The sequence below is a fragment of the Rubellimicrobium rubrum genome, from assembly GCF_006152115.1.
Classification (GTDB): domain Bacteria; phylum Pseudomonadota; class Alphaproteobacteria; order Rhodobacterales; family Rhodobacteraceae; genus Rubellimicrobium; species Rubellimicrobium rubrum.
In genome coordinates, this window is sequence record NZ_VDFU01000013.1 from 1 (window position 1) to 115,343 (window position 115,343).

The following is a 115,343-nucleotide window of genomic DNA, read 5'->3' on the forward strand; positions in this document are numbered from 1 at the left end:
CGCCGCCCATCTGGCCCAGGCCCGCCGTTCCCACGCCGCCCGACTGCGACATCGACCCGGTGTCGGCGTAGGCCGCCTGCTGGCGGGGAATGAACTCGGCGTCGCTGTAGCGGGTGTCGAGTTCGTCGAGGTCATAGGCGTCCTCGGGACGACGCATCACGTCCTGAATGCGCGCAAGGTCGTCATTGTCGTCGGCATCGACAGAAACCACATAGTCCCCATTCTGAAGGGCTTGCTGGTAGGTACGGGCGTCCTCATCGGGGAGCCCGAGGTCATGGAGGCGATCCAGAAGGCCGTTGTCATAGCCCTGATCGCTCGAGGTGGACAGACCGGCGTCGGTCGGGTCGGGGAGGATGGTGATGTTGTGGCGACCGACGCCGAGTTGCTCGAGATCCCTCCGGACCAGGTCGGCGACTTCGGCGGTTCGGTAGATGGCTGTCACAGCACGTTGCATGGTGTGGCTCCTGTAAGGTCCGGCAGGCCAGGCTGTCGGGACAAATGTCCCTGCCTCCCGCAAGAGTGTCATTCGCGGGCACAACACCTAGACCGCCGGGCGGTTTCATCGGCCGGTGCGATTACGTTCAGGCAAGGCATGGCGGAACGCCGGCCTAGGCCTGTCTCCGCCGACGGCATGGCCGGTTTCACCGCGCTGCGGCCCTGCCCCATGCAACTGATCCGGAACCTGGGGCCACGGACGACATTGTGCGTCCGTGAGGCCGGAGCATGCAGTTCCGGCGATAGAAGGAGATCGACCTTGGCAAACGGACCGCAAGACTACCGCGACCCGAAGGTGACCACGACGGAGCGGAGCAGCTCCATGGGCTGGCTCTGGTGGGTGCTCGGAGCGATCGTCCTGCTGCTCCTGTTGGGATGGCTTCTTGGCCTGTTCGGCGCCGATGACGAAGCTGCAGCTGTGACCGACCCCGCTGCTGCGACCGAGGAAACCACCACGACCGGAGGAGCGACGGCGACCGACGGGGCCGCCACGACCGGTGCAGCGACCCCGACCGACGGAGCGGCTGCCACGGACGGGGCGACAGCCACGGACGGCGCGACCGCCACCGATGGAGCCGCCACCACCGGTACGGCGACCGATGGCACCGCCACCGGTACCGCCACCGACGCGACCGAATAAGCGATCACGGTCAGGGGTTCCACGAACCCCCCAACCGCGCCATCATTTCCGATGGCGCGGTCATGTCCACGGATGCCCGACCCGTCCGGCGAGGCAGGCCTCCCGCGGGGTCGGACACGAACCATCGAACCAAGGCCACGACGTATGCGTCCGCGGCCGCTTGGCGAACGGGTTCGGAAACCTGTAGAAAACTCAGCGAGCGACCTTGGCCCGGTCACGCGGCGTCAGAGCGCCTCAGGCGTGGCGCGCGGCCGATCGGGGGAACTCGAGTAGCGGCGGAGACGTCCTCCGAGGCGTCCCCGGATGGCGAGCTGACTAAGCCCCTATCCTTGGGCCGACATAGCTTCGATCCCACTCATCGCGTCGCGTTCGTCGGCGATCTTCATCCCGAGCCGTGCGCCGTCCAGCACAATAGGGACACTAGGCGGCTGCCGATCAATCAGACGAGCGTCGTCCGGCTGGAGAGCAGGAATATGGGCTCAACCTTCGAGTTTAACGTGAAATCGCACGATGTTTGCCGGATGGCCATGTCAGAATTCCCCGCCAACTCAGGTGACGGCAAAGCCCTGCCTGCCTCCGTCTGGAACAAGACGGCCCGCTATGCGCTTACAGCCCGGTGACCAGCCCTAGCGTCGCCATGAGGGCTGATCATCGTTGGGACCGACATGGACCCCGGCATCCGAGACGGAGAGTGGGCGCCTGCCTCCCGTGGGTCGAGGCGGCCAGCTTTCGAGTGTGTTGACCACAAATCCCGAGAGGGTCCATGACCGTTTTGCACGACTGTCCCCACTTTGAGCAGCTTGCCTCGGTCATGCGACCGCGCATCATTCCCCGGATGAGGCTCGTCAAGGCCGGGGGGGCTGGTACCTGGTCCGCGTCGGGCGCCGGGACGCAGACGTCAGCCTCTGCAGACGGCATGCCCTTTCCCGAGTCCGCTAGCGTCGAGGAGTTCCCGGCATGAGCGGGGCCGCCCTGTCCCTTGAAAACGACCCGGGCCCAGTGGTCGCTTCGACGCCTATCGGCACGGTGCCGGTCGCGATCACCATCAACGGCGAGCAGCACCGGCTGTCGCTGGAACCCTGGGTGACGCTTCTCGATCTCCTGCGCGAGCGGCTTCACCTCACGGGGAGCAAGAAGGGCTGCGACCACGGCCAGTGCGGGGCCTGCACGGTGCTGATCGACGGCCGGCGGATGAACTCCTGCCTCAAGCTCGCAGTGACGCTGGACGGGTCCGAGATCACCACCATCGAGGGGCTGGGCCAGCCGGGAAACCTTCACCCTCTTCAGGCAGCCTTCATCGAGCACGACGCCTTCCAGTGCGGCTACTGCACGCCGGGTCAGATCTGTTCAGCCGAAGGCCTGATCCGAGAGGGACACGCCCGCACGCGCGACGAGGTCCGCGAACAGATGAGCGGCAATCTCTGCCGCTGCGGTGCCTACACCAACATCGCGGACGCGATCCTCGAGATTCTGGAAACGGAGGAGCGGGCATGATCCGTTTCGACTATGCCCGCCCGACCGACTTGGCCGAGGCGGTGCGAGAGGGTTCGGGCGAGCAGGTAGCCTACCTTGCTGGCGGCACCAACCTCGTGGACCTCATGAAGGAGAATGTCGCGAGGCCGACCCGCGTGGTGGACATCACCCGTCTGCCCCTGGCCGACATCCAAGAGACCGAGGCGGGCGGCCTCCGGCTTGGCGCTCTCGCGACCAACACCGAGACGGCTTACGACGAACGAGTTCGGGCCCGCTATCCGCTGCTGTCCTCCGCAATCCTGGCGGGGGCGACGGCGCAGTTGCGCAACGCCGCCACCAATGGGGGCAACATCAACCAAAGGACGCGGTGCTACTACTTCTATGACGTCGGCACCCCTTGCAACAAGCGGGCCCCCGGTCAGGGCTGCGGCGCGTTGGGCGAGGTGAACCGCATCCATGCGATCCTGGGCACCAGCCCCCAATGCATTGCGACGCACCCGTCCGACATGGCCGTGGCCTTGGCCGCCCTCAAGGCCGAGGTCCGGGTGACTGGCGCCGAAGGGGATCGCGTCATTCCCTTCTCGGACTATCACCGTCTACCCAGCGATGAGCCCTGGCGCGACAATACGCTTCGACCCGGCGAGTTGGTGACGGGCATCGACCTCCCACCGGAGGAGTTCAGCACGAACTACAGCTACCTCAAGCTGCGCGACCGCTTGTCCTACGCGTTTGCGCTGGTCTCGGTCGCCGTCGCCATGCGACTGGAAGAGAACCGGATCGCCGAGGTGCGCATCGCCCTCGGGGGCGTCGCGCACAAGCCTTGGCGCCGCGAGGAGGCCGAGGACATCCTCCTGGGCGTCTCGCCGGACCGGGAAGCCTTTGGTCGGGCGGCGGAGGTGCTGCTCGACGGCGCGAAGGGCCAAGGCGCAAACGACTTCAAGATCCCGATGGCGCGCAAGGCAATCGTTCGCGCGCTGGAGCAGGCGGCCGCGGGCACGCCACAATCCCAGACCGACAAGCGCATCGCCTGAGAAGGAGCGGACCCATGCCCGACACCCGCCACGAACCCATCCGGGTCGGCATCGGCACCCCGCTCGACCGGGTGGACGGCCCTGACAAGGTCACGGGTCAGGCCCATTATGCGGCCGAATACGCGGTTCCGAACATGCTCTATGGGGTGATCGTCTCGGGCCGGATCGCACGCGGCCGGATCACCGGCATCGACGAGACGGCCGCGAGGGCCGTGCCGGGCGTGGTCGAGGTGCTGACCCATCGCAACCGCCCGAGCACCCCCTGGCTCGACCGCAACTACAAGGACGAGCTCAACATCCCCGGCGATCCCTTCCGGGCCTTGGAAAGCGAGCATATCCTGTTCAGTGGCCAGCCCGTCGCGCTGGTCCTCGCCGAAACCTTCGAAGCCGCCCGCTTCGCGGCGAGCCTCGTGGATGTCAGCTATGAGGCCGCCGCGCACAATATCGACTTTGAGGCGTCCCTGGCCGAACGGTTTCTCCCGTCGAAGAAGCGCAACAGCTATCACCCGCCCAAGAACCATGGTGACGCCGATGCAGCCTTCGCGGCGGCCGAGCTGAAACACGAAGCCCGCTATCACCTCGCCACCGAGCATCACAATCCCATGGAGATGCACGCGACGACGGTGGACTGGCACGGCGACGGCACGCTCACGGTTTATGACAAGAACCAGGGCTCGCAGGGGGTCCAGAGCTACCTGTGCAACATCTTCGGGTTCTCGAAGAAGGAGCTGCGGGTGGTGAACGCCTTTGTCGGCGGCGCCTTCGGCTCGGGCCTGCGCCCGCAGTATCAGGTCTACCTTGCGGTGATGGCGGCCAAGCACACGCAACGCTCGGTCCGGGTGGTCATGACCCGCCAGCAGATGTTCACGCATGCCCACCGCCCCGAAGCCGATTACACCATCCGGCTGGGGGCCGAGGCGACGGGCAAGCTGACCTCGATCGACGGAGACGCGACCACCTCCACCTCGCGCTTCGAGAACAACATGGAAGACATCGTGATCTGGGGCATGATCAACTACGCCAGCCCCAACATGAAGGGCGAATACTGCGTCGCCCCACGCGACACCTACACCTCGGCTGACATGCGCGCACCCGGCGCCGCGACCGGCATGACGCTGTTCGAGATCGCGATGGATGAGCTGGCCTACAAGGCCAAGGTCGATCCGCTCGACTTCCGGCTGCTCAACTACTCGGACATCGATGCGATGTACCGGACGCCGTTCACCAGCAAGGCGCTCCGCGAGGCCTATCGCGACGGCGCCGCCGCCTTTGGATGGGACAGCCGCTCGCCCGAGCCTCGGTCGATGAAGGAAGGACGGGAACTGATCGGCTGGGGGATGGCAACCGGCCTCTGGACCGCGGAGTTCGTCAAGACCAGCGCCAAGGCCAAGCTGACGGCTGATGGCCGGCTGGAGATCACGAGCGCGACCTCGGATATTGGCACCGGCACCGGGACAGTCCTGGTGCTGGTGGCGGCCGACACCCTCGGCCTGCCGCCGGACCGCATCAGCGTGAGGATCGGCGACAGCGACCTGCCGCACTCACCGGTTCAGGGCGGCTCCCGCGCAGCAGCCTCGGGTGGGGCGGCGGTGCAGCTGGCCTGCGAGGCCGTAGGCAAGCGCCTCCTGAAGGCCGCCGAAAAGGTGGACGGCCAGCCTCTGCACGCGGCGCGGTCTATCGAGGACGTGATCTTCGCGGACGGACGCATGATCCTGAAGAGCGACCCGTCCAAGGCGGTCAGCTGTGCCGATGCGATGCAGGCGGCCGGGCTTGAGGTCATCGAGGAGGAGCAGACAGCCCAACCGGGCTTGGCCGACCGCATCAGCCAGATGACCCGCTCGCGCAACGTCCACAGCGCCGTCTTCGCCGAGGTCCGCGTGGACGAGGAACTGGGCCAGATCCGCGTCACCCGCATCGTGAACGCGGTGGCGGCGGGACGGATCATCAACCCCAAGACGGCTCGCAGCCAGATCCTGGGGGGTGTCGTGATGGGCATGGGCATGGCCCTGCACGAAGAGACGCTGGGTGACAACAGGCTTGGGCGGTGGATGAACCACAACCTGGCCGAATACCACATCCCCGTGAACGCCGACGTGCATGACATCCAAGTCATCTTCGTGGACGAGCCGGACCCGGATGTGACGCCCTTGGGTGTCAAGGGCGTGGGCGAGATCGGGATCGTGAGCACCGCTGCGGCCATCGCCAACGCGATCTTCCACGCTACGGGCCAGCGGCATCGCAGCCTGCCGATCACGATCGACAAGCTGATCGGGACCTGACCTAGGGGTACGGCAGGCGGGTGCCCTGCGCCTTCCAGGGAACGGCCCATTGCAGATCAGGGCAAGACATCTGGGCCGCGCCATTGCAGCGCTGACGAACACTCCTGCCGGAACCTTTTCCGGCGGACGCGCTTGGCGCAGGAACGACTCTGGGACGGGAAAGCAACGATGGCATCGGGTCTGGTGGCCTTGCTGGACGACGTGGCGACCATCGCAAAGACAGCGGCGGCCAGCCTCGACGACGTCGCGGCGCAGGCCACCAAGGCCGGGGCCAAGGCGGCCGGGGTGGTCATCGACGACACCGCGGTCACGCCCCGCTACGTTACCGGCTTTTCCGCGGAACGGGAGTTGGCGGTCATCTGGCGGATCGCGATGGGATCGCTCCGCAACAAGATCGTCTTCCTGCTTCCCGGCGTGCTTCTCCTGAGCGAGTTCTGGCCCTGGCTCATCACGCCGCTCCTGATGCTGGGCGGAGCGTATCTATGCTTCGAAGGGGCGGAAAAGGTGGCCGATCTGCTGCGGCCCAAGGCCAAAGCCCATCGGCACGCGGCTGTCCAAGGCTCCACCTCCCAGGACATTGAGGACCAGATGGTCGCGGGCGCCGTCCGCACCGACCTGATCCTGTCGGCCGAGATCATGGTCATCTCCCTGTCGGCTATCCAGGCCCCGGATCTGCTGACGCGGGCCCTTGCGCTGGCGGCGGCCGGGCTGGCGATCACGGCCGGAGTCTATGGCGCGGTGGCCCTGATCGTGAAGGCTGACGACATCGGGGCGGCGCTGGCGCGTGGGCGGACCGGCTTGCTGCACCGCGTCGGCTGCGGGCTCGTGCGCGGGATGCCCAAGGTGCTGGCCGTCCTGAGCACGGCCGGCGTCCTCGCCATGCTCTGGGTAGGAGGAGGCTTTCTCATTCACGGGCTGGCAGAGTTCGGGATCGAGCGGCCCGACGAAGCCATCGAATTCGCGGCGGGTGCAGTGTCCGGTTCGGCAGCCCTGCACTGGATCGTCGTAGCCCTCGCCTCGGCGGTGGTGGGGCTAGCGACCGGGCTGCTGCTGCTTGCCGCAGTCAGGATCGTCCGGCCTGCGTGAGATGCGAGGCCGCGACAAGAATGACCGATGGTCCGAGGCCACCGAATTGCCTTGTCGAAGGACCGGGAGAGATGAGATCTGGGAGGCTCGCCGCCGCTCATGTTTGGTCGGTCGCCTTATGCTGTTAGTTTTCAATGAGCTTGGCGGTGGGCTGGTTCGCGGATGTTTGGGGGCTTGCGTGGTGCCATGGCCGCAGGGTGGGACATCGGGGGTTCCCTTGGCCAGGGCTCATGACTGCGACCAACTCCCGGCAGCACGCAGCAAAAACCCAGAAGCGGCCGGCGCGTCAGCCGAACCGCTTTCCGCCCTGGGAGCCCGGCCGACCGGCTAACTGGAAACCGAGTTCAGCGCAGGAACGTCGTGGAGCAGCGAGAACCGCCGAGATCGTTGGTTTGGAGCGTATCCTTCCTGCATAACCCATGCTCCTGGAGGATCGGCGCATAGCGCACTGGCCTAGTGGAACGCGTCTGGCACCGCATCACAGCTTGGGCAGACCTGACCGATTGCGTTCAGCGCCTTTCCTGTTGATCCTGCCCAAGGGAACCTCGGCGCATTCCGCCGAACCCCAACGCTACCAGCCATGCTGAAAAGGATCTCCGATGCCCCATGAACGCCATCTGGTGGTCTTCTCCGGAGCCGGTCTGTCGGCAGACAGCGGGATCGCGACGTTTCGTGGGTCCGATGGCTTGTGGGAGAACCACCGGATCGACGAGGTCTGCAACTACCTGACCTGGGAACGCCACCGCGACAGCGTACACCGCTTCTACAACGCCCGCCGCGTGGCCTTGGCCGAGGTGCAGCCGCATGCGATGCATCGGCTCTTGGCAAGCTGGCAGTCACGCTTCAAGACGACCCTCATCACCCAGAACATCGACGACCTGCTGGAGCGGGCGGGCGCCAGTGACGTGCTTCACGTCCACGGAGTGCTCACCCGGATGAGGTGCGAGGCCTGCGAGACCGTATGGGATATCGGGACGACAGCGTGGGATCCCTCAATGGACTGCTGCCCAGCCTGCGGATCGAAGGACAAGGTCAAGCCCGACGTGGTTTTCTTCAACGAGCCTGCCCCCCTTTACGAGCCCATGTGGGAGGTGTTGGGCTCCCTGCGCCGCGACGACGTTCTGGTCGTGATCGGAACGGACGGAGCCGTCGTCCCGATCGGCGGCATCGCCGAGCAGCTGAAATGCCGCAAGGTTCTCAACAACCTCGAGCCGGTCGCGCCCGAGAACTTCGTTCGCGGGATGGTCGCGCCGCGGCAGTTCGACCGCACGTTGTACAAGCCGGCCGCCAAGGCGGCGGGCGAGTTGGACGAGATCGTAACGGCTTGGATGGCGGCGTGGTCCGGGTCAGGGCTCTGAGTCCACCAACCGACTGATAGGCTCGGTAGGGCTTGGGAATCTGCTCGGGAACACCCCTGATCTGCTGAACGCTGCAGTTTCCGCTGGCCCCCGCCCACGCCGAGGCTGATTTCCCTACTCATTGCCTGAGCGGACGGGACACCACTGGATATTCGGTTAGCTGCAGGACCCAGCTATCCACCCAGATCAATGCTGCATTGCAGAAACAGGGCTTTCGCTGCCCCATTTCGGCCACATCTGGAGATCAAGTCTTCGCCCCGAACTTCCATCGGAACAGGTCATGCCTGGCATCCTGCCACCCGCCCGACGTCCTTGCCCTTTGCTCCTTTTGGGAGAGTCCGAGGACCTGACCGTCATTCGCTCGCACTTGCGCGGCCATTACCGCAGCCTTGGCGCCCGCTCGCGACGGCTCAGGTTCATGAGCGAGTTGTCGACCGAGGCCTTGGACCGCCTGGCCGACCGTGCCGAACCCGAGTTGCTGCTGGAACTGGTGGAGGATGGGTCCGTTCGGGCCGTGCTCGAAGCCTATGCGACCTCGCCGGGCCATGTCGAAGTCGCCATCTCCGTCGAGGACCCCTATCAGGGTCAGGGACTGGGACGAGCACTGTTCGAGGAAGGACTGGTGGTCCTGGCCGAGAGAGGCTTCAAGACCGCCGATCTGGTCTGCCTGCGGGAAAACACGGCTCTTTTGCGCCTTGTGTCCCAGGCGGGCGCCCGGATGCGCACCGAGGACGGCGAGGTGTACTCCGAGATCGAGCTTCACCGGGCTCTCGACCAGGTGCGTACTCCCGAGCCGCAGGTTCTGACGCCTGCCGTGCAGTGACGCGTACCCATTGCCCGACGCTGTCGGAAGGCTAACGGCCGAGTCGTCCAGGTCGCCGCGGCAGCTGTGGCTCAGGTCAGCGTAACGGCGTTGCCCAGCACAAGGCCGGGCAGATCCGCGAAGTCGTCAAAGTGGGCCGTGTGGAACAGTTCGCCTACGGGACGGCGCCTGTAGCCTCCGGTGAACAGCAGCAAGGGCAGACCGGCGGCCCGTGCCGTCTCCGCATCCACCTCTCCGTCGCCGACCGAAACGCAAGGTCCGCCACCCAGCCGCCGGCAGGCGAGCAGGAGTGGCGCCGGATCGGGTTTTCTTACTGCGAGGCTATCGCCGCCGACGATGGTGTCGAAGACGTCGATCAGCCCAAGGCTGTTCAGGATATCCCGCGCCGGGGCCTCCGACTTGTTGGTGCAAAGCGCAATGGCGCAGCCAGCCTTGCGGAGACGGTGCACCGCGGGGATGGCTCCCGGCATGGGCTGCGTCAGGGCCACGGGATCGGCGGCATAGTCGGCCTCGAAGGCTTCCGTCAGCCGCCTGTGCAACGCGGCGTCCGCCGGAAGGCCAACCGCTTCCATGATGCGGGACACCAGCGTGGGCACCCCGTTGCCGATGAAGCCGCGGACCGTGGCCAGAGGCAGTGGCTCGATGCCTTCGGCGCCGAGGAGCCGCGTGGCAACGGCGTGGAGGGCCGGTGCGCTGTCGATCAGCGTGCCATCCAAGTCGAAGATGATTGAAGGCGGGGTCATGTGGCGGTCCGAGCCCCCTCGGCGGCGGCGCGGATGGCGCGGATGTTGGTCCCATAAGGGGTCGGGTCCGCGACCGAGCCGCCCTTGAACACCGCCGATCCCGCCACCAGCACGTCCGCCCCGGCCCGCGCGACGAGAGGCGCCGTCACCGCGTCCACGCCACCATCCACCTCGATATGGATGGGGCGGTCGCCGATCATGGCCCGCAGGGCTTGGATCTTGGCCAGTTGGGACTGGATGAACCTCTGGCCCCCAAAGCCGGGATTCACGGTCATGACGCACACAAGGTCGACGTCATCGAGAAGATGACCCAGGGCATCGATTCCCGTGCCGGGATTGAGAGCGAGCCCGGCCTTGCAGCCGGCCGCCCGGACGGCCTGCAGGGTGCGGTGGACATGGGGGCCGGCCTCCAGATGCGTCGTGATGATGTCCGCTCCTGCCGTGGCGAAGGCGTCGATGTAGGCGTCCACGGGCGCGATCATCAGATGGACGTCCATGGTCCCCCGGATGTGAGGACGAAGGGCCCTGCACATCTGTGGTCCGAAGGTGATGTTGGGAACGAAATGTCCGTCCATCACGTCCACATGAACCCAGTCCGCACCCTGCCCTTCGACCGCCTCGCACTCCGCCCCGAAAGCGGCAAAGTCGGCGGCCAGGATCGAAGGGGCGATCTTGATGGATCGATCGAAGGTCATGGCATCTCCTTCAGGCTGTCCGGCCTGCACATCGGTCGGGTCCTGGAACGCCCAACGGCTTCTCAGGTCCCACCCTTGATGCCGCTCAGGGCGGCGGCGTCAAGCTGTCGATCCTGCGGCCGCGGAGCGTCCGCCCCGGCATGCATCGCATCGAGCGGCCTTGGTTGAAGGCGTGGCACCCTCGGCGTCGACCATGCGCGTCCGTTCACAAAGCGAAGGTCCGGCCAGATCATCCCTGTCACTCCGCGAAGCAGATCGAGCGATGTCGGGACAGAGCGTGCCTCTATCAAGAACAAGGCGCACAGGAACTAGGCAGCAGCCCGGACTGCTCATGCATTCTTGGCATCGCAGCATTGCGCGATGGCTGGGTTGTGCAACTGCAGCATCGAGACGATGTTCTACTCAACGACGGGCCATCCTCCTCCCGGCCTAGTCGCAACCTAATCGGAACGGCACCCCTACCTCCTCCCAGGGTGTGCTCATGCCGGACGGCGGCGACCCTCCTCCCTGGGAAGCCGCCGTTTCTTTTTGGCCGGGTCCGGTACAGGTCAGACGACCTGAAACGAGGCAGCCAACGGATCAAGTCCTCCCCGCAGGCGTCCGCGCCGAGCAAGCTTTTGGCCAACCCGATGCAGATTCGTCGAGTGCGTGCCGGGCACATCAGCGCCACGCCTTGACCGATCAAGCGGGCTGGCCAGTGTCCCAGCCCGGCCGCAGCTTCCTTCCCCAAGAATGGAGCAGACAGCGCTCTCCCCGCGCCAGAGACCAAGCATTGACGTCTCACCATCTCGGAGCCGACCGGAGGATGGTCCACCTGCAACGACACGGCATAACCCTGACTGCGTACGGTCAGGCTTGATCGTAGCTGTTTCGGGACGCTCAGGTCAGGCCGAGCACACGTCAGTGACGCGCAGGGCGGGGCATGCCAAGCTCAACGGAGTCCTACCTAGGGCGACGTGATCGGCGGGGGAGATCAGCGACAACTGCACACCCAGATGGCCCAGCCATCTCTGATTGCGGGAACCCTGCGCAGAACCAAGGGCGGTCCTGCGCAGGCTATAGCTTCTCAGTGGCACTGGCTGACCAGGTTCCCTTAACGGATCGCGTCGAGTGGCAGGTCGAACGGGTTGGGGAGCGGCGTCTCATCGGTCCGAGGGGGCAGCACCGGATGCGCGACCTGCGGCTGCTCTCCGGTAAGGCCGTTCAAGAAGGCAGTGATTGCGGCGATATCGGCCTCTGCCAGTTCAGTGCCGAGTTGCGCAGTGGCCATGATGTCCACGGCCTCCTCCAGCGACCAGACGGCACCCGAATGGAAGTAGGGCGGCGTAAGCGCCACGTTCCTGAGAGGGGCGGCCCTGAACACGTAGTCGTCCGCTGCTGTTTCGGTGACCTGGAATCGGCCTCGGTCACCTTCGGGGAGCACCTCGGCCCCAGGCCGCTCGACGACGCCGAAGGGGTAATAGTCGTGGCCGCCTACGTTGATACCGTTGTGGCAGGACGCGCAGCCTGCATCCATGAACAGACCGAGCCCCTGCTTCTGCTCGGCAGAAAGCGCCGCATCGTCGCCATTGAGCCAGCGGTCGAAAGCTGCCCCGGGCGTGACCAGGGTTTCCTCGAAGGCGGCGATGGCCGTCGCGAAGTTGGCAAAGCTTACCGGATCGACCTCGCCCGGGAAGGCTTGGATGAAGTGTTCCCGGTAGGCTTCCATCGAGTTCAGGGTGGCCACCACTTGGTCGGGAGTGTTGTTCATCTCGACCGCGGCCTGGACCGGCCCCATGGCCTGCTCCGCGAGGTCAGCGGCGCGCCCGTCCCAGAACTGGGCACCATTGAACAGCGCGTTGTAGACCGTGGGCGCGTTCCGCGGGCCCTTCTGCCAGCCATGCCCCACGGACGTCGGGAGCGCGTCCACACCACCCAAGCCTACGTTGTGACAGCTTTGGCAGGAGAACAGGCCCGAGGACGACATACGCGGATCGAAGAACAGCTTGGCCCCCAGTTCGCGCCGGGCGGCCTCTGCCTCATCAGCGGGCGGCGCGGCTGGGAGAACGACATCGAAGAGGTCCTGCGCGGCACGGCGCAGATCCTCGTCGGTTCCATAAGCCGGCACGACGTCATCGGAAGGGGTCGTCTCCTGACCTTGGGCGAATGCAACGCCAAACGACAAAACCAGCAAGGCCCCAAGGGGCACAGCGATTCTGGACATGATGAGACCTTTCCATGGCCGCCGGATATGCTGGTTCCAGTCGGCCTTCACGGTAATGCGATCAAACCTCCGGCCTATCTTCCAGTCAAGCGAAGCGACGCAACGTCACCCCGTGGGCTTCCCTGGACGTTAGTGAAGCTTGGCACTGGCTGCCAGCTCAGGAGATCGCAGGCCAAGTAAGCGACCGGCGCTCGGTCCTCCGTGCCTCGGCGCTTGGCCGACATGTCTCCAGGCCTACAAACTCATTCCTCGTCGGGGGCGCGGTCCAGCACGCGGCGGATGGTGTCCGCTCCGAAGCCCGCGCGCACCATCGCAGCCGCCTCCTTGCGCCAAAGCTTGGACCGCTCGGACCAGTCCTCCGGGACGGCCCTGGTCCGGTAGGGACCGAACCTCCGCTTTCGGGCAAAGACGTCGGCCGCCTCCGCCTCTGCCGCCCGGAGCAGGTCGCTTCCCTCCGGGTCTGTCTCCTCGGGGTCTACCATCTCACGGGCCGCTTCGAGAAGAGCGCCGCGCGCGGTATCCTGCTCCACGCCCTTCCGCGCGAGATCCTGGAGAATGCGCCGTGCCCCCCGACCCGAGGACAGGGCCGTTCGCGCCTTCATCTCGGCGTATCGGGCATCCTGGATGATGCCCGCCTCCTGCAGGCGCGCGATCTCTGCATCGATCAAGGCAAGGGCCGTGGCGCGTTCCTCGGCGGCTACCTCGGGGGCGAGCGACCGCAGCCGGCGCAGGAGCCTGCGTTCGAGCACGTCCCGGAGCATCTGGGCGCTGCTTTCGCGCTGGCCCACGTAGTGTTCGGCTATGTTCCTGATCCGCGCCGCGGTGAGTGGCTTGGCCGCCGCAGGCCCTTGCGACGGCTTGGTTGCGTCGCGTGGATCGGGCTGATCGCCGCGTGGTGGGAAGCGAGGAGCCATGGGAATAGGCGCCGTCGCGACCGCTAGGACCGATCCATCCTGTGCAGGCCCGGTGGCGACCCCGCGGCTCCCCTGCCTGCGATGTCCTCGATCCAAGTCAGGCCCTTTGCAGCCTGCGGGAGGCCGACCGTCGGAATAGCAAGGATGGCGACATGCCTCAGCTCCTCGGGATGCAGCCCATCGGCCAGCGCGCGGCGGACATGAGAGTGCACCGCGCCCTCGGACTGGGCACCAACGGCAAGCGCAAGCTTGACCAGCCGGGCCGTGCGCCGATCAAGCGGACCAGCCTCGGCACAAGCCTTGCCCAGCGCGGCGTAAGCAGCCCACACTTCCGGAAACGCCTGCGCCACTTCGCTGGCGCCTGAGGGAAGCTCTTCAGGAGCGATGGTCATTGGAGGGCCTCCGTTGCTGTCGGCCAAGGCAGCCGACCCGACCTGCGGCAGCAACCGTGACGGGCGAGGTGTGGTTCCGGCCGAACGGCGGGAGGCCCCGGCAAGGACTGGGGACGCAGCGGATCATTCTGCAGACCGGTCCTGCTTGTCCGGGCCGCTGGATGGACTGCGATCTTACCGGGCGGACGGCGTGGGCCCCGAAAGGCCCGGGGATAGCTGCACTATCCGCACCCTCAGCCTGAGGTACAACCCACTCACCCTAACCAACAGGCTGATCAAGCAGGGTCAAGTTGTCACACGGTTGTAACGGAAGCTACTCGATCAGGCAAAACCTCTTGTCGATGCTGTTTCTGTCCGAGATGGTCGCGAAGAAGCCCCTGACATCTCCCGTGAGACCATCACCGTGTCCCCATTGCTCGCCATCCTGGCCGACGACTTGACCGGGGCGCTCGACTCCGCGGCTCCCTTCGCTGGGCGCGGGATGCGGGTCATGGTCGCCCTCTCGCCAGCCGCGACCGCGGCGGCCTGCGCGCAAGGTTGTCCTGTGGTGGCGATCAGCACCCAGTCGCGCGAGTTGTCACCAGTGGACGCCCAGTCAGCAGTGGCCAGGGCCGTTGCGACGCTCCCGCCGGGAACCCGCCTTTTCAAGAAGATCGACTCGCGCCTTAAGGGCCATATCGAGGCCGAGCTTTCGGCGCTTGACGTTACACGCGCGTTGGTCATTCCAGCGATCGTGGACTTCGGTCGGGTCGTTAAGGACGGGGCCGTGACGGGGTTCGGCGTCACGGAGGCCATTCCCATCGCACCGCTGCTGGGCCGCTTCGCGGAGCGCAGCCGCATCCCGGATGTCGTCAGCCATGAGGCGATGCGGGCCGAATTGGACAAGGCCGACACAGGGGACCTGCTGGTCGGCGCGCGCGGGCTCGCAGAAGCCCTGTCGCGCCGGATGACGGGACGCGAGGAGGCGACCGCGCCCCCACTGGCCGGTCCGTCCGGCCTTATGGTGGTCGGGTCCCGCGACCCGATCACTCTGTCGCAGGTCGATGCCCTGCGATCCCTCGACGGCGTCCTTCACGTGCCGGCCCCGAACGGGACCTTCGATCCGCAGCAGGCCCTCGGATCGGCGGCCGACATCATTGTCGTTCAGGCGGTGCCGGGCGACCGTCCTCTCGCGCCCCATGTGGTCGCGGCCAACCTCGCGAAGCATCTCGCCCCGCTGGTGCCTGGGCGGTGCGACACGCTGGTCGTGACCGGTGGCGCGACGGCCGAGGCGGTCCTTGGGGTCATAGCAATCGACAGTCTGGAACTTCTGGGCGAATGCCTTCCAGGGCTCGCCGTCGGACGCGCGCTGGGACTGACCATCGTCGCCAAGTCCGGGGGCTTCGGCGAGGCCGGTGTGTTGGCCCGGGTTGCAGGCATGATCAGGGGGACACGCGAATGAGTTCGGCAACCGACGGCCTGGGACGCAAGAGCCTGGCCGACGTCGTCTTCGAGCGGATGCACAGGGCCATCAAGTCCGGAGCCTACAAGCCCGACGAACGCCTGCCGACCGAGCACGCCCTTTCGGCCGAGTTCGAGGTCTCACGCCCGATCGTGCGCGAGGCGCTGCGACGCCTGAGGGAACAGGGCCTGATCTATTCACGACAAGGCGCGGGCAGCTTCGTCAGGTCTATCGGGCTCAAGCAGCCTTTGGGCTTCGGCCAGCTCGAGAACGTGTCCGATCTGCTCAACTGCTACGAGTTCCGGCTCACCCTTGAACCCGAAGGGGCGGCCCTAGCGGCCGAACGGCACCGGCCCGCGACCCTGGCCGCCATCGAAGCGGCGCTCGAGCTTCTGCGCGATGCCACCAACCGGCAGTCGCACCGCGAGGATGCTGATTTCGAGTTCCATCTGGCCATCGCGATTGCGGCCGAGAACACGTATTTCTCGACCGCGCTCGAAGCGCTCAAGGACCACATCGCTGTGGGGATGCGGTTCCACGGCATCTCGGTCAAGCGGGACGCCGCAGGACTGTCCCGGGTCTTCGGCGAACATGCTGCCATCCACGCCGCGATTCATGCCCGCGATGGCACCCGCGCGCGCGAGTTGATGCGCGAGCACTTGGCCGGCTCGCGCGAGCGACTGTTCGAGCGTCGTCGGCCCGCCGAAGGCGAACCGGTCGCCGAGGAGGCTCAGAAGGCGGCCTTGTAGATGGCGAGGACGTCGCCTTCGGTCATCTCGCGCGGATTGTTGTTCATCAGGCGACGGATCCCATGGGCGTCGTGGGCAAAGCGGGACAGTTGATCCTGGGTGGCACCGTGGGCCCCAAGGCTCATCTCCACGCCCAATCGGGCGCAAAAGCCATGAGCAGCCTTGAGCAGATCGCCGTCCCTGGTCTGCTCCACAAGCCCGAGCGCCCTGACGACCTCGGCGGTCTTCTCGGCAGCCACGGGCTGGTTGTAGGCCAACACATGCGGGAAGATGATCGCGTTGGCGAGGCCATGCGGCAGGTGCAGCAGCGTCCCGAGCGGGTAGGCCAAGGCGTGACCGGCGGCGGTATTGACCGGGCCTAGGCAGATCCCGCCGTAGAAGGAGGCGAGCATCATCCCCTCCCGTGCCTCGGTGTCCGATCCGTCCGCGACGGCACGGGCAAGATAACGCCCCACAAGATCGATCCCCATGCGCGCGAAGCCGTCGATCACGGGATGGGCGTTCAGGTTGGTGAAGGCCTCTACGCAGTGGGCCATGGCGTCGATCCCGGTCGCCGCCGTCACTGCTGAAGGGACGGAGTAGGTCAGCTCCGGATCCAGCACGGCGATATCCGCGATGAGATGGGGGCTTTCCACCGCGATCTTGGCGCCGACGCCAGGATCGGTGATCAGGGAACGGATGCCCGCCTCGGAGCCCGTCCCGGCGGTCGTGGCCACCTGCGCCAGCCGGGTCCGCCGCCCCGCCACACGGTTCGGCCCCGCCACGTCCCGGAGGGTCTGCTCGCCGTCCCAGAGCGCCGCGACCAGCTTGGCCACGTCGAGGACCGAACCCCCGCCAAGCCCGACGACGAGGTCGGGTCGCGCCTCCCGCGCGGCAGCCAAGGCGGCCTCGAAGGTCGGGATGTCGGGCTCACCGGGAATGGCGTCGAAGACAGAGACCTGCCCCTTGAGGCCAAGCCGGTCAACGAAGCCCGAGGTGTGCGGGGTCGCCAGGACGAAGATGCGCTGCGCATCCTCGGCCCAGGCCCCGACGCGCCCCGAAGCTCCTGCGCCGATCTCGAGCCGCTTGGGCTGGTGCAGGGTGATGATGCGGGATTGGGACATCGCGGGCTCCCCCTTCAGAGCGCTTCGAGACGGGCCATCTCGGCCCAGACCTTCTCGCGCTCGGGTTCGGAGAGCGGCGTGAAGGGCGGATGGATGTTGAGCCAGCCCAGGTCGTCGCGCCGCCGGGCGAGCATCGCCTTGACGGTGGGCAGCTGGACATAGGCGTTGGTCAGGTTGCGCCAAGCTACGATGGTGTCCTGCGCGGCCTTGACCTCCTCGGCCTTGGAGGGGTCGTTCCAGTGGTCGTAGACGATCCGCAACTCGCGCGCGACGACGTTGGACGAGGCGGTGATGCACCCTGCCCCGCCCGACTGGAGCACCGGCAGGAGAAGCGGGTCCGCCCCGGCCAGCACACCGAACCCCGGAAAACGGGCCGACATGGCTTGCATGTTCTCGATCTTACCGTCGCTGTCCTTGATGCCGACGACCGTGTCGGGGAACGCCTCGAGCAGCATGGCGATCAGCGAATGGCTGATCGGAACGCCGGTCAGCATGGGGATGTGGTAGAGCAGGACCCGAAGCCGGTCGTCCGCTACCCCCTCGATGACGCGGGCGTAGAAGCGGAACAGCCCTTCGTCCGAAAAGGCCGTGTAGTAGAAAGGCGGCAGCATCACGACGCCCTTGACGCCCGCCTGCACGGCATGGCGGGTCAGTTCGATCGCATCCGTCACCGCGTTGGTCGAGGTGCCCGGAAGGAGCGCCTCGCCTGGCACGCCGGCCTCCAGCGCAGCCTCCAGCAGGTCCATCCGCTCGCGGAGGCCGAAGCTGCTGGCTTCGCCGGTGGAGCCGAGGAGCGCGACGCCGTGGCAACCCTCCTCCAGCAGCGCCCTGGCATGGGCGCCGAACAGGCGGAGATCCGGGGTGCCGTCCTCCTTGAGCGGCGTGGCGGCGGCGCAGTAGACGCCCTGGATGGCAAAGCTCATTGGGCGCGTCCTCCGCTGACCAGCCTGCGGGCGTAGGCGATGGCCGAGTTCATGTTGCCGTGGTTGGCGATGCCCTTGCCCGCGATGTCGAAGGCCGTGCCGTGATCGACAGAGGTGCGGTCAATCGGCAGCTCCACCGAGACGTTCACCGCCGTGTCGAAGGCCACCAGCTTGATCGGGATGTGCCCCTGGTCGTGGTACTGCGCGACCACGAGGTCGAAACCGCCGCCATAGGCGCGATGGAACACCGTATCGGCCGAGATCGGGCCCGCTGCGTCGATCCCTTCGGCCCGTGCCGCCGCGACCGCCGGGGCGATGCGCTCGTCGTCCTCGGTCCCGAACAGGCCATTCTCGCCGCAATGGGGATTGATCCCCGCGACGGCGATGCGAGGCGCAGGGATGCCGATGCGCTTGAGATGCGCGTTCCCGGCGCGGATCGTGGCCAGCACCCGCTCGGTCGTGGATCGCTCGATGGCGTCCTTGAGCGAGACATGGGTGGACACGTGGATGACCTTGAGCCGCTCGGAGGCCAGCAGCATGTAGGCGGCTTTGGACCCGGTCAGCGACCGCAGCATCCCCGTGTGGCCGTCGTAGTGGTGGCCGGCGGCGTTCAGCGCCTCCTTGTTGATGGGGGCGGTGACGATGCAGCCGATGACGCCCGCCTCCGCATCGCGCACGGCCTTTTCGATGAAGCGGAAGGCTGCGTCGCCCGCCACGGGAGAGAGTTGGCCCCAAGGCAGGGGTGCGCCCTCGACCGCCAGGTCGACCACATGCCCAGTCAGGTCGATGTCGATCCCCAGGGCCGTCCGGGCGGCCTCGAGGGTGGGCAGGTTGCCGTAGATCCGGGTCCGGGCGCGGTCGCCCTCGCCCATCTCGGCCAGCGCTCTGACGCAGATTTCGGGGCCGACCCCGGCCGGGTCGCCCATGGTGATGCCGATGACGTCGCTCATGACAAGCCTCCGGTTGCGTGCTGCCATCCGGGCGCGAGGCGGACGTATTTGATCGCGCGGCGGTGGTAGGTGTAGGCGATGTGAAGCGTCCCATCCGGCCCTTCGAGGAGCCAGGGATAGGACATCTCCTTGTTCCGGCCATCGGTGGAGTCGTTCGAGGTGCAGGTGCCGGGACCATCCTCGATCACGATCCGCCGCGGAAAGCTGCGCCCCCCGTCCGTGGACAGGCAGACCGCGACCGGCGCGCGCGGCACGCCCCAGACGGGCACGCAGCCGCCGGTCGGGTCGGCGTCCGGCCGGGCGTCGTCCTCGCCCAACTCGTCATAGAGCGAGGCCCGCCGGTCCGACGACGTCGCGGCTGACGACGGATTGCAGATCATAGCAACCTCGCCCGAGGCGAGCCGGATGGCCGCAATGGACGAGTTGTTGTTGGGAACGTCGGTCAGCTCGGGCGCCGACCAGCGACGCCCGCCATCCAAGCTCTCGGACCGGTGGACGAAGTCGGCCTGGCGGCGGCGGTAGAAGGCGGCGTAACGGCCCTCCCCCAGCGCCACGGGGCTCATATGGACCGAACCGATGGAGTCGGGCACCTCCTCCAGCGCCCAGGTCTCTCCCCCATCGGTCGAGACCCCGACCGCTGCGACGTCATGGCTGCCGTTCCACTTCTGCCCTGGCCGCTGGATGCAGCGGAAGATGGGCAGGAGCCAAGCGCCATCCGCCCTCACCACCACCGGGGCGCGGATGAAGCAGCCAAGCGGCAGGTCGAGGAAACGTCCCTCCTGCGACGAGATCAGCGTCGGGTCAGCCGGATCGCGGGTCAGGCGGGCCATGCGGATCTGGCACTCGTCCTGATTGCCCGAGGGCTGGGCCGTGTGGAACAGCCACATCCCGCCGTCGGGCGCGGTGAAGATCACCGGGTTCTGCTCGGACCGATGCGGGTCGCCGCTGAGCGGCTGGGCCGGCCCCCAGGTTATGGCTCCTTCGGGCAGGATGGATGCGTGAACCGAGATATCGGATTTGCCCTCCAGCGTGCCACCGAACCAGGCGCAGATCAGGGCGCCGTCGGGCAGTTGGGAAAGGAAGGCGGCATGGTTCTGGATCTTTGACGAGGGCAGGAAGGCCTCATGCCGACTAGGCGCGGTTTCGCGGAGGTCGCCGGTCATCGCTGTGGCGATAGCCTCTGGGTCCATAGCCGTCTCCTCCTACGCTGGACAGGACCCACGATCACGTCGCTTGCTATGTTGTCAAGTTGAACTTTGGAAGTTTCGCAGCGCTACAGAAGCTCCACGAACGATTATCAGAACGAATTCAGTGTTTTATTATCCAACCTCTAGAAAGACCAGGCCATGCAAGGCGAATGCGTTGACAAGATAACCTTACTGCCTCATGGTTGGACTGCCGGGCATGGAGGATGACCGGAGCGGAGGAGCATGTGACCGGAGACTTCGGACGATCTGCGCCGATGGCCCTTGCTCTGGGCTGGAACGCCGCCGTCGCGAAGCACGCGGCCGAGGCCGCTGGCGTGGTCCGGGCGCCCGCTCAGGCCCTCCGGCCCCTCGTCATCGGCTTCTCCAGTCAGTCGAGGGGTGTCCTGGGCGTTCTGCCTTGGATCGTGCTCTGGCCATGCGGGCTGCGGTTGGCCGGACCGTCGCACCTGCAGCGTCCTGAAGCCGCTCCGACACCCGCAGCCCACCACTCAGGCGCCCCCGCTTTCTGCCCTGCAACCCTGGAACGCACCAGAGCTGTGGTCACAAACCCTGCCCTTCGTGCAAGCGCCTTTCGGCGTGGACGGAATGGCACCGCGGCCCCGGCGTCCAGCTGGCCCAAGTCGCGCATGCAGGCGCGCATGGACGTCCAGCCGCTTTCCCGCGCACCTGTCCCGGGCTGTGTCAACGACAGCATGGTGGCCGGATCCAGCATCTGGCCAGGCGGGACCGTGAACGGCGCTCGTGGCCTCGCGGACCACCGCGCCCAACAATGAGCTTCAATCGTCAACTGGGAGGAAGACACATGTTCGGAAAGGTGATGACCTGGGGGGCCCTGCTGCTCGCCACAAGCCTGACGCCCGCCTGGGCACAGGACGACAAGGCCGTGACCATCGTTCTCAACGAGGAAGTGGACGTGATGGAGCCGTGCATGGCCACGCGCTCCAACATCGGCCGGGTGATCCTGGGCAACATCAACGAGACCCTGACCGAGCTCGACGTGCGCGGTGACCAGGGCCTGATGCCCAAGCTCGCCGAATCCTGGGAGCAGATGGAGGACGGCAGCTGGCGTTTCAACCTGCGCCAAGGCGTCACCTTCTCGGACGGCAGCACCTTCGACGCGCAGGATGTGAAGCACTCGTTCGACCGGGTCTTCGACCCCTCCATTACCTGCGAGGCAGCCCGTTACTTCGGCGGCATGACGGTCACGGCCAATGTCGTGGATGATCAGACCATCGACTTCGTGGTGGACCCGGTCCAGCCGATCCTGCCGCTGCTGCTGTCGCTCATCACCATCGTTCCGGCGGAGACCCCCATCGAGTTCGTGCGCGACCCGATCGGCACCGGCCCCTACGCCCTGACCGAATGGAGCCCCGGCCAGCAGATCGTTCTGACCCGCCGCGACGACTACTGGGGCGAGGCTCCAGAGGTGACGCAGGCGACCTACGTGGTCCGCACGGACCCCGCCGTGCGCGCGGCTATGGTCGATGCGGGCGAGGCCGACATCGCGCCCACCATCTCGCAGGATGACGCTACTAACGCGGCCACGGATTTCTCCTACCTGAACTCCGAAACCGTCTATCTCCGGCTCGACGCCTCCCAGGCGCCGATCGACGACATCCGGGTCCGTCGGGCGTTGAACATGGCCATCGACCGCGAGGCCTTCATCGGCACCCTGGTCCCGGAGAACGCGCTTCTGGCCACCGCGATCTACCCGCCGACGACCCAGGGCTGGAACCCGGACGTGCCTGTGCCGACCTACGATCCCGAAGGCGCCCAGGCGCTCCTCGAGGAGGCGCGCGCCGACGGCGTCCTGGTGGATACGCCGATCACCATCTTCGCCCGCACCGCGAACTTCCCGAACGTCACCGAGGTGATGGAAGCGATCCAGCAGATGCTGCAGGAGGCGGGCTTCACCGTCGAGCTACAGATGGTCGAGGTGGCCGAGCACGAGGTCTACTACTCCAAGCCTTACCCGACCGACCGCGGCGTCTATATCATCGCCGCGATGCACGACAACCGCATGGGCGACCCGAGCTTCTCGGCCTACTTCAAGTACCATTCCGAAGGCCGCCAGTCCGGCATCGCCGACCCCAAGGTGGACGACCTGATCACCCGCGCGTCGGCCGCCACGGGCGAGGAGCGCAACAAGCTCTGGTCCGAGCTGCAGGCCTATGTCCACGACGAGGTCGCGGCGGACATCCTGCTGTTCCACATGGTGGGCTTCGCCCGCGTGGCCGAGCGCATCGACTGGACGCCCACCATCGCGACCAACTCGCAGCTCCAGCTGTCCGAGATCGGCTTCAAGGAATGACGCCCAAGGCGCGGGGGGAGCGTCCCCCCGCGCCACCTTATGCTAGGGACGCCCCACCATGCTGACGTTCATCCGAAAGCGCTCCATGGCCAGCCTCATCTCGCTGGTGGGGCTCGTCGTTCTGGTGTTCTTCCTGTCGCGGCTGACGGGCGATCCCACCGACCTTTACCTGCCCATCGACGCCAGCGACGAGATGCGGGCCCAGTTCCGCGAGCTTTACGGCCTGGACGATCCGCTGATCGTGCAGTTCGGCCGCTACGTGGGTAACCTGGTCCAGCTCGACTTCGGCGAGTCCATCCGCAAGGCCCGCCCGGCCATCGACGTGGTGCTCGAGGCCTTCGTCTGGACGCTCCAGCTCGCGCTCATCACCATGGCGCTCGTGACCGTGGCGGCCGTGGTCGTGGGCTCGCTCGCCGCCTTCCGCGTCGGGGGCTTCTTCGACCGGGTCTCGGGCATCCTGTCCCTGGTCGCGGCCTCGGCGCCCGATTTCTGGATCGCCATCGTCGCGATCGTCGTCTTCGCCGTGGGCCTGGGCTGGCTGCCGACCTCGGGCACCGGCACGGTCTGGCACTGGATCCTGCCCATCGCCGTCCTGTTCATCCGGCCCTTCGGGCTGATCGTGCAGGTCGTGCGCGGGTCGATGATCAGCACCCTCTCCTCGGCCTATGTGAAGACGGCCCGCGCCAAGGGCGTGCGGACCCGGTCGATCATCTTCGTCCACGCGCTGCGGAACGCCATGCTGCCCGTCATCACCGTCATCGGCGACCAGGCGGCCTCGCTCCTGAACGGCGCGGTCGTGATCGAGACGATTTTCGGCTTCCCGGGCGTGGGCAAGCTCATGATCGACTCCATCCTCCAGCGCGACTTCACCGTGGTGCTCGCCTCGATCATCGTGACGGCCCTGGCGATCTTCGTGATGAACCTCCTGATCGACCTGGCCTACGCGGCCCTCGATCCCCGCATCCGCCATTAGGGAGCATCGCGATGAGCAACGTGCCCGCCATGACCGAGGCGACGCCCCTTCCCGACGAGCCGAGCGCGCTGCGCCGGTTCCTGCGGATGCTCTGGGCCGACAAGTTCGCCCTCGCCGCCCTGATCTTCCTTGTCGTCGTCGTCCTCATGGCGCTGCTCGGGCCGGTCCTCCTGGGAGACGTCGCGCAGAAGCAGAACCTGCGCGGGCGCAACGCGCCGCCCTTTGAATGGGACCGCGGCTGGCTCTGGTGGATGGGGGCGGACTCCCTGGGGCGGCCGCTGCTGGCCCGGATCATCGTGGCGGCGCGCAACACCATGACGGTGGCCGCCGGGGCCGTGATCTTCTCGGCGCTGATCGGCACGACGCTGGGCCTGATCGCCGGCTATGCCTCCCGCCGGGTCGGCGAGGCCATCATGCGGGTCGCGGACGTCATCATGTCGTTCCCCTCGCTCCTCTTGGCCGTCATCGTCCTCTACATTCTTGGGCCATCGGTCACCAATGTGGTGATCGTGCTCGCGATCACCCGCATCCCCGTCTACCTGCGCACCACCCGGGCCGAGGTGCTGGAGATCCGCGAGCGGATGTTCGTCTCGGCCGCGCGCGTCATGGGCGCCTCGCCGCGCCGGATCGTCCTGCGCCACATCCTGCCCGTGGTGCTGCCCACGCTGATGACCATCGCGACGCTCGACTTTGCCTATGTGATGCTCGCCGAAAGCGCGCTGTCCTTCCTGGGCATCGGCATCCAGCCGCCCGAGATCACCTGGGGCCTGATGATCGCCCAGGGCAAGGAACACCTGACTCGCGCCTGGTGGCTGTCCTTCTGGCCGGGGCTGGCCATCATCCTGACCACGCTGTCGCTGAACTTGCTGTCGAACTGGATGCGTATCGCTCTCGATCCGACGCAGCGGTGGCGCCTTGAAATGAGGGGACGCTCCCATGGCTGACCACCTGCTCGAGGTCCGGAACCTTTCGGTCGAGTTCCACACGGCGGGCGGCGTCGTGAAAGCCGTCAAGAACGTGAGCTGGCACGTCGAGCGCGGCGAGACGCTGGCCATCCTGGGCGAGTCCGGCTCGGGCAAGTCAGTCTCGACCTCCGCGATCCTGGACCTGATCGACATGCCGCCGGGGCGCATCACCTCGGGCGAGATCCGCTTCGATGGTCGCGACCTGCTCAAGCTCGGCTCGGCCGAGCGGCGCGACATCAATGGCCGCCGGATCGCGATGATCTTCCAGGACCCGCTCAGCCACCTGAACCCGGTCTACACGGTCGGCTGGCAGATCGTGGAGACCATGACGGCCCATGGCCTGCCCCGGTCCAAGGCCCAGTCCGAGGCGCTGCGGCTCGTCACGCGGGTCGGCATCCCCAACCCGTCGGACGCGTTGCGCAAGTATCCGCACGAGTTCTCGGGCGGGCAGCGCCAGCGCCTGATGATCGCCATGGCGCTGGCCATGAAGCCCGATGTCCTCATCGCCGACGAGCCCACCACCGCTCTCGACGTCACCGTGCAGGCCGAGGTGCTGGCCCTCCTCAAGGAACTTCAGCGCGAGACCGGGATGGGCGTGGTCATCATCACCCACGACTTGGGCGTCGTGGCCGAGATCGCCGACCGGGTCGTCGTGATGAACGCCGGCGAGATCGTAGAGGCCGGGATCGCGCGCGAGGTCTACCACAATCCCCGGCACCCCTACACGCGCAAGCTGATCGGCGCCGCGCCGGGCAAGGGCGAGATGCACGACCCGCTGCCGCGCGCGGAGCCGGTCCTCAAGGTTCGCGGCGTCGCAAAGACCTATGGAACCTTCAAGGCCCTCGACGGCGTAGGCTTTGACCTCATGGCCGGGGAAACGCTGGCCATCGTGGGCGAAAGCGGATCGGGCAAGTCCACGCTGGCCCGCATCCTGCTTCGCCTGGACGAACCCGACGCCGGTGAGGCGCTCTGGAAGGGCCGCGACCTGTTCCGCCTGTCCCCGGCCGAGTTGTTCGCCCTGCGGCGCGACCTCCAGATGGTGTTCCAAGACCCCACCCAGTCGCTCAACCCACGCATGACGGTGTTCCAGCTCATCACCGAGGCCTGGATCATCCACCCCGAGATCCTGCCCAAGGCCCAGTGGCGGACCCGGGTGGCCGATCTGCTGGCCCAGGTGGGGCTCCGGCCCGAGCATGCCAACCGCTACCCCCACCAGTTCTCGGGCGGTCAGCGCCAGCGCATCGCCATCGCCCGGGCCCTCGCGCTCGAGCCCGAGCTCATCATCTGCGACGAGGCGGTCTCGGCGCTCGACGTGTCCGTGCAGGCCCAGGTGATCGAACTGCTCAACAAGCTGCGCCGGGAGATGGGCATCGCGTTCATCTTCATCGCCCACGACCTGCCCGTCGTCCGCGACTTTGCCGACCATGTCATGGTCATGCAGAAGGGGCGCGTCGTGGAGTACGGAACGGTGCAGCAGGTGTTCGATGCGCCTCGACAGCCCTACACGCAGGCGCTGCTCGCGGCGGGCCTCGACCCTGATCCCGACGTACAGGCCGCCCGACGGGCCGAGCGACTTGAACGTCGCCCGGCCTGACGGTCAACCGACAGTCGCGGCTGGAACCCGGTGCTCCATGAAGAAGCGCGCCATCTCGCGACTCGCGTCCGGGCCGCGCGGATCGGTGTAGGACCCGACCGCGCTGCCGCCGGACCAGGCGTGGCCCGCCCCGTGCAGGACCCATTGCTCCAGCACGGCCTGTCCGCTGCCATCCCGGTGTGTCGTCTGGGTAAAGGCCATGCCGCCCGAAGATTTTCCCTGTGCAACCTCCGTGCGGTGCGCCGCTCCGGCTGCGGCCTGGGTCACCACCTGATCCCCATTCACCGGGTGCACGGTGGTGTCCCGGTCGCCGTGGAACACGATGCTGGGGATGCCGGCCTTGGCCAGCCCAGACCGGGTTCCGGCTACCGCCCCGCCCTGCTTCATTGCGGCGAAGGCCGAGCCCATGTCGCGCGCTGCTCCGCAGGCCAAGCCCGAATGGACGCCCACAGCGGCATAAAGATCGGGATACGTGGCCCCCATGATGGCCGCCTTGGCGCCCCCGGCAGACAAGCCCGCAATATAGACGCGTTCTTTGTCCACGGGGAACTCCCCCATGATCGTACGGGTCATCCCGGCGATGAGAGAGGGCTCGCCCTGGTCGCGCTGCTGGTCGGCGGCGTTGAACCAGTTCCAGCACCTGGACATGTTCGCCGCCTGGGTCTGACCTGGGTAGACCACGAAGAAGCCGAACTCCTCGGCCAATTCGTTCATGCGGGTGCCGGCGGCAAAGTCGTCGGGCGATTGCGTGCAGCCATGCAGCATGACCACGAGCGGCAGCGGATCGCCCGAGAACACCGCCGGGACGTAGAGCTTGTAGGGTCGGCTCCCGGCCGCATTGGCAAAGACGCGCTCCTCGAAGCTCGCTCCCGGGGGCACGCTGACGGCGGCATTCGCCGCGGCAAGACCGGACTGCCCCGGCAGACCGGACATGAGGCCCCCGTTCGCCCCGAGTCCGGCCATCCGGTCCATCAAGCCTTTCAGCGCTGGTGGCACCTCGCCGGACGGGCGGCCCGCCGGGTTGATTCCGGCTGGTCGGGCCGCGGCCCGGGGTGCGCTCCAGGCTCCTCCGGTCCGCGCCGAGGGAGGCTCCATGTCGATCATGGGCGCCATGGGCCGCGCCGCGCCGCCTTTTGCCGGCGCGTCAGGCACGGTGCCACGACCGTCCGGGCTGGACGGCAGGGCACCACCCCCTTGCAGGAGCGCCATCGCTTCTTGAAGGCGCCCCTCGCGGGTCAGTCGGGTGGCTTCCATCATGTCGGCTTGCGAAATGGTCTGCATAGGATCGGTTCCTTTCGGGATGGCCTTAGGCCAAGCGAATCCGGACCCCTCGGGATGAAGGGCGTGAAGGTGGGACATGATCCGGCCCTTGGGGCCGAAGGCGTCAGCGGATGCGGTCGGCGAGGGCGGCTTTGACGGCCGGGGCCGCCGACAGCGCGCCCAGCACATGGATCGAGGCGATGGCCTCGCGCGCAAGGTCGGGCGACACGTCGGCCGCAATGACAGCCAGGCCGAGGACCTGGATGTGAAGCACCTCGCCTGCCGCCCTGACCTGTTCGAGATCAGAACGGGTGTAATGGCGCAGGCCCAGATCCAGCTGGTGCCGGGCCACGGTCTTTTTCACGACCTCGTCATGGCGGTCGAGCTGGTTCCGGATCGCCGTGCGGATGAAGTCGGTCCGGTTGGAGTAGAACCCCTCCCGCACCAGAAGGTCGATCTGGCCCAGGTCCACGAAGCCGAGGTTGATGGTGATCTTCTCGCTTTCCGGCAGCTTCGGCCGAAGCTCGTGCACGTTCCCGGCCATTCTTCCATCCTCTCACCATCCCTGTGGATGGTAGTTAGGAGGGGTGCTCGGCCGAAACAAGGCTTCGAGCGCACATCCGTAACCACCAAGAGCGTGTGCGGCAGATAGGGTGCTTATGACCTCTCGCGTGCTGGATGCCCGGTTGTCCTGATGTGTAGTACTCGCAGGAATTACCCGGTGGGTGGAGGGGGATCTAACCATGCGTCTCCGCTCCGAGAGACGCCGGGTGTCTGGATGCGTATCTGGATAAAGCTTGCATTTCGGCTGCCCCGGCCTCATATGCCTCCTGCGAACGTTATTCTCCCTCGATCCACTGTCTCCGTCATCGGCTTCAGTTTCTCGTTGCGACGCTGACCGAGCCGGGCTGCCGCATGTTGTGGGCAGCAGATCAGACAGGAGACAACACGATGGCCAATGGCACCGTGAAATGGTTCAACACCACCAAGGGTTTCGGTTTCATCGCCCCCGATGGCGGCCGCAAGGACGTGTTTGTGCACATCTCGGCCGTGGAGCGGGCGGGCCTGACCGGCCTGAGCGACAACCAGAAGGTCACCTTCGACATCGTCTCCGGCCGCGATGGCCGTGAAGCGGCGGAAAACCTGCAACTGGCGTAAGCCGGTGGAACAGGCCCGGTCGTGAAGCGATCCGGGCCTGTTCCGTACACGACGGGGAGGATGATCCTCGTTATGTTGGGCGGCTGGCGACGAACGCCCGATGTCTTCGATGGACGCCCGTTCCCACCAGCACAGGTGCGTTCGGCGTGACGGGCCCCGGTGCTCCGTCAGGATCGGGTGGACGATGGCCCTTGATCCCCATGGTGCGACGGGGAGCACCCGATGATACCATCGATCGCTCGCCTCTCCGTCATGGAATGATGTGCCACGCTGGCCCGATGACATTGGGGCCTTAAGTGATGACCGTCTTGACGCCGTCCCTTCGTCCAAACTGGAAGATCGCCCGATGAGCCTTGCAGCCCCGAGCCCCGCCACTGCAAGCCGCAGTTGGCCTCAACGGCTGGCTCGCTATCACCAGCCGAGCACATTCCGCAGCACCCTGGAGATCGTGATCACCGTGGTCCCATTCATGGCTCTTTGGGCCCTGACGGTCCTGGCGGTGATGAACGATCATTGGTGGGGACTGATCCTCACGGTTCCGGCGGCCGGCTTTTTGGTACGGCTGTTCATCCTCCAGCACGACTGCGGGCACGGGTCGCTGTTCCCGAACCGCCGCGCCAACGACTGGACCGGTCGGGCGCTCGGGGTGCTCACGCTGACGCCTTACGACTATTGGCGACGCACCCATGCCATCCACCATGCTTCGGCCGGCAACCTCGACAAGCGAGGCATCGGCGACGTCCATACCCTTACGGTGGCCGAATATCGCGCCCTGCCCCGCGCCGGCCGCATTCGGTACAGGCTGTATCGCAACCCTGTTGTGATGTTCGGCCTTGGGCCCGCCTATCTCTTCTTGTGCCAGCACCGGTTGCCCATCGGCCTCATGCGCGCGGGCGTGCAGCCCTGGGCCTCCACGTTGGTGACGAGCCTCGGCGCAGCACTTCCGGCCGCAGCGCTGATCTGGTGGATGGGGGTCGGCCCCTTTCTCCTCGTGCAGCTGCCAATCACGCTGATGGCTGCGACGGCTGGGGTCTGGCTGTTCTATGTCCAGCATCAGTTCGACGAGACGCACTGGTCCCGTCCCCCCGAATGGACCTTTCAGCACGCCGCGCTTCACGGCAGCTCCCACTATGACCTTCCGGCGGTGCTGCGCTGGTTCACCGGCAACATCGGGATCCACCATGTTCACCACCTGTCCAGCCGGGTACCCTTCTATCGGCTGCCTCAGGTTCTGGATGACAATCCCGAGCTTCGCGATGTCGGCCGCATCACATTTCTGGAAAGCCTCAGGGGCGTGAAGCTGGTCCTGTGGGACGAGGACTCCAAGCGGCTGGTCACTTTTCGGGAGGTCCGGGCGGCTGGCAAGGCTGCTTCGATCCCGGCCTGATCAAGACCATCGACGTTGTTCCATCTGCCGGACGCGGTCAGGGCGATGGAACGAACCCGCCCCCTGACCGCAGCAAATTCTCGGGAGCAAAGCCATGGCCAAGGGTCAGAAGCGGTCGAACAAGGAAATCAAGAAGCCGAAGCAGGAGAAGCCCAAGACGGTTGCCGCATCGCCCTTCTCCAAGGGAGTCGCGGCGCAGGATGCCCCCAAGAAGAAGTGACGTCTGAGGCGAGGCGCCGGCCGAGCCTCGCCCGGGCACGAACCTCTTTCGGACAGATCGGGGCCTCACGCTCGATCGTTGCTGCGAACGACAGTGGTGACAGCGACCTCCACGGTCACGATCGGGAACGCCTCGGCACCGTCGACATAGCAGCCCGGTACTGGGCTGCCTTGCGCCATGTCGCGAAGCTCCGACACAGGGATCAGGTTTGCGTCACCCATGCTGCGGTTCGCGGGATCGAAGGTGATCGAACCCGCGCCCGGCACGAAGGCCTAAGCTTAAGTGTAGGTGCTGTCCGCACCTTGCGATTGGTTGACGTGCTGTCCTTGAGTCAGGTGATGAGTTCTGATGCGGGTCACACGACGCTATTCATGCCTCCTCGAACCCGAGGAGAGACAACGGGTGGTGAGCAGTCTGGCGCGGAAGGCGGCAGGCTCTCGCTCCCACATCCGGAGATGTGGCGCAATCGGATGAGGGGCGAGGATCTCATACGTCGAGGCACCGGCAGCCTACCGCGCACCAGCAACCCTGGTCGGTGGAGCGTGAACTCCAACCGCGTTCCCGCTTCGGCCACAAACCTCAAGGCACTATGGCCCTGCGGTCCTGATCGAGATCGGCCAAGCGCTGGCGGAAGAACGGCACGGTCCGTTCAAGCCCTTCATCGAGCGGGACCGTAGGGCTCCAGTTCAGGAGGGAGCGGGCGAGGGTGATGTCGGGACGCCGCTGCTTGGGATCGTCGATCGGCAGGGGGCGCCGCTCGATCCGCGAACGGCTTCCGGTCAGTGCGAGAACCTTTTCGGCGAGTTGAAGAATTGTGAACTCTCCCGGATTGCCGATGTTGATCGGGCCAGTCACCTGATCGTCCGATTCCATCAAACGCATCAGCCCGTCGACCAGATCGTCCACGTAGCAGAAGGATCGGGTCTGTCCGCCGTCCCCATAGACGGTAAGCGGCTCGCCCTGCAGCGCCTGCATGATGAAGCTCGATACGACCCGGCCATCGGCATGGTGCACCCGGGGACCGTAGGTATTGAAAATCCGCGCGACCTTGATCTGGAGGTCGTGCTGCCGATGGTAGTCGAAGAACAGCGTCTCTGCGCATCGTTTGCCTTCGTCATAGCACGACCGCGGCCCGATCGGATTGACGTGGCCCCAATATCGCTCTTCCTGCGGATGAACCGTCGGGTCGCCATAGACCTCGGAGGTCGAGGCCTGCAGCACCTTGCAGCGCAACCGCTTTGCAAGGCCCAGGGCGTTCATCGCGCCAAGCACTGACGTCTTGGTGGTTTGAATCGGATCGAGTTGATAATGGATCGGCGATGCCGGACAGGCGAGATTGTAGATCTCGTCGACTTCGACATAAAGCTGTTGCGTCATGTCGTGGCGAATGAACTCGAACCGTGGATGGCTATGGAGGTGATCGATGTTCCGCTTCGTACCCGTGAACAGATTGTCCACGCAGATGACCTCGTGACCCTGATCCAGCAATCGATCGATCAGATGTGAGCCGATGAACCCCGCCCCTCCCGTGACCAGGATGCGTTTACGGCTGTCATAAAGTCTGGCCATTCGTGAGAACTCTCTTGGAAATCGGCAGGGCTGGCGGGGAGGTCGACCGTCCAGAATATGCATCACGCATTCATTACAGGAGCCTAAAGACAGCTCATTGGTCTGTCGCGTCGGAAACCGTTGTGAGAAGGACACGGGCGATGAGGCCGGAACCGGTCCGGTTCATGGCATCGGTCGAAACCTGATGGACTTCGATGGGACCCGTGCGGCTCACGGACCAACCGTCCGGGTAGGCTTTCCCCCAACGTCAGATCAGATCCAGTGTCTTTTGGACCTCGGCCGCGTTCACCTCGAACTCGGCAGAGCCTCCGGACCCGATGACATAGGCGTAGCGCTGGTCCTGCCGGTCGGTGAAGATCTTGAGCTGGGCCACCACGCGCTCTGGCGGTTGCAGCACGAACAGAGTGGCTTTCGGTGGCATGAGCATAATGCCATGGGTGAGATGGCTGCCTTCGACACCGGCCACAACCTCGGCACCGCCACAATCCTCCAGAATGCGGGCGACGCTCGCCGTGGCTGGATCGAGAATGCGGAAGCCCCGCGTCCGCGCAAGCTCCTCGGCGATGGCAGCCTCGTTCCGGAGCAGACGCCGGTCTCCGGTCAACCCGCGCAGGATGAAAACCCCGGCGTGCGACGGAGGGGTTCGGCCCGCCAGCACACGACGCCGGAGATCGGCAGCGCGGGCAGCGCGTCCCGCGTTGTTGGCAAGATCCTGAAAGAACACGAGGTCTTGGAAATGTACGGCGTCTGTCCGGTAAGGCTTCATGCCAAGAAGGGCCTCGTATTCGGGCATGTGCCCACCGGATGCCGTCCGTGACGTAACAGGTCGGCCGTGCGCCTCTGCCAGGCGGTAGGTCAGGCAGTCCTCGGCCAGCCAACTTGCGAACCAACGATTGCCCAGCCAGCTTTCGTACAACACGCCGTCCAGGCATTCCGTCGGCGGCGGATAGGCAAGCTGCTGCCATGGCCGGGCACGCAAGTGGCGAACCGAGCGGCGTCCATAGAGAACACCGCCCACCAGATCGACGTTCTTGACGCGGAAGCCCAGCGTCTCCCCTTCCACGATCTCGAAGTCGCCGGCAAAGCTGCGCTGGATATCGGCGGCGTCCGAGAACAGCGTTGCCCGCATCCGGTCCAACTGGCCGGGCAGGCAGATCGCGGGCGGAATATACGCGACAGAGGCCGGCATCTCGACCCAGCGTTCGACTGCCTCGGCCTCCAGATCGTGATAAGGACGCTTCGCCACCTTCCAAACCCGATCAAGGGCAGGCTTGAAGGAGATCATGGGGCGACTCCGCCCTCCGAAGCCACGGGCGAGGAGGTCCGCCCCAAGTCGAAGCCGGTGCCGTACCGTGCCTCGAACCGGTCGGCGAGAGCGCCCAGTTCCTGCGCAAGCGCGGGCTGGTCAAAGACCCGGCCTCGCAGGAACTGTCCCTCGAATAGGGCAAAGACGCTCTGCGACGGCTCGGTCCGCATCTCCCGCAGACGCCGGAAGGCATGGTCCTTGGCCACCCGATAGGCCTGCAGGTGGAACAGATGCAGCGGGCTGCTGGCAATCGCGCCAACGAAGCGGATGAAAAGATCGAGCTGATCAAACGGGATGGACCGGACTTCGCAGACCCGGCCGATCCCTTCCAAGGCCTCCAACTCCTCATAGACGCCGAACCGCTGATCGACCCCGGTCAGGCGCCCGTCGATGTCGAGGATGGGAAACAGCGGGTAAAGGCGGCAGACCGTCGGCCTGTGGCCATGGACGCAAGCGCATCCCGGGCGAAAGCTGACCACGGACTCGAGGGTGATCGCCCGATTGCCGGGCAAGATGAACTCGGACCGCTTGTGCTTGTATTCTCCGAACTGGTCCAGCCGCCCGGTGCGCTCGAGAAACTCGTACTCTCCCGGCAACAATGGAAGTTCCTGGAAGTGCTTCTTCCCCATGAGCATGAACCGGCTCTTGTGCCGAGAAAAGCTGCAGCAGTGGGCATCGCCGCACTTGGTCCAGCAATTCGCCTCATAGACGAGGTCCATTGCATAAAGTGCATCCCAATCGACCGCGGAGCCCCCATTCACGCTAAAACCACCATCCATACCAGAACCCCCAGCAAATCACACGGAATGGTTGCTTGTAGAAACTACGGAACTTGGATGACTATGCCCCGTGCAGGTACTTAGAGACAGCAGATTTTTGCGTTTCGGCATCCGTCTGCTTGGCGCGTCCGACAAAGCCGATAAAATCGGACGAACTTTGCCGTTTCAGGCACCCGGCCTGTGGAACTACCAGCTTCGATGGACACACGGGGAACGAAGCAATCCGTACTCAGTCCAAACCCACCGTTGCAACGTCGGAGGCTTGGTGCGTCTGCCCGGGGTCCTGAGCCGATCCGCGGTCGCTGTCTGCCTCTTGGCCCAGATACCAGCCGCGTGTCACGTCGCGGAACCGCGCGCCCTCGACCAGCACCTCATGGGGTGGGCCATGGCTTATGAAATGGAGCGGGCTTGCGGTCAGGCCATAGGCTCCGCTGGAATGCACCGCAACCAGATCCCCTTCTTCGATGCGCGGCATTGATACGCCCGTCGCCAACCGGTCGATCGAGGTGCAGAGCGGCCCGACGAGGTCGATCTTCTCGGCAGGCGCGCCACCGCCGACCCGGTGCATTCGGTAATTGCGGCGGATGACCATGCCGAAGTGACCCGAGGCGGGAAGATGGTTGTTCATGCCCCCGTCGCAGATGCCGATCCGCGTCCCGCGCGACTCCTTGACCGAGGTGACCTGCGTCAGGAAGTACCCGGCCTCCCCGACCAGATACCGTCCCAATTCGAGCACGAGGCGCGTGTCCCGAAACCTCGGTTCAGCTTTCAGGGCATCGAGATCGGGGCCAGCGCCGTCGGCCACTGCCATGAGATCGAGCGGGTTGTCCTGGTCGTGATAGGGAATGCCCAAGCCCGATCCGAAGACCAACGTCTCGGGGCGGAGATCCAGGTCCTCGCAGACGCTGCGGAAGACCTCGATGAAGATGCGGTAGTTCTCGCATATGGCTTCGGGCCTCAGGGATTGAGTGCCCGAGTAGATGTGCAGCCCGACAACCCGAAGATGCCGCAACGCCATGATCCGCCGCAGATCGTCACCTGCCGTCTCGACATCCAGGCCAAACGGGCTGGGCCGGCCGGCCATGTGGTCGCCGAACCCCTTCGGCACTCGGGCAGGTGACAGGCGGATCAGAACGTCCTGCCGCCGCCCCAGACTTTGGGCCACACGGTCCACGGCCACGGCCTCGCGAAGGCTTTCAAGGACCATCTCCCCGACACCGCCGGACACCGCATCGACGATCTCGGCCGTCCGCTTGCCGGGCCCGGTGAAACTGGCCCGGTCCGCGCCCCAGCCCGCAGCCTGGGCCAGCCTGAACTCCCCGATGGAGGACACGTCCACGCGCTCCACTCGATCGGCGAGCCACCGCAGCAATTCGGGATTGGGATTGCACTTGGCTGCATAGCTGAAGCTGAACCAAGGCCCGAGCGCGGCACGAAGTTCGGACAGGCGACGTTCGATGGCGTCGGTCAGATAGACATAGGCGGGCGTGCCAATCGCATCGGCTACCTCGCGCAGCAGATCATCGAGGGCGGTCGCATCAGAGCCGGGAAGTGACATACGCCTCGATCCTCTGGGCGGTGTCAAAGTTCTCCAGCGTGACGTCGCTCGCCCGGACCTCGATCTTGGCGTTCTCCTCGACGAAGCCGATCAGGTTCAGCATGGCGACGGAGTCCAGCACCCCTGTCGAGAACAGCGCGCTTTCGGGGTCGATCGGCTCGTCCACGTTGAGCTCGCCCTTGAGGAACTCGATCACGTCGTGGCTAGTCAGGGACATCGAACATCTTCTCCAACAATGGCGGTCAGCCCGGCTTTCGAACGCGAGATCACCTGAGGTCGGTCCAGCTTTCCACTGGCGGTGCGCGGCATGGGCCCGGCCCATGGCTGGATGCGGCGCGGCACCATGTAGTGAGGCATCGCACGTCTGCAGTAGGCCATCATGGCCGCCCCGCTGAAGCCGTCGAGGGGCGTCAGGGCCACGTGCACCACCTGCCCCAGATCGTCGTCCTCGACGCCATAGGCCACGATGTCCGCCGCGAGCCCACTGCGCGACACCAGATCCTCGACCTCCGTCGGGCTCAGTCGGAAGCCGCTCGTCTTGATCATGTCGTCCATCCGCCCGACGAACCACAGGTCTCCATCCTCATCGACGCGGACGAGGTCGCCACTGTAGACGACGGGCGCGTCGCCGATCAGGTCGGAGAGTTCCGGACAGGGCCGGATCTTCTGGGTGGTCAGATCAGGCCTCTGCCAATACCCCAGGCTGACCAGCGGCCCAGCGTGTACGAGTTCCCCCTGCTCCCCCGGGCCCGCAAGGCCCGCACCGTGCTTCACGACGAAAACTTGGGCGTTCGGAACAGCTTGTCCGATGGAGCCCATCTTCTGGCTGAACTTCTCGGGCGGCAGAAAGGTGGATCGGAACGCCTCGGTCAGCCCGTACATCAGATAGATGTCCACGCCCGGAAAGACGGCCGGCATAAGCTCCAGGATATTGGGCGGCAGTTTGCCCCCCGTGTTGGTGATCCGCCGCAGCGACGGCATCGTCGCGCGAGTCTCGTCCAAGTATCGAACGACCTGATTCCAGAGTGGCGGGACACCGGCAAAGCCCGTGACCGCGTGGTCGCGCACCGTCCTGACCAGTTCCGACGGGATCGCGACCGGTTGGTGGACCACCGATCCGCCGACCCGGAGCATCGTGGTAAGCTGGTTCAGCCCCGCGTCGAAGCTGTAGGGCAGCACGCTGAGGAGCCGATCATCCTCGCCCAGGTGGAGGTAGTCGATCACCGTCTCCGCCCCGATGCAGATGTTCGCATGGGTCAGCATGACGCCCTTGGGCATTCCGGTCGATCCGGAGGTGTAGATGATCATGGCCAGGTCGCCTTCAGAGACCTTGACCTCTGAGCCTTGCGCCGGTCCAGCACCCATCCGGGCCACCGCGTCAAAGCCCGGCGGAAGCCCTTCGTCGGCTCCGGCGACCAGCAGCCGCTGAAGCGTCGCGGGGCGGGACCAGCTGGACAAGGGGCGAAGCCCTTCGCGCCCGATGATCAGCGCCTTGGCTTCGCAGTCCGAGGCGACGTAGCCCAGTTGTTCAGGGGTCCATTGAACGTTGACGTTTACGACGACCGCGCCGATCTTGGACGCGCCGAGCATGGCCGCGACCTCGGGAATGCCTTTGCGCACATGGACGATCACCCGGTCGCCCGGCAGGACCCCAATGCCCGCGAGGCTGGCCGCCACTCGGTCCACCTCTTCGGCGAGTCCGGCGTAGGTGATGCTACGGCCACCTGCGTCGCCATCGATGAGCGCGATCCTGTCCGCGTGGCCCGGAAGGTTGTCCCCCAGAAGGCGATAGATGCTGCGCCCCCCGCTCACCACGTCCCTCCGCTCCGGCCGGTGCCATTGTCGCCCTGGGATGCCCCTTTGGCAACGAACGGGGTCAGCCGCGCGAAGACCCGTCCGGGCGAGCCGATCACGATGGAGTCCGAGGGCACGTTCCGCGTGACCGCCGTGTTGGCCCCAATGCGAACGCGGTCCCCGACCCGGATCGGTCCGAGCACGGCACTGTTCACGCCGATGAAGACATCGTTCCCGATCACGGGAGCGCCAGGGCCCATGTTGGTCCCGATGGTCACGTTGTGCATCACCCCGACCCGGTCACCGATGACCACATCGGGGTGGATCGACAAGGAGCCCTCGGCATGGATGATGTGGAAATCCTCGCCAATGATCGCCTCGGGCGAGATCCAGACCTTGGTGATGTTGAGAACGAACAGCCTCAGGACTCCATAGCCCTTGCTGGCAACCCATCGCCCGACCGGGTTCCTGACTTTCAGGGCCCAATTCCCATACCGATAGATGAGGAGCGAGATCAGCGCGGGCTCCGCCAAGGACCGGCCATGACGCTCGTAATCCCCACGCACCACGGCGAACCAGGATGGCTTCTCGCGCGACCGCTCGTGTTTGGAACCAAGATCCTCAAGCAACATGCCGATGGTCCCTGCTTCCAAACAATGCGTCGCGTTCAACTTCAGGCAGAACCAACCGCATCGCAAGCACATCGGCACCATGGCCCGACGTCAACATGTAGTCCCGCCGGAGGCGATCCTGCAAGCACGCAGGCCCGAGGTTCGGACGGACCGGACACGTTTCCTTCCGATCCGAGAGGAAACGTGATGCCTCCTGCTTACCCGAAATGTGCGGCAATTTGGTCTCCGATGCCACGGGAGGCTGAACGTCCTTCCTGAGTATCGAAAACGCCGTCGAGACACCAGACAGGTGACCTGACTTGCAAAAGCCATCGCTGGACGGCCAACCCAGGAGATCGGACGGCTGAAGCACCTGACATCCAGCAGCCAACCCTATCGGCAGACCGCTTGATAGTGCACCTGAAGGAGGATCTTGGGCCATCCCAAGACAGAACATATGGCCAGTTGCTTCCACGAACGGCACTCGTCACTACACAATGCACTGCGGCCACTCTCAGTATACAGGATCGCTTGTCGGAAGAAACGGGCCTTGTACCCGGATCCCGCAAGCTGGGACGTTGATCCTAGGGACTTGGGTTTACAGCGTCGCCGCGGTCCTGCCGCCAAATGTCCGGCCGCCCTTCGACAAAGCGGATGATCTGGGCCGCTGCGGACCGGTGATCCTTCAGGGACGGATGCCAATCGCAGGCCGTGCGTTCCATCTCGGGCAGGGCGAGGAGTGCGACCCGCAAGTCGCCTGCCTCGCGAAGCGTTTGGACGATGGCCTCCTGAGCGGCCAGGTAGGTGGCACCATAATCCCTCAGTGCGACAAGGAGGATGAACGCATCGGGGTTCCTCACCCTGAGATGACGGATGAAGGCGCGGTAATGGGCCTCAAAGTCCTGGCGCAGCGCAGTCTCGTCGGGCCACTGCTCCCCAAGCCCCAACGGCAGCGCGAAATCGTTCGATCCCAGCGCCAGCACGAGCAGATCCGGCCGCCAAGCCGCGCCACTCCAGGGCGATGGCTCGCCGAACACCACCCTAGGATAGAGGGACATCATCGTGTGGCCCGGATCGGGCGGACCGTAATTTCGAACAAGGCCGATACCGGAGGCGGCCATGATCTGGTAGTCGGCCCCGAAATGCCGCGCGATCTGGGGCGCGAACGACCTTGCGGTATCGGTCCACTGAAAGATCTCCTCGTCCGTGCAATCCCTGTGGGGGGCCATGTTTCCATAGCCCACGCTGTCAGAATCTCCGACGAACTCGATCTGCCGCCCCAAGGGTCGGGGGGGCGGAGCGGACAATCCACCGCGTGGAACATGGAAGCCCAGGAAGCTGCCGGGCTCGGAGGACTGGCTGACCTTGTCGAGCCGAACCTCGTGGCGCCCCGGCCCCAGGCCCGAGATCAGGAAAGCGCGCCGCTCCGGTCGAGTGATCAGGACGACTGGACCTGCCCCATCGTCGACGGTGATCCTGTAGCGATTGATCGGGTCGTCGAAGGCCACGGCCAGCGCGTCGCCACCGAAGGCCGCCTCGGCGTAGATCCCCGGCCACTGGTGCCGGATCCCTGTTCCTGGAGTCTCCGACCGGACCTCGGCCACGCGGCCCATGACCCTGGACGGCAGCGCCCGACCGCCGGCGGCGACAAGGTCTTTCAGATTTGTCTCCGTTATCACGGGGGCGGCCGCTGAACCTGTCGTCTCGATAAGAACGTGCTCGGCCGATGCACGGATCGGCTGCGGGAGGGCAGTGGCCCGAGCGATGACTCGGTCCTGCTGCCAAGCGATGGTGAAAAGGGACAGGACAAGGACCAGAAAGGTCGACATCGCTGTCAGCCGCGCCACAATGCGTCCCCACAAAAAGGATCAGGCATCGGGCCCGATCCGCACATGCCCCCTGTATTTGGCCCGTCGCGATTGCACCGACGCCATCGCGGCTGTCCTTCGGAGAACCGACGCCACCAGTGTTCGCCAATCTGAGTGACGGAGCAAGGGGCTTGGCTCTGTTATGCCGTCTCCGGCGGCGCCAGCCGGTACCAGTGCCCGTGAGTGTCGTTGCCGCGCGGGCAAAACAAGCGAAACTGTCGGTCCGTCCTCTGGCACGACACTGTTGGCGCACCCTGTCAGGGGGCCTACGCGCCATGAACCATTGCTGGCCCACCCGAGCCGAAGCAGGAGACGGATCCGCTCTGACCCCGGCCCTTCCGGCTCGGAGACCGTTCAGCGTCCTGACAGCGTTTCCTCTGGACCGGGAGGCAGCAGCGCCCTTGGGCGTTCGAGAGCCTCGGTCCCGGACCCCCTAAGCGGCTGCGCTATCGGGGCAGCAGGTGCAGTCAGGCGCGCAAGGGCATGCCTGACTGCAGACGCTCACTGGGCCGGCACGGGCTGCGGCGTTCCGGCAGGCCTGCTCTCGGCCGTCTCGACAGCCTGCAGGTCCTCGTGCCCCAAGTTCGTGCCAAGGGTGAAGTTGACGAGGTCAGACACCGTGAACCGGCCCTCGACCGGTCCCAGGTGCGGCTGCCAGTCGGGCTCCTGAACCACGTAGGACGCCTTGTCGGCCTCGAGGATCGCGGCAAAGGTGCGGGCGACGATCTGCGCTCCGACCCCCGCCAGGCGCTGGCCGCCTGTCAGCACTTCGGCTTCCCGCAAGATGTAGAACCAGAGTGGCGCCGGACCTTCTCCGCCCGGCACAGCGTTCCAGATCTGGGCGTCGGTCAGCTTGCGTACGCCCCTAAAGTGCCGCGCCACATCCTGACCGCTAGGCAGCCGCGCATCCAAGCCGCGCTGGAGGTTGCGAGCCGCCAGGGACCGGGTCGTCGCATCCGCGGAACCGACTTCGGCTGTGCTGGGATCGAGCACCGTGTTCGGCAGCCGCAGCAACGCCGTCGAGATACGGATATCGATGAGCTTGCCCGGCTGGGCGGTCGGACCGAAGAACGCCTCCCAGTCGATCCGGAGTTCGGGCGGAACCGCGCGGCGCCCTCGCAGGTCGCCCACGCTTTCGGGCGCGTCGGCGACATCCGGAAAGATCCCCGCGGCCCGAACCGGCTCGGCGCCCGGCGCGCTCAGCAGATAGCCCGGCCTTACCTGGCTGTGCCCGAATCGATAAGCGGCCACGCTGAACTCGACCGGCATGAAGGCGCCGCGCTCGTCCGTGAAGCGGAACGGCATATGCTCCAGCGCCCGCCCGATCGCGCGCCGGCCGACCGTTCGAGGCAGGAACTCGTTCACGACGATCCATTGATAATGCCAGCGCACGAGGTGCTGGGCCTCCTCGAAGCGCTCCTGAATGCCCATGGATGGGTCGGTGTGGTCGTCGAAGACCTTGTTGTGGAACATGAGCATCAGACGGTGGAACTGGGACACGACGATGTTCTCGTCGTTCCGTGGGTCACCGATCAGCGCGATGCCCTCGCTGTTACGGGGGACGTCGGCGCCGTCGGGACCAAGCAGCAGCCGCCCCGGGTTGTTCTTCTCGTACAGATAGGGCTGCACCTTGGGGCCGAGGCCATAGACGCTGTCGAGTTCCAGCGCCGGTGTGCGGAAGTTGCGGGTCGCGTGCGGGTCGATCTGCTGCTCTAGCGTCGAGGTGGCATCGAGCGTCAGGTCGTGGTCGATGAACTGACCCAGAAAGGTATACCCGGCCTTGATCCGGGGATTGTTCTGCGTCGTATCTCGGGGGCCGGGTGAGTCGCCGTCCATGGGCCCCCCGACTTTTCCAAGCTCGGCAGGACCGGGCTTGAAGCTCTTGAGGGAGCGGAGATAGGGCAGCATGCGCCCGAAACGGCCGGTCTCGGCGAAACGGCCCCGCGGCACGTCGCCGCCACGATCAAACCTGGACGGGCCATAGCCGCCGCCATGAGCGGGATTGTACTTATAATCCATTATCGTAACCCTCACTTTGAAATCAACTGATCGAACCAAAAAAAGCCGAATAACCAAAAGGCTTGGGCCAGCTTCTCAGGCGGCCTTTAACTCCATACTGAATTGGATCCCCTGAGCAGGGATCAGACGCTGTCATCCCGCATTTCGCAGGCTTTCGAGCGCGGTCGGCAAAATTCCGATCTGTCCCGATCATTACCACAAAATTCGCAACGTGAAAAACTGTTTCTGGCCCTTATTGTCGGCTTCGGCCGACCCGCGCTAAAGCTGAAGGCGAAACTGCCGTCGCCGGGAGTTGGCTCATTCCCCCCTTGCGGGATCCGGACCCCCGCCCGGTTCTGAAGGACCGACCTGCGCCCGACAGTGCGGACCGGCTTGCCCAGGTGATCGCCGATCCAGCGGGTCCTCGCCCGCCCCCCTCTGGCATCGCCGCCATTCAGGGCGCATCTTGGTCCTTCGACTAGCGTGTCGGAAATCGGGGCATGCCGGCGTCGGGTCCCCCGCATGCGACGTCGCACTGCTGCGAAGCCCTGGAACAGACTGGTACGATTCCGATGGGGGATGATGTTGACGACCCCTGATACCCACTCCTATGTGCCAAGTTGATGAGACTGATATGGGCCTGAGCCTCCTGCAGAGGATCGAGTACCGTGCAGGGACCGTGCTGCCACTCAGCGCGCGAACGGCACGGTCGAGGCGTGGCATTCTTAGTGTCACCTTCGACGATTTTCCTCGCAGCGCGTGGCAGGTCGGCGGCGAGCTCTTGGGTGCCGTCGACGGCCGGGCCACCTACTATGTCGCTGGTCGGTTCCATGACACGGCCGTTGATGGCGCGCCGTACTTCACGTCCCGGGATCTGATTGACCTCGTGGCCGCCGGACACGAGCTCGGCTGCCATAGTTTCGATCATCAGAGCGCCCTGAAAGTACGGCTGTCCAGCTATATGGCCTCTGTGCGTCGGAATGCGGACTTCGTGTCGTCCATTCTGCCGGGCTATCACCTTCGCTCCCACGCGTTTCCATACGGGCAGGTCAGGGTGGCAAACCGTCTGGCGCTGCGAGGAAAGTTCGCGGCGCAGCGGGGGATCGAGACCCCTCGCAAGCTCGACCGCTTTGATCCGACCCATCTGCGCGCCGGCGCGCTCGAGGCCCGGCGTGAAGGCCAAATCGACTGGCCGCGGCTCATCGAAGAAGCGGCTCGATCCGGTGGCTGGCTCGTCCTGTTCACACATGGGCTGAGGAGCAGACCATCGCCCTACGACGCCCAACCCAAGGTGTTAGAGGGCATTCTTCGCCGCGCCCAAAATGAAGGGTTGGAAATCTTGCCGGTCGGGGAGGCCTTGGACCGGGTCCAGGCGGGCCCATAAGGTACCGCGGTCACTAGCCCACGTTCCGGATACCTCCAACCGGTCGTTGCGCCATGATTACGCAAGGACCAAGTCCAACACGGACCGTTTGCCAAGTTGATGGCGTGCGTGCTCCACGGTTGATCGACCTCCTGAGATTGTGCCGGATTTCCCACATGACAGCTCACGTCCGGAAGGATGCGCCGGTTGAGAGCGTCTGGGTCGCAGCAAGCGATCTTGGCTAGATCGTCGGCGAGGTTCCCTGAACCCGTCGCGCTGTCTCCCCCTTGAGGGCCGCTATCGCGGTCCGACGTTGCGGTGATGCGGCCCGCGCCTCGCTTCGGAAGCGAAGGCCAAAAATCAGGGCCGTGACGGACAGCACCGTATCAGGCTGAAATTGTTGATACGCCACCACCTCGACGGAGCTCATGGTCGCCTGCTTGACCATGAACATGGCGAAGAACAAGGCAGTGGCGCTGGAGGCAGCGAGGGTCCATCGCCCAATGAGGACCAGAGTGGCCAAGAAGGCCGCAAGTTGAATGAGGATGCCGGCAATACCGATCTCCACGGCGTTCGAGATCCAGGTGTTGTGGAAATGGAAGCCCGATTTGGTTGCAATGCCGAACTTCGCCCAAAGGGCTTCGGCCAAGGGGTGACCGGGAACCCAGAAGGCGCGGAACCCTTGCCCAAGAACCGGCTGCCGGGCGATCTCGCCGAAGGCCACGGACCAAAGGTCGGTCCGGCCGGTCAGGGTCACGTCCTTACCAGTGGTTTCGAGGAAAAGAGCCGCAAGCTCGGTTCGGAATTCCCAGGCCACAAGACCACTGGCGGAGGCCCCGAGCAGGATCAGGAGCACCAAGAGGACTCGGAGGCCCGAGGTGAGGTAACGGGAGATAGCCAGCATCACCCCCAGTCCGGCGACAAGCATCGTGCTCACCAGCGCCCCCGTCGATTGCCCCATCACGATCAGGAACAAGCCAACCAGCAGACCTGCGAGGCCGAACAGGCGGTCTTTTTGACTGCTCTGACGGCTCAGGACAAAGGCAAGGCCCATGAGGGTGAGCGTGGACATGGTATACGAAAGCTCGTTCTTGCTCCCAAAGATGCCGAGCCATCCCAAGCCGTCCGACCTAACCCGTCCGAACGCCAGGCTGCAAACCGCCGTGACGGCGTAGGCGCCAAAGGCTGCGCGAAGAAAGGTCCGGGGCGACAGCCGCGAGGCCATGACGATCGCGACGACAAAGGTCATGGCGAGCTGGATCCCGTATCTCAGCGTCACCGATGGGTAATTCGACCAGAACCAGCTCAGAAGGCACCAGCCCGGCACAAGGAGGACGGGCCAGAACCTGATGAGGTCCGTCGCGCTCTCGCGGGGCGAGCGGAGGATCAACAGCATCAACGTCGCCAAGAAGGCCAGGGCAGCCAGGGTCCCGAACCAGGCTGTGAACAGCAGAGACAGGAAGACGAAGGCCGAGAGGATTGCGTTCGGACAGATTTGGATCTCTCGGGCGCGCTCGGCTGACCGGAATGATGGCGACGGAATTGGCCTGGCTGTCATTCGATGGTGTCCCGGGTGCAGAGGGCCGGCTCCGGCAGTTGCCCCTCGGCTCGGGGTGGGGCGCAGGCGACCCGGCCTATAGCAAGGGCCAGGGGCCGCCCCGAATCGGCGGACTTGCTTAGGCGGTTCCTAGTCTTCGTCGTGTTCCGGTGACCCAAGTTGATCGCCCGCGCCAGCTCAGGCACCTCCCCTTCGGCCAGCTCGTCCGCACGCGCTCTGTCGGTATATGAACGCGCGCGGTCAGGGTTCCCGGTGGAGGTGCAAGCCTGGCCCTCAATGCCCGGCTCTCCCCCATCCCGCAGACACATAACGCGGGAGCAGGTCGGCCAGTCCGGACTATCGAGGGCCGGCTGGACCTGTCGGGTGTCACGGGCGAGGTTCTCGACATCGACATCGCCGTGGGATGCGCCTCGGGCCGGACCGAAATAGGTGCCGAGGTTGGCATTGACGCCGCTGGCGAATTCGGTGCGCATACGGGCCTTGAACGAGCCTTGAAGGGAAGCTGCATGAGTCTGGGTTTCGGTGGACAGCCGGTCGTTCCCCTCCGGGTAAGCAGTCGAAAGCGTCAGACCCGACAGGTTGTCCCACATAGCGACCTTGCCGCGAAACCAGGCGCAGGCCTGCCTGTCGCCGTTCGACCCGCCGTCCAAGATGCACCGGGAATCATTGTCCAGACTGGTGGAACCCTTGCGGAATGCGACGCCCGGCTGGGCGGCCGGGCACGGCGTGCCAAACGTCAGTCCGTTCCCACGGACCTGACCAAAAGCACCCGCCATCTGATGTCTCATAACCACGTCACCGTTCTCCGACCTGTCCGGCATCATAACCGCTATAATCCAGGATGCGAGGCAGAGCGTTCGGTCCCCCTAGCCGTTCAGTGGTTTACTGCCCGCCCGTGTCCCGGCTTCGCAGCAGCAGCCCCGACCCACGAACGATGCTCTACGAGGACCGCGGCCACCATAGGCGGCTATGGTGACGCCAATGTCTGATACCATGCAAACCTTTCGAAATCCCTCTGATCGCCCGCGCGTTTCCGTGATCATGGCGAACTGGCAGGGCGAACGGTTCATTTCGGACGCCATCGCCTCGGTGCTTGCGCAAAGCATGGGCGACCTCGAGGTTCTGGTCGCCGACGATGCATCCACCGACCGGAGCACGGCTCTTGTGCAGGAGATGGCAGATCGCGACTCCAGGGTCCACCTCCTCGCGACAGAGGTGAACGGGGGCCCTTCGGCGGCCCGCAACCGCGCCCTGGCCGCCGCGCGGGGAGAGTGGATCGCCGTCATGGACAGCGACGACGTCCTGCATCCCAGGCGTCTCGAACTGCTGCTGGAGGCAGCGACGCGGCACGAAGCCGACCTTGTGGCCGACGACATGGCCGCTTTCGGCGATGGACCGGGCCTAGGGGGCTGGACCTTGCTGGGTGTCCTGGGGCTCAGGGACGTCCTGACCGTTTCTCCTGCTTACTTCGTGGACTGCAACGGGACGGATAGAACGCTGCCGCAACTCGGCTACCTGAAGCCGCTCATCCGGCGATCGGCCCTCGGCGGTATTCGCTACGATCCCCGCATCCGCGTCGGAGAGGACTACGACCTCTACCTGCGCCTGCTTCTGCAAGGAGCGCGCTTCTGTATCCTGCCGCTGCCGCTGTACCTTTATCGCCGGCATGCCACGTCCCTGTCCCACCGCCTTTCCGTGAAGGTGCTGGAACCGCTCTTGGACGCTCACAACGAACTTGTCCGGTCGCAGCCGACGGACTCCGAACTCGGTCGGGCGCTGGCCCAGCGGAGTCGTATGCTGGAACGAAGCCTTCGGTATGAACGGCTGGTCGCTGCCATCAAGGCGAGGGCCGTCGGTCCGAGTGCGGGGTTGGTCCTGCGCGATCCGTTCCTGCTCCGCCTTCTTGCCCGAAGCCTGACCGAGCGCTGGACTCGGCCTACTAACCCGGGCGAACGCTCCGCCTCTGCAAGCCTCCGGGTTGCCTTGGTCCCCGAAGGTCGCGACGTCGGGACTGAAGGAACATACGATGAGGTCCTGACCGTCTGGCCACTCGGGCCCGACCGGCTGGACGATGCCCCGCGAATTCAGGCCTTGGTCTGCCGCCTGACCGAACTGGCCTCCAACAGCCCGATCGATGTCACTGCGGTCGGGCTGGCTGGCTTGGACTGCGTTGGTCTTGTACCGAACCCGGACCTCAGCCAAGTCATTCTGACTGAAGCGGAAGCGGAACGTCTCCCGACCCTGCTGCCGGCCCGAACAAGGCTGACTGTGGTCCGCAGCTAGGTAGGAGTCATAGCCTCGACGCCGAGAAGAAGCCTGTAACCTTCTTGGACCGGTTCGACATGGCGTGGCCGGAGCTTATCACGCAACACGCCGGAGAGGACCGGGGCTATCCACCCTGGGCGAGATAGCAGCGTGCGTGCCACTCCGGGCAGCCCCCGATGACCCTTGATGTCCAGAACAGCGCGGTGGGCATGGCGGCCAGCCATCTGGGCGAGGCCCTGTCGCAGGGCCGAGCGTTCCTCGTACGTCAAACCTGGCGCTTTGAGGTGAATTCGCATGGCCCGGATCAGGGCCTCGAGATCCTCGGTACGGTGATGCGAGCTCAACGAATCCGACCTCACCTGCGCGAGGTATCCAGGGCGAGAGGTGAGCAGAAAGCGTGCGCCCGCCATCAAGGCACGGACGTAAAGATCGTAATCTTCTCCGAGCCTTAAGCCCGGATCGTATCGCAGGTCGTTTCGCAGCAGGAACTCGCGCGAGATCAGAGGCTTCAGGAACCCGAGTTCCCCTCGCGCCACACCGGAACGCCGAAGGTTGCCTTGGACGAATTCGGCCAGGGATAGGGTCTGGAAGGCAGCGGTGCGGCTCGGATCGACGAGCGAGTCGGGAAGAGCATAGTCCGGGTCGTTGACGAACACGACGTTGTCCGCCACCAGATCCCAATCATTGCGCTGGATCAATGGCTCGAGCCGCCCTGGCAGGAACCGATCGTCGGCATCGAGGACCGCCAGGACGTCGGCTTGGGCCATGGCGATGGCCCGGTTCCGGGCCTCTGCGGGTCCGACATTCCGGGCCAGCGACAGAACGTGCAATCTGGCATCGCCAGCCGCCGCCCTGCGGGCCATCTCGGCGGTGCCGTCGGTTGATCCGTCGCTGACCACGATGACCTCGGTCACATGGTCACTCGCTAGGGCGGACCTCACGGCCGGGCCGATCGTGGCTTCAGCGTTACGGGCAGCTACAACGACTCCGACAGTGCGCATGGCTTTTGTCCTCGGTCCATTTCAGCACCACTCCCCGGTTCTCCAGGGAGCGACGAGCGTGCGTTCTCAGCCTCGTGTACCCGCCGCTTCCTGATAGTAGGCCGAATAGGCGGGCTGCATGTCCGTCGCAGAGTAGCGCGGCAGTGCCTTGAGATCGACAAGGTTCAGGACGATGCCGAGCAACCGGCTGCGGACCAGCGGGTCATGGGCCAGATTGTACGAGATCGCCTTGCGGGGTGTCTGCCCCCATGCTGCCACCATGACGACCTGATCGACGAAGTTCAGGCAAAGACGGGCGTCGATCACGGGGCCGAGTGGGGCCAAATCCAGGACGATGAAGCGGAAGGTGTTCCGTGCCTCGGCCAGCATCCGTTCCAGGCTCGGAGAGCTCAGGACGTCGTAGGCCAGCGACCCGAGATTCGGTCCCTCGGACCCAATCACGTCGACCCCGGTACTGCCCATTTCGGTCATGGCATGTTCGACGGGAACTTGGTTCGTCGCAATCGAGGTCAGCCCGCTCCGCCCGGTGAGCCCCAGGCGAAGGCTCAGATCCGCCTTCCGCAGGTCGGCATCGATAAGGAGCGTCCTTTGCCCACCGGCCGCAAGAACGGCCGCCAAGTTCATGGCAACAGTGGTCTTTCCCTCACCAGGGTTCAGCGACGTCACGCCGATGATGCGGGCACCCTCGCCGGGCAGTGCCAGGTCGGACGCCAGGCGGATGCTGCGGAGGGTCTCCGTGAACTGGGACTGTGGCCATCGCAGCACCGGGAGGTCCACGTCGGGAAGTCGGACAGGTTGGGGGGGCAGGGCCTCCGACTCAAGGAGGATGGTTTCCGGGCCGACCACCCTTCTGCGGCGCGGCCCCGGCAGGCCGCCGACAGCCGGCAGATACCCTAGGAAACGCTGGCCAAGCCGTTCCGTCACATCAGAGCCGGTCCGGACGAACCGCTCGCGCTGTTCCCGTAGGCCTGTATGGAGCGCCGCAGCCATAAGACCGAGGATCATTCCCAGACCCAGAGTTCTGACCGTGCTCGGCGAGCTGGGGTCCAGCGGCACCGTCGCCAGCGACAGGACCCGCACGTTGGAGACCGGAAGCGTCCGCTGCTGGTTCGCGCGCTCGGCTTGGATGAGGAGCGCTTCGTAAAGGTTTGACACCGCTTCGGCCCGCTGCTCCAAGGCACGTAGTTCGATGAGGGCCTGACCTGCAACGGCGTTGGCCTCGACCAGCTTCGCCAAGGTCTCGCGCAGCGCCGTGACCCGTTCGGAGGCCACGTCGAGGCTGCCCCGCGCCCGCGCCGCCGCCTGCTGCGTCTCGTTGTAAAGGCGGCTGGCGAGGTCATCGATCTGCGCCTCGAGCCTTACCAGTTCCGGGTTCTCCGCGCCGAAGTTCTCGAGCACCTCGTCGCGGCGGGCGAGGAACTGGTCGAACTCCTGCTGGAGGATGGAGACCGGCTCGTCATTGTTCGGAATCAGCACACGCGTGCCCCGATCCTTCAGGGCCTCGGGGCCCATGGCTAGGACGGATTCATAGGCGGCCACCAGAGCCCTGCCCCTCGCCTCATCGGCAAGCGCCACGGCGTATTCGTCATTGACGCGCCGGACGCTGTCGCTGCTGATCAGGCCTTCGGCCGACTCCACGAGGCCGTTCTGGACGCGGAACCGTTCGACGGCGGTGAGAGCCTCCCGCGCTTCGTCGCCCAACTCCGCGATCCGCAGGCTCAGCCATGTGGCGGTCTGCTCGTTGACGGCTTGGTTGGCTTCGACGATGTCCTCCGTGTAGCCTTGGACATAGGCGTTGGCGAGATCGGCCGACAGTTCCGGGGATTGGGTCTCGAAGATGATGGTCAGGGCGCTGCTTTGGCCGATCCGGTAGATGCGGACCCGCTGCTGCAATCGATCGGCGACGCCCTCGCGCAGACGTTCCTGCTCCATCTCGGGGGTCACGACGACCTCCGGCGTAGCTGCGGGCGCTTCGCCGCCCGTCAGGGGGCTCAGCAGGCTGCGGATCACGTTCTTGATTTGGCCGGTCATGAGGGCCAGTTGCGACTGTCGTTCGGAGAGATAGCGTTCGTCCTGGGTCAGGTCGAGTTGATCGACCACCCGGAGGGCCAGCCTCTGCGACTGCAGGACCTGCAGAGCGTTCTCGATGGTGATCTCCGACACGCTTTCGCCATCGACGAGTGTCACCTCGTCGATGTTCGTATTGGTCTGCCCGGTGAGGAGGAGCACGGCGCTTGCCTGGTAGCTCTTGGGCGTCGTGGCCAGATGTGCGATCCCGGCGACAAGGCCGAGCAGCACCCAGGCCACGAAGATCCATCTCTGCCGGCGGACGGCTGCGGCAATCTGGCCGAGGTCCAAGGTCGCCTCGCGGGTGTTATGGTCCGGAGCTTCGGAGTCCATGCGCCTGCTGCTGTCGGCGATGTTGAGAGCCATGCGCGTCAAGAAGAACTCCTATCGGGAGGGGTCGCCGGGACGTCTGCCCCGGTGGCACCGCTCTCGTATCCGTAAAGCGTCAGTGAGCGAAGGCCGAGTAGGCTCGACGCGGCACCCACATGAAGGCAGCCCCGCAGCAGAGCGCGGTTCCGTCGTTCCCTGGAGTATGCGATTGGCACCGCCATGGCCAGACAGGCGCTGGCCTTGGCCGCCGCGACCGCCGCCAAGCCTGCGCGCCGGACCGGAGAGGCGTCGCGACCGATCAGCAGTCCATGTGTCTGTCCCATACGAAACCGGCGACGAAAGAGCCATCCTGCGTTCGCGCGGTCTGCGGGAACATGCTCCCAGGCGAGCGCCAAAGGCGCAGCCAGCAACACCGCCCCGGCGGCCTTGGCCGCGGCGAAGAACTCGGTGTCCTCGCCTCCCGATTGGCCGAACCGGAGGTCGAAGCGCCGCCCCGTGAAGGCGGGAGTCTTCAGTGCCACCATGGCGTTGCCAGTATGGCCCGTTCGGACCCGGCCGGCCAGGTCGATCTCGGGCTGCATGTCATGGAACCGTCCGGCCCGAATCCAACCCGGAGCCTCGTCCGAGTGGATGCCCGAAATGGGACCGAAGACGGCATCGGCTCCGGTGTGCTCCAGCGTCGCCAACAGGGTCGAGAACCAGTCCGGACCGACCCATTCGTCGTCGTCAAGAAACGCCAGGGCATCCGCGCCCAAAGCTTCGGCCTCGGCCAGAACTCCATTCCGGGCAATCGAGATGTTGCGAGCCGGACAGTGGAGATAGGTGATCGGCACCCCCGTCTGTTGTGCGACCCGTTCGACCAAGGGCCTTGCACTGGGGGTGCCGTCGTTGTCCGCCACGACGATCGTGGTCTCGACCCCGACGGGCGTGACCTGCGCTATCAGCGAGACCAGCGTCCGTTCCAAACTCGCACGCCGGAAGGTGCACACCCCAAGGACCGCGCGCCGGACCTTCATCGGGGGCTCCTTGCGGCAGTCCCGGCCAAGAGCCCACGCCAGAATCCGAACGACCAGCTTGCCTGCATCAGACCGGCCATGACGCCCGCCGCAAGGCCACGCCAGTCACCCACGGCCATGGTGATGAGGAGGCCGGCCCCAAGGCACGCAAGCAGCCAAAGGCCGACCGGAACCAGAAAGACCGGACTGAGCGGCCAAAGGATGCCAAGCGCCAGGAGAGGGCCGAGGGCCAGCAGTACGGCTTGCCTCGCCCTGAGCCGCTGCCGGTGCTTGCGGAAGGTCCGCGCCCGGCCCTTGCCGAAGCGGAAGTATTGCACGGCGAGACGCTCAGGCGTCGCGCGCGGGACGTAGAGCACGCGTGTCAGACCGGTCAGCCAGATCCGCCGCCCGGCTTCGGCAAGTCGGAGGTCGAGTTCAGCATCCTCGTTGTGGCTGAACTCCGCATCGTAGCCACCGACTGCATTAAAGGCCTGAAGGTCGAAAAGAGCATGGTGGCCATGCTCCACCCAGCGCCCGCCGCCGATCACCCGGTGCGCGGCTCCTCCGTTCCCGAAACGGGAGTTCTGGGCCAGCGCGATGGCACGCTGCCAGAAGCCTGTTCCGACGGCGGTCATGCCGACCACCACGCTGTCCGCGCCGTGGCGCTGCGCCTCCGCCAGGAGCACATCGCAGAAATCGGGTGGATAGGACGCATGGGCGTCGATCCGTATGAGCCAGCGCGTGCCCGCGCCGGCAAAACGCTCGACCGCCAGATTGACGCCGGCACCCTGCAACCGCCCGGGATTTGGCAACAGGACGACTCGGTCGCTTTGGCGCGCAAGGTCGGTGACGATCTCTCGGGTCCCGTCGGTTGAGCCGCCGTCCGCCACGACCAGACACGCCTCGAGCCGCTCCAGCATCGGCAGAAGCCACGAGATGAGCCCCCCAATATGGGCCGCCTCGTTGAGCGTCGGGATCACGATCAACACACTGGTCTGGGTGTCCTGCACGGGATGCGGCTCCCTGAAAGGGGTTTGCAGGCTCACTCGGCCGCCTCTAGCTGTCTGGAATGACGTTCAGGGTCACCGACGATGTCAGCCAGCAGATCTTGGAAATCCGCCTCCGACGCGGCCCATGTGGAGGAGGGCACTTGACGCATGGCTACACCCAGCCGTGCGACATCCTCCGGGCTGATGCCACTCAGGAGGGCTCGGACCGCCTCCTCATCGGGTCGGGGGAGCACCAGTCCTACTCCAAGCCGACGGAGGAAGGATGCGACCTCGGAGCCCTCAAGGGCTAGCGGAACCCGCCCCTGGAGACCCCCTTCGTAGAGGCGATTGGGCAGAAGCCAGTCCGAGTTCTGCCCAGGGTCGTAGCGGTCCACCATCCAAATAATCTGCACCTGTCCATAGATCGTAGCGAGGTCGTCCGGATAGACATAGGACCCGCCGAATGTCATGTCAGGGTTGGCGTCCATGACGGCGTGGAAATCGGGAAGCTTGTCGAGCGCGGGAATGCCGCGGGCGACGATCCGGAACCGGCCCGGCGCGGCCCGGGTCAGGGCATCGAGCGTGCGCAGCGTCCAATCGCATCGAAGGATGCCGAACCAACCGATGGTCAGAATCTCCCCGGCCCCGACGGACACCGGCGACGCCTGTGTGACGGCCCCGGTCACCTTGTTCTCGATCAGGCGCATCGCCTCGGTCGGGAACCCGTGAGGTGCGAAATATTGCCGAACGAAGCCGGGAGAGGACACGAGGACGAGCGACACCGACCGGAACAGCCTGCGCTCCAACGACCGCAGGAGACGGGCCCGCAGGCTGTCACCCAGCATCATGCGATGGATGTCGAGCACCTCGTACACAACCCTGACGGGCGGCCCTGGCCAAAGGCGGCGGGCCCGCATGGCTAGGGCCAGCATCTCGAGGTTGCGGGCCAGGATGACGTCCGGCTTCGACATGCCCTCGAGCTGCTTGCCGAGTCCTGGTGCCGCGCGGCCGACCGTGAGAACGCGCCGGAACAGCCGCCCGTCCTCGGTCGAGCCCAGCACGATCGCTGGACCGCGCAAAGGGCCTGCTCGGCGACGGAACCCGGCGACCGTGATCCTGGCGCCAGCCGTCATGAGCATATGGTGACGACGCCAGATGGCCGCGTCATTAAGGTCGTGGGCCAGGTAGAGGATGTGCGGCTCGGATCCCCTGCCCCGCCCCGTGGCCCGCTCATCGTGCGATCCGTCCTGCGGCCCATTCGAAATCGGCGGGGTCCCGGGCTGGACCGCAGCGGGAAAGTCGATCGTCATACGGGCTCGCTCTCCAACCTGCTTTCGGACACATAACCAATACTGCAAGCAGGGCTGCAGGACCGCAATGCTGGCCGGACCGCGCTCCGCCCCCCTGCAATGGCCAACATGCTGCCCTGCAGCACGGCTGCCGTCAAGAAGTCGGGCCGCTGCACGGGCCGCGAAACGCCCGAGGCGCTTACGGAAAGAACAATAGCGCCCATTCGTCGGGATCAGTGAGGAGGAGGAGGTTCTTCGAAAGACGGACCCTCGCCCGGTCCTGCAGGAACTGGACAGGAATCGGAAAGTCCATGAACAGTCGTGACCTCTCTCCGCTCAGGTCACCCAAGAGCACCAGAAACCCCGTGGGGTCCCCATCGGCTCTGAATTTTCGGCCCCGCTGAGTGCCGCAAGCGGGAAGCCGCCTCGCCGCTAACAACCCAGAGTTGTGCCGCCATCTCGCCAAGTTCTCGCCCCAAACCAAGGCGAGGCTACCGGTGGTTCGACAAGAAACCCCGGTGCGGCGGTGTGGCCAGGACAAGGTCGCGCCCTTTCACCGTGCATGACGTGGGACAGCCAGGAGATGTGCCTCATGCGACAGCTTTGACCTTACGACCCGAGGAGCTCGGCCCCCCCGTACGACGCGTGGCGCGCCTGAGCGCTCGCGGGCTGCCCGCCTCGAAGTGGACGTCCAGTGGTTCCGCACTGTTCGTTCCCCACCAACGCCGGGCGCGGCTGCCCTTGGCGCCTCCCTCCAAGCCAAGGCCAGCCAAAGCCGAGGCACCATCACCGGTCGCACGACGACCATGACAGCGGCTTCGCAGTCGCATCCTCCATCAATCCGATGAGCGCATTCATGCCGACAATCGCCGAACCCCTCGATCTGTACCGACTGGGCGAATCCAGCACGACCTCGAGTTGGCTCGTGTCCGAGTGGGGTGCCGGGCAGACCAACATCATGGACTGGTCGGCCAACAACGTTCGCGTCGCAAGCGATGGCGCGATCGAACTCGTGCTCGACAACGCGCCGACCGGCACCACCGATCCGTTCATGGGCGGAGAGATCCAGTCGACGGCCGTCGCGACGACTGGCACCTGGAGTTGGACCGCTCAGGCGCCCCGCATGGTGGATGGCGCCGTGTTCGGCATGTTCCTGTATCAGGCGGATTGGGCCAAGGATCCTTGGCTCGAGTTCGACTTCGAGTTCGTCGGCGCCGACACGACCAAGGTTCAACTGGCCGTGCACATGGTGGACGCCGCCGGCCAGCACATCACCAACCTGACCAAGATGGTGGTGGATCTCGGTTTCGACGCCGCGCTTGACTTCCACACCTACGAGATCGTGCTGGACGGCACCTCGGCCAATTTCATGGTCGATGGCCGCCTGCTCGAAACCATGGACGGATCCGACATGCCAGGGGGCGTCTGGAACACCGGCGCCCTGAAAAGCTACGTTGATCTCTGGGCTGCGGATTCGCGCTATGACTCCTGGACCGGCGCCTGGGTCGATCCGGACGGGCCGCTGGTCGCCCGGCTGGCGAACGCCACCGTCCAGCCCGGTGTTCTTCCTCCCGCACAACCTGTCATCACGCCCCCCCCGCAGCCGGTCATCACCCCCACCGTGCAGCCCATCGTCGGCACGGCGCTAGACAACACTCTCAAGGGAACCGACAACGGCGAGGTCATCGATGGGCAAGGCGGGCATGACACGCTCCTGGGCGAGGGCGGCAGCGACACGCTCCTGGGCGGGACCGGCGACGATCGTCTGGATGGCGGGATCGGCAACGACCTCCTGCAGGGCGGCGATGGTCAGGACCGGCTTGTTCTGGACGCCGGCAGTGACCGGCTCGACGGCGGAGCCGGCTTGGACTGGGTCGTCGTGACCGGCACGACCAACGCGACGATCAACCTGGGAGCCACGGCCGCGCAGGACACCGGAGCGGGTCTCGACACGCTGGTGGGGATTGAGAATGCCTTGGGCGGGGTGGGGAATGACCGGTTGACCGGATCGGCGGGGGCGAACACCCTGCAGGGCGGAGCCGGGGCCGATACGCTGGACGGCGGCCTGGGTGTCGATCGGATGGAAGGTGGCACGGGCGACGACACCTACCTGCTGTCCGAGGCCGCCGACCTGATCGTCGAGCTTGCAGGCGCAGGCACCGACACGGTCCAGTCCGCCATCGCTACGACCCTCGGGGCGACCCTAGAGAACCTGATCCTGACGGGAGCGTCCGCGATCGGCGGCACGGGCAACACGGGAGCGAACAGGCTGACCGGCAACAACGCCGCGAACATGCTGTCGGGGTTGGCCGGGGCGGATGTGCTGGTCGGCAACGGTGGCAACGACCGTCTCATTGGTGGGGCCGGGGCGGATACGGTGTCGGGCGGAGCGGGCGACGACGTGTTCCGGTTCGCGACAATGAGCGAGCGAGGGGATGTCATCACCGACTTCCGCAACCAGGCGGGCAACAACGACCGCTTCGAGTTCAGCGCTGCGGGCTTTGGCATGGCGGTCGGCACCCTGTCCGCGTCGCGCCTTCAGATCCGGGCCGACAACGTGGCGCAGGACGGCGACGACCGGTTCATCTTCCGCACCACCGACCAGACCTTGTGGTACGACAACAACGGCAAGGATCCGAGCGGCCTGACTCTGCTCGCCGATCTCGACAGCGGCGCGATGATCACGGCTTCGGACTTCATCTTCGTCTGACGCCCGTCCTGCCTCGACGCAAGCCGAAGCAGGTCTTCGTCACGCTGCAGCGGGCCGGCATCGTTCCCTACGGAGCGAGCCGGCTCGCAACCATGTCGCGGTTTCGGACGTGGGGCTTGGACGATACCTTGAAGATAAACAATAACTTGGGGTCGTACAACCGGGTTCCGGCTGCTGGTCATGGTCACGGCATGCGAGTACCCGGATGTATCGCATCGCTGGTGATGCGACACAATGAATCGCAGGTCGATCTGCAGGCTGTAAGCGGGCGCAAGCCAAGGAATTCAGTATACTGCGTGCTGAAATAGAGCCCGCGATCAAGCACGGACGGACCTGCCAGACGTCGCCTGCGCAGCGCCCAGACCTGAGTATCCCGGCAGGTCTGCCCGACAAGTGCCAGCCAAGGTCATGCCTTCATCCAGCTAAAACCAGCCCTGAGTCGGTCACGGCCATTCCGCCGCGGTGGTAGGAGAGCGGCCGTTCATGCGTGGCCTTTGGGGTGTCAGGCGGGTCTGTAACAATCTCCGAAAGCGACGGGCGAAAGCCCGTGCCCTTTGGGCCGTAAGCACGTTTTCGTCCGACCAACTGCCTCAGCCGCATGGCCTGCAAACTTTACGGGCAATCAGCCTGATCTCCTCCCCTCCCTGGTTCCCAACCTTGGCACTGACCCTGCGTAGCCTTCAGGACCAGACGACCAAGCCAGACCACGTGATCCTGAGACTCACGGCAGAGGACCGCGAGAGCCTGCCAGACGAGGGTGCCGCTCTTGTCGATCAGAGGCGCGAGTGTGAAGTCGCGGAGGACGTCCGCTCTTTCAAGAAGCTCATCCCGGCGCTTCGGACCTTTCCCGACAGCATCATCGTGACCGCAAGCGACGTCTCTTACCAGCCGGACTGGCTTATCAGTTCGTGTTTCACGCCAAGGCCACACTGGACGCCATTGTCGGCCTGAGATGCCACATAGCCCGGATCGGTCCCGAGGGGGCACTCCTGCCCTATGGAGATTGGGAGTACGAGACCACCGCTCGTGAGACGCGGAGCACGGCGGAGCGCCTCATCCCGACCGGCAACGCCGGAGTCCTCTGTCCCCCTCGCATCTTTCCGAGCCTGACGCTCGGTGCGACTATGTTCATGGTGCTCTGCCCGAAGGCCAACGACCTCTGGTCCTGCTGGATGTCGCGGGTGGCTGGGATCCAGCGTGTGCAGGGTGCGTACTATCCCTTGATCGTGACGAGCCTCACGCCTGCGCTCTGCGAAACCGCGTTGCCAACTGGCGCAGTAGTGCACCGGCTTCGCGCAGAGTGGACCGACCTGACGAGAACGGGAGGATCAGCAGGATGAAAACGATATAGCATAGTGCCAGAGCCAGGGTCAGCGTCTGGAGTGGCCCGTCGCCCAGATCGGACTTGATCCACCAAGCCGCAGCAAGGCTGCCATACGCGGCCAGCATCATCGGGCCGCAAGATCTGACGACATCGCCCAGACGGATCGGTCCCTTGCGACAGGCGACGACCCACAGGATGGGAGACTTGAGCGTTTCGGATACAGCATAGGCAACAGCCACCCCGAAAGCTCCGTAAGGTAGCCCAAGCAGAAAGGACCCTACCGCGATCACGGCCGAGACCAATCCCCAGGTGGCGTAATCGCCCGATCGACCCTGGCTGATGAACAGCCAGCCGGTCGGATTACTGAGGGTCTGAACCAGGCCGGCAAAGCCCAAGGCCGCGAAGATCATTGCGCTCGGCTCCCACTTCGGGCCGAGCATGAAGGGGATCAGCACATCCGCCATGGCGGTCATGAAGGCGACGCCGGGCAGGCTGGCCAGCAGGGATAGGTTCTGCACTCTCAGGAACGCGTGCCGATAACGGTCGGGCTCTCCTTCGAGCCGCGACAGGGCCGGCACCATGACCTTGGAGAGCGGGTTCGCGATCTGCTGGAGCGGGAACAGCAGCAGCTTGTAGGCCCGGTCGTAGAAGCCCAACTGCAGCTCGCCCCAGGCGCGACCGATCAGGACATTATCGCCGTTCCGGGCTACGAAGTTGGCCAGGTTGAAGCCGGTGATGCCCGCCCCGAACTTCAGGAGGTTTCCCGCCCCTTCGACCCGGCGCGGCATAGTCGGCCTCCACCGCGAAAAGATCCAGGCCAGCGCCGTGGAGAGAACGAGCCCCAGCAGGGTCCCGAAGAACAGCGCCCAGTAGCTTGGACTGACCAGGGACCATGCAACCGCCCCCACCAGCGCCATTCCCGAGTTGACCACCGACACGATCGCAAGCTGCCCGAACGCCATGCGACGGTTGAGAAGCGCAACGTGCTGCGCCCCCGACCCGGCCAACAGGACGGTGACCGAGGTCGCGGCGATCAGAGGTCCGATCCGCGGCTCTTGGTAGAACGACGCAATCAGCGGAGAGGCCAGGGCCAACAGCAGGGCCAAACCGGCGCTGACAGCCAAGTTGATCCAGAACAGGACGTTCACTTCCGATCGAGTCAGGCCCTTCTTCTGCACCGTCGCCTGAACCAGGCCGAAATCCTGGAGCATCATCAACAACGAGATGATGGGGGCGCACATGGCGATCAGACCGAAATCCTCGGGAGAGAGGAGCCGAGCAAGCAAAAGCACGGAGGTGAACTGAATCACCATCTGCGCGGCCTGAGACAGGCCAGTCACGGCGGCGCCCCGTCCTACCAAACGGCGAAGCGAGGCCTCCGGCGGGTCGAATTCGCTCATCGGGGTCATGGGTTGGCAACCCGGCCGATCTGGTCATCGTTGTGCATCAGCATCGCTCAGTCTGGCCGGCTCATCGGGCTTACCCGGGGACGGTCCATCGCCAAGGCATCTTCGTCCGGTTCTGGGGGCGGCTCGGCACTTTGGGCCGGCACGGCTTGGCCACCCGATCTCGTCGAGGGCTGGGGCGCGGGCGGAGGCACCGTCGCGGAAAGCGGCTCGGGGTCCGTCAGAGAGGGTGTGGACTGCTCCGTGGTCGGGGCCGACCGCTGGACAGGAGCGGGAAGATCCGGCTGCTCGAGCCCCACGAGACCCAAGTCCGGCTCGGCTCCGAGCGGAAGGGGCTGGATGACCTCCACGATGTCGCCGGGCCGGAGCGGCACCAGCGAGGCATCCGTGATCCGTCGAAGCTCGCCAGCCTCGAGCCGGAGGACCGACACGTCAGGCTCCAGCGAGGATGATGCATCGCCTGCGGCCCCCAACTCCCGCAGGAGAGCCCCCTGCCCGGCGATGCGCTTGCGTGTCTCCGCCAGCTGGCCCTCGACCTCCTGAAGCGCCTCGACGACCTCCGCCGTTCTGGTGTCCTGAAGGCTGATCCGTTCGCGCTCTGCCGATGCGAGGTTCTGACGAGCCGCCAGCATGGCTGTGGAAACGTCCAGAAGCTGGCTCTCGATGTCGGCGAGAATCCGGGCCGTGTCGAACACGCGCTGGTTTCCCACCAAGCCGCGCTCGGCCAGATCGCCTGCGTTCGCGGCTTCCTCGTTGGCCAGAGAAAGCTGGCGATTCAGGGCGTCGAGCTTCTGCTCCAAGGCAGCGATCTCGGCGGTGTAGAGTTCCGCCTCGCTGTCTATCGCGCTCAGCTCGCGGGCCAAGCGGTCACGCCGGATCTCGAGGAGTTGTTCCTCGGATCGGATCACGTCGGCCCATGCAGGGTCGCGCGGCTCTGCCAGTTGCAGTTCTGTTTGACCGCCCAGCTCTGCCCGCAGACGAGCCCAGCGCCCCACCAGACGCATCTGTTCGTCCTGCAGAACTGCCAGTGCCGTCTGCTGCGCCACGGTATCCCGCCGCAATGACGAGTCGTCGTCGAGCGGGGCACCGGTTCCCCCTGCAAGACCCGCCGCCTGGATCGCGACCATCCCGGGCCTGAACTCGTAGGGGCCCGGCGCCCGGATGTCCCCCGTCACGATGACCGGGGACCAGGCCACGATCTCGACAGTGACGTCCAAGCCATCCACCAAAGCAAGCCTGTCCCGCAGACGTTCGGCGATCTCGCTTTCCAGGTCCTCGGGAGAGCGTCCGGCCGCCTCGACCCGACCGGCGAAGGGCACCACGACCATGCCATCAGGTCCGACGCGATACTCCCCGGTCACGGCAGGCCATTCCTGCACGGTGCGCGACAGGTCATCCCAATTGACCACACGGAGGCTGAGGACGTCATTGGCCGCCATGGGATAATCCTGGGCCATGGACATCGTGGCCGTCGATGCCATCAGGCCGGCGTATGTCAGCAATCGCTTCAGCATCGGGAATCCAGGCGTCGGGATAGGACGAAGTCGGTCCTGCAGGGCGTCACAGCATGGTTTCATCCCGTTCCGGGAAAGGGAAGCCCAAGCTTAGCGACAAAGGTAATTCTGCAACGCTTCACTGGCGCCATGGGGCCGCCAGAAACGATGGGCGGCCCAGCTTGCAGATGTATCGAAATCAAGCGGGATGGATCGGGTCTGATGGCTCGGCCACGCCTGTTGGGCGTGGGCCGAGCCGGGTCGATTCTCAAGGCTCCGCCCTGAGCCTCCGATCTTCGGCTCTGGTCAGTGGCCCGTCCTTTTCAGGACCGCCCCCACGGTCAGGAAAAGGATGTGAACGTCCGTGCGCAAGGAGCAGAGCCTCGCGTAGCGGCTCTCCAGTTGCACGCGCGCGGAGTATTCGAGGTTGTTCCGGCCGGACACCTGCCAGAGCCCGGTGAGACCGGGCGGGCTCACCATGTAGACCCGCTCGAAACCTTCGAACCGCTCCAGCTCCTTTGTTGTGACCGGGCGGGGACCGACAAGACTCATGTCCCCGCAAAGCACGTTCCAAAGCTGCGGCAACTCATCAAGACTCGTGGCCCGCAGAAATGCTCCCAGCCTCGTCACCCGAGGATCGTTCACCAGCTTGAAATTGTCTGCCCACTCCTGCCGGGCCTGGGGATCATTCGCGAGGTGACGACGGAGGATCTCGTCGGCATTGGGGACCATCGTGCGGATCTTCCAGCAACTGAACACCCGCCCATGCAGACCCACACGTTGATGGCCATAGAACGCGCTGCCCCCGCCCAACCGGACCAGCCCGGCCAGCAGCAGGACGACAAGCACCCAGACCGGCGCGAAAGCCAAGATCAGGGCCAGATCAAGGGCCCTCTTTCCGTAGCAACGATAGAACCCATTGTATCCACCCTCTTGGGGATCATTGGCAAAACGGTCGACAGACGACACGGACAGCTCCCAATATCAGGCACAAAACCAGGTGCACGGGATCAACAAGTGAACGCCAACATGTTGCCACAATCATCTGGAGCAAACAAATGCACTTGACCAGCACTTGCCACCACACCGGGACGTTTACAACCGCTTTGACTAGAGTTGTCCGAAATTTTGGGCATAATGCAGCTCATGGTTGCGCAAACTGCCGACTTTTCACGCACTTTCGCTTGGAACCCGCATTCCCTTAGGGCGAGCATTAATCGCCTCAGAGTTGAATGATCTACGAAGCCAAGCCGCAAGCGGTTCTCGCTGGAAACAACTCAGAGGCAATTGATTCATTGGTTCTACAATTGCCTTATTTAACCAGCTCTAGGTTAATTTTATGCCACTTTCATGACAGGATTTTGAAAGTGAGCAATAACAGGGCAGCCTGACCGATTCCTGAGTCCGACACGAAGGCCGAGATCAAGGACCTGAGCCAAGGGCGCGGGCCGAGGCTTCGTCTCGCCGCCCGCTTGCAGAGCGGGCGCAAGCCGACGCTGACTGTTCGGCAGGAGCTTTCCATGCTGCAGCAGACCAATGAGACGCTCGGCCACTCATCCATTGGGCTGGATGCAGACGGTACAAAGCGACGCGGGTCAGTCACTTCGACCCGCAGACAGCAACTGTGGCGTTGACCCGTTTTGCAGCCATCTCTGACCAACGCAGCGTCGAGACCACGGCCAGACGGCAACACCATGGCCGGCTGATTTCCGCTACTTAAGCGATGAGGTTGTCGCCGTTCGTTAACTGAAGTTGACGTCTCGGGAGCACCAGCGCGACCCGTCTGCCGGCATGGTTGCCATATCTGACCAACTACAGCGCGGCAGCGCTGGGTGTTCATAGAAGACCTTCGTTGCGGTCGTTCATGGTCCGCGCTCGGAGAGACTCGGGCGAGAGCGCCACTCCCACTGGGCCGACGCCCAAGCCCGCATCGTTGACCCGGATGCGTTCGTCGATATGGGCTTGGAAGGCGAAAGCATCGGAGTTCCTGCCTCCGCAGAGGATGATGGCACTACGTCCTTGCGGGCTGATCTCGCCCATTCCAGCACCTTTCGCACCGAGGTTGGGCGCTCCATCAGCGCCAACGCCAAAGTCGGGAGGCGGCGGCGTCCAGCCTTTCGGCCGCAGCCCTGGCCAAGGCCGCGGTTCTGCTCCGGGATCCACATGGCTAAGGGACGGCATGACTGCCAATCAAGTCGTCTGGATGGCCTGATGATCAGCCCTGCTCTCAGCAATCCTGGAGAAGGCTGCCGCTGCACCGTTTGGCAGCCCAGTGGCAGCATTTCGCCCTCTGGACCACTCATACGAGTTTAGTTCAGCCCCCGACGGCGCAGCGTAGCCCCATCGGCTTGAAGCCGAGCGGGTCAGCCGGGGGGCCTCACCGCCGAAAGCTGTGGTGTGCGTGATAGTTGGAACCGATGGGCTGAGGTTCAGCCAACACTGGCCAGGACGCAGCAGGCTTGGTGAGCCGGGCCGGTCGCTGGGCGGGGTCGTCGGAAGCCCGTTCCTCAGTCGGTATCATCGTCCATCCCGAGGCATCCCCCCAATGTCGCGCGGGGGAGCTTCCGGGGGGTGGGACGGCCTGATGGAAGACGCGGCTCCAAGAGCCGCGCCTTCCCGTGCCGTCGGGTTGCTGGGTCAACCCCCAGCGGTTTCACCCGTAGCCGCGATGCCGTACTGGACCGCTGTGGCCTGATCGATCTCGCAGACCGCGGTGGGCATCGCCGCGTCGCCGCCTGCGGTGGCTTCTGTGCTGGCGTCAGCCGTCTCCGTCTGGGCCTCCATGGCCATGTCGGCGGCCACGCCGGCGCTGCCCGGCTCGGCGGCGCCAGTTGCGGCATCGGGTGCCATGCCGGCATCGGCGGTCGCGGCATCGGCCGTGCCCTCGGATACCGTGCCCTCGCTGGTCGCGGTCGTGGCGGCCCCCGCCCCGACAGCCGCTTCGGTCGTGGGCTCGGTCGACGCCGTGTCGGAACCGGCATCAGCCGCCGCCGCGGCATCGGCCGGGGCAGCACCGCCTGCCGCGGCATCAGTCGTCGCGCCATCGGCACTGGGATCGGCGGCCACCATGTCGGCGCCCTTGGCATCGCTGTTCATCATGCCTGCGGCCTCAACCACCGCGGCCGCGTCCATGCCGCAGGCTTCGGCCGCCAGCGCCACCGGAACCTGCACCATGGAGCCGCCGACGTTCACCATGACCAAGCCATCGGTCATCGTTTCCTGGGCCAGCGATGCTCCGGACGACGCGATCAGGGCCGCCGCAGACACGGCGGCGAGAGTGCGGATACGCATGAAAGTCCTCCCTTGAGTGAGCCGAGGTTCAGCCTTTGGCCATGGCCCCGGCGCGGGAGTTGACCGATCCTCTCCCAAGGACTGGATCCCGCAGGGTTGGAACCGCCAAGCCGAGCGTCCGTTCCCCGGACCGCACAGAAACCAGTCAGATCGGCGACGAGATGCCGCCCCGGGCACCCGCCGCTGCGGCTGCCTGTCAGGGAAGATCAGCGTCCTTCCCGAGACATGGACATGCCCCGGGAGGCTCGGAGCTAGGCGTTCGACGCAGACCCAAGCACCAACGCGACCGGCACCTCGGATCTGATACGCAGCCAGAGCAGAAGATCGCGTGAAGACAGCGTCTCGCGCAGAGCGATCCGGCAGTCTGCGCCGGGCGGAACGGCGTTCCCGTCCATCCACACCGAAGGGCTCTGGCTGCCACGCCAGTTCCGCACCACCAAGGCCAGGTTCACCAAGGGCGAGCCCCGGCTGGCTTCGACCCGCAGCGAAAGTTCGGCGATCCCGTCCCCACAGTCGAGAACGTAAGCCCGTTCCAGCGCCTCATACCGCCGGGACGTCACACCGGGGGTCTGGACGTCGAGGAGCGGCGGGTTGAGCCAGGAGCGGGCCATCGGCACGAGGTCGCGGGCGCGGTTTCGGGTCAGGCCGTGCAGGTGGACGCGGGTGCGCGAGGTGGGGGTCACAGCGTGGTCCGCCCATTCCAGACCCGACACCAGCGAGGCATGGGAGGCCCGGTCCGCTCCTTCGGCCCAGCGTCCGTCCGAGGGCAGCTCCGAGGTCGGCCAGTGGTTCCACCAGGGCAGGAGCTGGCCCGGCTGGATCTCGGCAGTGTAGGGCGGAAAGACGGGCCGGTCCGAACGCCTGAGATCGCGGGTGAGGCATGGCCCGTCCGGCACGACCACGAAGGGCCGCGTGTCGGATCGGATGTTGGTGAGCTGGATGTTGCAGCGATCCGGTTTGTCGATGACCGGCGGCGGTCCGTCCGCCCAGGAATAGGTGTGCTCCTCGCCGGCCATGTTGGCCATGGTCAGCGCATCCGGGCCGATAACGTCATGCGGTGTCTGACCGGGACCGAGCACCAAGATCGACTCCTGGAATTCATGCGCTTCGAGCGGCTGGCTGGAATGCAGCGTCACGGCCCGCGTGCCGGTCCCGTCAGGGTAGATCGTGTAGATCTCGTCCGAGAAATCGGTCCATCCGGTCACCGGGTCCTTGCGAGGACGGACTCCCATGACGTCCACCAGCGCGTAGCGCCAGTGGATCACGCAGCGGGCCTCGTTCGACTCGATGATCCGGACGTGGGAATAGGCGCAGTGCTTGTCCGACATGGGCTCGGCGCAGCCCGTGGCGCCGTTGCCCCAGGTTTCGTTGAACTCGTTGGTGTACCAGATCCCCTCGGCCGACACCCAGCAGGGGATGTAGTTGGTCCCCCGCCAGAACACGAAGCGGAAGTCCTCGTCGTCGAAGCGAACCACCACGTCGGGATGGTCCCCTACCCGCCAGCGCCGGTCCCAGGCGTCGTAATACTCCAGGCGCGTGTAGAAGGCGCCGAACGTGCCTCGGCCTCCCGGGCCCACAGGAAGCTTGCGCGCCGGCAGCTTCGGCACGGGGCGCGCCGCGACAGCCACCTCCTGGGCTACGACGTCGTCGCGTCGCGCGCCATCCCAGATCGTCACCTCGTCAAGCAGCGCATCGAGGTAGTTGGGAATGGCAAGGTGCGACGCGGGCCGGGTCGAACCCGTCCCCTTGAGGGGGGTCCGCGAACGGCCTATGACGACGGAGCCGTCCGGCGCAGGATGGAATGCGCCCGCATGGGCAATCTCGGCGACGACCACTCCGTCAAGCAGGAGGCGCAGACCCCGGTCCGCCTCGTAGGTTCCGGCCAGATGCGACCAGACCGAGAGGGCAAGGGGCTCGGGCGTGCGCAGGGTCACCATCGCCCCATCAAGCGCCACGGCGAACACCGCCCGTCCTGTCGAATCGAGGGACAGGTGAAACCCCTCCCCCTGACCCGGGGCCATGTCAACGAGCGGGGCAAGGTTCCAGGGCCACGCTCCCGGCGCGACCCAGGCCGTCACGGTGAACGAGCCCGAGGAAAGCGCCGGTCCGCTGGGCCGTTCCAGCCAGGTGGTGAAGCCGTCGAAGCGGAGCGCGAGGCCGCCCCCGACACCGGGCACGAACTCCTGCACGCCACCGACCTGATCGCTTGTCCAAGTCGCCCAGTCCTGGGCCGGGCCACAAAGGCCGCTGTCCCAACTCCAATGGTGGCGAAGGATCGCGTCGGGAAGCTCGGCATTGGCTTGGTTGTTCATGGAGGACCGTTCAAGGGCAATGGTTGACGTCAGGTTGGGTGGGACGCTCCCACGAGCGATTGTCGGGATCCCGTTCGGACCGGTGCCATCCCCAGTCCTGGTCAGAGGTGGCAGCCTGGGCTGACGACGGCAAGCCCAAGGGGCCACGGGACGTGGCTCGACGCAACCACCAACCTCAATCCCCGACACCCGACATCGCGATCCCTGCTCCCACGGGGGTGCCAATCCAATGGTGCATGCCTTCTCGAACGATGAGGCGGCAGAGGGCAGCTCGTCGCGCCCCTGGCCTTGGACTCTGCGGCCACAGGTTACGCCGGCGTGCGATGACGTGCCGGTCGAACCTCGACGGCACTCTGCTACCCGTAGGGAACCAGCCGGGGAACAGGGGTCGCTCATCTACCCAGCAGGCTTCGCCCTCCATCCAGGAAGCCGCGCGTGATGCTGCCCGTCGGAGGCACGAGCGGGATGAGGCAGGCCTGCAAGGCGTGGTATAGGTCCGGCTTGCCGACAAAGACCCGCGACACCGGGCGCAGGTCGGGCCCAAGTTCGGGGAACCAGCCGCCGTGCTCGTGGTCGATGAGGCATCTGGCCGTGAAGTCCCAGACGCGGCGGTACCAAAGTTCGAAGCGCGGGTCCGGGTCGATGGCGGCCAGCGTCGCGGCTGCTCCGATCCCCTCGGCGCAAGGCCACCAGAAACGGTCGGACTGAGCGGGACGGTCATCCCAGTCGAGAGTATAGTAGAACCCGCCCTCGACCGGGTCCCAGCCGATTTCGACGGTGCGAAGGAACAGCGCCCTGGCGGCCTCGGGCAGCCAGTCGTGCTTTTGTCCGCCCAGTTGCCAAAGCTGGACAAGGAGCCGGCTCCATTCGAGCGCGTGACCGGGGGTCGTGCCGGCGGGCCGGAACATGGGATCGCCTTCATAGGCGCGGTCCACCTCCCAGGCGTCCGTGAAGTGCTCCGCCACGCGCCAGCCCTGGGCGCGGGCATGCCGGTCGATGATGAGGCCGGCGATACGCTCGGCCATGGTCAGCCAGCGCGTCTCGCCGGTGGCCTCGAAGGCGGCCATCAGCGCCTCGGTCAGGTGCATGTTCGAGTTCTGGCCTCGGTAATCGCCCAAGGGGTGCCAGTCCCGTCCGTACTCCTCGGTCGTGGCACCGGCCGCGTCGTCCCAGAAGCGGCCAAGGAGGATGCCGGTCGCATCGTCCAGCAGTCGACGCGCGTCAGGATGCCCGACAACGAGGGCCGACGACGCTGCGAGTATGACAAAGGCATGACCATAGGCCTGCTTGGTGCCATCGGTCGGGCCCGAATCGTCCACCTCCCAGACATAGCCGCCCTCGCGCGGGTCGCGATGCGCCGTCCACAGGAAATCCATGCCGTGATCGACCATGCGGTCCGCCCCGGGCAGTCCAAGCTGGTGGGCTATGGCAAAGCAGTGGACCATCCGGGTGGTCTCGTGGAGCTTGCGCCGGGACCCGTTCGGACCGGCGTCGGACAAGGGTCGTCCGTCCTCGGCCAAGTTGAAGAAGCCGCCGCGGGGGTTCAGGGCGTTGCGCTGGAACAATGCGATGAGGCGCTCGGCTTCGGTCAGCAGCCAGCGCCGGTGCACCGGCCGGTCCACCAGCCGCACCCCGTCCATCCCGATCCACGAGCCATCCTTGCTGGACTGCATCCTGCCCCTCCTTCGGTTCCGCGCTCCGGTGCAGCGGCGGGCTCGTGGTACCGAACTCCGGGGTCGGCGGCCAGTCGCTTGGCAAAGCGCCGAGGTCCGGGATCGGGCAGCCTGAAATGTGTCGTCGATGACCAAACCCGTGTCGCGCGATGGTCGGTCGCCAGTTCCGCAGACAGTGCCTCCCAGTCAGTGAAGGACAGGGGCCCGCGCCGTGAAAGTGCCATAGTCATTCGGCCCTGCCTTGCAGATAGCGGCTAGAGGTCGCAATGCCGGTGAGGCAACGCACAGTCCGAGCGGCGCACAGGAGACCAGCGATGCCGCCGTGCTGCGGCAAGCAAGGCGGCCGCGGCTAATTCATGCTTGGCGCGCCAGGAATGATCGCTCCGATCCACCGTTCCTCCCTTCAAGGCTGAGGGCAAGGCACCTCCATCCTCTTCGCGGACCTGGACAGGAACCTTGACGCCCAACTCCGAAGCCGGTCTCTGACAGCTCGACGCAGAGTCCGAGCCTTTTCTGACCCTTGGGCCACCTGTTCTCGCCGCTGCCCGACCGGAACCCACGCAGGGCCCGATACCCGACCTGTTCGGCCATTTCCTGCCCAATCCTGATTTGGATGCCTAAGCTGGATTCGTGGCGACCTATGGCGGCGCCCGCTTGTCTGCCCTGCCTGACCGGGCGAAGCGCGGAGTTCTGATTCCTCATTCCACGACACGCCCGGCGATGGGGCTCACCGTGGCTCTCGATCCCGTGATGGACATTGTGGAAAGACTCAAAGGGCACGGCAGCGGCTGGCGCTTCACAACGATGCTGCGGCAGCGGCACCTTCAAGACCGCCGAAGGCGAACAGGTTCTTGCCTACGCACGATCCGTCACGGGCCTCTTCGTGACTCGCAGGCTCGCTGACATGGTGGGGCCTGAGGAAACCTGGCCGTTCCCTACGATGACCCGAGCAAGGTCAGCTGTCCGCCATGGTCTGCATGGTCGCCCCACGGGCATCCCGGAGCCTCATCACCGCCATCCAGGATCGATCGGACGACGTCCCTACCCTTCCAGAACGCCTCCATCCCCTAGGCCCGATGACCTCCAAGCACAGCCCAACGGCCCAGGATCTCACGTGACGAGCGCCGCTACGCGCAGGGCATTGCGTTATGGCGGCGTCAGAATTCCACCTAGGCTGGACGGCATGACGCATCCGAGAGGCCAAGGACGCCGGCCAGGGCCGCAGCGATCTCATGGGCCTGATAAGGCTTGGGCAGCACTGGCGCATTGGCGAGCAGGGGCGGAACCCTGTCGCGGGCATAACCCGTGACAAAGACCAGCGGCACGCCTCGCCGGGCCAGGATTTCGGCCGCCGGATAGCTCATCTGGCCGTGGAGGTTGATGTCGAAAATCGCGGCATCGCAGTCGCTGACCCGAGCGAGTTCGCTCGCCTCCGCCAGTGTCGACCCGCACGCGGACACCGTCATGCCAAGGTCGTCGACGATGTCCTCGAGTATCATTGTGATGATGGGCTCGTCTTCGATGATGAGCACCCTCTTGCCTGTCAGTCCGCCCAAGTCCCCGCCTCGCACCTCATGGCCCGTTTGGGCCCTGCTCCCGTAGTCGCTTCCATCGCGCAGAGGCAACCCTGCCGAAATGAATTCGCTCTGATCAGACCAGATAGGCCGGGGAACGGTTTGGCGAATGACAAGGATGACCTCAAGGCCCCAATGTTCATGCAGGGTGGCTAAAGGATCGTTCCATGCAGGATGAGCGCCGTTCGACGAACACGAGCTAATCGAGCGATGGTACGCGGAGGTCGACACCTGCTGGCGTCACCTCCCGAGCCTGCGAGAGTGATCGGATAGCTGGCGGGCCGGATCATGGCAGCCCACCGACCGCGATCAGGCGACGATGACGCGGAGGCCGGTGAACGCGAGGCCCGCATCGAGCATGGTGAACCGGACAGCCGTACCGACGAGGGCGGAAGGGTGAGGAAACGAGGTTTATAGTAGTCTTCACAGAGTTGGCAAGTGGCTGTAAAGTCAGTCAGAAGTCGATCAGCGATGCGACCGGGGGCGCCGTTCTGGATACGGCCTTGACCCTGATTGCCGACAGGGCTGCGGGATGTCGGCCAGTTCGAAACCGGCTCGGTCGCGGAGGTCAGCAGGTAGGCAGTCGCTTGAACGTTCGGGAAGCGTTCGGAGCTGTTAATCGCGATGGTCCGCCACAAGGACGAGCGCACCAACCAGGCGGCCCGCTGGACCACGGAGGCCCGCAGCACGGGCGATCTCGTCGAAGGCCTTCTCGGCGACACGTTGGATCAGTAGCCAGAGGTCTACGCAATCGCTATGCTGCTCGACGCCGCCGCCGCCGCGGCCAAAGCGGTGCGGCCGTCGGCGATTGCCTTGTTCATGCCCTGCTGGGTGGGCTTTGAACTGAAGCTACGGTGAGGGTGATGGCCACGCCTTCCGGGCCGAATGTTTAGCAGCGAGGAGTGGACGCTCAACCTCGATGGCTGTCGGGCGCGCCGCCGTTTTCAACAACATGTGGCAGCAACATTGTTGACTGTTTCAGGTGGAATTCTTACTCGCTGCGAGCCCACGCCCGACGGACGCTCCCTGCCATGCCCCCTGACTTTGCTCGCGACCTTGCCCGGTTCGGCTCACGCCCGGCCCTGCTCGTCCCCGGCCACGCCCCATGGACCTATCGGGACTTGGCAGAAAGGGCGGAGAGCATCGCAGACCGTCTTCGCGGACCAAAGCGGCTCGTGGCCATCGAGGCTGCGTCGGACCCTCAAGCCGTCGCAGCCTATCTTGGCGTCCTCCGCGCCGGTCATGCCGTGGCCCTGCTGCCCGACGGCGATGCGGCTGCCCGCGAAAGGGTTGCGGCCCGCTTTTCGCCGGACGCCTGCTTCCGCCGGGTCGAGGGGCGCTGGCGCCTCCTGCCCTCGGGGGTGCCGGCAGGCCCGGAGCCGCATCCCGATCTGGCGCTGCTTCTCCAGACCTCCGGCAGCACGGGGCACGGCAAGGGCGTCCGGCTGGCCGAAACGGCGCTGCAGGCCAATGCGGGTGCGATCGCGGACTATTTGGACCTCGGCCCCGAGGATCGCGCGGCCCTGATCCTGCCGCTGCACTACTCCTATGGTCTTTCGGTGCTGAACTCTCATCTCGCGGTGGGGGCGAGCCTGTGGCTGCATCCGCGCTCGGTGCAGGCTCCGGGCTTTCTCGACGCCATGGCCGAGTCCGGATGCACGAGCCTGGCGGGTGTGCCACACACCTACGACTTGCTGGAAAGCATCGGCTTGCGCGACCATCCTCTGCCCGATCTCCGGTTGATGACCGTCGCGGGCGGGCGCCTCGCCCCCGAGCAGGTCCGGCGGTATCACCAGCATCTGGCCAGCAAAGGCGGACGCTTCTTCGTCATGTACGGCCAGACCGAGGCCACGGCCCGGATCGCCTACCTCCCCCCGCATCTGGCGGATTCCCATCCCGACAGCATCGGCGTCGCCATCCCCGGAGGCGCACTGTCCCTGCGCGGCCCGAACGGCAAGCGGCTGGACGGGGCCGAGGCCCAGGGTGAACTGATCTACACCGGACCCAACGTCATGATGGGCTACGCCGAGGCACGCAGCGACCTGAGCCGCCCGGCCGAGGTTACCGAGCTGGCGACCGGCGACCTGGCGCGACGCGATCCGGACGGACTCTACCGCGTCGTGGGGCGACTTCGGCGCATGTCCAAGATTGCCGGCCAGCGGATCGGCCACGACGCCCTGGAGGCGGCTTTGGCCGAGCGCGGGATCGTGGCGGCCGTGGTGGGTGACGACCGCCGGCTGTTGGTCGCCTTCGCGGGGGACCAGAGCCCGGCAGAGGTCACGGATCAGACCATGCAGGTCTCGGGACTCACGGCCCGGCACATCCTGGCTCAAAGGCTGCCCGAGCTGCCGCGCCTGCCCTCGGGCAAGCCTGACTATGCCGCCCTGCGGGCCGGCCTTGCTCCGCGCGACAGCGACGTGGCGACTGCGTTCCGTGAAGTGTTCCACCCGACCCGACCCCGCCCGGAGGACAGCTTCGCCAGCCTGGGCGGCGACTCGTTGCGCCATGTGGAACTGAGCCTGGAGTTGCAGCGCCACTTGGGGCACGTCCCGGTCGGATGGGAGCGGATGACCTTGGCCGAGCTGGGCACCCTTTCTCCTGGCCAGGCCAAGGGCGCTTCGCTGGGCAGCGACATCGTCCTGCGCGCGCTCGCCATCCTGGCCGTGGTCCTGCAGCACCAGACCGGCTGGCCGGTCTATGGCGGCGCAGCAGCCATGGTCGTGCTGATCGGCCTGGGGATTGGCCGTTTCCAGAGAGCGGCCCTCGTCGAGGGCGACTTCCCGCGGTTCTTCCGGCCCCTGTTGCGGGTGCTCGGCGCCTACTACCTGATCTTGGCGGGCTACGCCCTGGCCTGGGACGAGGTGCCCTGGGCGTCGGTCGCTCTCTTGGGGAACTGGGGGTTTGCCGACCCCGCGCGACACGAGATGCTCCCCTATCTTTACTGGTTCGTCGAAGCCTACACGCAGATGCTGCTCGTCCTCGCGGTACCCTTCCTGTGGCCCGGCGTTCGCCGGGCAGTGGCTCGCGATCCATTCCCCTTTGGCTTGGCGCTGCTCGGTGTGGCGATGGCGGCAAGGCTGGTCGGCCCCGACCTGTGGGACGTAGGGGGGCGCCGAATCTTCACCCTCCCTTGGGTCTTCTTTCTGTGTGCCCTGGGCTGGTGCATCGCGGCGGCCGACACCCTGCGGCGGCGGCTCGTCGTGCTGGCCGCCGCGGCGGTGATCCTGCCGCTCGTCGCCTATCTGGGCGGCAACTGGTATGGCTCGTGGATCAAGTACTCGGCGCTCTTGGGCGTGACGGCATGGCTCCTGTTCGTGCCACGGCTGCGGCTGCCCTGGGTAGCCCAGCGGCCGGTCCTCGCCATCGCGCAGGCGAGCTTCCTGATCTACCTGCTCCACCGGCTCGTGCCCGAGGTGCTGATGCCCGCGCTGGGCTTGAGCGGACCGGGTTGGGCGATCGACACCGCAGCGGTTCTGGGCGGCGTGGGGCTCGGCCTCCTCGCGGGATGGCTGCAAAGGGCCGGGAGCCGACTGATCTCCGATCATCGGAACCGGGGCATGACAAGGCCGTACCGGCCTGTCGGAGCCGCCTAGGGCAAGCATGCCCGTAGGAGCAGTCGCTTGGGCCAGCGGCGCTGGAACCTGCTCGGGCCGTCGCGGACATGGTATCCACAGCATGATCCGACCGGACCCTCTGCGTCTTCGGGACGCCCAGTCCAGGCTCCGGCTCGGACCTGATGAAAGGGAGGTGAGGCAAAGGAAGGCGCACCTGACACTGGCGCGCTGTCCCTGGACAGGCAGCCCCCGAGCCTACCGCGCGGCCGACGCGGGCGCAGGCACATCGCGCGGTGCCAGGCGCAGCACGGTCCAGCCCAGCAGACCCGCGATGAGCGAGCCGCCCAGGATGCCGACCTTGACCTCCTCCTGGAGGAGCGGTTCGTTCGCGAATGCCAGGAGCCCGATGAAGAGGCTCATCGTGAAGCCGATCCCGCACAGAAGCGCGACCCCAAAGAGTTGGAGCTTGCCGGCCCCCATGGGCACGTCGGCCAAGCCCAGGCGGATTACCAGCCACGCGCTGCCGTAGACCCCCACGAGCTTGCCCAGGAGGAGCCCCAGGGCTACCCCGAGCGTCAGATCGTCGGTCAGGGCCTCGACCGTGAGGTGTTCGAACGACACGCCCGCATTAGCAAAGCCAAAGATTGGGATGATGAGGAACGTGCTCCAGGGATGCAGCGCGTGCTCCAGGCGGTGCAGGGGCGAGTGGCCGACATCGTCGGGGCGTGCGGGTGACGTGCGAAGCGGGACGGTGAGCGCCAGCAGCACCCCCGCGATCGTGGCATGGACGCCCGAGCCCAGCACCAGCCACCACAACGCGAGCCCCGGCACGAGGTAGGCCCACAGCCAGGTCACGCGCATCCGGTTCAGAAGAACAAGAAGCCCCAGAACGGCCGCCGCGCCCCCGAGATGCGGGATCGACAGATCGCCCGAATAGAACAGCGCGATGATCACCACCGCGCCCAGATCGTCGATGATGGCCAATGCGGTCAGGAACACCTTGAGCGAGGTGGGCACCCGCGACCCCAGAAGCGAGAGCACGCCCAAGGCGAAGGCGATGTCGGTGGCCGCAGGGATCGCCCATCCCCGCGCGGTGGTCGGGTCATCGGCGTTGAAGGCCAGGAACACGAGCGCCGGGACGACCATGCCGCCCAGGGCCGCCACGCCCGGCAGGATGCGCCGCGACCAGGTGGACAGCTGGCCGTCCAGCACCTCGCGCTTGATCTCGAGACCTACCACCAGAAAGAACACCGCCATGAGGCCGTCGTTGATCCAATGCGACAGGCTCAGGGGGCCGAAATAGGCATGCAACGCGCCAAAGTAGGCTGGCGCCAGGGGTGAGTTGGCCACCACCAGCGCAAGGGCCGCCGCCGCCATGAGAACCAGACCGCCCGAGGCCTGCCCGTCGAGAAAGGCCCGCAGCATCGAGAACGGACGGCGCCGCCGCGGCTGCCCTTCGAGGGTTGAGGGGGCAAGGTCGTGCTTCGTGGCAGGCATGGGGCTGCGTTTCCTTTATGGTTGATCATGTCTCCGTAGTCGGGGCGCGTATCCCCGGGCGCACGCAGCACACGCCTGTTCGTCGAACTAGAGACGACCGACCGGGGTTCAACGCTGAACCTGAAAGCCGATCCGCATCGAGACGGGTCCGTCCTAGTCCGCCCTGCGGGCCAGACACACCTGATTCAGGCTCCAGGGTGCCAGCGGATTGCGGGCGAAGTCGCCGTAGCGCGCCATCAACTCCAGACCGGACGCTCCGAGCAGGAGCGGCAACTCGTGCGGGAAGAACTGCCGCTGCACCAGGGGCTCGAGGTCGATCCACCCCCGCCCGCGTGGCTGGACGCGCCAGTAGGCGGTTCGGATCTGCCGCACGGGGTCGTACTCGACCCGCTCCTCTCCCGGAATGGCCGAGGCTGGATTGGGACCGAGGTCGAGCCGGCGCACGCCGTCTGCCGGCGGCATCAGGTTGCGCGGATCGGGCAGCACCACGTCGAAGGCCAGCACGCCCCCGGGCGCAAGATGACGCCGCACGGCCTCCAGACAGGCGCGCAGATCCTCGGGCTCGGTCATGTGACCCAGGGAGTTGCAGGACACCAGAACGAAGCCGAACCGACGCCCGAGGTCGAACCGCCTCATGTCGCCGGACACCCACGTCACGGCCAGTCCCGCGGCAGCGGCCTTTCGCCCGGCTTGCAAGAGCATGGCCGGCGAAGCATCGAGCCCCACGACCTCGTGCCCGTCCCGCGCAAGGGGGATGGTGAGCCGCCCCGTTCCGCAGGCCAGCTCCAGCACCGGCCCACCGGCGCGGCGTGCCTCGGCCCGGTAAAAGGCCTCGCACGGGCCGGGTGGCGTGATGGCGTCGTAAACCTCGGCCATGTCGTAGAGCGAAGAGGCTGCCGCTGGTGCAGGGGGAGCCTGTTCGCGCAGAGCGACGACCGGGTCGGGGCACGCTCGGGTGAGGGGGTTTGTGTCTGTCAGGGGCATGTTGCCCGGCATGCCAACGATGCAGAGCACGCTCAAAGACTTTCCGGGGTTGCTCCCGGTTTTGTTCCCGGGCGCTTGCCGGCCTGTGTTCCGTCCGACGGAACGCATCGACCAAGTGGCCCGGGCGGGATACCGGCTTTCCATGCGCAGTGACCGAACGTTCCGATTCCGCCCGACCTGACGGGCCTACGGCGCCCGAGATCAACCACTCAGGGCGTCAGGACCACCTTGCCCGATCGGCCTGCCTCTCCACTGGCCTTCACCGCCTCGGCGATCTCCTGGAGCGGGTAGGTCCCACTCACCGGCAACGCAAGCCGGCCCGCAGCCGCGTCCTGCACCAACTCGCCCACCATGCGCCCGATCTCCTGGGGCGAAAGGCGGGGCTTCGCGGCCCAGAAGCCGTTCACAGTAATGCGGCGGAAGAGCAGCAGCGCCGGTGGAACCTGCAGCGGCTGGTTGGTCATGGCGCCAAAGCTGCTGATCGTGCCCCCGTCCGCCATGACCAGGGCCAACTGCGACGGCCCCTCGCCCGCCAGCGAGTCGATGCCGTGGAGGATGGGTGCGCCGCCTGTGAACGCCCTGGCCCGCTCCGGCCAGTCCGCGCCTTCTGTCGAGACCACCCTGTCGATCCCAAGCGCCCGAAGTTCCTCGACGGCCGCGTCCCGCCGCACCAGGCTGAGCACCCGGATGCCCTGCTCCTCCCCGAACCGCGACACCAGTCGGCCCACCGCACCGTTCGCGGCATTCTGCACCAGCCAGTCGCCCGGCTTCAGCCCCAGTTCGGCCAAGATCATCTTGGCCGACAGCGGCATGGCGATCAGTTGGCAGGCCGTCTTGTCGCTCACCCCGTCGGGCACGGGCACCAGCCGCGCGGCATCGGCCAGATAGAACTCCGCCCATGTCTCCGAGGCCCCTCCGGCGACCCGCTGCCCGGCCCGGAGGTGGCTCACCCCCTCGCCCAGGACCTCCACCAGACCCAGCGCCTCGGTGCCGCCCACCGCTGGCAGCGCGGGCCTGATCCCGTACGAGCCCGCGGTGGTCATCAGGTCGTGGTTGTGGATGGGCGACAGCACCATGCGCACCAGCACCTGCCCGGGGCCAGGTTCTGGCCGGGGGCGCTCGGCGACCTTCAGCACCTGCTCGGGACGGCCGAAGCTCTCGTACACAACGCTACGCATGGGTTCTGGACTCCTGCAGTGATGAAGACCCGGAGTGCCGCTCCACCATCGACGCGGGGAAAAGGGCGGTCAATGCTCCGGGACAGGTGGACGGACCATCGTCCCATATGGATTTGTTGGCTTTCGTCGCCAGCAAACAGGTACGCCCTAGTCCGGCTATGGCGCGGGAATCACATCGAGCGGGCTCAACCACACAGGACTGCCCGAACGGTCTGACCCCTTTGCCAGCTACGGACGGGCTTTGGGGACGGTGGCCGGGATATCGGGGCTCCTGGCGCCATCACGAGGCTCCGAGAGCCCGCTGTAACCCTGCGCTAACCCAGACCGGACATCGACGCGGCGCAACTCTGGTCTCGAGATCGGTCCATCCGGTCCCCGCAGGGCTGTCTCTCGGCTCCGAAAGGTCCTCGACCGGCGAGCCTGGATCTTCAGTCGCCGACTGCCACGCCCTCACGGCGGCTATCAGCCCCTCCGACCAAGCCATCGGGCGTGACGACGATGGCCTGGATGCCCGAGGTCATCTCCATGAGGCTCACCTCGTGCCCCATGGCTTCGAGCGCCGCGGCCCAGCCTTCGGCCTCCGTCCCGGCCTCGAGTTCGGTCGGGCCGTTGCGCGAGCCGAAGTTCGGCAGATCCACGGCTGCTTGGGGATCGAGCCCCCAATCGAGGATGCCGACCAGCGTCTTGCCGACAAAGTTGATGATCTGGCTGCCGCCAGGCGAGCCGGTGACCACATACAACCGGTCATGGGCATCGAAGACGATCGTGGGAGCCATGGAGCTTCGCGGTCGCTTGCCAGGCTCGATCCGGTTGGCCACGGCTCGGCCGTCCTCCTCCGGCACGAAGGCGAAGTCGGTGAGCTCGTTGTTCAGGAGGAACCCACCTTCTGTCATCAGCCGCGACCCGAAGCCCGACTCGATGGTGGTGGTCATGGACACCGCGTTGCCGTCGGCGTCCACGACCGAGATATGGCTGGTTCCGTCCTCGATCCCATCCGAGGATGCCGTGGGCAACGGCATCTGGAACGGCGGATCGCCTGCCTCGGCCTCGCCCATTGTGCGGGCCGAGTCCACGAGGGCCGCGCGCCCCTCCATGTAACCCTCGTCTAGAAGCCCCCTCACGGGCACGCTGACGAAGTCGGGGTCGCCCAGGTAGCGGGCGCGGTCGGCAAAGGCGAGCCGCCCGGCCTCCGAGAACCAGTGGACGGCTTCGGGACCCGGCTCCATGGCAGCCATGTCCGTCGTCTCGATGACGTCAAGGATCTGCTGGATGGCGATGGCGCCCGAGGAGGGCGGCCCCATGCCGCAGACCGAGTAGGCGCGATACTCGCCGCAGATCGGCTCCCGCTCCAGCACTCGGTAGCCCGCGAGGTCCTCAAGGGTGATGTCACCGGGCTTGGTGGGGTGCCCGGCGACGGTGCCCACGATGTCCCGTGCGATCTCGCCAGAGTAGAAGGCGTCCGCGCCCCCAGCCGCGATCACGCGCAGGGTCTCGGCGAACTCGGGGCTTTTGAGAAGGGTGCCAGCCGCCTTGGGCGTGCCATCCGCCTCATAGAACCGGGCACGGGACCGCGGATCCTCGGCCAGGAACTCGTCCTGAGCCACGAGACCCGCAAGGCGCGGCGACATGGCGAAGCCGTTCTCCGAAAGCCGGATCGCCGGCTCGAACAGCTGTGCCCAGCGGAGCCGCCCCCAGCGCCGGTGCGCCTCCTCCATCAGGCGCACGGTGCCAGGCACCCCGACCGAACGCCCGCCCACGACAGCCTCCATGAACTCCACCGGCTCCCCGTCGGGGCCGATGAAGCGGTCGGGCGTCGCCGCAGCTGGCGCGGTCTCCCGGCCATCAAGGCTCGCGAGGTCGCGCCGGTCGGCATCCCAATGCAGGAGGAACGCGCCGCCGCCGATCCCGGAGCTCTGCGGCTCCACCAGGTTCAGCACCAGCTGCACGGCGATGGCGGCGTCCACCGCACTCCCTCCGGCCCGGAGGATCTCCAGGCCGGCCTGCGCCGCCAGAGGATTGGCTGCCGCCACCATCTGCTCGGTCGCTCGGCCCCCCGTGCCTTGTGAACGCCCTGTCGGCGCTTCGGGCGCGGGAGCAAGATCGGCTGTGGCGCTCTGGGAGTGCGCGGATTGTGGTGCCAGGGACACGAGCGCGATCAGGGCGGTGCCGGCCAGCAGCGTGCGCCAGGCAGATGTCGGATGGAGCATGGGTCTCGTCCTCTGCTGTGCCCGGGTCACCCCGGGGCTGGTCCTGGCAGCCTAGCACAGGTCGCGGCAGGGAGAGGGCCATGGTTTTGCCATCGGGCCCGGCCAGCCATGGGTCGCGCAGTCCTTACGCTCGCCAGCCTTTGGCGGCCTGGCTCAGGGGCCTCCACCACCGACCCGGGTCCGGCCACACGCGTGAAGGGCAGCACCGCGCCTGAAATTCTCGGGAAACACTGAAGTGACAAGGGTGACCGATCCTCGCGGTCCATGCTCCCTCACCGACCGACGTCCTTCCGGCCCATGGCGCCGCGCAGGGTTCCTGTTCCGCACCAGTGCATGTCACAAGGCAGGACGACGCTCACCCGCTGCAGCTCTGCGACTGGCCTTGCGCTCGACGCGTGCGCGGATTGCCTGGAGGGCGGTCACCGGGGTCGCTGCAAAGAGCGTGCGGGTATAGCTGTGCTGCGGGTCGGCAAAGACCGCATCGCGCGTGCCGCGCTCCACCACCTCGCCCCGCAGCATCACCATCACCTCGTCGGCGATGTGCCGCACCACCGACAGGTCGTGGCTGATGAAGACGTAGGTCAGCCCGAACTCCTTCTGGAGATCCGCCAGAAGGTTGAGCACCTGCGCCTGCACCGATAGGTCGAGCGCCGAGACCGGCTCGTCCAGCACCAGGATCGCCGGGTTCACCATCAGCGCCCGTGCGATGGCAATCCGCTGCCGCTGCCCACCCGAGAACATATGGGGGTAGCGGTCGAAATGCTCCGGCAGGAGGCCCACCTTCTCCAGCATGGCCCGCGCGCGGTCCCGCCTCTCGGCCGCGGGGAGGTCGGTGTTCAGCTCCAGCGGCTCCATCAGGACGTTGCCGACCTTCTGGCGGGGGTTCAGGGAGCCGTGCGGGTTCTGGAACACGATCTGCACCCGGGAGCGCAGGTCGCGCGATGGCCGCCGCCCCGCGATCTCGACCGGCTTCCCCTCGATCAGAAGGGTCCCGGAGGTCGGCGGGTCGATCAGGGTGATGATCCGCGCCAGCGTCGATTTTCCGCAGCCGCTTTCGCCCACGATGGCAAGCGTCTTGCCGCGGGCCACCGCGAAGTCCACGCCGCGCACGGCCTTCACTACCTTGGCCCCGCGAAAAAGCCCGCCGCCCACGTGATAGTGGCGCGTGATGGCTCGCCCTTCGAGAACAGGATCGATTGGCAACGGAACCGGATGCAGGACCGGAGTGCCGGTGACGGGACGCCGGCCGGCGTCGTCGGCCCTCGCCTGCGGGGGTTCCGCGCCGGCGGGCCCGACGCCCTGCTGGCGCTCCACCCCCGGGCCGATGCCGCGCGGGTCGGTCGTGCCCGGTCCCTCTCCGGGCCGGTCGTCGCGGGCGCTCATGACGCGCCTCCCGCCAACTGGTCCATGTAGTCCTTCACCGTGGACAGGCGGCGGCCCGTGGCGTTCTCCGGCAGGGCCGACAAGAGCGCCTTGGTGTAGGGGTTCTGCGGCGCCTCGAAGAGGTTCAGCACCGGCGCTTCCTCCATCTTGCGGCCCTGGTACTGGACCACCACGCGGTCTGCCGTCTCGGCGACCACGCCCATGTCGTGCGTGATGAGGATGAGGGCCATGCCGTGATCCTCCTGCAGGGTGAGCAGCAGGTCGAGGATCTGTTTCTGGATCGTCACGTCGAGCGCGGTCGTCGGCTCGTCAGCGATGAGGAGCGTGGGATTGCAGGCGATGGCCATGGCGATCATCACCCGCTGGCACTGCCCGCCCGACAGCTGGTGCGGGTAGCTGCGCAGCTTGTCCGCCGGATCGGGCAGGCCCACCGCGGTCAGAAGCTCCACCGCCCGGGACCGCGCCGCCCGGCCCGCCATGCCGAGGTGGAGCCGCAGCACCTCCTCGATCTGGAAGCCCACGGTGTAGCAGGGGTTCAGGCTCGCCATCGGCTCCTGAAAGATCATCGTGATCTCGCGCCCAATGATGGCGCGGCGTTCGGCGTCGCCGATGGTCAGCAGGTCGTGCGGGCCATAGCGCATCACGTCGGCGGTCACCGTGGAGGTGTCGGGCAGAAGGCCCATCACCGCCAGCATTGCGACCGACTTACCCGATCCGCTTTCGCCGACGATGGCCAGAACCTCGCCCCGGTCGACGGTCAGGTCGATGCCCCGGACGGCGTGGAACGGCCCGGTCGAGGTGTCGAAGCTCACGGACAGGTTGCGGATCTCAAGAACGGGGGCCATGCCTCAGCTCCGCTTCAGCTTGGGGTCGAGCGCGTCGCGAAGCCCGTCGCCCATGAGGTTGATCGCCAGCACCGTGATAAGGATGGCGAGGCCCGGAAAGGTCACGACCCACCAGGCACGAAGGATGAATTCCCGCGCTTCGGCCAGCATCGTGCCCCACTCGGGCGTGGGCGGCTGCGCCCCCATCCCGAGGAAGCCCAGCGCCGCCGCATCCAGGATGGCATTGGAGAAGGACAGCGTACCTTGCACGATCAGCGGTGCGAGGCAGTTGGGCAGGATCGTGCGGAACATCAGCCGCAGCCGCCCGGCCCCGGCCACCTGCGCCGCGACGACGTATTCGCGGTTCTTCTCGGCCATCACGGCGGCGCGGGTCAGGCGCGCGAAGTGGGGCTGGAGCACGAGCGCGATGGCGATCATCGCGTTCATCAGGCCCGGGCCCAGGACGGCCACCAGCACGAGCGCCAGCAGCAGCGACGGAAAGGCCAGAATCACGTCCATGACCCGCATGATCACGGCGTCGACCCAGCCGCCGAAGAACCCGGCCACGAGGCCGATCACGATGCCGCCCACCAGAGCGATGGTCACCACGACCGCTCCGATGAACAGCGAATACCGCGAGCCATAGATCAGCCGCGAGAGGATATCGCGGCCGATGGCATCGGTGCCGAGCAGGAACCGAGTGCTACCGCCCTCCTGCCAGAACGGCGGCACCAGGAACGCGTCGCGGTACTGCATCGACGGAGCGTGCGGAGCGATCAGGGGCGCTGCCAGGGCCACGACGACGAGCGCCAGGGTCACCCAGAGGCCGATCACCGCGCCGCGGTTCTGGCTGAAGTAGAACCACAGCTCCGCCAGCATCTGCCGTCGCGTGCCGGCTGGCGGTTTGGAGGCGAGGTCGGGGGTCGCGGTCATGCCCGCATCTCCTTGGGATGATCAGACATGGCGGATGCGCGGATTGATCAGGCCATACAAAAGGTCGACGATCAGGTTCACCGCCATCACGATGGCCGCGACCATCAGGAGCCCGCCCTGCACGGCCGGATAGTCGCGCCGGAAGATGGAGTCCACCATCCACTTGCCGATGCCCGGCCAGGAAAAGATCGTCTCGGTCAGGATCGCACCTGCCATGAGCACGCCGATCTGGAGCCCGATGGTCGTGACTACGGGGATCATGGCGTTTCGGAGGGCATGGACCCCCACGACCCGTCGCCAAGGCAGGCCCTTGGCGCGGGCGGTGCGGACGTAATCCTCGCCCAGCACCTCCAGCATGGCGGACCGTGTCTGCCGCGCGATGACGGCAAGGGGGATGGTCGCGAGCACGATCGTGGGCAGGATCAGGTGCGCCACGGCGGACCCGAATGCGCCGTCCTGCCCCGACAGCAGGCTGTCGATCAGCATGAAGCCGGTCACCTCGGGGAAGAAGAACAGCAGCGAGATCCGGCCCGAGACCGGCGTCCACCCGAGGACGCCCGAGAACAGGATGATGAGCAGGAGTCCCCACCAGAAGATCGGCATCGAATAGCCGATGAGCGCGGTGCCCATGCTGATCTGGTCGAACCACGATCCTCGCTTGACCGCCGCCAGCACCCCCGCAGGGATGCCGATCAGGGTGGCAAGCACGATCGCGCAAAGCGCCAGTTCCACGGTGGCGGGGAACAGGGTCAGGAACTCGCTCAGGACGGGGCTCTTGGTGACCAGGGACTCCCCGAGATCGCCGCGGAAAAGCCGGCCCAGGAACTCGAGGTACTGCCACCAGACCGGCTGGTCGTAACCCAGCTGCTGCATCAACTGGTCGTACCGCTCGGGCGAGATGCCCCGCTCTCCAGCCATCAGCAACACGGGATCGCCCGGCAGCACACGGACGAAGCCGAAGGCGACGATGGTCACGCCAAGGAAGGTCGGCACGAGGTAGAGCAGCTTGCCGAGGAAAAATCGTATCATGGGTTCGTAACTCATGGGGCGCGGCAGAGGTCCGCCGCGCCCGTGTCTGGGGGTCGTGCCTTACTCGGCGATGTCGACGGCGTCGAACTGGTGAGATCCGAGCGGGCTCATGACATAGCCCTGCACCTTGTTCGACATCGGCATGAACACGGTGGAATGGGCGATGGTGGCCCAGGGCGCCTCTTCCTTGAAGATCACCTGCGCCTGCCGGTACAGCTCCGCACGCTCCTCCTGGTCCGAGGTGGCCTTGGCCTGGTTGATCAGGTCCGAGAACTCCTCGCTGCACCACTGGGCGCGGTTGGCCTCGCCGACACCGGCGCAGCTCAGCAGCACGCCAAGGAAGTTGTCCGGGTCGCCGTTGTCGCCGGTCCAGCCCAGGATCACCGCGCCGTCGCGGTCCTCGGCCGAAGAGCGTTCGAGATACTCGCCCCATTCGTAGGAGACGATCTCCACGTCGACCCCGACGGCCGCGAAGTCTTCCTGAATCAGCTCGGCGGTGCGGCGGGCGTTCGGCATGTAGGGCCGTTGCACAGGCATGGCCCAGACCTTCATGGACAGGTCGGTAACGCCCGCCTCCTCCAGCATCTGGCGGGCCGCCTCAGGATCGTAAGTGTCGTCCTCGATCTCCTCGTTGTAGCTCCACATCGTCGGCGGGATCGGGTTCTTGGCCGCCTCGCCCGTCCCCTGGAACACGGCGTCGATGATCGCCTGCTTGTTCATCGCCATGTTGAGCGCGCGACGAACCTGCGGGTTGTCGAACGGCGGCATCTGGGTGTTGTAGGCCAGATAGGCCACGTTGAGGCCCGGCTGCTCCATCAGGGTCAGGTTCTCGTCGGCGCGGATCGCCTCGATGTCGGCGGGCGCGGGATAGGGCATGACATGGCATTCGCCCGCCTGCAGTTTCTGCAGCCGCACGGCGGGGTCGGTGGTGATGGCGAACACGAGATCGTCGATCGGCGGCTTGCCGTTCCAGTACTCGGCATTGGCGCGGTAGCGGATCACGGCGTCCTGCTGGTAGGCCACCATCTGGAACGGCCCGGTGCCGACCGGCTGCTGGTTCAGGTCGGACATCCGGTCCTCGGCCGCGAGTTGGTCCGCGTATTCCATCGACATAATGGACGCGAAATCCATCGCGAGGTTCGCGAGAAAGGGGGCCTCGGGCCGGGTGAGGTTGAATCGCACCGTGAGGTCGTCCACCTTCTCGATGCTCTCGATGAGCGTGCCCATCTCCATCGAATTGAAGTATTCGTAGCTGATCCCCGCCGTGTACTGGTTCCACGGGCTCGACGCATCGCGCTGCCGCTCGAACGAGAAGATCACGTCGTCGGCGGTCAGGTCGCGGGTTGGAGTGAACCAGTCGGTCGTGTGGAACTTGACCCCGGGACGCAGGTGAAAGGTGTACTGCAGCCCGTCTTCGCTGACCTCCCAGCGTTCCGCCAGGCCGGGGATGACGTTGGTGGTGCCTTTCTCGAATTCCACAAGGCGGTTGTAGATCGGACGCGAGGACGCGTCGAACGTGGTGCCTGCAGTATAGGGCGCCGGGTCGAAGCCCTCGGGCGATCCTTCGGAGCAGTAGACCAGCGTCTTGGCCTGCGCGCCTGCCGCCGCAAGGCAGACCGCCGCGGTCATCAGCAACTTCGAGTATCCTGTCATGTCGAACTTCCTTTGAGCCGGATAACGAGCTGCCGCCATTCAAGGCGCAGCTTCGGGAGATAGCAACCGCTCCTTGGCGGGAACGCCGCCGAAACGGGCACCCCGACCGGAGAACATAACGTCATGTGCGGCCTAGCTTGCCGGGTATCGCAGGCCAGATTGCCTGAACCGGCAGGATGGACCTGTCGTAACCGCAGTCCGGGTTCGCAACGGCGGACGTTAGTGGAACCGTGATCACTGTGATCAGCACCCCTGACCCCGCACGGCCTTTGAGGGAACCGTGACATGACAGCTCGGCCCATCTCCGAAGGGCCGGACGGTTCCGTGTTGAACCTCGGAAGGTCCGTGTCAGTACATGACCGTGTGAAGCGTGATATGGACCGGCGCGTCGGCCCCGACCGTTGCGCTGCCTCGCGCCAGTAGCCAGCCATCCGCGCGCTCCAGACGCGCGACGATCCGGGTGTTGGGCGAAGCGGTCGAGGCTTTCGGGCCCGAAAGCGAGAAACCTATCGCCTTGGACTTTCCATCGCTTTCGACACGCGTCTCTGCAGCCCGCTGTCCTGCATCGTCCCGTGCGGCCGGGTCTTCGATGTAGATCTCGATCTCACCGTTCGGAATGACCACGCCGCCCGCGAACCCGACCGTTCCGCTGAGATGGGCCGGTTGCGCGGAGGCCTGTTGCGTGGAAACTGAGGCCGCGACGGCCATGACAGCCGCCGTTCCAGCAGCCATCAGCACGTTGCGGCGTAGGGCCAGACGTTTCATCGCACGATCCTTGTACCGTCGGGTTGGAAAGGGCGGCGCCAAGCCCAAAGGCAGCGTCGCCGCAGCAGGAGGGGACCCAAAGGCCCCCTCCCCGATTGCGTCAGATGATCTCGAAATCCTCAGCGGACAGACGCAGACCCGAACTCAGGCGCGCGAACAGGATCGCGTCGCTCGACCCGGAACCATCCGCGTCATAGAGCAGGGCTCCGTTGTCCGTGTCGTAGATGATGCGGTCGGTCGCATCCTGCGCGACGCCCGACGAGCTCCTATGGAAGGCCTCCAAGGAGAGAGGACCGTCGCCGCCTAGGGACGTGAAGATCCGCTGGTCCAGAAGGATCAGGTCGTCACCGACATCGAAATCCCCGATCCGGTCGACGTTGCCCGCCCCGAGCGCCGTCGAGAAGCGGAACGAATCCTCGCCCTGCCCCCCGAGCAGCGTGTCCGCCGCGAGCCCGCCATCCAGCAGGTCGCTGCCGCGTCCGCCGATGAGCCTGTCCGCGCCGGCTTCGCCGGGTGCCGCCGGCGCTGGCGGGAACTCGACCGAGACGTTCAGCTCGTAGGCCGAGCCCTCCGGCACGGTCTCCGACCAGCCGTCGCCCGGCGCCGTCTCCGACCAGCTTCCTTCCAGGATGTAGTAGGTCCCGGTTTCCTGGACCACGAACACCGTGCTCGAGTCCCGGCTGGTCGTGGAGCCGGGGTCGCCGCCGCCGTCGTCGTTCTGGGCGACGATGTCGCCGTCGCTGTCCAGCAGCCTCACCCAGCTGTCATGGACGTTCGGATCGGCGATTCCATCGATGTCGATGGTGATGACCGTCCCGGCCGCCAGATCGATCCGATAATAACCACCCTCGCCAGTCCCAACAGCGTTGACCGTCGTATGAAGCTGGGTCGTGGAGTCGAAGATGTCCGGGTCTTCGGCCAGCGAGAAGTTGTTCGAGATGTCCAGCGCGGTCGCGATGGAGTTGTTCGTCGCATCCGGCCCGAGCGTGGTGTAGCCGCTGCCCAGTCCGGGGCGTGGCGGTGCATCGCCTGCATAGGCGAAATCGCCCAGCAGGGTGTCGTCCCCGTCGTCGCCGACGAGAGTGTCGGCGCCACCCTGGCCAGTCAGGGTGTTGGCAGAGGAACTGCCCTGAAGCCGATCCCGGAAGCCCGACCCGGCGAGGTTCTCGATCGAGATGTAGGTATCGCCCTCGGATCGGCCACGCGCGAGGTTGAGCCTGACGCCGCTGGTCGCATCGGCATAGTCCGCCGTGTCGCTGCCGGCGCCGCCGTTCAGGATGTCCTCGCCGCGTCCCCCCGTCAGCGTGTCGTCGCTCGCAGCCCCGGAGAGCCTGTTGTCCTGGGCATTGCCGATGAGGTGGTCGCCATAGGAGGAACCGGCGACGTTCTCGATGCCGGCCAGGATGTCGTGCCGGATGACCGTGCCGCGGCCCACGATTTGCGCGGGGCCGTCGGCATCGCCACCCCGGGCCGTGCCCTCGGCCAGATCGACCGTCACGCCGCCAGAGCTGCCGGTGTACACGACCGTGTCGATGCCAGCGCCGCCATTCAGGTAATCCTGGCCGGCGCCGCCAATGATGGTGTCGTCACCCTCCTCGCCGTACAGGATGTCGCCGTCGTTGCCGCCATCCAGCCTGTCGTTGCCGCCGCGGCCGTTGAAGTAGTCGCCGCCGCCCTGACCCTGGAAGTGGTTTGCTGCGGAGGTGCCGATGAACCTGTCGATGCGGTCGTCCGACCCGATCAGGTTCTCGATGCTGTCGAAGGTGTCACCCGAGCCTGTGCCGCCGCTGGCGATGTTCGTCTCGAGGTTCACGAGCAGCTGGAAGGGACTCTCCATGCTGTAGTCGACCGTGTCGATGCCCGCGCCCCCCCGGAACACATCGACGCCGTCCTGGCCCCTGAGCAGATCGTTGCCCCTGCCACCGTCCAGAGTGTCGTCGCCGGCGCCGCCATGGATGGTGTCGTTGCCGCGACCGCCGAACAGCGCGTCGTTGCCGTCGTCGCTCTCGGTCTGGTCCTCCAGGTCCTCGACATCGATCGTGTTGTTGATGTCGCGGCTGGCCAGGGAGTCGCGACCGCCGATGATCAGGTCGTCGCCGTCCAGACCGAAGATCATGTCACCGCCCGCTCCACCGTCGAGCGTATCGGCGCCTGCCTCGCCGAAGAGAATGCTGGTCAGGGTGCCTCCGGCGTCGGGCGGGGTCTCACCGTCGCCATCGCTGTCAGCCGGCAACCCGGCCGACCCGCCGGCATAGACGATGGTCTCCACATTGGCGATCTGGCCAACGTTGATGCCCTCGGCGATCACGACGACCCTGTCCGTTCCGCCCTCGGCCAGCTCACGAACGATGTCGTCGGCCGAGTCGACGAAGTACACGTCGTCGCCGCCATTCCCGGCCATCCGGTCGTCGCCGCCGCGCCCATCGAGGACGTTGCTTCCGTCGTTTCCGATCAGGATGTCGTCGTGGCGGCTGCCGATGCCGTTCTCGACGTAGTACTCGGTCTGGTCGGCGTTGTGGCCGGCAAAGATCGATACGTTGTTGGTATGCCCATTGACGCTGGAGAACTGTCCGGCCCGCAGGTCGAGGATGGTGCCCGCCGTAGAGCCGGAGAAGTCGACCGTGTCGGTTCCGCCGGTGTCGTGGATCACGAACCCGATGTCGCGCAGCATGCCCGACGAGGCGAGTTCGTAGCCATACACCGTGCTGTTGAAGCCGTAGGTGTCGTCGCCCGTGTTCAGGTCGATCGTCTGATAGGTCCGTACCCCGTTCTCGTCGACGGTCGAGAAGTAGCGCCTGATCAACGCCTCGATATCGGCGGTGAGCGGCGTGGAGGCCGACCAGCGGCTGGTTTCACCGACGTCAATGCCGTCAAAATACGACATGACGGAGTATTGCTGACGATCGTAGATCCAGGTCGCATTGTTCAGATAGTTGATCTGGACGCCGCCCGGTCCGCTATAGTTGTAGAGGCCCGGATGATTCAGACCGAATTCATGTCCAAATTCGTGAATGAATGAATCGAACACGTAGCCGCCGATATCCGTCTTGTTCGGCTCGGTATCGTGGAAACGCTGACCTATGCTCACGTAACGGTCGCTCGAATACGCGCTGCCGTCGTCCGGCTCACCAAGTTCCGGGCTGACGACCTCCATCCAGTCCGTGGTGCTGTCGAAGGGCGCGTCGTCGACGATCTCGAATTGCAGAGGGGTCACGGTGGACCAGACCTCCAGGGCGCCGATGGCGGCTTCCTTGTAATCCGGATGATCATTGAGGTCAGTGACATTGATCCTCAACGGCTCCGCTGCGATTTCTGGCGTCAGGCTGCGGTCGAGATCCCCCGGATAGTCGAGAAAGGCCTCGTAATCCTCGCTCTTTCCAAAAGGGTTATCCGGCGTTTGGTCATTGACCCACCATTCGTCGCTGGCTTGCATTGGAACCGGCATCTTTGGCACCCCTTGTTTGTCGATTGTTGGGCGTTTCAGGCTGCATGGCTTTGGTGCTGTGACCCATTCACGCGCACCGCGTGTTCCGCTTCGAAAACACTCAACCTGCATGGATACTGAGACGCGGTTTCGAACCTGTCCATACGATTTTGTTAACCTTCATTCGCGGGAACGTAGGGTCATGACGTGACGCGCGGAGTTCAGCCTATAGGGCATGGGAGGTTCCGCAGGGCCTGTCGGAACGGGAGTTCTCTGGTCGGGGGGCTCTTCTGTGGGCGCACCAAACGGTGACGCGGCACCGGACAGCCAGCCCGCAGGGCAGGAGCCGTTCAGGGCAGAAGTGAACGACCTGGAGACAGCCACGGCGGTCCGCCAGCAGCCACGTCTTGCCGCCAATTTCCTTGACGTCGGCATTGCAGCCGTCCCATTGGAGATCCCAGCTGAACCGGGCGCTCGGCATCCTGCGGTACGTGAGGACCGCGCGGAACACGTGTTCCGACCGACTGGCCAGCCGCATCGCTGACGCGACCGCGAACCTTCAGCTTATGGTGAAGCGGCACGGAAACGCCGTAATCCGCACGCACTCAGGCCCAAGGGACATCGCAGGGCCACCGGCCACCTAAGTCTTGACCGGACGGCGTAGCCATAAGTCTAATGTGGCAGCCATGCGAGAGGCGAACTCCAGGCGCGTGAGGCCGAGCAGGCGAGCCGAGGCTGCAAGCTGTCCTTGCGCCCGGCTGCGGCGCCTTTTGGGGCGCGCCGTCCCGCCATGAATACGGCGCCGGGTCGCGGTCGAACGCCCCTTGTCCGTCAGGCGGCCTGGAGGATGCGATCCAATGCGTCGCAAAGCCGGTCGACCTCGTCGAGGGTGTTGTAATGCACCATAGACACGCGGAGCACGCCGCCCTGCCCATCAAGGCCCAAGTACTCCACCAGACGGCGCGAATGAAAGTCGCCGTGCCGGATGGCGATCCTGTGGTCGTCCATGTGGCGGGCGATCTCGCCCGAGTTCTGTCCGTCGAAATGGAAGGCAACGGTCGGAATGCGGGTCGAACTGGCGTTGTGGCTGGACCCGACGACCTGAACATCGTTGCGCGACGTCAGGTAGGACAGCAGCCGCCCGACCAGCGCATCCTCCTGACGGGTGACGGCTCCGAAGGCGGCCTCGATGCGGTTTCGCACAGTGCCGCCCGCCGCTCCGCCCAGATCCGCCAGATAGTCCCGAAGGGCGAGCGTGGAGTAGGCGCATTCATAAGACGGGTTGCCCGGCTCCAGCTTGCCCGGCACCTTATCCTTGCCGTAAAAGTAATGGTACAACGTATCCAGTTCGAGCAGCAACTCGTGCTTGCCGTACATGACCGCGTAATGCGGCCCGTAGGTCTTGTAGAGGCTGAAGACGTAGTAATCGACATCCCAGGCCTGCACGTCGATGGCCCTGTGCGGGGCATAGGCCACGGCGTCCACGCAAAGCCGGGCTCCGGCCTCGTGGACGATCCGCGCGACCTCGGCCACCGGGTGCACCTGCCCCAGGATGTTGGACACATGGGTCATGCACACCAACCGGGTCCGATCGGTCAGCAACGCCCTCAGATCCTCGAGGTCGAGCGCCATCGTCTCCGGGTCCAGTGGCCAGAACAGGACCTCGATCCCGAACTCCCTCAGGGCGACCCAGGGACCGATGTTCGACTCGTGGTCCGCCATCGTCACGATGACCTCGTCCCCGGGGGACAGCTGGGTCCGCATGGCGCGGGCAAGGTTCTGGAGGAGCACGGTCGTCGATGGGCCGAAGACGATCTCCTCGGGCCGTGCAGCATTGACGAGCACCTGCGCCGCCGCCCGGGCGTCGCGCAGGGCCTCGGCCGCGGCCTGCGACACGGCATAGCTGCCGCCGATCTGGACGTTCCGCTCGAACAGGAACTCGGTCATGCGGTCGACCGCGCCCCTGAGGATCTGTGATCCCCCTGCGTTGTCGAAGAGCGTCCAGCCGCGATGGAGGCCGGGGAATTGCTGGCGGACGTGGTCGAGGTCGAGGGCGATCCCGGTCATGGGGGTATCTCCTGCAGGGAAAGGGGGCGTCAGTGGTTCAGCACGGCGCCCAGGAAGTTGCGTGTGCGCTCCTCGCGCGCGGCGTCGAATATCTGCGATGGCGTGCCTTCCTCGACGACCCGGCCCCCGTCCATGAAAATGACGCGGTCGGCCACCTGCCGGGCAAAGCCCATCTCGTGGGTGACGACCACCATCGTGACCCCGGACCGGGCCAGCAGGCGCATGACGTCGAGGACCTCTCCGACCATCTCGGGGTCCAGCGCCGACGTCGGCTCGTCGAACAGCATGACCTTGGGCTCCATGGCCAGCGCGCGCGCGATGGCGACACGCTGCTGCTGCCCGCCCGAAAGCTTGCCCGGATATTTGTCGGCCTGACCCTCGATCCCCACCCGGGCCAGAAGCTCTCGCGCGCGGCCCTCGGCTTGGCGGGCGTCGAGCCCGCGCACCCTCATGGGCGCGAGCATGACGTTGCGCAGCACCGTAAGGTGGGGAAAGAGGTTGAAGGACTGGAACACCATGCCCACCTCGGCCCGCACCTTCTCCAGCGCGCGTCCGCGTTTCACCGGTGTGCCGTCCAGGATCACCGTGCTTCCCGGCTCGAACTCCTCCAGGAGGTTGATGCAGCGGATCAGCGTGGACTTGCCCGAACCCGATGGCCCGATGACGCAGACCACCTCCCCCTCGGCGATGTCGAGGTCGATGCCATGGAGCGCGGTGTAGCTGCCGTAGCGCTTCCGCAGGTCGCGGATATGAATGAAGCTGGGCGCCATCAGCGATCCGCCTGCGCGAAGCGGCGCTCCAAGCGCGACACCATGCCGACAAGCGGCCAGAGCAGCGCGATGTAGATCAGCGCCGCCCCAATAAGCGGGCTGGGGTTGGCCGTCAGAGCCTGGGCCTGCGTCGCCTGCTTGAGCAGATCGGGCATCGCCACCACCGACGCGAGGGCCGTGTCCTTCATGACGTTGATGCAGTTGTTGGTCAGGGGCGGGATCACGATGCGAATGGCCTGCGGCAGGACAACATCCACCATGAGATGGCGGGGCGACAGGCCCAGGGCACGCGATGCCTCGAACTGGCCGAGAGGAATCGCCTCGATGCCGGCGCGGAAGATTTCGGCGGTGTAGGCGGCCGACACGAGGCTCAGGGCCGCCACGGCCGACATGAAGGGCGACAGCCGCAGCCCGAGAAAGGGCAGCGCGTAGTAGATGACGATCAGCAGGACGAGGATGGGAATGGAGCGCAGGACGTCGATGTAGACCCGGGCCATCCCGCGCACGAACGGGTGCGCGTAAAGCCGCGCCAGCGCGAGAAACAGCCCTAGCACAAGCCCCGCGACGATGCTGACCACGCCGATCTGGATCGTGACCCACAGCCCCCAAAGCAGGAGCGGGTAGGTCCGGATCAGCACCGGAACGTTGAAGAAGGTATCGAGAATGTCCAAACCAGTCTCCGGCTCGCTCCACCCGAAGGGACAGGACGCTCGGGACGCCTGTCCCTAAGCCGGGATCAGGGCGTGGGTACGTCCATGACCTGCACGGTCGAGCTGCCGTCCTCCGGCTGTGCTCCGAACCACTTCTCGTGGGTGGCGGCCAGGAAGCCCTCGTTCTTGAGCTCGGTGATGATGGCGTTCACTTCGGCCACCAGGGGAGAGTCCTTGGCGAACATCACGGAATACTTCTCGCCGGTCGGGATGCGTTCGGCCACGACGAAGTCGGGCTTGTCCTTGACGTAGTATTGGAGCGCCGGAATGTCCGAGATGTAGCCGTCGATGCCCCCGTTCCCGAGGTCCAGCATGGCCGGGGCCAGCCCTTCGAAGCGGCGGATCTCGCTGAAGCCGTACTCGGCCTCGTGTTCCGTGGCCCACATGTCGCCGGTGGACCCGGTGTCCACGCCGATGACCTTGCCCGACAGATCCCCGAGCCCGGTGAGGCCACTTGCGGCGGTGACGGTCAGGGACTGGTCGCTGTCGAAATAGGGTTGAGCGAAGCTCACTTCCTGTAGCCGCTCGGGGGTAATGGTGATGGAGGACATGGCCATGTCCACGCGCCCCGACTGGACCGCCGAGAACAGGCCCGAGAAGGGGATGTTCTCGATCACCACCTCGCGGCCGAGCCGTTCGCCGATCGCGTTGGCAAGGTCCACCTCGAAGCCCACGAAGCTGCCCGACTCGTCCTGGAATTCCCAGGGAACGTTGCCGATGTTGGCCCCGACTGTCAGTTCCTGGGCCTGCGCCTGGGCCACCGCACCAAAGGCCAGCGCCGCGCCCAGGAGGCCCGACTGGAAGAACGTCCTACGCCGCATGTTCAAGTCCTTTTCCCTGCAGTTGTCGCCTTGTTATTGGCTTGACCGGTCAGACCGGTTAGACCAGCCAAGCATGGCGGTTCACTGAAAGCAAGTTCCGAGATGCGGCTAGCGGGAAGCGGAGGGTGTCTTGGACAGGCCTATCAGATCCGATGACCGGGGTTGGACACCATTGCCGCAACTTGTGGCACGAAGATTGCAGAACCTCATCCTTGAGGGCACCTGGAAGCCCGGCCAGAAGATCCCGTCCCAGCGAACCCTGTCCGAGGATTACGACATCAGCCGCGCCTCCCTCCGCGAGGCCCTGCTCACTTTGGAGACGCTCGGGCTCATCCGCTCCGAGCCGGGCCGAGGCACCTTCGTGACCCATGGGCAGGAGGGGACTCGGTCAAAGGAGGGGCGCTGGCGCTATGCCGACAGCCTGCCCCTGCGCGATGTCTTCCAGACCCGCATCATGCTCGAGTCCGAGATCGCCGCCCTCGCCGCCCAGGGCATCGACGATGGCAGCCTCGACCGGCTGGAGGCCGCGACGGAGGAGATGCAGCGCGGCTGGGATCTGGGCGACCTCGTGACCAATGTCGAGGCGGATCTGCTGTTTCACCAGATCATCGTGGGCCACTGCGGCAATCGGATGCTCCAGCTCCTCTATGAGAACGCAGCCGAGATCCTGACCGAAACCCAGCGCCAGCCCATTCCGGCCACCAGAACCGAACGGATGCAGGCCTCCATCGCGGAGCATCGGGAGGTCATCGCGGCCCTGCGCGCCCGCGACCCCGAAGGCGCCCGGGCCGCCATGGCCACCCATATCCGCAATACCGCCCTGAGCGCGGCGGTCGATCTCGACTGAGCCGACGCTCGGATCCTTTCATTGACTGTGCGTTCACGATGGCCAAGCCGCCTGCGCCAAGACCGAGCGGGTGCAAGGGCTGAGCGGGTCGTCCCCTGCGGTCTTTGGCCCGAGCAGCTGTTCGAAGACGTCGGCCCGCCGGTGGTCGTCGCTGACGCCAGGGTCACTCCACCATTCGGCATTGTTTCGCGCCAGAAAGGCCGGGCACGCGTCCCCTGCTCAGAAAGCTTGCTTTGGCGTCCCGCGCGCAGCTACGCTCACCTTGCGTCAGCAAGCCATGAAACAAGCCGAGAACGGCACCGATGGGCGGCTCGCACTTGGAGGAGATGCAATGAACAGACGTGCCTTTCTGGCGTCGTCGGTGGCGCTTGGCGCGCTTGCCGCCGGCGCCCCGGTCGCCTTTGCGCAGGACCGGCTCACCATCCTGGGCTCCGTGCCCAACCTGGGCTTCCCGTTCTTCGTCCACATGCTGAACCAAATCAAGGTCGAGGCCGAGGCGCAGGGCGTGGACCTGATCGAGTCCGACGGACAGAACTCGGCTCCCAAGCAGACCGCCGACATCGAGGCCGCGCTCGTGCAGGGCGTGGCCGCAATCGTCATCTCGCCCCTGGATGTCAACGCGCTGGCTCCGGCCATCGAGCAGGCGATCCAGGTGGGCGTGCCGGTTGTCACGATCGACCGCCGCGTGGACGGGGTGGAGGGTGTCCTTGCCCATGTCGGCGCCGACAACGTCAAGGGCGGCGAGGCCGAGGCCCAGGCCATGATCGCGGCGTTCCCGGACGGAGCCAAGGTCTTCCACCTGCAGGGTCAGCCGGGTGCGGGGCCGGCAATCGATCGCAACCAGGGCGTCCATAACGTCCTCGACCCAATGGCCGACAAGTACCAGATCGTGTTCGAGCAGACGGCGAACTTCTCACGGGCCGAGGCTCTCACGGTTGTGGAGGCCGGGCTTGCGGCCAATGGCAAGCCCGACGCCATCATCTGCGCCAACGACGACATGGCCCTTGGCGCCGTGGAGGCCTGCGCGGCCCGCGGCTTCACCGACGTGAAGATCTACGGCTTCGACGCCCTGCCCGAAGCCCTCATCGCGGTGCGCGACGGCACCATGGCCGGGACGGTCGAGCAGTTCCCGGGGGAACAGTCCCGCACCGCCGTCCAGATCGCCGTTGCCTTTGCCCGGGAAGGCACGCAACCGGCCGAAGCGCTCGTCCTGCTGACCCCGGTTGTGATCGGGCCCGACAACCTCGATCAGGCCGAGCGGATCGGCGAGACGTCCTGATCCGATCACGGCGCGACGGTCAGGGGCCTGCATTCCTGGCTGTCCGCCCCTCGCGACGGAGACGCCCGTGACCGGCCAGCTTGCCGCCGATACCCCTGTGCCGCCCCTTCTGGACGTCGTTGGCCTGACCAAGAGGTTTTCCGGCGTGACGGCGCTCGACAACGTATCGCTCGATGTCCGGGCCGGAGAGATCCTGGGCCTCCTGGGCGAGAATGGGGCCGGCAAGTCCACGCTTCTCAAGATCCTGTCAGGCGCCCAGTCGGCCAGCAGTGGCAGCATCTCCTTCGCGGGCCGCCCCTATGCGCCGGCGGGCCCCGACGCGGCGCGCCAGGCCGGCATCGTCACGATCTACCAAGAGCTGAGCCTGATCCCCACGCTTTCCGTGGCCGAGAACATCTTCGTCAACCGCGCGCCGACCGGACCGTTCGGCCTTATCGACTGGCGACGGATGCGGCGGCAGGCCCGCGACATCCTCGCCCGGGTCAACCTATCCCTGGACCCCGAGACGCCGGTCTCGGCGCTGTCGGTGGCCGAGCAGCAGCTCGTGGAGATCGCGCGCGCGCTGTCGCTGGAAAGCCGCCTCATCATCATGGACGAGCCGACCTCGGCGCTCACAGAGACGGAGGTCCAACAGCTCTTCGGCATCATGGAGATGTTGCGGCGTGATGGCGTGGCCATCATGTTCGTCACCCACCGCCTGGAGGAGGCCTCCAGCATGTGCGACCGCATGACGGTCCTGCGCGACGGACGGCTCGCGGGCCACCTCCTGCGTGACGGGGGCCGCGTCCCGGTGCCCCGGATCATCGAGAAGATGGTCGGCCGGGCCGCGTCCGAGCTTTATGCCCGTCCGACCCGGCGCGACAACGCGGGGGCCGTGCGGCTCAGCGTCCGCGGGCTTCGGACGGTCCGCGCCGCCGACGCGCCTCATGCCGTCGTGCTCGATGGCATCGACCTGGACCTCCGCGCAGGCGAGATCCTGGGCCTCGCGGGGCTCGTGGGCTCGGGCCGCACGGAGCTCGCGCGAGCCGTGTTCGGGGCGGATCCGATCGCCTCGGGGACGATCCGTCTCGATGGCCAACTCATCGCGCCCATGTCGCCCGCCGATGCCTGCGCCCTTGGCATCGGGCTGGTCCCGGAGGACCGCAAGCAGCAGGCCATTTTCGCCATGCTGCCGATCCGCCAGAACTTCTCGATCGCCGCACTGGACCTTTTCTCGGATGGCCTGGGCGTGATGAGGCCCGGCCGCGAAGGCGCCGCGCTCGCCGGCTACCGCAAGGCCATGTCCATCCGCATGAGCTCGCCCGAACAGGCCATCGACGGGCTGTCGGGCGGGAACCAGCAGAAGGTGATCCTGGCCCGCTGGCTGGCACGCGACCCCAAGGTGCTCATCGTGGACGAGCCCACGCGCGGCGTGGATGTGGGCGCAAAGACCGAGGTCCATCAGATTCTGGTCCAATTGGCGGAGCGCGGCATCGCCATCCTGATGATCTCGTCCGAGTTGCCGGAGGTTCTCTCGGTCAGCGACCGCATCATCACCATGCGCCAGGGCCGCATCACCGGCGAGATGCCGGCCATCGAAGCGACGGAGGAAAGCCTTATGGCGCTCATGGCGCTCGAAGCCCGGCCCGGAGACCCGCAATGACGTCTCCCGTCACGCAGCGGGGCCGAGGCGGGTTCGACCTCTTCCGCGTGCTCAAGCAGTTCGGCCCGCTCCTGTTCCTGTTCGCGCTGATGCTGGTCTTTGCCATCACCAACGAGAACTTCTTGACCCAGCTCAACCTTTTCAACGTCGCCCGCCAGATCTCGATCACCGGGTTGATCGCCTTGGGGATGACCTTCGTCATCCTGACCGCCGGAATCGACCTCAGCGTGGGATCGCTTCTCGCCTTTTGCGGGATGGTCGCCGCGGTCGTGGCCAAGGGCGGAACGGCCAACACCCTGTCCCTGTCCTCGAATGCGGGGGCGGGCTACGGCTGGGGCGCCGCCCTGCTGGCCGCCGTGGTGGTCGGGACGGCGGCGGGCTTCGTTCAGGGGCTCGTCATCACGCGTCTCCGGGTTCCGCCCTTCGTGGTGACGCTTGGCGGCTTGACCATCTTCCGGGGCCTCACGCTCACCCTGTCGGGCGGAGGGCCGATCTCGGGCTTCACGCCCGGCATGCGCTGGTTCGGCACCGGCCTTGTCGGCCCGGTCCCGGTCCCGGTCCTGATCTTCGGTCTGGCCGCGCTGCTCTGCCACGTGGTCCTCCGCTACACGCGCTTCGGCCGAGCCGTCTATGCGGTCGGCGGCAACGCCGAGGCCGCGCGCCTGTCGGGGGTCCGCGTCGATCGCGTGCTCGTCTCGGTCTACATGATCGTGGGCTTCTTCTCGGGCCTTGCTGCCTTCGTGCTGGCCGCCCGACTGAACTCGGCCGAAGCCGTCGCGGGCATCGGCTACGAACTCACCGTGATCTCGGCCGTGGTCATCGGGGGCACGTCCCTTTTCGGAGGGATCGGGGGCGTCGGCGGGACGGTCGTCGGCGCGGCGCTGATCGGCGTGCTGGTGAACGGCCTCGTGCTCAACAACATCTCCTCCTACACGCAGCAGGTCACCATCGGCCTGATCCTGATCGCAGCCGTCGCCTTCGACCGTTGGCTCAAGGCGCGCGCGCGGGCGTGAAACGCCTCGCCAATGCCATCAGAGGGCGACTCCCAGTCGCGGCGGGGCCTGGCGCGTTCGGTGCCGGCCGGCCCTGCCGCTCCGTCGTGAGACGAAGGTCAGCCGCGCTCGTAGGTCGCCTCGACCAGCCGCAGCGCCGAGAAGAAGCCAGTTTCGGGGTCCACGTACTCGCCTAACTCCAGGATGCCGCTGGTTCGCATGGGGACGTTGAACGGAATGGGGTCCACGATGCGTCGCGTGTAGACGGGCAGGATGTCGTCGGGCCAGGTTTGGCCGGGCTCGCAGAAGGGGCACACGGCCGTCGGCATCTTCGTCAGGACGAAGAACGTCGATTCGGCCTTGAGCGGCGGCGCCATGAAGCCGTTCACGATGATGCGCTGGCCTTCGCTGGCAAGGGCCAGGTCCGAAAAGCTCGTGTCCTTGTTGTACAGGTCGCGCAAGCGGATGGTCCCGTCCTCCTCCTGCGCGGACGCGGCTTGCGAAACGAGCAGGAAAGCGGGCAAAAGAACGAGGAAGCGGCGGCGGTCCATGAGCTGTCCTCCATGCAAGAGCTGAAAAAGGGTGACGGGCCCCGCCGGGGCGGGAACCGTCGTTTCGGCACAGGACGGTCCCGCCGAGCTCAGTTGCCGGTCGCGCCGTCGCCAGCCTCTTCGCCGGCCTCGGCGTCGCCCTGGGTGGGCTCCGTAGCACCATCGGCGGGTTGAGCCGAACCGGCCTCACCTCCCGTCGCGGTGTCGGCCCCCTCCGCCGCAGTCGCTTCGTCGGCCGCCTCCTCGAGCGGCTCGGCCGTCGCGTCGTCCGGCAACTCCTCTGCGGCGTCCTGCGCGTCATCGCCGACCTGATCCTCTGCGGCGCCTTCCTCTGCGGCGGGGGCCGCATCATCGGCGACAGGATCGCCCGAGCCGGCGGCCGGCGCGTTCACGTTCAACGCACCCAAGGCCGCAGCCGGGATGCCCTCGCCACCCGTCATCGCGTGCAGCATGACGTGGAAGATCACGTTCTGCTCGATCACCCCCCCGACGAGGTGAGCCCAGGGACCGCGGGCGAAGGCCGCAACATCCGCACCCGAATGCGTTTCCGACCCCATCGGAATCAGCGCCTGCTGAAGGTAGTCCGGATCCGTGGCCTGCTCCTGGGTGACGTTGGGCCGCGTCCCGAAGAAGCTGCCATCCGCCTGCTCGATCATGACCGATCCGGCGCCATTGAGGTATCCCACGACGCTGAACGGCTTGCCGTCATTGGCCAGCACCGGCTCGCCCGTATGCTCCTCGCCGGCCGGATCGACGTCCATGCAAAGCCCCGTGATCGGCGTCCCCCGGCCGCAGTAGCCGTTCAGGGCGATGGCGTGGCCGTGGTCGGCGGTCACGATGATGAGCGTCTCGGCCGGATCGGTCAAGTCCATGGCGGTCTGGACGGCCTCGGCGAAGGCGACGCCGTCGGTCACGGTTCGGTGGACGTTCCCGGCATGGTTGGCGTGATCCACACGCCCGCCTTCGGACATCAGGTAGTAGCCGTTCTCGTTCCGATCGAGCGCCTCGATCGCGGCCGCCGTCATCTCGGCCTGGGTCGGCTCGCCCGTGCGGTCATGCGCGTACTCCATGTGGCTGGCCTCGAACAGCGCAAGCACGGGGGCGTTGCCGGGGGCCGCCAGCGCCATGAACGTCTCGTCATTCCAGGCATACTGGCCGCCTGCCGCGATGACCTCCTCCACGAGGTTGCGCCCGTCGGTGCGCAGTCCGGGGTCGCCCTCCTCGTCGGTGACATCCGCCGGGAGGAAATGCGCGCGCCCCCCACCCAGGGCCATGTCGATGACTCCGGCGTTCATCTGGGCCACGAGCTGCGCCGCGAGGTCGGGCTGATTGCAACCCTCGGGGATGAAGGTGTTGTCCTCCCAGTCGCGGTTGGCCGTGTAGCCATAGACCGCGGCCGGGGTGGCATGGGTCAGGCGGGCGGTCGACACGATGCCCACCGACTTGCCCATGGCGCTCGCGATCTCCGCCAGGGTGGTGAGGCGACCCTCGACCGCCGCCTGGCAATCGTCGACAGCCACGTCGGGATGCACGTTGATGACGTCGTTCTTCATCTTGACGCCGGTGTTCATAGCGGCGGCGGTGGGGGCCGAGTCGGGCGTCTGGCCGTTGGTGGTGTAGGTCTTTACCAGGGCCGTGTGCGGGAACGTCTCATGGGGGAGGACGTGGTCATCGCCCAGCCCCCCGGCCTGCTGGCCAGCAAAGATGCGGGTCGCGTAATTGGTGCTGACGTCGTTCCCGTCCGCAACGAACAGGATGACGTTGCGCGCGGTGCCGGTGTTGGACTGAAGGGCGAGCATCTCCTCGACGGTCCCCTGACCCGCGATGAACCACTCGTTCTGCGCCTGGACGAGGTCCTGGGCTCCGGCCGTCGAAGCCAGGGTGGCCGCGGCGATGGCGATGGCAGACGTTCTCATGGTGTCTTCCTCCCGAGGGCTTCCGATGAGCCCTGCCCGAAGACTCTAGGAGCGGCGCTGCCATTGTCTCGCCCAGCCCGACGAAGGCGATCATAACGGCATTCGGGCCGGCCAAGTTCCGCTTCAGCCGCAGGATCGCCCACCGAACGGCATGGGCCTATAGCCGCGCGTGTCACAGACGTCCCCGCAACTGGACGGGCCGGGATGCGACAGCCCCCACGGACAGCCCGACGCGGAGTCTCAGTTGAGCCGCAAGCCCGTTCCCGGGCTGAAGAGGTGCACGGCCGCAGGCGGAACGGAAAGCCGGACCACATCCGGGACATCCTCGCCGGCAGGCCAGTTGGACACCAGGGGCTGGCCATCGATCCTCCCGTGCACAAGCCGCGTGGCCCCCAGCTCCTCGACGTAGTCCACCCGGACCGAGAGCGCGTTTGCGGCGGTGCCATCCGCCCTCACGAAGTCTTCGGGGCGGATGCCGACGGTCACTTGGCCACTGCCCCCAACCGGGCTCGACAACCGAGCCCCGCCGACGCGCAGGTCGCCGCCGTCCTGCTGCGCCGCCAGGAGGTTCATGGCCGGCGCCCCGATGAAGGCGGCCACGAAGGTGGACGCAGGCCTGCGGTAGACCTCCAGCGGCGCGCCGATCTGCTCGATCCTGCCTCCGTTGAGCACGACGAGGCGATCCGCGAGCGTCATCGCCTCCATCTGGTCGTGGGTCACGTAGATGGAGGTCGTGCCCAGTCGCTGCTGCAGGTGGCGGATCTCGCCCCGCATGCTCCCACGCAGCTTGGCGTCGAGGTTGGACAGAGGCTCGTCGAACAGGAAGACCGCCGGCTCGCGAACGATGGCGCGGCCCATGGCCACGCGCTGGCGCTGCCCGCCCGAAAGGGCGCGCGGCTTGCGATCAAGAAAGGGCCCGATCTCCAGGATCTCGGCCGCGGCCGCCACCCGGCGCGCGATCTCGGCCTTGGGCATCTTCCGGTTGGTGAGCCCATAAGCCAGGTTCTGTCGGACGCTCATGTGCGGATAAAGCGCATAGTTCTGGAAGACCATGGCGATGTCCCGGTCGGCGGGCTCGATGTCGTTGACGACGCGATCGCCGATCCGGATGGTGCCGCTGGTGACGGTCTCCAGCCCCGCGACCATGCGGAGAAGCGTGGACTTGCCGCAGCCCGACGGTCCAACCAGCACGAGGAACTCACCATCGGCGATGTCGATCGAAATGTCGGTCACGGCCGGCGTGCCGCCGAAGTAGGTCTTGCCCACGCGGTCGAGGGTGATGGATGCCAATCTACTTCTCCGCCTCGATCAGGCCCTTCACGAAGAGCCGCTGCATTGCGATCACGACCAGCACCGGCGGCAGCATTGCCAGCACCACAGCCGTCATCACGTAGTTCCACTGGGGCACGGCATCGGCCACGTCGGCCATCCGCTTGATGCCGGCGACGACGGTGTAGTAGCGCGCGTCGGTCGTCACGAGCAGCGGCCAGAGATACTGGTTCCATCCATAGATGAAGAGGATGACGAACAGCGCGGCCATGTTGGTCCGCGACAATGGGATCAGGATGTCGCGGAAGAACTTCATCGGCCCTGCCCCGTCGATGCGCGCGGCCTCCATGAGCTCGTCCGGGATCGTGAGAAAGACCTGCCGGAACAGGAAGGTCGCCGTGGCCGAGGCGATGAGAGGCACAGTCAGCCCCGCATAGGAGTTCAGCATCCCCAGGTCCGCCACGACCTCGAAGGTCGGCACGATTCTGACCTCGACCGGCAGCATTAGGGTGATGAAGATGATCCAGAACGCCAACTGCCGGAACGGGAAGCGGAAATAGACGATCGCGAAGGCCGAGGTGATGGAGATCGCGATCTTCCCGAGCGCGATAACCAGGGCCATGATGAGGCTGTTCGTCATCATCAGACCAAGCGGCGGCGCCCCCGAGCTGGAGATGCCCTGCCCCATCATGGCCGCATAGTTCGCCCCCGCCTGATTGCCAGGCAGGAGGGGAATGACCCCCGAGGAGAACGCCGTGGAAGGATGCGTCGAGGCGATGAGCGCCAGGTAGACGGGAAAGGTGACGACGGCCACCCCGAGGATCAGCACGACATGGGTGAGGACGTTGAGGAAAGGACGGTGCTCGACCACTGGGTCAGTACTCCACGCGCCGTTCGATCCAGCGGAACTGGATCATGGTCATGGTGATGACGAGGGCCATGAGGATGACCGACTGCGCCGCCGAGGACCCGAGGTCCAGCTCCAGGAAGCCGTCCTCGTAGACTTTGTAGATCAGGATGTTGGTGGCCTGGTTGGGACCGCCTTCGGTGGTCGCGTGGATGATCCCGAAGGTGTCGAACATCGTGTAGACGATGTTGACCACTAGGAGAAAGAAGGTCGTGGGCGCCAGCAGCGGGAAGGTGATCGTCCAGAAGCGCTTGAACGGTCCCGCCCCGTCGATGGCTGCCGCTTCGCGAAGGGAGGCCGGAATGGCCTGGAGCCCCGCCAGGAAGAAGAGGAAGTTGTAGCTGATCTGCTTCCAACTCGCCGCGACCACCACGAGGATCATTGCATCCGAGGGGCGCAGGCTGTGGTTCCAGTCGTACCCGACGCCATTGAGCAGGTAAGGCAGGATGCCGATAGTGGGATTGAAGATGAACCACCACATGATCCCCGCGACGGCCGGCGCCACGGCATAAGGCCAGACCAGAAGCGTCGTATAGACGCGGGCCGTCCGGACGACCCGGTCCGCCGCTACGGCAAGAAGCAGCGACAGGCCCATCGACAGCACCGCTACCGCGATCGAGAAGACGACCGTGACCTGAAGCGAGTTCAGGTACTCCTCGCTGCGAAACAGCGCCCGGTAGTTGGCCAATCCCACGAAGTTCGTCGACAGACCGAAGGCATCCTCCCGCAAGAAGCTCTGCCGCACGGCCTGCCCCGCCGGCCATAGGAAGAAGACCATCGTGATGAGAAGCTGGGGCGCCAGCAGGAGCCAGGGCAGAAGGCGTCCACCGAAGACGGTCCGTTTCATGCGTCGGTCCTGTCAAGAAGCGGGAGGCCCGCCGAGGCGGGCCTCCGGTAGCAAGGGAATGAGCGGGCGTCAGTTGCCGGACGTGGTTTCGAACTCCCGCAGAAGGGTGTTGCCCCGCTCCACCACCGCATCAAGCGCGCCTTGGGCGTCCTCGTCCCCCGCCAGGAGCGCCTGGAACTCCTCGTCGATGATGTCACGGATCTGGACATAGCTGCCGAAGCGCAGGCCCTTGGAGTTCTCGGTCGGCGCGTTCAGCGTGATCTGCTGGATAGAGATGTCCGTGCCGGGATTGGCCTCGTAGAACCCCTGCTCCCGCGACAGGTCATACGCGGCTTGGGTGATCGGCAGGTAGCCCGAGAACTGGTGCCAGTCGGCCTGCACCTCGGGCGAGGACAGATAGGTGAAGAAGTCCGCGACGCCGCGATAGACCTCCTCGTCCTTCCCCTGAAGGACCCAAAGCGTCGCGCCCCCGATGATCGAGTTCTGCGGGGCCCCTTCCACGTCGGCGTAGTAGGGCAGCATGCCGTAGCCCACCTCGAAGGCGGTCGCATTGGCGACGACCCCGGCCCGGCCTGCGGAAGAGTTGAAGTAGATCGCGCATTCCTGGCTGTAGAATTTGGGGGGCGCGTCGTCCCCGCCGCCGGGCCCGCCATATTGGAAGAGCCCATCGTCCTGCCAGCGGGCCAGGTTCTCCCAGTGACGGACCTGAAGCGGGCCGTTGACCGACAACTCGGCCCCCAAGCCACCGAAGCCATTCTCCAACGTTCCGATCGGCTGGTTATGCCAGGCAGACAGGTTCTCGGTGTGAATCCAACTGATCCAGGCGGTCGTGAAGCCACAGGGGGCCGCGCCGGACTCGATGATCTGGCGCGAGAACTGCTCCAGCTCCTCCCAAGTCTTGGGCGGAGTCTCGGGATCCAGGCCGGCAGCCTCGAATACGTCCTTGTTGTAGTAAAGGATCGGCGTCGAGGAGTTGAATGGCATCGAGAGCATGTTGCCCTCGGTGTCGGTGTAATAGCCCACGACGGCCGGGAGGAACGCGGCGGGATCGAACGGCTCGCCCATGTCCGCCATCAGCTGATAGACCGGATAGGTCGCGCCCTTCGCCGCCATCATCGTGCCGGTGCCGACCTCGAAGACCTGCACGATGGCCGGCTGCTCGCCTGCACGGAAGGCCGCAATCGCGGCGGTCATGGTTTCGGGATAAGTGCCCTTGAAAGTCGGGACGACCGTGAACTCCTGTTGGCTGGCGTTGTAGCCGGCCACGATCTCCTCAAGCTTGGCGCCGTTCTCGCCGCCCATGGCGTGCCACCAGTGCACCTCGGTCTGGGCGGATACGGCGGAAGCAGCGGCCATCAGAGCCAGCGTCGAGGTTGCCAGAATGCGGACCATCGTGTCCTCCCAATTGACTAATTCTTATGTTCTTGGGGATGATCGTGACGGCCGCACGGAGATTGTGTCAAGTTTTTATGACAGTAACAGCTTGGCAAGTGACCCATGGTCACCGTCGGCTACCGAAACCCTCGGCCTTGATCGTCGCCCCGCCACCAAGTCCAGACGGTACCGGCTCAGGCGGGTGAGTGCCGATCTGGCCGTCTCCCGGCATTCCGCACGCGGGCGGTCAGAGACGCGCAAGGTCACGGCCAGAGCCATGGGCCAAGGCGGCTCGCTTCCAAGCCGCGCTTCGTTCATCGGGCCTGAACGTAACACATCCTGGATCGCCACCAGCCGGAGCGGGAACGGACACGCCGGCCCGGGGCGGGGCAGCATGTCCAGATGGATCCCCTGCTACGGGGCATCCCTCCACCGCCCGTGACTGGCGCAAGAAGCGGGCCCAAGGCCCTCGCATGTTGCCGCAGCGGAGCCGATCAGGGGGTGAGCGGGTGGCAGTATGCCGCACCGCCGCCGTGGACGCCCGTCATGGAGGTGGCCGCCCGGACGCACTCGGTCCCCGTATCGAGCCGAAGCACGACGCTGGGCACCTGGGTGTTGCGGGTCAGGACCACGAGCATATGGGGACCGGGCAGCATCTGATCCTCGGGAAAGTTGGACAGGCCCTGGATCGGGTCATAGACCCAGATGCCGGCGGTCACGAGATCGGCGGGCGCGATGCTACGGCCAGGATCATCGCCAAGAAGGCGGTCGAGGACGCCCTGTGCCTGCGCGCCCTGGCTCCAGAGCGTCAGTGCCATCACGCTGGCCGCAAGGGTCTGTCGAGAAATGACGATCATGTCGGTTCTGCACCTCGGCTGAGTTGTTCGAGCCGTCATAGCACGACCTCGGGGCGAGGGGGCCATCCCCGTGGCCCTCTGCCCGGAAGGCATCCACAATAATGACCTATTCGCGATGCCAGCCCCGCGAAGGGCGCACGACTCCAGCACTCTCACGTACGCGCACTCCGGGCCAAACCAACGTCTTCAGCAACGCATCACCCTAAGGCCACCTCCAGCGCGTGTTCATGCGGGACAACTCCCGTTCCAGAGAAAGAATGAGCTGGACCGCTATCGCCACGCCCCGTCCGACTGCGAAGTTGCCCCTGTGATTACCGGGCGGGCGCTCGTGCTCGCGATCACCGGCAGCGTCTTCAACCCCGGGGCCCCGTCACTCTCGACCCAGTCGACAAGCTCCTGCCTGAGCCGCACCTCGGTGGCGGGGTCGCCCAACTCCGGGTTGCCGCAAGGGCAGTGGTAGAACCCCGAGATGATGGAAAACCGGGAAAAGGACTGCACCTCCTCGAACCCTCCAATCGTTTCGACGACTGCCCTGTAGCAGTCGACCGTGCTGATCGGCGGAATGCCTCATCGGACCAGCCAAGATACAGGATCAGCCTGCCACCCGTGTCGCGGAAAGCCGCCAAGTATGGGTCATTGGCGTTATGGACCGCACCAAACTCCTGCAGGCCGTCGTGCTCTGCCCCGCTGAACTCGACGTCGGACAACTCCATGTCATCCGCCCGCTCTCCAGCGTGGCCGTGAGGCGACAATGCCCCAGAGCGAGGCCACCAGCATAAGTGTTGTCGGATTCCTGAGCCTCGTCGTCGGGCTGAAGCAGCCAGGTGACCCACGCGACCTCGGATCCGAAGGGCTGCCCGCCGCTGTAGAGCCTTAGGCCCTTGGCATGGATGGCGAAGGCCCTGTTCTGCCGACGACGTCGATGCGAGCCGCGCCTTCTTGGGTGGAGCTTCACTCCCCGATCCGAAGCGCGATCCATATGGTATGCCGGGCACCGCGCTTGGTGCGCCCGGCCCTCACGGTCCGGGCACTGACGTCGAAGCCGCACCGGGCCAGCCGCTTCGAGAAGCCGTCATCCGGGGCGGCGGACCAGACCGCCAGGACGCCGCCCGCGGTGAGTGCCCGACGCGCCGCACGCAACCCGCCCTCGCCGTAAAGCACGTCGTTGTCCGGACGGGTCAGACCGCCGGGCCCATTGTCGACGTCCAGCAGGATCGCGTCGAACCTGTCCGTGCCCTCTCGGATCGCTTCGCCGACGTCGCCTGTCCGCACCTCGACCCGAGGGTCCGAGAGGCAATCCCCAAAGACCTCGGCCATGTGCAGCGACGCCCAGCCGACAAGTTCGGGCACGATCTCCGACACGATCAACCGCGCGTCCGCAGGAGCCATGGCCTGTGCGGCTCGAAGGGTGAATCCCATGCCGAGTCCGCCGATCAGCACCCGGGGCGCCGGCCGGCCAGCCAAGTGGTCGAGGGCCAGCGTGGCAAGTGCCTCCTCGGAACCGCCGAGCCTGCTGTTCATCAGCTCGTTCCCGTCCCCGAGCCGGATCGAGAACTCGTTCCCTCGCCGCAGCAGCCTGAGCGTGTCTCCTTGGGGCGCCGTCGCCGTCGCCAAGTTGATCCAGGGCAGCATACCGAATGTCCTATCGCTGAAGCTGACCCACAGCGTACCTCACCCTGGGAGCCATCAGAAGGTGCGGTGCCCCGACGGGGGAGGATACCGGCGAAACCGGAAGGAAAGCCTGGCACCGCTGGCGATCGCACCCGACCAGCCGGGGTTCAAAAGATCGGCTTCCCTGGCTGACCGATTATGGCGAGAAGACCCGCCCGCGCGAGGGGCAGCAGCCCTGGTCCGAGAGCCTGCATCTTTCCGCACCACTCAGTCGGGATCAGCAGCCTGGCCAAGGGCAGCGCCCAAGGCCGCTCATCGTCGCGGATGCGTGATCGACGCACCAGCGCGAGCAGCAGGAGGGCAATCCAGACACCGATCTGATCTGCGCCGCGAACATGGCCCGCAACCCGTCCAGCGGGACCGGACCGTTCTGTAACTCGCGCCGCGGTGCCGGACTCGTGCAGGGGCCTCCCGACCCGCTTGGGCGAACACAAGAACCGCCCCGGGGACAACGCCGCAAGGCGGATGATGTCAGGACCGGTCCTGGAGGACCGCGAAGTGCTGCATCAGGGTCTGCCGCGTCGTGATGCTGCCCCTGCCCCGCTCAGATCAAGCTTGCCGAGCCCCACCCGCGCACAGGACGTTCGGCCCCCCGTCCTGAGCGACCTTAACTCGATATGGTCCATTCCAGGGAAAGACCGCCCAAGACGGAGTACCGGTCATGCGGCGTATTCCTCCAGTTTGCCACTGTGCGCTGTCCAGTCGCATCACGACGCCTGGACGCATCAGGGTCAGGCGCTCGCTCAGTTCTGCCACCCTGGCTGGCAGAGAAGCGAAGCTTCGAACTGGCAGTCCTGATCGGGCGGCGTGTAGGACAGCCAATCGACCTGCATGACGAGCGGCCGTTGCGGGTCCACGAACGGCCCCATCCAGTCGGTCAACGTTCGTGAGTTCCAGTGCGAAAGGTAGATCTTCTGCGGTGTCTGCGGCAGGTCCGGCCCGGCTGCCGTGTGCACCAGTTCGCCATCGACGAACCATCGGATTTTGTCGGGCTCCCAGACGAAGGAATAGGTGTGAAAGTCCGAGTTTGACGAGATCCGCAACGGCACGGTGGCGCCATAATGGGGTTCGCCGTCCTTGTAGGTGTTGACGTCGAAGCTGCCGGTGTCGCGCGTCAGGATCTCCACGTCGATCTCGTCATGCGGTTGCTCGTGGACGGGACCGATGTAGGTGAAGAAGGCGGCATTCACGCCCGACCCCTCATCCGTGCGGATCCGCGCCTCGTACGTGCCGTAATGGTATCGGGCCTGCGTCTGGACCTCGGCGCATAGCCAGTCCTCCGATCCGGCCTCGGCAGGCGACAGGGTCAGCCGCAGCACGCCATCTGTCACGTCCACCATCCGCGACGCCCAGGTGCAAGCCATCCAGCCGCCGTTGGACCACCCGTCCGAGACATACCAGCGGGCTGGGTCGAGCGGGGCCGAGAAGTCTTCACGAAAGGCCTGTGTCGACGGCGCATCCTGCGCAACGAGCGGCAAGGGACCGAACAAAGCCAGAAGGATGGAAGCAAGGACGGCGGTTTTTGCAGGCCGTGGGGGCAAAGCGGGGCACACGGGGCGCGGGAAATCAGTCAAGGAACCTCCTGATCTGTCGTGCCCGCTAGCCGCGGGCCTGGCGCGTCCGGAGACTGTCCGGCAGGGCTGATCATGCATCGCGCGGCCCCCAAGAAGGTCGTGGACCGCCCGACGACGATGGCTTGAACCGGGAGGCGGCGCGTTGCAAGGCTCCTTGCACGGCAACAGGCTCCCCAGGCCCGGTCCTGTCTTCGCCCAATCGTTCCCAAATCCTTTGGCCGGCGCTTTGGGCATCCTTGGTGCGGCCCCCATTCATGAACCGGCTTTGATTCAGGATGTGAACGTTCTGCCTGCAAAGACCGGGGGATCTGCCGTGCGATGACGACGCTGCACGGGCACCATTGCAGGCTTCCGCGGCAGGGCGCACCGGGCTTGCTCTTGCCTTCCCGGATCGGCGCGCGACGCGCCCGCCCACACGGGTTCCGCAACAGGGCCAATATGATAGACACGCGATGGCTACCTGGCGGAATCAGTGCACCAAGGAAGAATTATGTCCCTAGTATTGGTAAGGACGCCGACATACCGGCGTCCGGAGTTGCTCAAGCGCGCCATGCGATGCCTTCAGGCTCAAACCCATCAGGAGTGGGTTTGCGAGGTCCGCGACGACTGCCCCGACCAGAGTGCGCGGGCTGCCGTGGAAGAGCTAGGCGACCCCCGCATTCATTACATCGCGAACCGACCGCAGAAGTTCTTGGTCAAGAACCTTGACGACTGCTTCCTCCGCGAAAATCCCTACGGTGCCGAGTACTTCTATTTGTTTGAAGACGATAATCAGGTGCGCCCGGACTTCATGACGCGAGGCATCGAAATCCTCAAGGGAACGGGGCTCTCGATCTGCCAGATCAATCAGGAGATCGAATACAAGACCGGCACCGCAGAAGCGCACGCTGAAAATTACGGCATCTTCGACGGAATATTCGACGAGCGCATCTACCAACCCAAGGAACTACGCCTGGGGCTCTTTGGTGGGGTGGGAATATCCAATGGCGCGGTATTCTGGTCCCGGAATATCCGTGTCGAACTGGCCTTTCGCATGGATACCATTCCCGCGCTCGATGAACCCATGCGGACCTACATGGTGAATGAGCCTGTTTACATCTACCGCGACAAGTTGGCAGTCTGGGCGAAGAATGAGGAGTCCACCACGAGAAATCTGGGTGTCGACAAGAGATGGCTGCGGCGCGAGCTCGATCTCAAGAAGTCCCTCAATGCCCTGCGGCGCGCCGTCTGGGAAAGAACTCCCACGAAAATGCGCGACGAGTTCCTTGATGGAGGAATTCTACGCGTTTCCAAGGAGGATCGCTTCGAGCCCTTACGGAAAGCTGGCATCCGAGTGCCCGGCGCCTACTCCGACCTCGGGGTCAAGGGTCAACTGAAAAGGTTGATCGTCAGCCAGCTCGGCCGCGAGCATCCCTCCATAGCCACCTGCATTCAGCGATCCTCGGACTGATACGTCACTCGGTCCTGCCTGACAGCGGCCCACCAAGGGCTCAGCGCGATATCGACCCCGGTCTAGCAGTCTCATGCGTCATTCCAAGCGCTTGACTGAAGCTGGGAACGAAGCCCAGGTCACGAGCATCGGCGATCACTACGACAGCACCTCCGCCGCGATGATCAGCAGGCGAAGCCAGAAGGCTGCCGACGGCTTCCGGTGCAGGCACGTGTGATGGCCACCAATCGGCGCGACGCGTGGACCAGGAACACAGGCCCGCGTCTTTCCCCACTTCCATGTCACTCCCAGCCGTAGGCTACACGGGCTGATCTGAGACAGTTCTTGGGGACGTTCTGTCCATAGTTCTGGGTTTGGAGAGCATCCCCCGATGCCCGCGAGCGGATGCTTCGGAGGGTTGGAGCAGCAAGCGGACTGCCCGACTGGAACGGCGGCTCACCCTGACACCGACCGGAGTTCGACAGGCCCCTCGATCGGCGTCATGCTTGGTCCATCTCCTCGCATGAGTTCAGAATGCGGGCTAAGGGTGCGATCGGCGCATGCTGGGATCCGCAATTCCAAGGAGACAGGGCATGGCACGTGTGGTTGTGATCGGCGGCAGCGGCCATGTGGGCACCTATCTGGTGCCTGCCTTGGTGGAACGCGGACATGAGGTGATGAACGTCAGTCGCGGGCAGGCCGCTCCCTACCGCGCGCACGCTGCCTGGGCGCGGGTCGAGCAGGTCGTGGCGGACCGGACGGCAGAGGAGGTCCTTGGACGCTTTGGCCCGCGCATCGCGGAACTCCGGCCTGACATCGTGGTCGACATGATCTCGTTCGACCTGTCCAGCACGCAAGGGCTGGTCGAGGCGCTGCGCGGTCGGGTGGAGCACTTCCTCCATTGCAGCACGATCTGGGTTTACGGCCACAACGCCGCCGTTCCCGCCACCGAGGACGATCCGCTCAATCCTTTCGGCGAGTACGGCACCACAAAGGCTGCCATCGAGACCTGGCTTGTGGCCGAGGCGCGGCGCACGGGCTTTCCCGCGACCATCTTCCGGCCCGGTCACATCGTCGGGCCCGGCTGGGTGCCGCTCAACCCGGCGGGTAACTTCAACGTGGACGTGTTCTCCCGCATCGCACGAGGCGAGGAGTTGGTCCTGCCCAACCTCGGGCTCGAGACGGTCCACCATGTCCATGCCGAGGACGTGGCACAGGTGATCCTTCGCGGCATCCTCCACCGCTCGGCGGCGGTCGGAGAGGCGTTCAACGCCGTTTCGCCCCAGGCCTTGAACCTGAAAGGCTATGCCGAGGCCATGTTCCGCTGGTTCGGGCACGAGCCCCGTCTCAGGTTCCAGCCCTTCGAGGAATGGAAGCAGACTGAGAATGCCGAGGACGCTCAGGCCACGTGGGAGCACATCGTCCGCAGCCCATGCCACTCGATCGAGAAGGGCCGTCGTCGTCTGGGCTACGAACCCCGTTGGAGCAGCCTGCTTGCCGTTCAGGAGGCTGTCGCGGCACTGATCGCGGCGGGACGGGTCAGCGGGCCGACGGGCTGGGCCTGAAACCCCCGCCCCTGCCCTACCGCGCAGGATGTAGCAGGGCCTAGGCGAAGTAGGCTCTTCAGCCAGCCCGTCTCGTCGCTACTGCGGCGAGAACTGGTCCTCGCAAGCGGCACGTTCCCCTAAAAAGCTACGCAGGCCTCTCCCGAGATCTGGTCCGTCCTCCATGCCGAGCGAGGTTTGCGTCAAAGCTCCCGAGGCTCCAGCGAAGCTTAACGCGACAGCGACGGTTGAGCGGGAGGGCGCCTGCCCCGTGCAGGCCTTGGCGCCCGGCAGGCACGCTCCACATCGGAGGCAGCATGACGATGATCCTGTCCACCATCGGCTATGAGGCCGCGACCTTGCCCGAGGTGATAGGGACACTGCGGACTGCGGGCGTGGAAGTCGTCCTGGACGTCCGTGCCGTGGCCGCCTCCCGCCGTGCCGGGTTCTCGAAGACGATGCTGCGCGCGTCCCTGGAGGCCGAGGGCATCGGCTACGAGCACCTTCGGGGTCTCGGCACGCCCAAGCCGGGCCGTGACGCGGCCCGCAAGGGGCGCATCGGGGAGATGGAGACGCTCTTCTTCGAGCATATGGCGACCCCGGAGGCGCAGGATGCGCTGGCCCTCGCCGTTGCCATCGCCCGCGAGCGCCCCGCCGCGCTATTGTGTTATGAGGCCTGCGCCGCAGGCTGCCACCGCCGGATCGTCGCGAATATGATCCGCAAGGCGACCGGCTGCGAGATCCGGGACCTCTGAGGTAGACCGACACGCAAGCGCGAGGGTCACGGCTTCGCTTGGACCGACGTTCGGTCGCACCAGCCGGAAGCTCTTGATCGGATATGCGCGCGATGGCCGATTGCACCGACCCCTGATCCGCGACCTCGGTTTGCGAGCGCCCCGTCCCCATGTTGCACAGACGCTCTGGGTGCTTCCATGCTCCTCCCCCCGGGGGGACAGATCGGCATTCCGCCTCATTCGCCGATCGACTGGACGTTGGCTCGGCTCAGCTCGCCATACGGATCGTGTCAGGCCTCAGGCCCCGACCCTTGATAGGCGCCTGGGACGCAGCGGGCTTGTCCTGAATGCGCGCCAGATCCTGGATGACGTTGTTGATCTGGGTGGTGCCGACGGACTGTTCGCGGCAAGCGGCCGAGATGGTTGTCACCAGGTCGGAGATCTGCCGCACATTGGGAACGAGTGCGGCCATTTGGCTGCCACCCTCCTCGGCCACGCTCACCGCTTCGGATGCAAGGGTCTGCATGTCCGTCGCTGCAACCGTTGCCCGCTCGGCCAGCTTGCGAACCTCGTTGGCAACGACGGCAAAGCCGGCACCGCCGCTGCCGGCGCGAGCCGCCTCGATCGCGGCATTGAGGGCCAGCAGATCGGTTTGTCGGGCGATCTCCTTCAGGATCTGAATGCGCTCTGCCATCAGCCGCATGGAGGACACTGTCTGCTGGACAGCCCGTCCGCTTTCGTCCGCGCCTCGTGCCACTTCGGATGCGAGGGCTTCGGTGCGGGCCGCACTCTCCGCAGTCTGGGCAGTGTTGCTGGTCATTTCCTCCATGGCGGAGGACAGGCGTTCGACGGCGGTCGCCAGCGTGGTGCGAGCCGCGTCGGATTGATTGCGCTGCTGCTCGAGGGCCTCGATGTAGGTGGAGATAGCGAGTTCCATGTCCAGCACCGCCAGGCTCACGAGACTGCTGATGGCACCAGCAGCTTCCTTGGCGCGGTCCTTTCGGTCCCAGAATCCACCCGCCATCAGCGTAGGCAGAACGTCACGGATGAGGTGGCCCAGGACCAAGCCGTATCCGCCCAGATACCACTGCGGCTCCAGCCCGATCCGGGCGTGGGTCTGCCCGATCCGCCGCGCCCTTGCGACATACTCCTCATCCAGCCGCTCGCCGAGGAGGTACTCCCAGTGACCGGCCTGGGCCGCCTTCATCCCACCCAGCCGTGAGCCGTCGGGCAGGAAGCGATTGGTCTCTGGCGTGCTTTGCAACTTGTCGTAGAAGACCTCCAGAGCACGACCGATGGCTTCGCGAAAGACCGGCAGATGCGCTCGGGTGTCAGCCAGTTGACCCTCGGTCAGCCCCATGAAGGCAAATCGGTCTTCCAGGCTCAGTTCGGGCTGCATCGCCATAGCTCCTCCATGCAGAGATCCGAACCTTCTCTGGAGCGTTCTGATTGACGCAACGTGAATCCGGGCTCGCGAGCAGTTCACCAAGTCCTGCGGATTGTCTTCAAGTTCTGGGCCAAGGACATCCAGCATCCCGTTCGCTGCTCCGGTGTCCCGCGCCACACCGGGCACTGAGACCTAGCCAGCTGGGGCCGTAGCCGCGACGGGTTGCGCAGACGACTTGCCCCTTCGGTCGCCAGTGTGTCCGGGCCGGGATGTCAGCCCCCTGCCCGGCACACCGCAGCTTATCAAAGGCTCGCCCCCGGTCCGGCTTCGTGCGTGATGGCCGGTCGAGCGCTCCCAGGCAACCCGTCCCAATTGCCTTGAGGCCTAGAGGATCCCATTCCTTGCCTCGGCAGCGCAGGCCTCTTTCCAAGATGGCCATTATTGCCTTTGGGACCATGGCGGTCGCATCACGCCCACCGACCGCCTTTCGACACTGACGGGCTTCTCAGGCGCCGTCCGCCTTGGCGGCTCCATAAGGCTCATCCGGTTGGAGCTGCGCCAGCAGGTCCGGCAGCACCATGCCGTCGACTTGTGGGCTCGTCCTGAGTTCCACGGCCGGGATGTCCCTTGTCGCCGTGTCCATGGGCCTGTGGACCCCTGCGCCCTTGCTGCCGCCGTCCAGGGCCGTGCCGCTGCACCTGCCAGTCGCCACCTCCCCCATCGTCACGCTCGCGTCTCGACCAAGCAGGTCCAGACCGACGCGTGAGCGGCGGCAGGGCACCTGGATCGTGACAGGTTGCTGCTTCCGGCAGTGTATGAAGACCTTCGGCACCGGCCAGTTCAGACCCGCCGTCACCGGCAGGCTCCACATCATGCCGATCGCCTGACGAAGCGCCATGCTGATAGGCCCCTCGAATGCTCACGCAGAACTGAATGGCGGCGTCGGAGTCCGTTTGGCGTCTACCAGGCCGACCGCTCCTGGTTGCAGGCGACCTTATGTCGCTGTCCAACCAGACCGGCAGGAAGCCACGTCGGTCCAGCGCATCCTTGTACTCGGACCAGCTCGTTGCACAGATCGACCAGGGATGGGGCTGCTCATGCAGGCAAGGCAGTGCTCCTACAGGAGACCCCGTCGCGGGCTCCGTACAACGATGCTGGGCCGAAGGGATAGGCAGCGGATATGGGCCAGACCGCAGTCCCGACGGATAGAGTGACCCCCATGCCCTC

91 protein-coding genes are annotated in these 115,343 nt (G+C 65.8%); 27 read left to right on the forward strand and 64 right to left on the reverse strand.

Annotated elements, in window-relative coordinates; all coding sequences use genetic code 11:
- A partial coding sequence (locus tag FHG66_RS11695; protein WP_218013831.1) for a general stress protein occupies positions 1 to 454 on the reverse strand: 454 nt, incomplete at its 3' end.
- 300 nt (positions 455 to 754) lie between these two features.
- Between FHG66_RS11695 and FHG66_RS21590 the strand changes: the two genes are divergently transcribed.
- The 7 genes from FHG66_RS21590 (at position 755) to FHG66_RS11730 (ending at position 9,185) form a co-directional block, all read left to right on the forward strand.
- Entirely contained in the window at positions 755 to 1,135 is a 381-nt protein-coding gene (locus FHG66_RS21590; protein ID WP_176556223.1) for a hypothetical protein, read from the forward strand.
- 1,026 nt (positions 1,136 to 2,161) lie between these two features.
- Entirely contained in the window at positions 2,162 to 2,629 is a 468-nt protein-coding gene (locus tag FHG66_RS11705; RefSeq protein ID WP_246082575.1) for a (2Fe-2S)-binding protein, read from the forward strand.
- Positions 2,626 to 3,639, forward strand: coding sequence for an FAD binding domain-containing protein (locus FHG66_RS11710; protein ID WP_139076957.1), 1,014 nt, complete (start codon positions 2,626 to 2,628; stop codon positions 3,637 to 3,639). Before FHG66_RS11705 ends, FHG66_RS11710 begins: the two co-directional genes overlap by 4 nt.
- Positions 3,640 to 3,653: 14 nt before the next feature.
- A complete protein-coding gene (locus FHG66_RS11715; protein ID WP_139076959.1) occupies positions 3,654 to 5,918 on the forward strand; it encodes a xanthine dehydrogenase family protein molybdopterin-binding subunit in 2,265 nt (754 codons plus the stop codon).
- Positions 5,919 to 6,086: 168 nt separating this feature from the next.
- Complete coding sequence (locus FHG66_RS11720) at positions 6,087 to 7,004, forward strand: DUF808 domain-containing protein (protein ID WP_139076961.1); 918 nt, start codon at positions 6,087 to 6,089, stop codon at positions 7,002 to 7,004.
- A 599-nt stretch (positions 7,005 to 7,603) separates the two neighbouring features.
- Positions 7,604 to 8,362 (forward strand): SIR2 family NAD-dependent protein deacylase, encoded by a 759-nt coding sequence (locus FHG66_RS11725; RefSeq protein ID WP_139076963.1) that lies wholly within the window; start codon positions 7,604 to 7,606, stop codon positions 8,360 to 8,362.
- Positions 8,363 to 8,642: 280 nt separating this feature from the next.
- Entirely contained in the window at positions 8,643 to 9,185 is a 543-nt protein-coding gene (locus FHG66_RS11730) for a GNAT family N-acetyltransferase (RefSeq protein WP_139076965.1), read from the forward strand.
- A gap of 71 nt (positions 9,186 to 9,256) precedes the next feature.
- Here the strand turns inward: FHG66_RS11730 and gph are convergent, their stop codons facing one another.
- From gph to FHG66_RS11755, 5 genes are all read right to left on the reverse strand, one after another.
- Entirely contained in the window at positions 9,257 to 9,928 is a 672-nt protein-coding gene (gene gph / locus FHG66_RS11735; RefSeq protein WP_139076967.1) for a phosphoglycolate phosphatase, read from the reverse strand.
- A complete protein-coding gene (gene rpe / locus FHG66_RS11740; protein ID WP_139076969.1) occupies positions 9,925 to 10,623 on the reverse strand; it encodes a ribulose-phosphate 3-epimerase in 699 nt (232 codons plus the stop codon). Before rpe ends, gph begins: the two co-directional genes overlap by 4 nt.
- 1,093 nt (positions 10,624 to 11,716) lie before the next feature.
- On the reverse strand, positions 11,717 to 12,826 hold the full coding sequence (locus FHG66_RS11745) for a cytochrome-c peroxidase (RefSeq protein WP_139076971.1): 1,110 nt from the start codon (positions 12,824 to 12,826) through the stop codon (positions 11,717 to 11,719).
- A 242-nt stretch (positions 12,827 to 13,068) separates the two neighbouring features.
- On the reverse strand, positions 13,069 to 13,740 hold the full coding sequence (locus tag FHG66_RS11750; RefSeq protein WP_139076973.1) for a regulatory protein RecX: 672 nt from the start codon (positions 13,738 to 13,740) through the stop codon (positions 13,069 to 13,071).
- A 23-nt stretch (positions 13,741 to 13,763) separates the two neighbouring features.
- Positions 13,764 to 14,132 (reverse strand): carboxymuconolactone decarboxylase family protein, encoded by a 369-nt coding sequence (locus FHG66_RS11755; RefSeq protein WP_139076975.1) that lies wholly within the window; start codon positions 14,130 to 14,132, stop codon positions 13,764 to 13,766.
- 403 nt (positions 14,133 to 14,535) lie between these two features.
- Here FHG66_RS11755 and FHG66_RS11760 point away from each other — a divergent pair, with 403 nt between their 5' ends.
- The gene (locus tag FHG66_RS11760) at positions 14,536 to 15,573 is read left to right on the forward strand and encodes a four-carbon acid sugar kinase family protein (RefSeq protein ID WP_218013832.1); all 1,038 of its coding nucleotides are present in this window, start codon (positions 14,536 to 14,538) and stop codon (positions 15,571 to 15,573) included.
- Positions 15,570 to 16,322 (forward strand): FadR/GntR family transcriptional regulator, encoded by a 753-nt coding sequence (locus tag FHG66_RS11765; protein WP_139076977.1) that lies wholly within the window; start codon positions 15,570 to 15,572, stop codon positions 16,320 to 16,322. The genes FHG66_RS11760 and FHG66_RS11765 overlap by 4 nt, the downstream gene beginning before the upstream one ends.
- On the opposite strand, the gene FHG66_RS11770 is transcribed toward FHG66_RS11765, so the two are convergent.
- From FHG66_RS11770 to FHG66_RS11785, 4 genes are read right to left on the reverse strand one after another with little or no spacing between them, the layout of a single operon-like run.
- A complete protein-coding gene (locus FHG66_RS11770) occupies positions 16,304 to 17,425 on the reverse strand; it encodes an iron-containing alcohol dehydrogenase (protein ID WP_176556224.1) in 1,122 nt (373 codons plus the stop codon). The two genes, FHG66_RS11765 and FHG66_RS11770, sit on opposite strands and share 19 nt — an antisense overlap.
- 14 nt (positions 17,426 to 17,439) lie before the next feature.
- Positions 17,440 to 18,348 (reverse strand): dihydrodipicolinate synthase family protein, encoded by a 909-nt coding sequence (locus FHG66_RS11775; protein WP_139076979.1) that lies wholly within the window; start codon positions 18,346 to 18,348, stop codon positions 17,440 to 17,442.
- Positions 18,345 to 19,298: a 4-hydroxythreonine-4-phosphate dehydrogenase PdxA gene (gene pdxA / locus FHG66_RS11780; RefSeq protein ID WP_139076981.1), complete on the reverse strand. Its 954-nt coding sequence runs from the start codon at positions 19,296 to 19,298 to the stop codon at positions 18,345 to 18,347. Before pdxA ends, FHG66_RS11775 begins: the two co-directional genes overlap by 4 nt.
- Complete coding sequence (locus FHG66_RS11785) at positions 19,295 to 20,488, reverse strand: sialidase family protein (protein ID WP_139076983.1); 1,194 nt, start codon at positions 20,486 to 20,488, stop codon at positions 19,295 to 19,297. The genes pdxA and FHG66_RS11785 overlap by 4 nt, the downstream gene beginning before the upstream one ends.
- A gap of 820 nt (positions 20,489 to 21,308) precedes the next feature.
- Between FHG66_RS11785 and FHG66_RS11790 the strand changes: the two genes are divergently transcribed.
- Genes FHG66_RS11790 through FHG66_RS11805 form a run of 4 tightly spaced genes read left to right on the forward strand, consistent with a single transcriptional unit; the run spans position 21,309 to position 26,349 of the window.
- Positions 21,309 to 22,817: an ABC transporter substrate-binding protein gene (locus FHG66_RS11790; RefSeq protein WP_139076985.1), complete on the forward strand. Its 1,509-nt coding sequence runs from the start codon at positions 21,309 to 21,311 to the stop codon at positions 22,815 to 22,817.
- Between the two features lie 58 nt (positions 22,818 to 22,875).
- Entirely contained in the window at positions 22,876 to 23,790 is a 915-nt protein-coding gene (locus FHG66_RS11795; RefSeq protein WP_139076986.1) for an ABC transporter permease, read from the forward strand.
- A gap of 11 nt (positions 23,791 to 23,801) precedes the next feature.
- Positions 23,802 to 24,734, forward strand: coding sequence for an ABC transporter permease (locus FHG66_RS11800; protein ID WP_246082569.1), 933 nt, complete (start codon positions 23,802 to 23,804; stop codon positions 24,732 to 24,734).
- Complete coding sequence (locus FHG66_RS11805) at positions 24,727 to 26,349, forward strand: ABC transporter ATP-binding protein (RefSeq protein ID WP_139076988.1); 1,623 nt, start codon at positions 24,727 to 24,729, stop codon at positions 26,347 to 26,349. The genes FHG66_RS11800 and FHG66_RS11805 overlap by 8 nt, the downstream gene beginning before the upstream one ends.
- Before the next feature lie 3 nt (positions 26,350 to 26,352).
- Here FHG66_RS11805 and FHG66_RS11810 read toward each other — a convergent pair whose 3' ends face one another.
- Positions 26,353 to 27,630 (reverse strand): extracellular catalytic domain type 1 short-chain-length polyhydroxyalkanoate depolymerase, encoded by a 1,278-nt coding sequence (locus FHG66_RS11810; RefSeq protein WP_139076990.1) that lies wholly within the window; start codon positions 27,628 to 27,630, stop codon positions 26,353 to 26,355.
- 103 nt (positions 27,631 to 27,733) lie between these two features.
- Positions 27,734 to 28,153 (reverse strand): CopG family transcriptional regulator, encoded by a 420-nt coding sequence (locus tag FHG66_RS11815; RefSeq protein WP_139076992.1) that lies wholly within the window; start codon positions 28,151 to 28,153, stop codon positions 27,734 to 27,736.
- A 407-nt stretch (positions 28,154 to 28,560) separates the two neighbouring features.
- Between FHG66_RS11815 and FHG66_RS11820 the strand changes: the two genes are divergently transcribed.
- From FHG66_RS11820 to FHG66_RS22620, 3 genes are all read left to right on the forward strand, one after another.
- Positions 28,561 to 28,767 (forward strand): cold-shock protein, encoded by a 207-nt coding sequence (locus tag FHG66_RS11820; protein WP_139076994.1) that lies wholly within the window; start codon positions 28,561 to 28,563, stop codon positions 28,765 to 28,767.
- Between the two features lie 346 nt (positions 28,768 to 29,113).
- Positions 29,114 to 30,154: a fatty acid desaturase gene (locus tag FHG66_RS11825; protein WP_139076996.1), complete on the forward strand. Its 1,041-nt coding sequence runs from the start codon at positions 29,114 to 29,116 to the stop codon at positions 30,152 to 30,154.
- Positions 30,155 to 30,248: 94 nt separating this feature from the next.
- Positions 30,249 to 30,374 (forward strand): hypothetical protein, encoded by a 126-nt coding sequence (locus FHG66_RS22620; RefSeq protein WP_281282926.1) that lies wholly within the window; start codon positions 30,249 to 30,251, stop codon positions 30,372 to 30,374.
- Positions 30,375 to 30,439: 65 nt separating this feature from the next.
- On the opposite strand, the gene FHG66_RS21595 is transcribed toward FHG66_RS22620, so the two are convergent.
- From FHG66_RS21595 to FHG66_RS11870, 10 genes are all read right to left on the reverse strand, one after another.
- Positions 30,440 to 30,595 (reverse strand): hypothetical protein, encoded by a 156-nt coding sequence (locus FHG66_RS21595; protein WP_176556225.1) that lies wholly within the window; start codon positions 30,593 to 30,595, stop codon positions 30,440 to 30,442.
- A 358-nt stretch (positions 30,596 to 30,953) separates the two neighbouring features.
- Complete coding sequence (locus FHG66_RS11830) at positions 30,954 to 31,943, reverse strand: UDP-glucuronic acid decarboxylase family protein (protein ID WP_139076998.1); 990 nt, start codon at positions 31,941 to 31,943, stop codon at positions 30,954 to 30,956.
- A 247-nt stretch (positions 31,944 to 32,190) separates the two neighbouring features.
- Positions 32,191 to 33,228 carry a glycosyltransferase 61 family protein gene (locus FHG66_RS11835; protein ID WP_139077000.1) on the reverse strand — a complete coding sequence of 346 codons (1,038 nt, stop codon included), beginning with the start codon at positions 33,226 to 33,228 and terminating at the stop codon, positions 32,191 to 32,193.
- Positions 33,225 to 33,884: a hypothetical protein gene (locus FHG66_RS11840; RefSeq protein WP_139077002.1), complete on the reverse strand. Its 660-nt coding sequence runs from the start codon at positions 33,882 to 33,884 to the stop codon at positions 33,225 to 33,227. The genes FHG66_RS11835 and FHG66_RS11840 overlap by 4 nt, the downstream gene beginning before the upstream one ends.
- A gap of 373 nt (positions 33,885 to 34,257) precedes the next feature.
- Positions 34,258 to 35,586: a type III PLP-dependent enzyme domain-containing protein gene (locus FHG66_RS11845; RefSeq protein WP_139077004.1), complete on the reverse strand. Its 1,329-nt coding sequence runs from the start codon at positions 35,584 to 35,586 to the stop codon at positions 34,258 to 34,260.
- Complete coding sequence (locus FHG66_RS11850) at positions 35,567 to 35,803, reverse strand: acyl carrier protein (protein ID WP_139077006.1); 237 nt, start codon at positions 35,801 to 35,803, stop codon at positions 35,567 to 35,569. Before FHG66_RS11850 ends, FHG66_RS11845 begins: the two co-directional genes overlap by 20 nt.
- On the reverse strand, positions 35,794 to 37,398 hold the full coding sequence (locus FHG66_RS11855) for an AMP-binding protein (protein ID WP_246082570.1): 1,605 nt from the start codon (positions 37,396 to 37,398) through the stop codon (positions 35,794 to 35,796). The genes FHG66_RS11850 and FHG66_RS11855 overlap by 10 nt, the downstream gene beginning before the upstream one ends.
- Entirely contained in the window at positions 37,395 to 38,012 is a 618-nt protein-coding gene (locus FHG66_RS11860; protein WP_139077010.1) for a serine O-acetyltransferase, read from the reverse strand. The genes FHG66_RS11855 and FHG66_RS11860 overlap by 4 nt, the downstream gene beginning before the upstream one ends.
- Positions 38,013 to 38,575: 563 nt before the next feature.
- Positions 38,576 to 39,820, reverse strand: coding sequence for an SGNH/GDSL hydrolase family protein (locus FHG66_RS11865; RefSeq protein ID WP_139077012.1), 1,245 nt, complete (start codon positions 39,818 to 39,820; stop codon positions 38,576 to 38,578).
- Between the two features lie 540 nt (positions 39,821 to 40,360).
- A complete protein-coding gene (locus tag FHG66_RS11870; RefSeq protein ID WP_139077014.1) occupies positions 40,361 to 41,878 on the reverse strand; it encodes a peroxidase family protein in 1,518 nt (505 codons plus the stop codon).
- Between the two features lie 613 nt (positions 41,879 to 42,491).
- Here FHG66_RS11870 and FHG66_RS11875 point away from each other — a divergent pair.
- On the forward strand, positions 42,492 to 43,241 hold the full coding sequence (locus FHG66_RS11875; RefSeq protein ID WP_176556226.1) for a polysaccharide deacetylase family protein: 750 nt from the start codon (positions 42,492 to 42,494) through the stop codon (positions 43,239 to 43,241).
- A 220-nt stretch (positions 43,242 to 43,461) separates the two neighbouring features.
- On the opposite strand, the gene FHG66_RS11880 is transcribed toward FHG66_RS11875, so the two are convergent.
- Together FHG66_RS11880 and FHG66_RS11885 are read right to left on the reverse strand one after the other, a co-directional pair.
- Positions 43,462 to 44,778, reverse strand: coding sequence for an O-antigen ligase family protein (locus FHG66_RS11880; RefSeq protein ID WP_139077019.1), 1,317 nt, complete (start codon positions 44,776 to 44,778; stop codon positions 43,462 to 43,464).
- Entirely contained in the window at positions 44,775 to 45,554 is a 780-nt protein-coding gene (locus tag FHG66_RS11885) for a LamG domain-containing protein (RefSeq protein ID WP_176556227.1), read from the reverse strand. Before FHG66_RS11885 ends, FHG66_RS11880 begins: the two co-directional genes overlap by 4 nt.
- 205 nt (positions 45,555 to 45,759) lie before the next feature.
- On the opposite strand from FHG66_RS11885, the gene FHG66_RS11890 reads away from it, so the two are divergent.
- The gene (locus FHG66_RS11890; protein ID WP_176556228.1) at positions 45,760 to 47,061 is read left to right on the forward strand and encodes a glycosyltransferase family 2 protein; all 1,302 of its coding nucleotides are present in this window, start codon (positions 45,760 to 45,762) and stop codon (positions 47,059 to 47,061) included.
- On the opposite strand, the gene FHG66_RS11895 is transcribed toward FHG66_RS11890, so the two are convergent.
- The 5 genes from FHG66_RS11895 to FHG66_RS11915 all read right to left on the reverse strand — a co-directional run bounded on the left by FHG66_RS11895 (position 47,058) and on the right by FHG66_RS11915 (position 53,735).
- On the reverse strand, positions 47,058 to 48,044 hold the full coding sequence (locus tag FHG66_RS11895; protein WP_139077024.1) for a glycosyltransferase family 2 protein: 987 nt from the start codon (positions 48,042 to 48,044) through the stop codon (positions 47,058 to 47,060). The genes FHG66_RS11890 and FHG66_RS11895 overlap by 4 nt on opposite strands.
- A 66-nt stretch (positions 48,045 to 48,110) precedes the next feature.
- The gene (locus FHG66_RS11900) at positions 48,111 to 50,477 is read right to left on the reverse strand and encodes an AAA family ATPase (RefSeq protein ID WP_246082576.1); all 2,367 of its coding nucleotides are present in this window, start codon (positions 50,475 to 50,477) and stop codon (positions 48,111 to 48,113) included.
- Positions 50,478 to 50,482: 5 nt separating this feature from the next.
- Entirely contained in the window at positions 50,483 to 51,457 is a 975-nt protein-coding gene (locus tag FHG66_RS11905; protein ID WP_139077028.1) for a glycosyltransferase family 2 protein, read from the reverse strand.
- Positions 51,454 to 52,446: a glycosyltransferase family 2 protein gene (locus FHG66_RS11910; protein ID WP_139077030.1), complete on the reverse strand. Its 993-nt coding sequence runs from the start codon at positions 52,444 to 52,446 to the stop codon at positions 51,454 to 51,456. The genes FHG66_RS11905 and FHG66_RS11910 overlap by 4 nt, the downstream gene beginning before the upstream one ends.
- 32 nt (positions 52,447 to 52,478) lie before the next feature.
- Entirely contained in the window at positions 52,479 to 53,735 is a 1,257-nt protein-coding gene (locus FHG66_RS11915; protein WP_139077032.1) for a glycosyltransferase, read from the reverse strand.
- Positions 53,736 to 54,570: 835 nt separating this feature from the next.
- Here FHG66_RS11915 and FHG66_RS11920 point away from each other — a divergent pair.
- Positions 54,571 to 56,424: a family 16 glycosylhydrolase gene (locus tag FHG66_RS11920; protein WP_176556229.1), complete on the forward strand. Its 1,854-nt coding sequence runs from the start codon at positions 54,571 to 54,573 to the stop codon at positions 56,422 to 56,424.
- 1,236 nt (positions 56,425 to 57,660) lie between these two features.
- Here the strand turns inward: FHG66_RS11920 and FHG66_RS11925 are convergent.
- From FHG66_RS11925 to FHG66_RS11960, 8 genes are all read right to left on the reverse strand, one after another.
- On the reverse strand, positions 57,661 to 59,157 hold the full coding sequence (locus FHG66_RS11925; protein WP_139077036.1) for a lipopolysaccharide biosynthesis protein: 1,497 nt from the start codon (positions 59,155 to 59,157) through the stop codon (positions 57,661 to 57,663).
- Between the two features lie 47 nt (positions 59,158 to 59,204).
- Positions 59,205 to 60,668, reverse strand: coding sequence for a polysaccharide biosynthesis/export family protein (locus tag FHG66_RS11930; protein WP_176556230.1), 1,464 nt, complete (start codon positions 60,666 to 60,668; stop codon positions 59,205 to 59,207).
- 285 nt (positions 60,669 to 60,953) lie between these two features.
- A complete protein-coding gene (locus FHG66_RS11935; RefSeq protein ID WP_246082571.1) occupies positions 60,954 to 61,616 on the reverse strand; it encodes a sugar transferase in 663 nt (220 codons plus the stop codon).
- A gap of 867 nt (positions 61,617 to 62,483) precedes the next feature.
- A complete protein-coding gene (locus FHG66_RS11940) occupies positions 62,484 to 62,687 on the reverse strand; it encodes a hypothetical protein (protein WP_139077042.1) in 204 nt (67 codons plus the stop codon).
- Positions 62,688 to 63,284: 597 nt separating this feature from the next.
- Entirely contained in the window at positions 63,285 to 63,938 is a 654-nt protein-coding gene (locus FHG66_RS11945) for a hypothetical protein (RefSeq protein ID WP_139077044.1), read from the reverse strand.
- Between the two features lie 251 nt (positions 63,939 to 64,189).
- Positions 64,190 to 66,250 (reverse strand): LamG domain-containing protein, encoded by a 2,061-nt coding sequence (locus tag FHG66_RS11950; RefSeq protein ID WP_176556231.1) that lies wholly within the window; start codon positions 66,248 to 66,250, stop codon positions 64,190 to 64,192.
- A gap of 392 nt (positions 66,251 to 66,642) precedes the next feature.
- The gene (locus FHG66_RS11955; protein WP_246082572.1) at positions 66,643 to 67,923 is read right to left on the reverse strand and encodes an AGE family epimerase/isomerase; all 1,281 of its coding nucleotides are present in this window, start codon (positions 67,921 to 67,923) and stop codon (positions 66,643 to 66,645) included.
- 1,169 nt (positions 67,924 to 69,092) lie between these two features.
- Positions 69,093 to 69,455 carry a response regulator gene (locus tag FHG66_RS11960; protein ID WP_139077048.1) on the reverse strand — a complete coding sequence of 121 codons (363 nt, stop codon included), beginning with the start codon at positions 69,453 to 69,455 and terminating at the stop codon, positions 69,093 to 69,095.
- A 1,073-nt stretch (positions 69,456 to 70,528) separates the two neighbouring features.
- On the opposite strand from FHG66_RS11960, the gene FHG66_RS11965 reads away from it, so the two are divergent.
- Positions 70,529 to 73,090, forward strand: a complete 2,562-nt coding sequence (locus FHG66_RS11965; RefSeq protein WP_139077050.1) for an AMP-binding protein — start codon at positions 70,529 to 70,531, stop codon at positions 73,088 to 73,090.
- Between the two features lie 216 nt (positions 73,091 to 73,306).
- Here FHG66_RS11965 and nhaA read toward each other — a convergent pair whose 3' ends face one another.
- The 15 genes from nhaA to FHG66_RS12040 form a co-directional block, all read right to left on the reverse strand.
- On the reverse strand, positions 73,307 to 74,548 hold the full coding sequence (nhaA, locus tag FHG66_RS11970; protein WP_139077052.1) for a Na+/H+ antiporter NhaA: 1,242 nt from the start codon (positions 74,546 to 74,548) through the stop codon (positions 73,307 to 73,309).
- Between the two features lie 153 nt (positions 74,549 to 74,701).
- Entirely contained in the window at positions 74,702 to 75,532 is an 831-nt protein-coding gene (locus tag FHG66_RS11975) for a class I SAM-dependent methyltransferase (RefSeq protein ID WP_176556232.1), read from the reverse strand.
- A gap of 209 nt (positions 75,533 to 75,741) precedes the next feature.
- Entirely contained in the window at positions 75,742 to 76,710 is a 969-nt protein-coding gene (locus tag FHG66_RS11980) for a zinc-binding dehydrogenase (RefSeq protein WP_139077056.1), read from the reverse strand.
- A 428-nt stretch (positions 76,711 to 77,138) separates the two neighbouring features.
- Entirely contained in the window at positions 77,139 to 78,917 is a 1,779-nt protein-coding gene (gene ggt / locus FHG66_RS11985; protein WP_139077057.1) for a gamma-glutamyltransferase, read from the reverse strand.
- Positions 78,918 to 79,253: 336 nt separating this feature from the next.
- The gene (locus FHG66_RS11990; protein ID WP_139077132.1) at positions 79,254 to 80,114 is read right to left on the reverse strand and encodes a dipeptide ABC transporter ATP-binding protein; all 861 of its coding nucleotides are present in this window, start codon (positions 80,112 to 80,114) and stop codon (positions 79,254 to 79,256) included.
- Positions 80,115 to 80,296: 182 nt separating this feature from the next.
- Entirely contained in the window at positions 80,297 to 81,145 is an 849-nt protein-coding gene (locus FHG66_RS11995; protein WP_139077059.1) for an ABC transporter ATP-binding protein, read from the reverse strand.
- Positions 81,146 to 81,148: 3 nt separating this feature from the next.
- A complete protein-coding gene (locus FHG66_RS12000) occupies positions 81,149 to 82,057 on the reverse strand; it encodes an ABC transporter permease subunit (protein WP_139077061.1) in 909 nt (302 codons plus the stop codon).
- 21 nt (positions 82,058 to 82,078) lie between these two features.
- Entirely contained in the window at positions 82,079 to 83,086 is a 1,008-nt protein-coding gene (locus tag FHG66_RS12005; RefSeq protein WP_139077063.1) for an ABC transporter permease subunit, read from the reverse strand.
- Positions 83,087 to 83,146: 60 nt separating this feature from the next.
- Entirely contained in the window at positions 83,147 to 84,739 is a 1,593-nt protein-coding gene (locus tag FHG66_RS12010) for an ABC transporter substrate-binding protein (protein WP_218013834.1), read from the reverse strand.
- Positions 84,740 to 85,087: 348 nt separating this feature from the next.
- A complete protein-coding gene (locus tag FHG66_RS12015; RefSeq protein WP_139077067.1) occupies positions 85,088 to 85,504 on the reverse strand; it encodes a hypothetical protein in 417 nt (138 codons plus the stop codon).
- Positions 85,505 to 85,604: 100 nt separating this feature from the next.
- Positions 85,605 to 88,949, reverse strand: coding sequence for a M10 family metallopeptidase C-terminal domain-containing protein (locus FHG66_RS12020; RefSeq protein WP_139077069.1), 3,345 nt, complete (start codon positions 88,947 to 88,949; stop codon positions 85,605 to 85,607).
- A gap of 810 nt (positions 88,950 to 89,759) precedes the next feature.
- Positions 89,760 to 90,995 (reverse strand): cysteine desulfurase-like protein, encoded by a 1,236-nt coding sequence (locus FHG66_RS12025; protein WP_139077071.1) that lies wholly within the window; start codon positions 90,993 to 90,995, stop codon positions 89,760 to 89,762.
- Between the two features lie 29 nt (positions 90,996 to 91,024).
- Positions 91,025 to 91,765, reverse strand: coding sequence for an amino acid ABC transporter ATP-binding protein (locus FHG66_RS12030; protein ID WP_139077073.1), 741 nt, complete (start codon positions 91,763 to 91,765; stop codon positions 91,025 to 91,027).
- On the reverse strand, positions 91,765 to 92,436 hold the full coding sequence (locus FHG66_RS12035) for an amino acid ABC transporter permease (protein ID WP_139077076.1): 672 nt from the start codon (positions 92,434 to 92,436) through the stop codon (positions 91,765 to 91,767). Before FHG66_RS12035 ends, FHG66_RS12030 begins: the two co-directional genes overlap by 1 nt.
- Before the next feature lie 65 nt (positions 92,437 to 92,501).
- Positions 92,502 to 93,296, reverse strand: a complete 795-nt coding sequence (locus FHG66_RS12040) for an ABC transporter substrate-binding protein (RefSeq protein ID WP_139077078.1) — start codon at positions 93,294 to 93,296, stop codon at positions 92,502 to 92,504.
- A 196-nt stretch (positions 93,297 to 93,492) separates the two neighbouring features.
- Here FHG66_RS12040 and FHG66_RS12045 point away from each other — a divergent pair, with 196 nt between their 5' ends.
- From FHG66_RS12045 to FHG66_RS12060, 4 genes are all read left to right on the forward strand, one after another.
- Positions 93,493 to 94,143, forward strand: a complete 651-nt coding sequence (locus FHG66_RS12045; RefSeq protein ID WP_246082573.1) for a FadR/GntR family transcriptional regulator — start codon at positions 93,493 to 93,495, stop codon at positions 94,141 to 94,143.
- Positions 94,144 to 94,474: 331 nt separating this feature from the next.
- Entirely contained in the window at positions 94,475 to 95,422 is a 948-nt protein-coding gene (locus FHG66_RS12050) for a substrate-binding domain-containing protein (RefSeq protein WP_139077080.1), read from the forward strand.
- Positions 95,423 to 95,489: 67 nt separating this feature from the next.
- Complete coding sequence (locus FHG66_RS12055) at positions 95,490 to 97,064, forward strand: sugar ABC transporter ATP-binding protein (protein WP_139077082.1); 1,575 nt, start codon at positions 95,490 to 95,492, stop codon at positions 97,062 to 97,064.
- Positions 97,061 to 98,077 carry an ABC transporter permease gene (locus FHG66_RS12060; protein WP_139077084.1) on the forward strand — a complete coding sequence of 339 codons (1,017 nt, stop codon included), beginning with the start codon at positions 97,061 to 97,063 and terminating at the stop codon, positions 98,075 to 98,077. Before FHG66_RS12055 ends, FHG66_RS12060 begins: the two co-directional genes overlap by 4 nt.
- 98 nt (positions 98,078 to 98,175) lie before the next feature.
- On the opposite strand, the gene FHG66_RS12065 is transcribed toward FHG66_RS12060, so the two are convergent.
- The 10 genes from FHG66_RS12065 to FHG66_RS12115 form a co-directional block, all read right to left on the reverse strand.
- Entirely contained in the window at positions 98,176 to 98,607 is a 432-nt protein-coding gene (locus FHG66_RS12065) for a hypothetical protein (RefSeq protein WP_139077086.1), read from the reverse strand.
- Positions 98,608 to 98,696: 89 nt separating this feature from the next.
- Positions 98,697 to 100,523 (reverse strand): alkaline phosphatase, encoded by a 1,827-nt coding sequence (locus FHG66_RS12070; protein WP_139077088.1) that lies wholly within the window; start codon positions 100,521 to 100,523, stop codon positions 98,697 to 98,699.
- 240 nt (positions 100,524 to 100,763) lie between these two features.
- A complete protein-coding gene (locus FHG66_RS12075) occupies positions 100,764 to 101,813 on the reverse strand; it encodes a sn-glycerol-3-phosphate import ATP-binding protein UgpC (protein ID WP_139077090.1) in 1,050 nt (349 codons plus the stop codon).
- Between the two features lies 1 nt (position 101,814).
- Positions 101,815 to 102,663: a sn-glycerol-3-phosphate ABC transporter permease UgpE gene (gene ugpE, locus FHG66_RS12080; protein WP_139077092.1), complete on the reverse strand. Its 849-nt coding sequence runs from the start codon at positions 102,661 to 102,663 to the stop codon at positions 101,815 to 101,817.
- A 4-nt stretch (positions 102,664 to 102,667) separates the two neighbouring features.
- Positions 102,668 to 103,546 (reverse strand): sn-glycerol-3-phosphate ABC transporter permease UgpA, encoded by an 879-nt coding sequence (gene ugpA / locus FHG66_RS12085; protein WP_139077094.1) that lies wholly within the window; start codon positions 103,544 to 103,546, stop codon positions 102,668 to 102,670.
- Between the two features lie 69 nt (positions 103,547 to 103,615).
- Positions 103,616 to 104,938, reverse strand: a complete 1,323-nt coding sequence (gene ugpB / locus FHG66_RS12090; RefSeq protein WP_139077096.1) for a sn-glycerol-3-phosphate ABC transporter substrate-binding protein UgpB — start codon at positions 104,936 to 104,938, stop codon at positions 103,616 to 103,618.
- Between the two features lie 476 nt (positions 104,939 to 105,414).
- Positions 105,415 to 105,777, reverse strand: coding sequence for a hypothetical protein (locus FHG66_RS12095; protein ID WP_139077098.1), 363 nt, complete (start codon positions 105,775 to 105,777; stop codon positions 105,415 to 105,417).
- A 270-nt stretch (positions 105,778 to 106,047) separates the two neighbouring features.
- On the reverse strand, positions 106,048 to 106,275 hold the full coding sequence (locus FHG66_RS12100; protein ID WP_425471736.1) for a hypothetical protein: 228 nt from the start codon (positions 106,273 to 106,275) through the stop codon (positions 106,048 to 106,050).
- Between the two features lie 453 nt (positions 106,276 to 106,728).
- Positions 106,729 to 107,409, reverse strand: a complete 681-nt coding sequence (locus tag FHG66_RS12110; protein ID WP_139077102.1) for a spermidine synthase — start codon at positions 107,407 to 107,409, stop codon at positions 106,729 to 106,731.
- Positions 107,410 to 108,191: 782 nt separating this feature from the next.
- Entirely contained in the window at positions 108,192 to 109,022 is an 831-nt protein-coding gene (locus tag FHG66_RS12115; protein ID WP_176556233.1) for a family 16 glycosylhydrolase, read from the reverse strand.
- A 490-nt stretch (positions 109,023 to 109,512) separates the two neighbouring features.
- Between FHG66_RS12115 and FHG66_RS12120 the strand changes: the two genes are divergently transcribed.
- The 3 genes from FHG66_RS12120 (at position 109,513) to FHG66_RS12130 (ending at position 112,750) form a co-directional block, all read left to right on the forward strand.
- A complete protein-coding gene (locus FHG66_RS12120) occupies positions 109,513 to 110,472 on the forward strand; it encodes a glycosyltransferase family 2 protein (RefSeq protein ID WP_139077106.1) in 960 nt (319 codons plus the stop codon).
- A 572-nt stretch (positions 110,473 to 111,044) separates the two neighbouring features.
- The gene (locus FHG66_RS12125; protein ID WP_139077108.1) at positions 111,045 to 112,016 is read left to right on the forward strand and encodes an NAD-dependent epimerase/dehydratase family protein; all 972 of its coding nucleotides are present in this window, start codon (positions 111,045 to 111,047) and stop codon (positions 112,014 to 112,016) included.
- 296 nt (positions 112,017 to 112,312) lie between these two features.
- The gene (locus tag FHG66_RS12130) at positions 112,313 to 112,750 is read left to right on the forward strand and encodes a DUF488 domain-containing protein (protein WP_218013835.1); all 438 of its coding nucleotides are present in this window, start codon (positions 112,313 to 112,315) and stop codon (positions 112,748 to 112,750) included.
- A gap of 247 nt (positions 112,751 to 112,997) precedes the next feature.
- Here FHG66_RS12130 and FHG66_RS21600 read toward each other — a convergent pair whose 3' ends face one another.
- Positions 112,998 to 114,128: a globin-coupled sensor protein gene (locus FHG66_RS21600; RefSeq protein WP_176556234.1), complete on the reverse strand. Its 1,131-nt coding sequence runs from the start codon at positions 114,126 to 114,128 to the stop codon at positions 112,998 to 113,000.
- A 493-nt stretch (positions 114,129 to 114,621) separates the two neighbouring features.
- Positions 114,622 to 115,014 carry a hypothetical protein gene (locus FHG66_RS12140; RefSeq protein ID WP_139077110.1) on the reverse strand — a complete coding sequence of 131 codons (393 nt, stop codon included), beginning with the start codon at positions 115,012 to 115,014 and terminating at the stop codon, positions 114,622 to 114,624.
- Positions 115,015 to 115,343: the final 329 nt, after the last annotated feature.

Bases quoted from the DNA above. Each gene is read 5' to 3' on its own strand.
- FHG66_RS11975 (WP_176556232.1), bottom strand. From the start codon at position 75,532: ATGCCCCTGACAGACACAAACCCCCTCACCCGAGCGTGCCCCGACCCG.
- FHG66_RS11845 (WP_139077004.1), bottom strand. From the start codon at position 35,586: ATGTCACTTCCCGGCTCTGATGCGACCGCCCTCGATGATCTGCTGCGC.
- FHG66_RS12120 (WP_139077106.1), top strand. From the start codon at position 109,513: ATGTCCCTAGTATTGGTAAGGACGCCGACATACCGGCGTCCGGAGTTG.
- FHG66_RS11905 (WP_139077028.1), bottom strand. From the start codon at position 51,457: ATGAAGGTCCGGCGCGCGGTCCTTGGGGTGTGCACCTTCCGGCGTGCG.
- FHG66_RS11880 (WP_139077019.1), bottom strand. From the start codon at position 44,778: ATGACAGCCAGGCCAATTCCGTCGCCATCATTCCGGTCAGCCGAGCGC.
- FHG66_RS11835 (WP_139077000.1), bottom strand. From the start codon at position 33,228: ATGATCTCCTTCAAGCCTGCCCTTGATCGGGTTTGGAAGGTGGCGAAG.
- FHG66_RS11770 (WP_176556224.1), bottom strand. From the start codon at position 17,425: ATGTCCCAATCCCGCATCATCACCCTGCACCAGCCCAAGCGGCTCGAG.
- FHG66_RS12005 (WP_139077063.1), bottom strand. From the start codon at position 83,086: ATGATACGATTTTTCCTCGGCAAGCTGCTCTACCTCGTGCCGACCTTC.
- FHG66_RS11915 (WP_139077032.1), bottom strand. From the start codon at position 53,735: ATGACGATCGACTTTCCCGCTGCGGTCCAGCCCGGGACCCCGCCGATT.
- FHG66_RS11815 (WP_139076992.1), bottom strand. From the start codon at position 28,153: ATGGCCGGGAACGTGCACGAGCTTCGGCCGAAGCTGCCGGAAAGCGAG.
- FHG66_RS11895 (WP_139077024.1), bottom strand. From the start codon at position 48,044: ATGCGCACTGTCGGAGTCGTTGTAGCTGCCCGTAACGCTGAAGCCACG.
- FHG66_RS11965 (WP_139077050.1), top strand. From the start codon at position 70,529: ATGCCCCCTGACTTTGCTCGCGACCTTGCCCGGTTCGGCTCACGCCCG.
- FHG66_RS12140 (WP_139077110.1), bottom strand. From the start codon at position 115,014: ATGGCGCTTCGTCAGGCGATCGGCATGATGTGGAGCCTGCCGGTGACG.
- FHG66_RS11730 (WP_139076965.1), top strand. From the start codon at position 8,643: ATGCCTGGCATCCTGCCACCCGCCCGACGTCCTTGCCCTTTGCTCCTT.
- FHG66_RS11820 (WP_139076994.1), top strand. From the start codon at position 28,561: ATGGCCAATGGCACCGTGAAATGGTTCAACACCACCAAGGGTTTCGGT.
- FHG66_RS11955 (WP_246082572.1), bottom strand. From the start codon at position 67,923: ATGCAGTCCAGCAAGGATGGCTCGTGGATCGGGATGGACGGGGTGCGG.
- FHG66_RS12110 (WP_139077102.1), bottom strand. From the start codon at position 107,409: ATGCTGCCCTGGATCAACTTGGCGACGGCGACGGCGCCCCAAGGAGAC.
- ugpA (WP_139077094.1), bottom strand. From the start codon at position 103,546: ATGAAACGGACCGTCTTCGGTGGACGCCTTCTGCCCTGGCTCCTGCTG.
- FHG66_RS12025 (WP_139077071.1), bottom strand. From the start codon at position 90,995: ATGACCGGGATCGCCCTCGACCTCGACCACGTCCGCCAGCAATTCCCC.
- FHG66_RS11900 (WP_246082576.1), bottom strand. From the start codon at position 50,477: ATGGCTCTCAACATCGCCGACAGCAGCAGGCGCATGGACTCCGAAGCT.
- FHG66_RS11725 (WP_139076963.1), top strand. From the start codon at position 7,604: ATGCCCCATGAACGCCATCTGGTGGTCTTCTCCGGAGCCGGTCTGTCG.
- ugpB (WP_139077096.1), bottom strand. From the start codon at position 104,938: ATGGTCCGCATTCTGGCAACCTCGACGCTGGCTCTGATGGCCGCTGCT.
- FHG66_RS12095 (WP_139077098.1), bottom strand. From the start codon at position 105,777: ATGATCGTCATTTCTCGACAGACCCTTGCGGCCAGCGTGATGGCACTG.
- FHG66_RS11995 (WP_139077059.1), bottom strand. From the start codon at position 81,145: ATGGCCCCCGTTCTTGAGATCCGCAACCTGTCCGTGAGCTTCGACACC.
- FHG66_RS12050 (WP_139077080.1), top strand. From the start codon at position 94,475: ATGAACAGACGTGCCTTTCTGGCGTCGTCGGTGGCGCTTGGCGCGCTT.
- FHG66_RS11785 (WP_139076983.1), bottom strand. From the start codon at position 20,488: ATGGACCCAGAGGCTATCGCCACAGCGATGACCGGCGACCTCCGCGAA.
- nhaA (WP_139077052.1), bottom strand. From the start codon at position 74,548: ATGCCTGCCACGAAGCACGACCTTGCCCCCTCAACCCTCGAAGGGCAG.
- FHG66_RS12125 (WP_139077108.1), top strand. From the start codon at position 111,045: ATGGCACGTGTGGTTGTGATCGGCGGCAGCGGCCATGTGGGCACCTAT.
- FHG66_RS11920 (WP_176556229.1), top strand. From the start codon at position 54,571: ATGCCGACAATCGCCGAACCCCTCGATCTGTACCGACTGGGCGAATCC.
- FHG66_RS11930 (WP_176556230.1), bottom strand. From the start codon at position 60,668: ATGCTGAAGCGATTGCTGACATACGCCGGCCTGATGGCATCGACGGCC.
- FHG66_RS12040 (WP_139077078.1), bottom strand. From the start codon at position 93,296: ATGCGGCGTAGGACGTTCTTCCAGTCGGGCCTCCTGGGCGCGGCGCTG.
- FHG66_RS12130 (WP_218013835.1), top strand. From the start codon at position 112,313: ATGACGATGATCCTGTCCACCATCGGCTATGAGGCCGCGACCTTGCCC.
- ggt (WP_139077057.1), bottom strand. From the start codon at position 78,917: ATGCTCCATCCGACATCTGCCTGGCGCACGCTGCTGGCCGGCACCGCC.
- FHG66_RS21600 (WP_176556234.1), bottom strand. From the start codon at position 114,128: ATGCAGCCCGAACTGAGCCTGGAAGACCGATTTGCCTTCATGGGGCTG.
- FHG66_RS11755 (WP_139076975.1), bottom strand. From the start codon at position 14,132: ATGACCATCGCTCCTGAAGAGCTTCCCTCAGGCGCCAGCGAAGTGGCG.
- pdxA (WP_139076981.1), bottom strand. From the start codon at position 19,298: ATGAGCGACGTCATCGGCATCACCATGGGCGACCCGGCCGGGGTCGGC.
- FHG66_RS11860 (WP_139077010.1), bottom strand. From the start codon at position 38,012: ATGTTGCTTGAGGATCTTGGTTCCAAACACGAGCGGTCGCGCGAGAAG.
- FHG66_RS11775 (WP_139076979.1), bottom strand. From the start codon at position 18,348: ATGAGCTTTGCCATCCAGGGCGTCTACTGCGCCGCCGCCACGCCGCTC.
- FHG66_RS11790 (WP_139076985.1), top strand. From the start codon at position 21,309: ATGTTCGGAAAGGTGATGACCTGGGGGGCCCTGCTGCTCGCCACAAGC.
- FHG66_RS12010 (WP_218013834.1), bottom strand. From the start codon at position 84,739: ATGACAGGATACTCGAAGTTGCTGATGACCGCGGCGGTCTGCCTTGCG.
- FHG66_RS11840 (WP_139077002.1), bottom strand. From the start codon at position 33,884: ATGCTCATGGGGAAGAAGCACTTCCAGGAACTTCCATTGTTGCCGGGA.
- rpe (WP_139076969.1), bottom strand. From the start codon at position 10,623: ATGACCTTCGATCGATCCATCAAGATCGCCCCTTCGATCCTGGCCGCC.
- FHG66_RS11875 (WP_176556226.1), top strand. From the start codon at position 42,492: ATGGGCCTGAGCCTCCTGCAGAGGATCGAGTACCGTGCAGGGACCGTG.
- FHG66_RS11805 (WP_139076988.1), top strand. From the start codon at position 24,727: ATGGCTGACCACCTGCTCGAGGTCCGGAACCTTTCGGTCGAGTTCCAC.
- FHG66_RS11830 (WP_139076998.1), bottom strand. From the start codon at position 31,943: ATGGCCAGACTTTATGACAGCCGTAAACGCATCCTGGTCACGGGAGGG.
- FHG66_RS11945 (WP_139077044.1), bottom strand. From the start codon at position 63,938: ATGCGTATCCGCACTCTCGCCGCCGTGTCTGCGGCGGCCCTGATCGCG.
- FHG66_RS12020 (WP_139077069.1), bottom strand. From the start codon at position 88,949: ATGCCGGTTCCAATGCAAGCCAGCGACGAATGGTGGGTCAATGACCAA.
- FHG66_RS11825 (WP_139076996.1), top strand. From the start codon at position 29,114: ATGAGCCTTGCAGCCCCGAGCCCCGCCACTGCAAGCCGCAGTTGGCCT.
- FHG66_RS11885 (WP_176556227.1), bottom strand. From the start codon at position 45,554: ATGGCGGGTGCTTTTGGTCAGGTCCGTGGGAACGGACTGACGTTTGGC.
- FHG66_RS12015 (WP_139077067.1), bottom strand. From the start codon at position 85,504: ATGAAACGTCTGGCCCTACGCCGCAACGTGCTGATGGCTGCTGGAACG.
- FHG66_RS11750 (WP_139076973.1), bottom strand. From the start codon at position 13,740: ATGGCTCCTCGCTTCCCACCACGCGGCGATCAGCCCGATCCACGCGAC.
- FHG66_RS12000 (WP_139077061.1), bottom strand. From the start codon at position 82,057: ATGACCGCGACCCCCGACCTCGCCTCCAAACCGCCAGCCGGCACGCGA.
- FHG66_RS21595 (WP_176556225.1), bottom strand. From the start codon at position 30,595: ATGGGTGACGCAAACCTGATCCCTGTGTCGGAGCTTCGCGACATGGCG.
- FHG66_RS12060 (WP_139077084.1), top strand. From the start codon at position 97,061: ATGACGTCTCCCGTCACGCAGCGGGGCCGAGGCGGGTTCGACCTCTTC.
- FHG66_RS11720 (WP_139076961.1), top strand. From the start codon at position 6,087: ATGGCATCGGGTCTGGTGGCCTTGCTGGACGACGTGGCGACCATCGCA.
- FHG66_RS11925 (WP_139077036.1), bottom strand. From the start codon at position 59,157: ATGACCCCGATGAGCGAATTCGACCCGCCGGAGGCCTCGCTTCGCCGT.
- FHG66_RS11870 (WP_139077014.1), bottom strand. From the start codon at position 41,878: ATGGATTATAAGTACAATCCCGCTCATGGCGGCGGCTATGGCCCGTCC.
- FHG66_RS22620 (WP_281282926.1), top strand. From the start codon at position 30,249: ATGGCCAAGGGTCAGAAGCGGTCGAACAAGGAAATCAAGAAGCCGAAG.
- FHG66_RS11715 (WP_139076959.1), top strand. From the start codon at position 3,654: ATGCCCGACACCCGCCACGAACCCATCCGGGTCGGCATCGGCACCCCG.
- FHG66_RS11980 (WP_139077056.1), bottom strand. From the start codon at position 76,710: ATGCGTAGCGTTGTGTACGAGAGCTTCGGCCGTCCCGAGCAGGTGCTG.
- FHG66_RS11745 (WP_139076971.1), bottom strand. From the start codon at position 12,826: ATGTCCAGAATCGCTGTGCCCCTTGGGGCCTTGCTGGTTTTGTCGTTT.
- FHG66_RS11865 (WP_139077012.1), bottom strand. From the start codon at position 39,820: ATGTCGACCTTTCTGGTCCTTGTCCTGTCCCTTTTCACCATCGCTTGG.
- FHG66_RS11710 (WP_139076957.1), top strand. From the start codon at position 2,626: ATGATCCGTTTCGACTATGCCCGCCCGACCGACTTGGCCGAGGCGGTG.
- FHG66_RS11800 (WP_246082569.1), top strand. From the start codon at position 23,802: ATGAGCAACGTGCCCGCCATGACCGAGGCGACGCCCCTTCCCGACGAG.
- FHG66_RS12070 (WP_139077088.1), bottom strand. From the start codon at position 100,523: ATGAGAACGTCTGCCATCGCCATCGCCGCGGCCACCCTGGCTTCGACG.
- FHG66_RS12030 (WP_139077073.1), bottom strand. From the start codon at position 91,765: ATGGCGCCCAGCTTCATTCATATCCGCGACCTGCGGAAGCGCTACGGC.
- FHG66_RS11795 (WP_139076986.1), top strand. From the start codon at position 22,876: ATGCTGACGTTCATCCGAAAGCGCTCCATGGCCAGCCTCATCTCGCTG.
- FHG66_RS12065 (WP_139077086.1), bottom strand. From the start codon at position 98,607: ATGGACCGCCGCCGCTTCCTCGTTCTTTTGCCCGCTTTCCTGCTCGTT.
- gph (WP_139076967.1), bottom strand. From the start codon at position 9,928: ATGACCCCGCCTTCAATCATCTTCGACTTGGATGGCACGCTGATCGAC.
- FHG66_RS11850 (WP_139077006.1), bottom strand. From the start codon at position 35,803: ATGTCCCTGACTAGCCACGACGTGATCGAGTTCCTCAAGGGCGAGCTC.
- FHG66_RS11765 (WP_139076977.1), top strand. From the start codon at position 15,570: ATGAGTTCGGCAACCGACGGCCTGGGACGCAAGAGCCTGGCCGACGTC.
- FHG66_RS11890 (WP_176556228.1), top strand. From the start codon at position 45,760: ATGTCTGATACCATGCAAACCTTTCGAAATCCCTCTGATCGCCCGCGC.
- FHG66_RS11940 (WP_139077042.1), bottom strand. From the start codon at position 62,687: ATGGGCGAGATCAGCCCGCAAGGACGTAGTGCCATCATCCTCTGCGGA.
- FHG66_RS11810 (WP_139076990.1), bottom strand. From the start codon at position 27,630: ATGCAGACCATTTCGCAAGCCGACATGATGGAAGCCACCCGACTGACC.
- FHG66_RS11950 (WP_176556231.1), bottom strand. From the start codon at position 66,250: ATGAACAACCAAGCCAATGCCGAGCTTCCCGACGCGATCCTTCGCCAC.